We start from the raw sequence: 109196 nt of genomic DNA, 5'->3' as shown, positions 1-109196 counted from the left end.
GCCCGGAGCTCGTGGTGCGCACCCTGGCGGACACGCCCCAGCGTTACGAGCAGCGCGGCGAGCAGCTCCTTGTCATCGGGCCGCTGGCTCCGCTGGTGCATGCCCTGGAGGGCCGCCCCCGCTTCTTTGAACTGCTGGACTCCGGCGCCAATCTTGCCGAGCAACTGGCCCAGCGCGGGCCTGGCGCGTATTTTGTCGAGCCCAAGGGCCTTGCCGGGCTGGACTACCCCGCGGGAACCGCAGCCATGGCGGGCGGCCTTGCCGCCGGGCGCAGCCTGGAGCTGGCTGTGCGCCTGGCCAAGGCCGGGTCCATTCAAGGGCTTGTTACCTGCCCGCTGAACAAGGCCTGCCTGCAGGAGGCCGGGTTCCACTTCCCCGGACACACGGAGTTTTTGGCCGAGGGTCTGGGCGTGGGCGCGGGCAACGTGACCATGCATCTGTGCGGGCCCATGCCGCTGCCCGCCGCGCCCGGCGAAAAGCCGCCCCTGGTTTTGCGCGTCAGCCTTGTTACCACGCATCCGCCCCTGGCGGACGTGCCCCGGCTGGTGACGCGCGAGGCCATCTTGCGGGCGCTGCGCCACACTGCGGACTTTGTGGCGCGCCTCGGCCTCAAGGGCGGCATAGGCGTTTGCGGGCTCAATCCCCACGCGGGCGAGAGCGGGCGCATCGGGCGCGAGGACCTGGAGGTTGTGGGCCCCGCCGTGCGCGAGGCCAAGGCCGCGGGGCTCAACGTCGACGGCCCCATTCCGGCGGACACGCTGTTTCATTTCGCCGCGCGCGGGCGCTATGCCGCCGTGCTGGCCATGTACCACGACCAGGGGCTTGCGCCGCTGAAGCTTCTGCACTTTGGCGAGGCCGTGAACGTGACCCTCGGCCTGCCCATCATCCGCACCTCGCCGGACCACGGCACGGGCTACGACCTTGTGGGCACGGGCAAGGCCAGGCTCACGAGCTTCGTGGCGGCGCTTGATCTGGCGCGGCGGCTGGTGGGGTAGGGCGAAGGCGCAAGCGCCCCCTTTGAAGCATCCCCGGCATGAACAAGGTCCACACCCACTACGACAACCTGCGCGTGGCGCAGAACGCCCCGGCAGAGGTGATCCAGGCCGCGTACCGCGCGCTGTGCCTCAAGTTCCACCCCGACCGCAACCCGGACAACCCCGAGGCCGCGCGCATCATGGCGGTCATCAACGCCGCGTACGAGGTGCTCTCCGACCCGGCCAAGCGCGCCGAGCACGATGCGTGGATCGCCCAGCGCGAGGCGGCTTTGGGCCAGGGCTCCCCGTCATCCGCTTCGTCATCATCCGGCTACTCCGCGCAAGGCTCCGCGTCCGGCCCGTCCGGGTACCAGGCCCCAGGGCAGCACGCCGAGTCCCAATCCGCACAGCAAAACCCTGGCGCGCCGTCCAGCCGCGCCGCCTCCGCAACGTCCTCGGGCTTGGGCGCGCATTTGGCGCGGCGCTGGCTCTTTTATGTCATCGGCGCGTTGCTGGTGTGGAAGGTGTGGTGGACGAACACTCCGCAGAAGGAGCCGCCGCAGCCGACAACACAGACCGCGCCGCAGCGGTCCGCGCAGCCAGGCGCCAAGCGGTCCGCGCCGAAACCAGCCGCACCGGCCGCCGTTCCCGAAGCGCCCGCCGCGCCGGAGCCCGCGCCGACCATCGGCCAGTTGCAGACGGCCGGCACAGACAACTGCCGCGTCATTGTGGATAACCGCCAGGGCCATGTGGCGCTTGTGGGCAGGCTGGTGCGCAAGGACGGCGACCAAGCCGGCGTGGTGCGCGATTTCGCCGTGCCCGCCTCGGGAACGGTCAATGTGCGCAACGTGCCGCCGGGCACCTACGAGGTGCGGTACAAGAACCCTTCCACCGGCGAGGCCAAGCGGACCGAGACCTTCACGCTGCACGAAACGCGCACGGCGGAAGGCGTCCGCTCGGACGTGCTGACGCTCACGACCTACAACGTGTCGAACGGGAACCTGCACACGACGCCGATTGGGGAAGGGGAGTTTTAGAGGGAGGGCATAATGCTCAAGGCGTGTTGTGGCGCTTGATTTGGCGAGAAGGCTAGTGTTGATAATTTTGTCTATTTTTAAAATATTGTTTTTGCATATAATATATGGTAAGCTAACAGAAATATTTCAATATTTTAAAAATGAAAAACGTTGATGCAGCCGAGGCCACTACGATAGGCATCAATACTTCAGATGTAATATGCTCGTAGCAAAGAATCCTTTTCTGGTTATTGTGGGCATTTTTTAACTTTTCGATTTTATCTATTAACTTTAGCCTGTAAGTTGCAAATTCAATAGAATAGCTTTCGTGTGCATCCTCATGCCATACGTTTTCTGTAATTTCGTCTAGTGCTTTTTCAATGTTTTCTCTTTTTTGCTCAAGGTCTTTCAGTGGTTCTGAACTTATGTTTACATGTAAGCGAAGAATAAATGTCATTAGTTCGTAAGCAATAGCACACAGCAGTAAGATATCTAAATATTTATTGTCTGAAAATTTAATCTCTATTCCGGTAATCTTGATTTCTGATATTTGTGGAGATAGAAGTATAAATGCAATAGAGCTAAATGATAGTATTATTAAGTTTCGTCTTGACTTTAGCACTTCTTGGGATAGTGTGAAATCGTTAAAGAGATGCTCTAACATTGGTAGCGTCCCATTGTTTGTATCATACTAAATAAATAGCGCACTAACCGTTTAAATCATCACCCTCTCAACACTTCCATCAAGTACCGCCCATAGTCATTCTTCAGCATGCAACTGGCGAGCTTCTCCAGTTGCGGCGCGTCGATGTACCCCATGCGGAAGGCGATTTCCTCCACGCAGGCGATGCGCAGGCTCTGGTTCTCCTGCACCATGCGCACAAAGTTGGCGGCGCGCAGCAGCGATTCGTGCGTGCCCATGTCGAGCCAGGCCCAGCCGCGGCCGGTGAGCTCCACCGAGAGGTCGCCGCGCTGCAAGTAGGCGTTGTTCACGTCCGTGATCTCAAGCTCGCCCCGGGCCGAGGGCTTGAGCCCCCTGGCGATGTCCACCACGTCGTTGTCGTAGAAATAGAGCCCGGTGACCGCGTAGCGCGACTTGGGCACGCGCGGCTTCTCCTCAATGCTCAAGACCTTCTGCTCCTCGTCGAACTCCACTACGCCGAAGCGCTCTGGGTCCTTCACCGGATAGGCGAAGATGGTGCCGCCCTTGGTGAGCGCGGCGCAGCGTTGCAGCACGCCGGAGAGCCCCTGCGCGTAGAAGATGTTGTCGCCCAGCACCAGGCACACGGTGTCGCTGCCGATGAAATCCGCGCCGAGGACAAAGGCCTGGGCCAGGCCGTCGGGGCTTGGCTGCGCCACGTACTGGAAATTGAGGCCCAGGTTCGAGCCGTCGCCCAGCATTTCGGCAAAGCGGGGCAGGTCGGACGGTGTGGAGATGATGAGGATGTCGCGGATGCCCGCCAGCATGAGGGTGGAGAGCGGGTAGTAGATCATGGGCTTGTCGTACACCGGCAAAAGCTGCTTGCTGATGACGCGGGTGATGGGGTGCAGCCGAGTGCCGGAACCGCCAGCCAGAATGATGCCCTTCATGTTCGCTCCGCTTGTTTGAATCGTGGCCGCGGTTTACATCGCGCGCCCGGGTTGCTAGTCTCAGCGGCTGGATACCCTGTTTGGCCCGTGCCTGGCAACCGCCGGAACAAGCCCCGCGCATAACAAGGAGCCCCCATGATCTTCAGGGCCGGACCGCCGATTTTCATTTTGGCCATTGCTGTCCTTGTGCTGCTGGGACTGTTCATCGCCGTGCCCATAAGCCTCGTGGCCTCGGCCCTGGGCAAGCTGGGACTCACCGGCGCGCAGGGCCTGGCCGTGTTCCTGCTCACCATCATCGGCAGCGCCTGGAACATTCCCCTGTGGCGCACCACGCGCCTTGTGCGCGGCGAGGCGGCCCCGGCCAGCCGCATCTTCGGCTTCAGCGGAAACATCGGCCGCATCCGCATGGGGCAGAGCCCCTTCGGCCAAGGCCCCTTTGGGGCGGCGCAGGACCAGGGCCTGCTGCTTTCCGAGCAGGTCATCGCAGTCAACGTGGGCGGCTGCCTGGTGCCGTGCGCGCTTTCCGGCTGGTTCCTGTGGCAAATGCAGCTCTCCGGCGTCTTGGGCGGCTGGCTGATCTTGTGCATCCTCATTCCCGCCCTGGCGTGCTACCTGCTGGCGCGGCCCATGCCCGGCGTGGGCATTGGCGTGCCCATACTGCTGCCCCCGGCAGTGGCGGCCATGACGGCCATTCTGGTGGCGCCGGAGCTGGCCGGGCACGAGTCCCTTGCGCCGCGCGCCGCCTACATGGCGGGCACACTCGGCACGCTTCTCGGCGCGGATTTGGGGCATATGCTGAACCGCCGCACCTTGGCCCTGCTCGATGCGCCCTTGCTGTCCATCGGCGGCGCGGGCACCTTCGACGGCATATTTCTCGCAGGCATCATTGCCGTGCTGCTGGCGTAGCACAAGGGAGACACCATGGATAACGTGACCTTGCGCTTTGGCAAACACGCGGGCGAGACGGCCGGGCAGAGGTTTTTCCTCTCCAGCGCGCCTTTGCCGCCGGGACTGCCCCAGGCCCATGCCGAGACTTTGCCCGCCTTGCGCGCCGGGCACATGCTGCGTGGCGAGCAAGAGGAGCACCGCGTGCTGGGGCGCTTCTGGTGGCCGGGCATGGGCACCCAGGTGGACGCCCCGTGCTGGGTGGTGGAGACGCTGGTGCCCGCGCCGTCCGGGCTGGACGATGTGCGGGAGCTTGCACTTTCGCGAGCAGGCTTTGCACTAGCCTGGATCACTCTGAGCGACAAGGGCGCGGCGGGTCAGCGCGAGGACGCCTCCGGTCCGCTCATCGAGGAGCTGGCGCGGGCGGCCATGCCCTTGTGCCTGGCGCGGGGCTTTGTGCTGCCCGACGAGGAACGGCAGCTTGCCGCGCTGTTGACGCAGCTGGCCCTGGTGGACGGCTTTGATTTCATCTGCACCACGGGCGGCACGGGCGTGGCCCCGCGTGATGTAACCCCGGAGGCCACGCTGCGCGTCATAGAGAAGCGCATGCCGGGCTTTGAGCGCGCCATGACCCTGACCAGCCTGGCGAAGACCCCGCGCGGCGCCGTCTCGCGGGCGGTGTGCGGCACCCTCGGCGGCGCGTTGCTCTTGAATCTGCCGGGCAGCCCCAAGGCCGTGCGCGAATGTCTGGAAGCCGTGCTTTCGGCTGTGGCGCACACCATTGAGAAGCTTCAGGGAGACCCTTCCGACTGCGCAACCCTCTAAGCGAAAAGCTGATTTTTGCATCTTGCGGTTCGGATTCGGAAGGAGTATAAACACTTGTTTGAAAGCTGCCGATACATTTGATGGGCGCTACGCCCAGAACAAACACGAGCAGTCACAAGGATATTGCACGATGCGCAAAAAAGCCCTCCGTCATCTTTCCGCCCTGGCCCTGGCGTTTTGCCTCGCGGGCGAGCAGAGCTTCGCCCTGGCCCAAGACGCCGCGCCCCTGCCGGCGAAAACGGCGACCCAGACCAAGGCACAGGCCATGCCTTCCTCCTTCGACCTGAAGCAGGCCGTGGAATACGGGCTGGCCAACAACCCGACCATGGTCTCTGCCCGTGCCCAGCTGCTGGGCAGCGAATACGACCAGAACTCGGCCATGGCCGACTTTTTCCCCACCGCCACCCTGAACTATGGGGTGCTGAGCTACGACAGGCAGCCCAAAAGCTCCGGCGTGGCCACCAACGACCAGACCATTTGGACCGGATCGGTGAACCTGCACCAGCCTGTGTTCACGGGCTTCAAGCTTTTGTCCACCTACCAGAAGGCCAAGCTCACCAAAGAGCAGAACGAGGGCAAGCTGACCCAGACCGAGCTGACCCTCATCAGCGCCATCCAGACGTATTATCTTTCGCACCTCAAGGCCAAGATGGACGTGAAGAGCGCCAACGACTCCGTGGAGCGCCTGAAGTCGCAGCTCAAGGTGACCGAGGCGTTTTATGAAGTCGGCTTGAAGCCCAAGCTCGACGTGCTCCAGGCGCAGGTTGACCTGGCCACGGCGGAGCAGACGCAGCTGACTTCCAAGAACTCCCTGGACACCACACGCGCCAAGCTCAACTCCCTGCTCAACCTGCCCCTTGAGGCTCCTGTGGAGTACGTGGGCGAGCTGACCTACGCGCCCTTCAACATGCAGCTTGCCGACTGCCTGACCCGCGCCTACAAGAACCGGCCCGACATTCTGGTGGGCATCAAGAGCGTGGCCATGGCCGAGAAGGACCAGACCATAGCCGGCAGCGCCTTCTACCCGGAAGTGAGCGCCGACTACAATTATTACAAGAAGGGCGACAGCCCCTCCATCAACGACAGCAAATATCTTTCCAACCAGAACAAGGAATACTGGACCGTGGGCGCAAACGCCTCGTGGACCGTTTTCCAGTGGGGCAGCACCTACAACAAGTACAAGAGCGGCGGCGAAAGCGTGAACAAGATGCGCGCCGACCTGGAGAACACCAAGCTTGGCGCAGGGTTCGAGGTCAAGCAGTACCTCCTGAGCCAGCGCGAGGCGGCCGACCGCATCGGCGTGGCGCGCAAGTCCGTGGAGACCGCGCGTGAAAGCTACCGCATGGCCCTTGCCCGCTATCAGGCCCAGGTCGGCACCAATACCGACCTCTTGACCGCGCAGGCTTCGGTCAGCAGCAGCGAGGCCTCCCTGTCGCAGGCCCTGGCCGACTACCAGACCGCGCTTTCCAATCTCTACGTGGCCATGGGCGAGAAGAATCCGCCCCTGGAGATTCGTTAGGCCGCGCAGTGGGATTATTGACATCATATTGCCGGCGGCCGGAGGTGCGGACGCTGCCCGGGCTCAAGTGCCCCAAGTGCGGCGGGGCCATAGCCCTGAACCGGGCCTGAAGCGAAGTGAGCCTGCGCTGCACGGGGTGCGGCGCGAAACACCGCTTGCAGGATTTCGCCGATCAGATGGATGAGGATTTTGAGGAGGAGGTGGGCTTTGTGCCCCTGGACCGCCTGTGAACGCGCCTTTTCCCGCTTGCCTGCCCGCGTCCTGCTGACAACGCGTGCCGTGCATATTCTGGCGCGACCCTTCGGGGTCGCGCTTTTGCTTGCGCTGATCCTGGTGCCCGCGCCCGCGCCCGCGCAGTTTCAGGCGCCGACCCAGGGCGTGTGGTCCCCGCTCACGCGCCGTCTCGCAGAGGACGGCTTCGACCCCGTGGCCCTTTCCGCTTTGTTCTCCCGCGCAGAGGTGCGCTTCGACCCGCTCATCATGGCCCGCAAGATGAACGCCCTGCTGGAGGTGAAGCTGTCCGTCGGCAAGCCCAAGCCCGAAGCGCCGGAACTCTACCTCAGCTATCTGAATCCGTTTTTGCTGATGCAGGCGCGGGGCTTTCTGGACACGCAGCGCACGGCCCTGCGCGAGGCCAGAACGCGCTTCGGCGTGCCGGAGGAGATAGTGACGGCGCTGCTGTTGGTGGAAACCAAGCTGGGCCGCAACGTGGGCAACAAGAGCGCCCTTTCCACCCTGGCCAGCATGGCGCTGGCCGGAGACTTCTCCCTCGTGGCCCCGCACATCGAATACCGAGACCTGCCGCCGAACCTGGCCCTGTGGCTGCGCTGGCGCACGGCGCAGAAGGCCGCCTGGGCCTACAAGGAGCTCAAGGCCCTGCTGGTGTACGCCAAGAACGCCGGTTTCGATCCCGCCAGCATCCCAGGCTCAGTGTATGGGGCCATCGGCATCTGCCAGTTCATGCCCACCAACGCCGTGCGCTACGGCATGGACCTGGACGGCGACGGCCGGGTGGATCTCTTCAGCCCCACGGACGCTGTTTTGAGCACGGCGCGGTTTTTGGCCGCCAACGGCTGGCGCGCCAACATGACGCGTGAGGCGCAGATGGCCGTGCTCTATCGCTACAACCATTCCCATCCCTACACGCGCACCATCATGGCCGTGGCCGACCGCCTGCGCGACGACGACTCCGCGGCCGAGCCGGGCTGGTAGCGCCTTTGCCCGCGCCGAGCCTTCTTGCGGGTTGTTCCCTGGAGGCCGCGGCGCGCAAGGTTGCGTTCTGCTCCGCCAGCGGCGTTTCCATCAGCGGTGTTTCTTGAGCTGCCCAGCCGTTCGCGACGAGTTGGGTCTGCTGCGGAATCGAGAGGCTTGCACCTCCTGCACGCTTTCACCCCTCTGACAGACGGTTTTGCGCGGGGGCGGTGTTGTGAACCTGCGGCCTCTGCCGGATCGGCGTCGCCCCGCAAGAGCCCCTGTGCTTTTCGTCTGTCTCGCCTTCGGCCTTTGTCGCCCCTTCTACGGCCAATACGTCGCCACGTAGTCTGAAAGGACGAAGCGGCTGTACGTCCAGGTGCCGTAGGGGTTGTAGTTGGCGTTCGTGTAAAATGCGCCGATGTACGAGCCGCCGCCGCCCGGATAGATGTTGCCCGCGGAGAAGATCGTGCCGACCCAGTTGCTGCCGCCATTGAAGGTCACGGTGCCGCCGATGTCCGCATACACGCGGCTCGCGGCGGCATAGTTGGCGAAGTTGATGCTGGAGACCCTGTTCACCGCGTCGAAGCATGATGTCGCCGTGGAGGTGCGCACGTACACATCGCCGTTGATGGTCATGGGGCCGCTGTCGAAGATGTTGATGTAGGTGTTCGGCGTGGAGAGATCCAAGCAGATCTTCGAACCGCCGTTTGAGGTGATGGAGGTGAACGCATTGGACTTGTCGGCCATGTTGGTGGAGCCGAAGAACGTATACTTCCCGGTGATGTTCAAAGCCTGCGACGAGGGGACCGTTTCGTGCGCGGGCAGCGTGTATGAGGGGCACAGCGCCGGGGCGGCGTAGCCCGTGGTGACCGTGCCGGTGTAGGCCGTGTAGTACGCGGGCTTGTACACTTGGCCGTGCACGTAGATGTTGCCGGAAACGCTTGCGCCCCAGTTCAGGTACACGTCGCCGCCGGCATAGATGTCGCCGTTGACCGTGCTGGAAACCGTGACGTTGCCCTGGGCGTACACGTTGCCGTTGACGATGGAGCCGCCCTCGATGACGACGCACGTATCGGAGCAGACGTAGTCGCCGTTGCCGAGGGTGCCGATGACCACGCCGCCCGTGATGTCCAGGCAGGTGGCGCCCGTGCCGAGGTAGGAGTAAGACCCGCCGATGACCGAGCCGCCCGCGACATGGGACGAGGTCGTGGTGACGTTGCCGGTGGTCGTTCCCGCCGTCCATGTGGACGACGAGCCGCTGTAGGTGCCATGCAGGGCGGGCGTTGTTGAGGCTGTGCTGGCGGTGCTGATGGCCGGGAGGTTGACGGCCCGGCTGATGGACGAGGCGGATGCGCCCATGGAATTGGGGCAGCCTGTGCCCGCGGCGGTGATGGAGGCCGCGCCGGAGACATACGCCGCCGTGATGGTGAAGGAGAGGCCCTTGGCCGCGTTCACCGTGTATGCGCCGTGGTTGTTCATTTCATCAATGACGGTGTTGACCGCGGTGGCTGTGGTGCAGGCGCGCAGGCGCGATGTGGCATAGCGGATGCCCGTCTCGCTCATGTACCGGGCCTGGGTGGCGCAGTTCGGCGTCATGGTGCTGATGGCGCTGGAGCTGAAAATCGTCGTGCCTGCAAGGGCAAGCATGCCGAAGGCCACCAGGGCGATGACCAGATAAAGCACGATGCTGCCGTGCTGGCGGGCGGTGATGGCGGCGTCGCCCTGGGGGGGCGTGGGACGCGGCATTGTTTTCTCCTGGCCGGCGCTCGGCATGTGCGAGGCGTTGATGGAAATCGTGGCGCTCCCGATGCTTTGCAATTATCGGGCACACTGCGGTGCTTGGGCAACGCGGCAGGCATGCTGCTGCGGTTTGCCGGTCATACCGTCCAGACGAAAAGGACGACGGCCGGTTACATGACCGTGCGGCGCTGGAATGCGCGCGTCCACGCAAAGAAAAGATCGCGCAGCACTGTTGAATGAAAACGAGCACGCCGCTGCCGGCACGCCCAAATCCGATGCGCCAAAACTTCGCCAGGGATGTGAACATCCGTCGACGGCAAAATGTCGGCGAAGCGTTTTGGTCATGGCGCGTGGGCGGCACGGGAACAACGATGTTTTACTCCGGCCGGTTCGGACATGGCAAGGGCAAGATTGAACCGCCGCCGCATGCCGGTCCCGTTCTGCTGACTGTGGGCGCGGCAGATGAAAGCCGCAGCGTGCGGCGATGCGTTCTGGGTATTTCTTGTGCTCTCGGCGAAAGAACGCGGCTCTGCGAGGCGTCCGCTTGGCGTCCGCCAGTCCAGCAGGGTGGAGACGTGCGGCGCGCCGAACGCGGCGGCGGGCTAGTCGAAGAATCCCTCGTACAGCGTCAGCGTGCGTTGCAGAAAGTCGCGCCCGGAAAGCTGCGACAGGGTCAGGTCGCCCGCCCGCACAAGCTCCTTGCGGTATTCGGCGTCGTCTATGGCGCGGGCCAGCATCCTGGTCATGGCGTCCACGTCGCCGGGGGCGAAGAGCGCCTCCGGCGGCAGCAGGTCCGGCATGACGCCCACGTTGGACGAGAGCAGCGGACGCCCGGCGGCCAGAATCTCCAGGGCCGCGCGGGCGATGGTTTCAGACCAGAGCGAGGCGACGATGCCCACGTCGGCCGCGGAGATGCACGCGCCCAGGTCCTCGCGCCGGCCGGTGATGACCACGAAGCGCTCCAGCTTGAGCTCCTTTATCCAGGCGCGGACCTCCCCCTCGCCCGTGGCGCTGCCGAAGCCGAGCAGCATGAGCCGCGCGTGGCGGTAGCCCTGCTTGTGTATGAGCCTTGCCAAGGCTTGCAGGGTTTCGCGCTGGCCCTTGACCAGATCGAAGCGGCCCAAAAGGGCGATGACCGTCTCGCGCGGGCCGTAGCTGAACTCCGCTCGCACGCGCTCGCGCCCGGCGGGATCGAAACGGAAGCGCTCCTTGTCCACGCCGCCGTGGATGAGCCAGACCTTGTCCTCGGGCGTGCGCATGGTGGAGAGAAAGTGCCTGGCCATGCGCGAGTTGGTCACCACCACAGCATCGGCCACATGGGTGTGCAGAAAGCGGTTCACCGCATCCGCGCGGGGCGGGCGCTGGTCGCCGCGCGTGCGCACCAGCCGGAACCCGAAGCCCAGAGCCTTCAGAATGCCCCAGAGGAAGAAGCCCTCGCCCCGGTGGCAGTTGACGATTTGCGGTTTGAGCGTGCGCAAAAGTCCCATGAGCTTGGCCATGGTGACGGCCAGCCGCAGGGGATTGGACGTGTTGAGATCGGCCGGGCGGGCGTCGAGGCCCCATTCCAGGGCCTTTTTGTGGCTTTCCGTTCCGGCCAGGGTGAGCACGACGACCGTGTGCCCGGCCTCTTGCAGCAGCCGGGAGAGATAGAGCGCATACCACGCGGTGGCGTTGAACCAGCGGACGTTGACGACTTGCAGGATGACCATGCCGGACCTTATGCGATGCGCTCGCGCTGCCGATGAGAGAAAAGGGGAGAGCGCGGGCTATGCAAAGACTTCCCGCTTGGTCATGGCTTCGCTCTTGATGCGGTCGAGCAGATCGGACAGGACGGCCTTGACGTTCTCGCGGATGTCGCCCGCGACGACGATGAACAGCGCGTCGTCTCCCGGCTTGAGCAGCCCGCCCTTGGCCTCGGCAAAGGCGCGGAAGATGCCCGGGCGCTTCTGGTGCTCTTCGCAGAGGGACTTGATCTTGGCGTGGTCCGGGGTGATTTCGACAGCGATGACGTTCGAGTGGTCCTTTCGCGACCAGCCGCGCACCACGCCATTGTGCACCAGGATCATGCCGACATGGTCGGCGAAGCCCGGCTCCTTCTTGAGTTCTGCGATTGCCTGGCTTATGTCCATACGAGACCTCCGGTAGGGGTTGACCTGGAGAGAAAATGTACACGCTTTCGACCCTGTTGGAAAGACTTCCAAGCGTCTCTCAGGCGCGGCTCATCAGCTCCGGCTACGGTTTGTGGCTGGTGTGGTCCGGCTCGTTCAACAACGCCGTGGGGCACACCCTGCGCGACCACGGTCTGGTCCAGCTGGTGGACGATCCCTGCCAGAGCTTCTGGGTGTCCTTCAATCCGGAGGTTTTCCGGGCGCTGGCCAAGCTGCAGATCTGGTCCAAGCTGGACCCGCTGCCGTTGTTTTGCCAGGTGTTCCCGCTCACCGCCCTGGTGGGCTACGACATGAGCCTTTCGGTCTCCGTCCCGCGCGAGTTTCTGCGCCAGCAGGCGGGCGTGGCCGAGGATCTCGAGGTCCTGGTGCACCCCAAGCTGCAGGAGGCGGTCAAGGGCATCCACGGCCTGAGCATGGGGCAGCCCGTGTCCATGCAGGGCCTGGCCAACGCCAACTGGATGACCCTCGTCTCGGACCAGGGCATCGACTACACCTCGCCCGCCAACTGGTACGGTGTCATCCGGCCCCTGGGGCGTCTGGGCGAGCGCGAGGCCATCGCCGGCTGGCGCGCGTGCTTTTCTGAGATCCAGGGCGTGTTCCAGCGTCTGGGCATCAAATATCTTTCCGACGACGCCGAGGGCTTCGTCATCTTTCCGCTGGAGAACTACCGCCAAATGCGGCTCTACTGCACGGAGCTCTCCATGCTACTGGCCGAACTCAAGAGCACCCAGCGCGCTTACTGGCCCTGCGTCTTCGCCATGTCCGAGCAGCGGGGCATGTCCTTCTCCATGGATCTGCCGCACCGCTTCGGCCTGGACTGGAACAGGCTGACTCCCGACTTTCTGCACATGCGCTACCGCGACGGCTATGCCTTGTACGACACCTTCAAGGTCAACGAGCTGAGCTACGGCGGCGATCAGGAGTCCCTCGACTCCTGGTGCAACATCAACATCCGCCAGGGCGAGGGGCAGACGGGCCAGGGCACCATTGAAATGCCCTTGCCCAGGCGCTGGCTCGCCGGCAGCGGCAAACCCTGCTTCTACTGCGGGCTGGTGAACCATGCCGCGGCCAATTGCCCCAGCAAGGTTTTGCCGCCGTTCCGCTCGGACATATGGACGGAGCTGGGGCGCAAGAACCTCTCGGACATGGCCCAGAGCTTCCACAACATGGATGAGTCCGCCGAGCCCGCGAAGTTTTTGTCCCAGGCGGCAGCGCTGCTGAAAAACGGCGAGGGCGTGGACGCGACCCTTGTGCGGGCCATGTTCGCCATCGGCGCGCCCTACCAGCTGGGCATTCTGCCCGTGCTGCCGCGCATCAAGAACCGCGAGTGGCCGGTGGAGGCGGAACAGCTGAATCTGGAGGAGCCTTGGCCCCTCATGGAAGCGTTCGGCCTGTTGCTCAACGGCGACCTGGAAAAGGCCAAGGAGGCCCTGCGCGCCGTCAGCGCCAAGAGCGGGCGCACCTTTGAGGGCGCCTGCATGGAGGGCTTCGTCTCCCTGGAGGGAGAAGATCACCACATGGCCCAGTTCTACTGGCAGGAGGCCGGACGCCTGGGCCAGACCAACGTGCAGCAGTGCTACGTGCAGTTTCTGCAGGCGCGCCTGCGCGAAATAGCCGGAGACTACCGCGAGGCCCTGAACCTGTACCGCCAGGTGCTCATGGGCTCGTCCAAGTGGCTGGAGCCCACGTACCGCGAGGGCGTGTGCATGGTCAAAATGGGCTTCACCGGGCAGTCGCTCGATATCTTTGCCGACCTTGTGAACCGTGAGCCCTCGCTCTTCAACCGCATTCTCGTGGATTCTGAGATCGACCGCGGCCGGGTGCATGTGCTTTCCGGCCTGTGGAACTCCTGGGTGGAGTCGCAGGCGCGGGCCAAGGCCGTGGGCCTCAAAGTGACGGAGCAGCTCAAGGAGCTGCCGCAGTGGTTCGAGGAGGACCACGCCTTCCGCAAGCCGGCCCAGGCGCATTTGGAGCGCATGGACGCCCTGGCCAACACGGACAACTACGTGGCCTTCCGCGAAGTGGGCAAGGGCATGGACGGTTTCACCGTGGAGATGCAGAAGCAGATCGAACAGGAGATCAAGCGCATAAAGGATAGGGCCACGACCTATGCCCAGCGCCTGCGCGACGTGCAGTACGAGGCCGGGTGGTTTCCCTTTCCGAAGCTCCTGCACGATTTCAACAACGACTTCAACATCTGCGTCAAGCGCATCAACTGGGTCATGACGCAGCCGCTGCGCAAGGCGGACAACTTCCGCACCGCGCGCCGCTATGTGCCGGAGATAGAAGAACACCTCAAGGCCCTGACCAAACGCCTGGTGTCCTTGCGCATCGTGCGCGACAGCACCCTCTTCGCCATGATACTCGGCAAGAACTTCATCTGGATCGAGGTGGTGGGGCTGGCGCTGGCGCTTTTGACCATTCCCGTGCTGCTGTTCTATTCCAGCAAGTTCGCCAGCAACTGGATTGTGGACGGCATCTTGGCCCAGAAGTGGGCCTTCCAGAAGGGGCTGCTGTTCCTGGTCACTATTTTCGCCCTGGGCTTTTCCTCGCTTTTGAGCGTAACGACCTTTGAGAAGAAGAAGCGCAAGCTTTTCGAGGCCGACGCCGACCGCCGGGCCGAGAACAAGAAGGCCGAGCAGCAAAAGGCGGAGCAGAAGAAGGCCGCCGCCCGCCCCGCCGGCAAGCCGGCGGAGACCAAGGCCACGGCAAAGCCTCCGGGCAAGCCCGGGGCGAAGCCCGCCGCGAAGCCGGCCGAAAAGGGCAAGAAGTAGCCGCCACATCAACCCCGCCGAAAATTCCGCGGCGGCAGGAGGTCTTGTGATGCATACCCTGGTGCTCATCCGCCACGGCCAGAGCGTGTGGAACCTGGAGAACCGCTTCACCGGCTGGACCGATGTGGACCTCTCGGACCAGGGCATCGCCGAGGCCGAGGAGGGCGCCCGGCTGCTCAAGGCGGAAGGCTTCACCTTCGACCGCTGCCACACCTCCTATCTGCGCCGGGCCATACGCACCCTGTGGACCGTGCTGGAGCGCATGGACCTCATGTGGCTGCCGGTGGAGACGACCTGGCGGCTCAATGAGCGCCACTACGGCGCGCTGCAGGGGCTGAACAAGGCCGAGACCGCCCGCCAGTACAGCGAGGAGCAGGTGTTCCAGTGGCGCCGCAGCTTCGACGTGCCGCCGCCCCCCCTTGAGCTTTCCGACCCGCGCTACCCCGGCCGCGACCCGCGCTACGCCGGGCTCGCCCCGGCCGACCTGCCGCGCGCGGAGAGCCTCAAAATCACCATCGACCGCGTGATGCCCTACTGGCACCAGGTGCTTGCGCCGCAGATCAAGAGCGGGCAGCGGCTCATCGTGGCGGCTCACGGCAACTCATTGCGCGGGCTGGTGAAATACCTCGACGGCATGAGCGACGACGACGTGGCCGGGCTGAACATCCCCACCGGCGTGCCCCTGGTGTATACGCTGGACGAGAATCTCAAGTCCCTTGGCCGCCGTTACCTCGGCGACCCGGAAGCCGTGGCCGCCGCCGCCCGCGCCGTGGCCAATCAGGCCAAAGGCTAGCGTGCCGCGCCGTTCCCCCCGGCTTGCGCCTGTCGCCGGAGCCGCCGCCGCAGTTTCCGCTTCGCCCGTTTCTTCGGTGACCGCAGCGGCCGCCGCCTTGTCCTCCTGCGGCATCGCCGCGGCGGAGCATCTCGACATCCTGGCCTTCCGGCAGGAGCTGCTGGACTGGTTTGCGCGCAGCGCGCGCGACCTGCCCTGGCGGCGCACCCTCGACCCCTATCACGTCTGGCTCTCGGAGATCATGCTCCAGCAAACGCAGATGGAGCGGGGCGTGGCCTACTTCGAGCGTTTCATCGCGCGCTTTCCGGATGTGGCGGCCCTGGACGCTGCCGGCGAGGACGAGGTGCTCAAGCTCTGGGAGGGGCTGGGCTACTATTCCCGCGCCCGCAACCTGCGCCGCGCCGCGCGCCGGATCATGGAGGTTCACGGCGGGGCGTTCCCCAGCGACCCCGAGGCCATCCGCGCCTTGCCTGGCGTGGGGCCGTACACTGCCGGAGCCATCGCCAGCGTGGCCTTCAACGCGGCCTTGCCCGCCGTGGACGCCAACGTGCTGCGCGTGTTCGCCCGCGTGCTGAACATCGGCGAGCCCGTGAGCGTTCCGGCGGTGAGGCGGCGCATCGAGGCCGTGGCCGTGCAATTGCTCGACCCGCTGCACGCCCGCGAGTTCAATCAGGCGCTGATGGAGCTTGGCGCCCTGGTGTGCAAGCCGCGCAAGCCGGATTGTCCGTCGTGCCCTGTGGCGGCGCAGTGCCAAGCCCTGGCCTGCGGCACGGCGGAAGCCCGCCCGGTGCTGAAGCCGGGACCGGAGATCATCCGCGTGGACATGGCCTGCGGCGTGCTGGCCAGCCGTGGCCGCATCTTCATCCAAAAGCGCAGGCAGGGCGACGTGTGGCCCGGCTTGTGGGAGTTCCCCGGCGGGGTGATGGAGGAGGGCGAGACGCCGGAAGAGACCCTGGTGCGCGAGTACCAGGAGGAGACCGAGCTGGGCGTTCTGGCCGGCGGCAAGATCGGCGTGCTGCGCACCAGCTACACGCGCTACCGCATCACCCTGCACGGATTCTTCTGCCAGGCCGCGCCCGGCGTGGACCCGGAGACGCGCTTTTGCCTGAACGAGGCCGACGAGGCGCGCTTTGTGGCCCCGGGCGAGCTGAAGGACTACGCCTTCCCCTCGGGGCACTCGCGCCTGGTGGCCAAACTTCTGACAGACCTGCGCCTGAACGCCTTCCTCGCCGCTTCCCGATCGCTCTAACCAATCAATATTGCATCGTGATTTCTGGTAGGCACGGTCCATGCTTACCCGCTTCCGTGAACGTGTCGCGATCAATCTCCTGACAGGGCCTTTGCCCCACAGGAACCGGCACCGGAGGGAAGCAGATGTCCGGCAACAACAATATTTCCGATACGATCCGCATCCTGCAGGAGGCGGAGTCCGGCGGCGGGCTGAACGGCCTCGGCGCGGCAGGCGCTATTCCGCGCGCCGCGGGGGGCAAGGTCGATCCCAAAACCGTCGCCTTCCAGGCGCAGATGCGCATGGCCCAGCAGGCCATCAACATGAGCCTCGCCACCGACGAGCAGCCCGCCAACGCCATCGGCAGCATGGACACCGCCATGCTGAACGACAGCATGATGATGGACGCGTTGTCGACCATTGCCCGTTTGACCGGGCAGGGCCCGGGCGCGCTGCAAAAGCCGAACGCCGCGCAGAGCCCGGAGAAGGCCCTTACCCGCAACGCCTCGGCGCAGGGCCTCGGCTCCATCGCCGCCATGTTCGAATCGGGTGAGAAAGGCATCGCGGCGGTGGGGTTCGACCGCACCGGCGGCACAAGCTACGGCAAGTTCCAGATTTCCTCCCGCGCCGGAACCATGAACCGTTTCATCAGCTTTTTGGCCGAGCGCGACCCCGCCATGGCCGAGCGTCTGCGTCGTTCCGGTCCGGCCAACACCGGCTCGACCCAGGGCCGCATGCCCGCCGAATGGGCGCGCATCGCTGCGGAAACCCCGGAAAAGTTCGAGGCCCTGCAAACGGAGTTCATCAAAAAGGACCACTACCAGCCCGCGCGGGAAAAGATTCTGATGCAGACCGGCGTGGACATCGAAACCGCAAAGCCCGCCCTGCGCGAGGCGCTGTTCAGCACCGCCGTGCAGCACGGAGCCAGCGGCGCGGCCCGCATCTTCAACCAGGCCATCGACAAGTTTTTGGGCAAGGGCGGTGGACATGCGCCCGCCGTGGCCGAGGCGGTCAGCGGGGCCAAGGGCTTTGAGCAGGCCCTGGTGAGCGAGGTGTACAACAAGCGGCAGAACCAGTTCGGCGGCTCCACCGACGCCGTGCGCGCCAGCGTGCGCGGCAGGCTGCGGCAGGAGAAGGACATGGTCCTCGCCATGCTGGAGAAGCAAGGCATGAGCCGCATCGTGTAATCCCTGCGCACGTCCAAAATCCCACGACAGCATCAAGCGCGCTCCGGCGCGCTTTTTTGCGTTGGCCGCCGCCAATTCCCGGCGCGCCTTTTCCAGGTTAGCGGCCCTGGCGCTGGCGCATTCACCGGCAAGACGCCGGCGGACAGTATCCCTTGCCTCAGGTGTGCGCCTTCGGCGCGGATTCCGTTGGAGAGGATTGCTGCGGCGCGGGTTCGCTCAAGGCGGAGTCGGACAGGGGCGGGGCCTGCATGGCCTCGCGCGGGGTGACGCCGAATTCCCGCCGGAAGGCCGCTATGAAGGCCGAGGTCGAGGTGTAGCCGGAGTCCAGCGACACTTTCGTGACGCTGTCGCCCGCCTCCAGGCCGTCCAGAGACTTGAGCAGCCGAAGCCGCCTGCGCCACGAGCGGAAGGAAAGCCCGGTATCGTGCAGGAACAGCCGCGTCAGAGTTCGGCCGGAGAGCCCCGCGCTTTTGGCCAGCTCCGTCAACGTGCGCTGGTCGTCGGGCTGGGCCTCCAACTGCGCGCTCACCCGCAAGAGCCGCTCGTCCACGGGCAACGGCAGGGAAAAGAGCACCTCCTTGAGTTCGGAGAGCTGGTCGAGCAGCACGGCCACAAGCCGTCCGGCAGGTCCGGTTTCGTCGTAGTATTCCGGCAGGCGCGTGGCCACGCGGATGAGCTCGCGCACCAGGGGCGTGACGCTGAGCACGCGGCACTGGGCCCAGCCCCAGGGCGCGGCAGCGGGGTCGATGTACAGGCTGCGCATCTGCGTGCGCTCCGTGCTGACCACGCTGTGCTCAAGCCCGGGAGGAATCCATATGGCGCGCTGGGGCGGGGCCAGGTAGCTGCCCAGGCGCGTGCGCACGCCCAGCACGCCCCGCGTGGCGTAAGAAAGCTGGATCCAGTCGTGCGCGTGCACCCGCACCCAGGAGGGCTGCGTCAAGGCTTCGACACGGGGAAAGATGGGCCGGGGCAGGGCGGATAGTTTAGGTAAAACGCGTTCCATAAGCGCTTGTCCGTTTGGCGATATGTTTTGTCGTTTCAGCGATAGACGACCATAACCGGGAAAGGGTAGCTAAGCCAACAGGAAAAGCGCTTCCCCCCCAGCGCAGGCATCCTCCTGATTGTTCCCAAAGCTTGAGAGGTGTTTCGCAATGCTCGCAAATCGCTTGAAGAAACTGGCAAAAGATTGGTTCCTGTTCGGCATGATCTCCGCCGTGATTCTGGCCACGCTGCTGCCCGACCTGGGGCGCACCGGAGGCACCCTGCACGCGGATGTCCTGTCCAACGTCGGCATCTTTCTGGTGTTCCTGTTCCACGGCATCGGGCTCTCCACCGAGAGCATGAAGAAGGGCTTCTCCAACTGGCGCCTGCACCTCATGGTCCAGAGCATGACCTACATCATGTTCCCGCTGCTGTGGCTGGCCATGAACGCGCTTGTGGGCCGGTTCATACCGGAATACCTCATGCTGGGCTTCTTGTATCTGTGCGCCTTGCCCTCCACCATTTCGTCCAGCGTGGCCATGACGGCCATCGGCAAGGGCAACGTGCCCGGAGCCATCTTCAACGCCACGCTTTCGAGCCTGCTGGGCATCTTCCTCACGCCGCTCATCATCAGCCTTGCGCTCAAGACCAGCGGCGGCGAGGGGCTCTCCCTGGTGGACGCCATGATCAACATCGCCGTGCTGCTGTTCCTGCCCTTCGTCCTTGGCCAGCTGTTGCGCCCGGTCGTCGGCAAGTGGTTCAGCCGCTATAAGAAGTACATCAACAACTTCGACAAGGGCGTCATCCTCATGCTCGTGTACGCCTCGTTCTGCGATTCCGTGAAGGGCGGCCTGTGGACCAACTACGGCGTGGGCACCATCGCCCTGACCATGGTCGTCGCCGCGGCGATCCTGTTCGTGGTGCTCGGCATCAGCACCTTCACGGCGCGTCGGTTGGGCTTCAGCAAGGAGGACGAGGTGGCGGCCGTGTTCTGCGGGTCCAAGAAGACCCTGGCCTCGGGCGTGCCCATGGCCAAGCTGCTCTTTGGCGCGCATCCCGGCCTGGGCGTCATCGTGCTGCCCATTATGTTCTATCACCAGATCCAACTTTTCACCTGCTCCATTCTGGCCGAGCGCTACGCCCGGCGGCTGCATCCCGAGACTGCGGCAGCCGCTGACGTGACGGGCGCGCCAGCGCAGGAGCCTGTGAACGCCTAGGCGCACAACGGTTTCCCCCCAACACAGGGGCGCGGCGTGGTATGCTCGCGCCGCGCCCCTGCCTGCTTTGAAGCCTCAAGCGCACAGTACATTGCTGCGTCTCATCCCGCATCGCTTCCCCCCCATTCCCACTCGCAAATCCAAACAAAAGGGCTGCGCCGAATCACCTTCAGCGCAGCCCTTTGGCTGTAATTTTGGGGGGAGGCATGGGGGCACTTCTTGATGTGAGAAGTGTAAAACAACTGAAATCAAGCAGGTTGACGAATATCCCCACGCTGTCCAGGCGGGCGGAGCCTACTCGCTTTTCGTCCCGCCCATGAGGCTTGGCGACGGGCCTTCCTGGCTGAACTCCTCCACCTGGAAGCCGATGACCTTGTCCTTCTCATACCAGACCACGACGGTCTGGAGACGCGTGCGGTGGGTCGCTCGCATCTCTTCCCAGCCCAGCTTGCGATTAAGCGCCGGGGTGAGCGGCTCCCACTTCTTGCTCTCGATGCCATCACGCCAGGAGTCTGCGGCCATGGGCTTGCCCAGGATGGCCCGCACCTGCGCGCGGCTCATGCCCAGCCTTATCCCGCTCAAGGTGGCCAGCCCGGCATGCACGCGCGGGGTGCGGGCGCACAGGCTCGGCTGGCGGATGAACGCCACGTCCGAGACCACGGCGATGGCGTCCACGAATCCGTACACGCCATAGAGCAGAAGCACTGCGGTGCGGTCGCTGGGCGTGGCGGCGGTGTAGCACCAGCCCTCGACCCCGTGCATGTCCTCCAGGCTGGGTTCCGACGCCGGAATTTTGCCGAAGAGGTTAGGAATGCGTTCTTCCTTTATAGTTTCCGGTCGGATGTAGAGTCCGCCTGCACCGCGTCCGTCCGTGGGGCCGAAGGGCCCCACCGTCAGATGCCGGGGGGCGATGTCCTTGGGCGGCGTGCCGTCCTTGCCCAGGGGTGGGATGTTGCGGTCCGGGTCCTGCACCTTCAGGAAGGGCTCGGCAGTGACGGCTAACCCCTTGTTCTCCGCCAGGGCCTCCCCGGCCAGCAGGCCGAGGAGGAGACAGGCGAAGAGAAGCGGCAGGGCTAGCCTAAAGCGTGACGCGCAAAATCGACCCCACGGGAATCTGCCTGCGCGTTGTTTCCTTCGTGAGGATGCAGCCTTGCGAAGCCTTTGGCGACTCTCCATTATGCATCCAGAATCCGTCACGGTTCATCTCCTTGAGGCGCTGCCGGGTTTCCGCATCCGCAGGTTCCAGGCGAAGAATGTGCTGCCCCATGCGCTTCCGGCGTTCATCCGCCGTCGTATCCTCGATCACTTCCGTGACCTTGTAGTTCCCGCGCGGGATGGGGCCTCGATTCTTCTCGTCTTCGAACTCCGGCTTGTCGCGATAGTCGCCATAGCCGGCGTGTCCCTTGTCCATGAGGCGTCCATCGGCAGCGCGCAGCTCCCCGGATTTCTGGCTGTACGTCAAGTGGGGCTGCCTCGGCGCTGGCGGCGGGGGCGGATACTTCGGCTTTTGCGGCGTCGAAACCTTGCCGCGCACTTTGCCGCCGCCCGAGAGGCCCCCTGAGCCTGTGCTCCCGATATATCGTCCATGCCCGTCGTAAGGCTGTTCCTCGCCGCCGCCGCCTGGCTTGGTGCCCATCGGCCCCAGGCCCATTCCGGCTGCGGCGTGTTTGCCGTCGTCGCTCACCCAGGTCCGCATCCGTCTGTCCGAGCTGCTTCTTTCCATAGCCAACCGGCTTTGGCCTTTCAATGGAATTATAGCCAGGACTTTATGTGGTGAACAGAACACACCCGTTCTTGGCCGGTAAAAGAACAAAAATACCCTGTTGACAGGGTATGCGGAGTGGGGAGCCACTGGTCGTGGCGTGGAAAGAGACGTCAGGGCGGAACGCCCTGGCTCTTTAAGGCGTTGCGCTTTCGGCATATCTGGAAGGGATACTTATTTGCCCCGGCGAGGGTGCGGGGGCTGCGCCCCTGGCTTCTTTCCCGTTGCTTGCCCGGTTCCCTTCCCCGCTGGCATCCCGGTTTCCGCCCCGGTCTCGGCAACACGCAGCCGTTCCTCCAGGCCCGGATCAAGCGTCACCAGCAGCATGCGCTCCACCTCGTCCACGGCCACGGATCCGATGGCCGCGCCCTTGACCTTGCGCACGTCCTTGACGCGGGCCAGCAGCACCTCGGCCTTGGCGTCGTCCTTTCGATAGCTCTTCAGGGCGCACAGGGTCGCGGCCTCCACAAGGCTCTGCTCGGGCACGGGCTGTTCCGGGTAGTCGCGCCGCAGGATGACGTGGGCGCTGGGCCCGCCCGCAACGTGCAGCCAGTAATCGTGGGGCGCCGCCGCGCGGGAGAGCATGTCGTGGTTGGCCTGACTGCTTTTGCCGCGCAGCACGAGAAAACCGTTCGAGGTGCGGAACATGGCCACGGCAAGGCCCTGGTAGCGTTTGGGCAGGGCCATGGCCGCGGGCTGTGCGGATTTCTGCTGCGCCTCGCCCGGTATCCCTTTGCCGCGCGCGGGCAGCATCTCCGGGCCAACGCCCGCCAGCAGCTGGTCGCGTCTGCGGGCCACATGCTCCAACCCCCGGCGGCCCTTGGCTGCCTGGCGGAACAGATGCGCCATGTTCTCCACGGGATTCAGGCGCGGGTCCAGCGGCACGCGCTGCGGGCCGTGTTCAGGGTGGTCCAGAACGATGCTCTCGGCCTTGGGCGTGGCATGCAGGCCGGATAGGGCGATTTGCAGCGCCTCGGCCGGGATGGACAGCTCGGCCAGGGCGCGGTGCCGCGCCTCGTCCTTGTCCAGCAGGGCCAACTGCCGGGAAAGGCGTTTGCGGGCGCTTGCGGCCTGGTCCAACTCCTCACGCGCTTCCTGCTTGCCCAGGTGCGCGAAGAGCGCCCGCTCGCCATAGGCGCGCGCCGCCTCCAGCGCGGTGTCGAAACGTCGGCAGGGCATGGCTGCGTCAGCCGGGCGCCAGGCCAGGGGCGGGCCTGCCTGGGGAAGGAAGAAGCCTTCCGGCCGGCCCGCGCCGAGTTGCGACAGCAGGCGCGCGGCCTGGGCCGGAGCGTTTTGCGCCAGGGCGGCAAGCTGCTTGCGCAGGGGCGGGGTGGCTTGGGGAAACTCGCGCCAGACTTCGGCGTCGTCCAGGAGGCGCGGCAGGTCCGGCCAGGAGGGCTCTGGCGGGGCGGCAAAGTTTTCGGCCAGGGCGAGGTCCTCGCGCAGGTCGAACACCAGCCACTGCCCGGCGGAGGGCACATCGCGGGGGCTCAGGGCAAAGGCCAGGCGCAGATTGGGCCAGTCCAGGCGCGCTTCGAGCAGACGCCGCCCGGTGAGCCGCTTGCGCAGCCACATGACCCGCGCGGAAGCGGCCAGCGGGTTCTGCGGGCGCTGGTCCGAGACAAAGAGAAGGCCCGCCTGCTTGGCGGGCCTGAAGATCAGGTTGGTCTTTCGCCCTTGGCCGAAAAGCGCGAGGATCAATACCCCATCCGCCGGGCCGTGGACCTTTTCAATGCGCTGGCCGGCAAGGGCCGTCGACAGTTCTCCTGCCAGAGAGCGGAAGAAGTGGGCTTCCATCCGTGGACCTCCTGGCTGGATACCTCCGTAAACGTGTATCGCGGGCGTTATGAAGCGGGCGGTCTAGTCGCCGCGCACCATCTCGTCTTCTTCCTGTTTGCTCTTGCAGTTGATGCACAGGGTCGTCATGGGACGCGCCTTGAGACGGGCGATGCCTATCTCGTCGCCGCATTCCACGCAGATGCCGAATTCGCCTTCCTCGATGCGGGTCTGAGCCTGCTGGATCTTCTTGATGAGCTTGCGTTCGCGGTCACGCAGGCGCAGCGTAAAGGCCCGGTCGGACTCAGCCGTGGCGCGGTCGGCGGGATCGGCGTACACCTCGACGGTTTCGGTCATGTCGTCGATGGTTGCCTGCCCCTTCTGGAGGATGTCCCCCAGCATGGAGTTGAGCATGTCCCGGAAGAACTGAATGTCCTTAGCTTCCATGGGCAATCTCCTGGATGGGAGGGACGGCCTTGCCTTCAAAACGCGGCTGGCCCCTCCGAGTACAAACGAATGCGCCTGATAAACCAAAACAGGAGCAGTTGTAAAGGCCCTTGAGAATGACGAACCATAAGGCTTGTCAGACGGGGCAACCTTGTGTAGAGGTGCACGCGGATGACCCAAGGTCGATGTCGTTCCCACCGCGCATTCGTGGTTTCGAGAAAATCTGGAAATCTTGCGGATGCATGCTTGACAGGTGGGGGGGGCAAAGGTAAAAGGGGCTCCCTTTTGAGCGGGAATAACTCAGCGGTAGAGTGCAACCTTGCCAAGGTTGAAGTCGCGAGTTCAAATCTCGTTTCCCGCTCCAAAAGAAACGGCGGCATAGCCAAGTGGTAAGGCAGAGGTCTGCAAAACCTCCATCCTCCGGTTCAAATCCGGATGCCGCCTCCAACGAGCGGGAATAACTCAGCGGTAGAGTGCAACCTTGCCAAGGTTGAAGTCGCGAGTTCAAATCTCGTTTCCCGCTCCAGGTCCTTGATGGGGGGCCGACTCCGGTCGGTCCCCTTTGCCCCCTCCCTCCGCAGGCGGGGCACGCTTGAACAACGAGCGGGAATAACTCAGCGGTAGAGTGCAACCTTGCCAAGGTTGAAGTCGCGAGTTCAAATCTCGTTTCCCGCTCCAAAGCAAAAGTAAAGGCCGATCCGCAAGGACCGGCCTTTTTCATTGGCGCATCAGCGTGAACAAAAAGGATCAGGCTCAGCGCAGCTCGCCGCGGCTGGAGCGCACCTGAAGCTCCTGCAGAATGAGCCGCTCGTATTCGGGGTGCATGCGTTCGTCGTCCGGCATCTCGTTGGCGAGAAGCGGGTCCGCGCCCATGATGCGCGAAATGTGCTGGGTCTCTTCCCAGAAATCCAGAAGCTCATCATCCCCCAGGGACTTGATCTGCTCCTCAAGGGTGAAGGAGTCTTCGGAAACAGCGAATTGGCCCATGCGATGGTCATCCTTGCAAGTGTAAAGTTGCGGCCGGTTTCGGCCGATGTGTGCGGTATCTGTTACCCGTTTCGCTCCTGGCCGTCAAACCTTGACCAACCTTGGGCAGCCGTGGCCAGTTATTGAGAAAAACGTTGACAACGAAGCGTAATGTTGCAAAAAACTCATAGATGCGGTGCCGTGCCTTGGCCACGGCCATCGTGCAAGGTGCAACCAAGGAGCCGAAAATGGAAGAGAATGTTAGGCGCCAGGACGACGCTCTAATTCAGCTCGTCACGTTCAGCATCGGCGAGGAAGAGTTCGGCGTGGACATCCTCAAGGTGCAGGAGATCATCCGCACCATGGAGATCACCCGCGTTCCGCGCGCTCCGGAATTCGTGGAAGGCGTCATCAATCTGCGCGGCAAGGTCATCCCCATCATCGACCTGCGCCGCCGTTTCAAGCTCGCCGACCGCGCCCACGACAAACATACGCGCATCATCGTCATTGAGATAAACAGCATGGTCGTCGGCTTCGTGGTCGACTCCGTGTCCGAGGTGCTGCGAATTCCCGCCAACACGGTGGAACCGCCCCCGCCGGTTGTGTCCGGGCTCGATTCCGAGTACATCAGCGGCGTCGGCAAGCTCGAGGACCGTCTGCTCATCCTGCTGGATCTGAACAAGCTTCTGAGCAGCGAGGAGCACGCAGCGCTCGGCGTTGTCTAAGCCGACCGCGCGACATTAAGCCTTGAAGGCCGCCCCTTCGCGCATCATGCGAAGCGGCGGCCTTTTTCATCGACCGACGACGCGCTGCCGCCACATGCGGCATTGCGCGATGGAGCTTTGCTGGTGCATTTTCCTGCCGGATTGGAAGAGTTCTTCAAGGGACAGGGCGGCGCCCTGCGCGTGTTCAAAAGCGGACCTGGCACCCAGGCCCTGCTGGCCCACAGCCTGCGGGCCAGGGGGCAAGAGGTCGTGCTCGTGGCCGCTGGCGCGCGCGAATTCCGCGAACTCCACGCCTTGCTCACGCTCTTCGCCGGCGAGCCTGACGAACTGACCCCGGCCTTCGAGCGGCCCGTCATCGCCCTGCCGCAGCACCTGCCGCGCAAGCCCACGGCCGAGGACTGGGGCCCGCGCTGGGCCGCGCTGCACGCCCTCACCTTTGGCCGCAAGCCGCGCATCATCCTCATCACCGTCGACAACCTGCTGCCCCGCTGGCCCACGGTGGAGGTGGTGGAGAAGAGCTGCCTTTCGCTCACCAAGGGCGACGACCTTTCGCCGGAGATGCTGCTGGAGCAGGCCGTGGCCTGGGGCTATGTGCGCAGGCCAGTCGTCACGGGCCTGGGCGAAATCGCCGTGCGCGGCGACATCGTGGACATCTCCGCCTCCGGCTACCCGCTGCCGCTGCGGCTGGAGTTCTTCGGCGACGTTCTGGACGAGATACGCCTGTTCGACCCCGCCACCCAGCGCTCCCGCGCGGACTTGAAGGAAGTGACGCTGCTGCCCGTGGCGCCTGCCGTGTTCTCGCGGCAGACCATGGAGCAGGGGCTGGATTTGTGGCGCAAGCTGCGCATCAGCGGCGAAATGGCCGTGGGCGAGGAGCAGGAGCTCTCGGAGCGCATGGAGCGCTCGGACACCAACATCTGGCCGGGCCTGTTCTACCCCGAGGCCGTGGCCCTGGAATCTTTCCTGCCCCAGGACGCGGTCTATATTCTGGCGTCGTCCCAGGAGCTGCGCAGCAGGCTTGAGGACCAGCACGCGGGCTGGCGCTCGTTTTTGGAGCGCGAACAGGCCGAGAGCGGCTGGCGCTGGCCTCTTTCCTCCCTGTGCTGGCCCGAGGAGCGAGCGCGCAAGGCCTGGCTGGGCAAGCGTCAGGTGGTGTTCGAGGATCTGGTCATGGGCCAGGAGCGCCTGGGGCTCGACCTGCCGGAAAAATCCTACCAGAGCTTTGCGGACCTGTTCTGGCGGCCCGATCAGGCCCGCAGGCCGTGGTCGGCCCTCACCGCCGCGCTCAAGGACTGGAGCGCCTCGGGCTCGCAGGTCATTCTGAGCTTCCACACCGAACGCTCGCGCAAGAAATTCATGGGCCTGGCCCTGCAGGAGGGCCTGTCCGTCAACACGGCCTTCCAGGCGGGCGGCCGGGGCATCAGCGCGCTCATTTCGCCCCTCAAGGCGGGCATGGAGATTTCCTGCTGCGCCTTGTCCATCTTGCCGGAGGACATCCTCCAGCCCGAGGCTGCGCCCGCCACGCGCGCGGACAAGAAGCAGGCCTTCGAGGGCCTCTCAAGGCACGACGACCTCGCGGCCGACGACCTGCTGGTGCACCGCGACTACGGCTTGTCGCGCTTCGGCGGGCTGCATCACTTGAAGATCGGCGACGTGGCCAACGACTACCTGCTGCTGTACTTCGACGGCGACGACAAACTCTACCTGCCCGTGGACCGGCTGAACCTTGTGCAGCGCTACAAGGGCCCGGAAAGCGTCGACCCGCGCCTGGACAAGCTTGGCGGCAGCCTGTGGGCCAAAAGCACGGAGCGCGCCCGCAAGGCCATTGAGAAGATCGCCCAGGATCTGGTGGAGATGTACGCTTTCCGCCGCGTGGCCAAGGGTTACTCCTACGGCCCCCCGGGCGAGATGTACCGCGAGTTCGAGGCCACCTTCGGCTTCGAGGAGACGCCGGACCAGGCCAAGGCCATCGACGACGTTTTCGCGGACATGGCCGGCAGTGAGCCCATGGACCGGCTGGTCTGCGGCGACGTGGGCTTCGGCAAGACCGAAGTGGCCCTGCGCGCGGCCTTCCGCGCCGTGCACGATGGCAGGCAAGTGGCCCTTTTGTGTCCCACCACGGTTTTGGCCGAGCAGCACTACCAGACCTTCACCCGGCGCATGGAGGGCTTCCCCGTGCGCATCGGCATGCTTTCCCGCTTTGTGCCCACGGCGCACCAGAAGGTCACCATCAAGGCCGCGGCGCGCGGCGAGGTGGACATTTTGATCGGCACGCACCGCCTGCTTTCCGGCGATGTGGATCTGCCCAAGCTCGGCCTGCTCATTCTGGACGAGGAGCAGCGCTTCGGCGTCAAACATAAAGAAAAGCTCAAGCTCCTGCGCAAGAACATCGATGTGCTGACCCTCACCGCCACGCCCATTCCGCGCACCTTGCAGCTGTCCCTTTCCGGCATTCGCGGGCTGTCGGTCATCGAGACCCCGCCCGAGGACCGCAAGCCCGTGGAGACGGCGCTGGTGGAGCGCGACGACACGCTGCTGGGTAATGTGCTCAAGCGCGAACTGGAGCGCGGCGGGCAGATCTTCTGGGTGTACAACCGCGTGCAAGGGTTGGAGGACGTTGCGGAGTACGTGCGCAAGCTGGCGCCGAACGCCCGTGTCGGCATGGCCCACGGCCAGATGACCGAGCGCGCCCTGGAAGACGCCATGCACGGCTTTTGGCACAAGGAGCTGGACGTGCTCGTGTGCACGGCCATCGTGGAGTCCGGACTCGACTTCCCCAACGCCAACACGCTCATCGTGGACCAGGCGCAGATGTTCGGCCTGGGCCAGCTGTACCAGCTGCGGGGCCGCGTGGGCCGCAGCGACCGCCAGGCCTACGCCTATTTCGTGGTGCCCAGCCTGGACCGCCTGCCGGAGATATCCAAGCGCCGCCTGCGCATCATTCTGGAGCTGGACTACCTGGGCGCGGGCTTCCAGGTGGCCATGGAGGACCTGCGCCTGCGCGGCGCGGGCAACATTCTGGGCGAGGTGCAGAGCGGACAGATCGCCCGCGTGGGTCTCGACCTCTTCCTCGAAATGCTGGAGGAGGAAGTGCGCCGCGTGCGTGGCGGGCCGCTCAAGCAGGAGACCGACCCGGAACTGTCCTTCGTGTTTGAGGCGCATCTGCCCTCGGATTACGTGCCGGACCCCAAGGAACGCCTGCGCTACTACAAGGCGCTTTCCAGCGCGCGCACCCAGGCCGTGCTGGCCGACCTTGCGGCGGAGCTGCGCGACCGCTTCGGCCCCTTGCCCCAGGCGGCCAAGCAGTTCATGGCCGTGCTCGGCGTCAAAACCTTGCTGGGACAGTTGCAGGTGCTCAAGGCCGAGCTTTCCCCGGCGCGGGCCGTCATCGCCTGGGGTTCGGAAACCAGCGTGGTCTCGCCGGAGTCGCTGGTGGCCTGGATGGCCGGCGGCCGCCGCAAGGCCAAGCTTTTGCCCCCGGCCAAGCTGGAGCTGCGTTATCCTGAAGGTCTGGACGTTGGCGCCGGCTTGGAGTACCTGCGGACGGAGTTGGAATCGCTTCTGGACAGCGGCGCAAAGCCGCCCCAAAAGGTTGCCTGATGCCCGCACGCCGCCTCGCGATCATCGCCCTGGCCCTCATTCTTGGGCTCATGGGCTGCACCCGCCGCTCTGAAAACGAGGTGGGCGTGGTGGCGCGCGTGAACAACAAGCCCATCAACCTCGAAATGCTGGAGTTCCAGTACGATCTGGAGCATTTCGAGGCCCTTTCCGGCGCGCTGCCCTCGGTCTCCGCCCTGCGCGAGGCCTATGGCGGCATTCTTGGTCAGCTCATCGCCCAGGAGCTGGTGGCCCAGGAGCTTGCCAAGCGCGGCCAGGAGGTCAGCGACGAGGAGCTCGCCAAGGCCGAGGCCGAGGTGCGCGCGGACTATCCGGACGACACTTTTGAGCAGATGCTGGCCGACGAGTACATCGACCTGAAGATGTGGCGCAAGCATCTGCGCTACGTTTGCGGCGTGGAAAAGTTCCAGCGCCTGGTGCTGCGCCCAACCATTCATCTGGACTACCGCGAAGTGGAGGCATACTACCAGGCCCACTTGGCGGCCTTCCGCCTGCCGGAGCGGGTGCGCGTGCTTGTGGTGCGCGCGCCGGAGCGCGCCCTGGTGGAAAAGGCCCTTTCCGGCTTCCGCCAGGCCAAGAATGTTTCTGAACTGGCCAAGGACTTTCCCGGCGTGCAGGTGCGCGAGGTGACCATCGCCCGCGAGCTGCTCACCCCGGCCTGGACCGACGCCCTGCACGGGGCCGACGCGGGCGGGCACGGGGTCATCCTCGCCAGCCGCGTGGGGTTTGAGGGCTTGCTGCTTTTGGAGAGGCTGCCCGCGCAGATGCTGGACATCACCCAGGCCTACCCGCAGGTGGAGGCTGCCCTGCTGGAGGAACGCCTGCAGCAGAGCTTCGATGCCTGGCTGGGCAAGGCCGTGGACGCTTCGGTCATCCTGGTGAGCGAACGTTTGCTGCACAAGAAGGATGACGAGGATCTGCCGCCCGAGCCTCAGCCCGAGGACAAGGAGCAGCAGAGCGTTGCAAGCGGCAACGAGACGGGGTAGGGTCCCCGTGGACGTGGGGCCGGCCTTGGCGGTCCCGAACAGCAAGGTTGAAGGAGCGTCATGCGCGTATCTGGATTGAACCGGGCCGGACGGTTGCCGCTGGCCTTTGTTTTGCTTGCGGCTATGTTATGGTGCACGCCCGCCCTGGCCGATGATGACATCATCGTCGACGGCGTCATCGCCTTGGTCAACGGCAAGGCCATCACCAAATACGAGCACGACGAGCGCATGCGCCCCGTGTACGAGCAGACCCGCGGCCGCACGCTCACCACTGATGAAATCTCGCAGGTAGCCACCCTGCGCCGCCAGATTCTGGACCAGATGATCGACGACATCCTCATCCAGCAGGAGGCGGCGCGCTATAAGCTCAAGATCACCGACGTCGAAGTGGACACGCAGGTGAAGGACTTTTTGGCCAAGCGCCAAATGAGCGAGGACGAATTCAAGAAGCAGCTGACCCTGCAACGCATGAGCCGCGAGGATTTCATGCGCAACATGCGCCGCGACATGATCAAGCATCAGCTCATCGGCGGCGTTGTGACGAACAAGGTCGTCGTCACGGACAGCGAAGTGGAACAGCGCTACAACGAGCGCAAGGCCGAATTCTCCAAGGACAGCATGGTGCAGCTGGCCCTCATCCTCGTGCCCACAGCAGAGGCCGCGCAAGGTCTCAAGGCGCAGATAGAAGCCGGGCAGATCAGCTTCGCCGACGCGGCGAACAAGTATTCCCAGGGCCCCGGCGTGGGCAGCGGCGGCGACATCGGCTACGTCGCCTGGAAGGACCTTGCCCCCGAGTGGAACAGGGCCTTGGCCGGGCTCAAGCCGGGCCAGATCAGCGCGCCCGTGCAGGTGCAGGAATTCGCCGGCCTGCTTGAAGTGGTGAGCTTGAAAGAAGGTGAGGAACTTCCCCTCGACTCCGTGCGCGAACAGATCTTCCAGTCCCTGCACGAGGCCAAGTTCGAGAAGGTGTTCACGGAATACATGCAGAAGCTGCGGGACAAGGCCGTCATCGAATACAAGAACTTCTAGGTCATATAAGACCGATACGGGGCATATACATGAATCTGCTTGAGTTGGGCGGGCTTCTTAAAAGCGAACGGGAAAAGCATGGGCTTTCCGTGCGCGATGTCATGGAGGCCACGAAGATCAGTCGCCGCAACCTGAACGCCCTGGAAGGCGGCGAGATCAAGCTGCTGCCGCATCCCGTGTATTTGAAGGGGTATGTGCGCAACTACGCCCGCCTTGTGGGCCTGGACGCGGAGCCCCTTGTGGCCGTCGTGGAGCAGCAGTCGGATGGCGACTCCGGCTATGTGCCGCAGGCCGCGCCTGTTGCCCAGCCTGAAATCGTGGCGTCTCACGAAACGCTGAGTGAGCCCGAAGCCGCGCCTGCGGCAGAAAGCGCGCCGGCCCAGTCCGAGGCCGCTGCGGCGGACAATGGACTTGGCCTGTCCGCCGTCGACACCGCTCCTGCCTCGTCTGAACCTGCCGCGTCCGAACCTGCGGGCGCGGAACCCGCTCCGGCCGAAGCCGAGCCCGCCAGTGCCGAACCCGCGCCGCAAAGCGTTTCGGAGCCTGCGTCACAGGAGCAGCCCGGGGCCTTTGTCAGCCAGATCCGCTATCCCAAGACATCCGACCTGACGCCCAAGCCCCGCCGCCGCGTGTGGCCCTGGGTGCTTCTTCTTCTTTTCGCCGGCGTCATGGGCGCGCTGTACGTGCAGTATCAGCGCATTCAGGCGGAGGTGGACCAGACGCCGCCCGCCGCCGCGCCCGCACCTGTGGACAACGCCACCAACGCGACCAACGCCACTGACGACGTGAACGCCACGCTGCCAGAGGCCAACGCCTCGCTGTCGGAATCCGCGCCCGAGACCGCACCGGCGCAGCCCGCTCCAGGCCAGCAGTCTGTTTCGCCCGCTTCCGGCCAGGCCGCGCCCGCGGCCAAGCCCCTGCCGCCGCAGACCGCCACCCCGGCCGTGAGCGCCTCGCCTGTCGAGGTTTCGCGCAAGGGCCAGCCCGCCGCCCCGGCCGCAACGCCGGCGGCCCAGCCCGCCAGCGCGCCCAACACGGAGGTGCGCACCCCGGGCATGCAGCAGCTGGTCATCACCGCCAAGCCGAACGAGGCCTGCTGGGTCGAGGTGAGCGAAGGCTCGCAGCGCAAGAGCTTCATTGTGAAGAACGGGGACAGCCGCCGCTTCGAATTTTCGAGCAAGGCCAAGGTGCGCCTTGGCAACGCGGGCGGCGTGAGCTTCAAGCTCAACGGCGCGGCGTATCCCTTTGAGGGAGAGCGCGGCGCCACGGCCACCGTGGAGATCGGAGCCCGCTAGCGGGCGAGGGGGCGCATGGAGTTCACCGAAAAGGCCCTGGTGCTCCGGGTGGGCCGGTTTCGGGAAAACGACGTCTGGCTCAAACTTTTCTGCGCGGGCCGTGGTGTCATCACGGCCTTCGCCTTTGGAGGGAGCCGCAGCCGCAAACGCTTCAGCGGCTGCCTGGACCAGCTGGTGCTGGCCTCCTTCCGGGTGGGAACCAGCCGTCGCGGTTCCTACAACGTGCTTCAGGAGGGCGTGTTGCTGCACGCCTTCCCCGGTTTGCGCGCAAACCCGCGCAAGCTTGGGCTGGTGGCCCACTGCCTCAAGTTTGTGGAGGCGGTGCAACTGGACCCCAGCGGCGCGCGCCCGGTGTTTGACCTGCTGCTGGAAACCCTGGCCACGCTTGAATCCGGCGCGGTCGGCGCCGAGATGCTGCCGCTCTTGTTCAAGGCCAAGCTGACCTTTGAACAGGGGCTTTCGCCGGATTTGACCTTGTGCGTGCGCTGCGGTCGGCCTGTCAACGAGCACATGGGCTGGGACCATGTTTGCGCGGAGCAGAGCGCGGTGGCGGCGGACCACAGGCTGGCGTTTTCGGTGGAGCGGGGCGGGCTGGTCTGCTCGCTCTGCGGCGATGTTCAGGCCGAGCCCTTGTGCGCAGGCTCCGTGCGGGTGCTTGAGTGGATTGGCAAGAGCCGCCCGGCGGACTGGCCCAACCTGACCCTGGAGCCGAACATGCGCCGGGAGCTTGGCCGCGTGGTGGACCGCTTCGTGGCCTGGCATTTGGGCCTGCGTTGGGAAAATGGAACATACAGAAAAATCTAGGTCCCTGGAGACGATATGAACTTTCAAGACGTGATTCAAACCCTGCAGCGCTACTGGACCGACCGGGGCTGCGTCATGGTGCAGCCCATCGACATCGAGTGCGGCGCGGGCACCTTCAATCCGTCCACGTTTTTCCGCGTCATCGGACCGGAGCCCTGGAGCGTGTGCTACGTCGAGCCTTCGCGCCGTCCCACCGACGGCCGCTACGGCGAGAATCCCAACCGCCTGCAGCACTACTACCAGTTCCAGGTCATTCTGAAGCCCAGCCCGGACAACGTGCAGGACCTGTATCTCGACAGCCTGCGCGCCCTTGGCATCGACCCCGCCGCCCACGACATCCGCTTTGTGGAGGACGACTGGGAGTCGCCCACCCTGGGCGCCTGGGGCCTTGGCTGGGAGGTGTGGCTGAACGGCATGGAAGTGACGCAGTTCACCTATTTTCAGCAGGTGGGGGGCCTCGACCTGTACCCCACCAGCGTGGAGATCACCTACGGTCTGGAGCGCATCTCCATGTACCTGCAGGAGAAAGAGTCCGTCTACGACCTGCAGTGGAACGACAAGGTGACCTACGGCAACGTGTATCACCAGAACGAGGTGGAGCAGTCCAAGTACAACTTCGAGTTGTCCGACGCCGCCATGCTGCTCGACATGTTCAATAAGTTCGAGGCCGAGTGCAAGAAGCTCATCGAGGCCGAGGTGCCCTGGCCCGCCTATGACTACTGCCTCAAGTGCTCGCACACCTTCAATCTTTTGGACGCGCGCGGAGCCATCTCCATCACCGAGCGCACGGCCTACATCGGCCGGGTGCGCGTCCTGGCCTCGGCCATCGCCGCCCTGTACGCCGCCCAGCGCGAGCAGATGGGCTACCCCATGCTTCAAACCGCTAAATAGCTGAGAGCCGACATATGTCTGAATTCATTCTGGAGATTGGCACCGAGGAAATGCCCGCGCGCTTTGTGCCCGGGCTTGGGACGGAGCTTGAGAATCTGTTCGGGCGCCTGCTGACCGAGGCGCGCATCGACCACTCCGGGGTCAAGGCCTACGCCACCCCACGCCGTCTCGTGGCCCACGTGTCCGGGCTGGGGCTCACCCAGCGCCTGGAGGAGGAGATCGTCTCCGGTCCGCCGGTGCGCATCGCCTATGCCGACGGCAAGCTGACCAAGGCCGGCGAAGGCTTCGCCAAGACCCAGGGCGTCACCGAGGCGGATCTTTTTGTGCAGCAGACGCCCAAGGGCGAGTACCTGGCCGCGCGCAAGACTGTTGGCGGCGGGCGCACCCTCGACCTTCTGCCCGAGCTGTGCCTGGGCGCCTTCAAGTCCCTCAGCTTCCCCAAGCGCATGAAGTGGGGCAGCCTGGAGTTTCTTTTCGGCCGGCCGCTGCGCTGGGTGCTGGCCCTGCTCGACGCCGACGTCGTGCCCATCGAGATCGCGGGCCTGACCTCCGGCCGCATCACCTATGGCCACCGCGTACTCGGCCCCGGCCCCTGGACCGTGGACACGGCGGGCGATTATTTCGACACCATCCGCGACAAGGCCAATGTGGTTCTGGACGCCCGCGAACGGCTGGAGCTCGTGCGCGCCGAGGGCGACCGCCTGGCCGCCAAGCTTGGCGGCAGCGTGGTCTGGGACGACGGCCTGCTGCTGGAAGTGGCCAACCTTGTGGAATACCCCCGGCCCATTCTGGGCGAGTTTGCCCGCCAGTATTTGCAGCTGCCCGCCCAGGTGCTGCTCACCAGCATGCAGAGCCACCAGAAGAGCTTCGGCATCAAGGGCGCGGACGGCGGACTGCTGCCGTTTTTCCTCACCACCTTGAACATCGAGCCCACGGACATGGCCGTGGTCAAGAAGGGCTGGGAGCGCGTGCTCAAGGCCCGCCTGGAGGACGCACGCTTCTTCTGGGAGGCCGACCTCAAGGCGGACTCCGCCGCGTGGCTGGCCAAGCTCGACAACGTCGTCTTCCTCGGCCCCCTGGGCAGCATGGGCGACAAGTCCCGCCGCCTGGAGGCCCTGTGCGCCAAGCTGGCCGAGGCCTGCGACCTGTCCGAGTCGGACATGGCCCGTGCCGGACGCTTGGCCAAGGCCGACCTCATGAGCGAAATGGTCTATGAGTTCGACAGCCTGCAGGGTGTCATGGGCGGGATTTACGCCCGCCAGAAGGGCGAAAGTGAATTGGTGGCCCAGGCCATTGCCGAGCAGTACCTGCCCGCCGGGCCGGATTCGCCCGTTCCCGCCACCCTTTCCGGCGCGCTGCTGGCCATTGCGGACAAGGCCGACACCATGGCCGGCTGCTTCGGCCTGGGCATGATTCCCACCGGCGCGGCCGACCCGTACGCGCTGCGCCGCGCCGCTCTTGGCATCAGCCGCATCATCATGGAGCACGGGCTGCGGCTCAAGCTCGACGAACTGCTGACCTGGGCGCAGGAAGGCTACGTGCGCACCGATGGCAGCCCGGCCGTGAAATGGAAGCTTGCGCCCAGCGAGTCGCTCGCCAAGATGCTGGACTTCTTCGGCCAGCGCCTGCGTGCGCTCTTCGCCAGCGGCGGCAACGTCGACAGCCGCGTGGCCGACGCCGCCCTTGGCGCGGGCTTCAACGACATCCGCACCCTGAAGGAGCGCTTTGACGCGCTGACCACCTTCAGCCACGAGCCGGACTTCGAACAGGCCGTGCTGACCTTCAAGCGCGCGGCCAACATCATCCGCAAGCAGGGTGGCGAGACCGGCGAGGCGCTGAGCGTGACCATCAACGACGCCTTGCTTGAGACAGACGAGGAGCGCGTGCTGGCCGCCGCCCTGCGCGAGAGCGCCGGCCGCTTCGAGGAGCTTTGGGCCGCGGACGACTTCGCCGGGCTCTTCGCCATGCTGGGCGAGCTCCGGCCTTCCGTGGACGCGTTCTTCGACGGCGTCATGGTCATGGCCGAGGACCCGGCCCTGCGCCAGAACCGTTTGAATATGTTGTTCGCCCTGGTGGAGCGTTTGGGCCGTTTGGCCGATTTCAGCGCTCTCCAGGTTTAACTGTGATGGAAAACCGCTTGACAACCGGGCGGCCCTGTGATTAAGCACCCTGTCTCGACTCAACGTCGGGACTGAACACCAAAAAGAATCAGGAGAAAGAGCCTTGGCCAACCATACTTCCGCACTTAAGAGATACCGTCAGAGCCTGAAGCGCCAGGCCCGTAACAAGGCCGTCAAGACCCGCATCAAAAACGCGGTCAAAGCCGTGCGTCAGGCCCTGGCCGAGAAGAGCGCGGAAAAGGCCACTGCGGCCCTCACCGTCGCCAGCTCCGTGCTGGACCGGGCCGCCTCCAACAAGGTCATCCACTGGAAGAAGGCCGGCCGCTGCATCGCGCGCCTGCAGACCGCCATCAACAAGATGGCTGCCTAAAACTTCTTCGTCCCGTTTGACGACAAAGCCCGCTGCGGAGTTCCGTAGCGGGCTTTTTGCGTTGGGGGCAGAATTTGCGATGGAAGAATGCTTCGCTAATCAACCCTGTAGTGGCAGCCCAGGCTCTGCTTGTTGCGCATGGCCGCCTGGGTGACCACATAGGCCGTCTGGCAGCCGTGGAACAGGTCGATGATGGGTTTGCTGATGGGCGTCTGCTTGTAGAAGTCGTGCATGTTTTTGGAAAGGGTGCGCAGGTCCTCGAACGCGCGGCGCAGCCGGGCCGTGGAGCGGATGATGCCCACGTAGTTCCACATGGTGTTGCGGATGGTGGCCCAGTCCTGCGCGATGAGCGCCGGGTCCTCGTTGTTGATGTCGCCGGGATTCTGCCAGGCCGGAATGGATTCGCCGAGCTTCTTGGTGAGCCGCCACTTGGAGCCCAGGCGCTTGGCGATGTCCTGCCCGGTGCTGTAGCCCCAGAGCATGCCCTCAAGCAGCGACGTGCTGGCCAGACGGTTGGCGCCATGCACGCCGGTGCAGGTGCATTCCCCGGCCGCGTACAGGCGTTCCAGGGTGGTGCGGCCGCGCGTGTCGACCAATATCCCGCCGCAAAAGAAGTGCGCCGCGGGCACCACGGGAATGGGCGTGGTGCGCATGTCGATGCCGTGCTCCATGCATTTGCTGTAGATGGTGGGAAAGCGCTCGGCCACCTCGTCGTGCATGCCCGTGGTGGTGTCCAGGTACACGCAGTCCTCGCCGGTGCGCAGCATCTCGGCCATGATGGCCCGGGTGACGATGTCGCGGGGGGCCAGGTCGGCGCGCTGGTCGTAACGCGCCATGAAAGGCTCGCCCTTGCTGTTCACCAGCCGCGCGCCCTCGCCGCGCACGGCCTCGGAGATGAGGAATCGCCGCTCAAAGCGCCGCGCGCCCTGGTAGAAGGCCGTGGGGTGGAACTGCACGTATTCCAGGTTGTGCAGCTTGGCCCCGGCGCGGTTGGCCATGGAGAGCCCGGAGCCGATAGCCTCGTTGGCGTTGGTGCTGTTGAGGTAGATGCGCCCGGCGCCGCCCGTGGCCAGCACGGTGAAGTCCGCCAGCACGATCTCCACCTGGCCCAGGGCCTCGTTGAACACATAGGCGCCCACGCACTGGTTGGAGAGGTTGTACTTGAAGTCCAGGTGCGTGGCGTGGTGGTGCGTGGTCAAAAGGTCGATGGCCGTGCGCTTGGTCAGCACGCGGATGTTCGGGCATTCGGCCACGGCCTTGGTGAGCTGCTCCATGATGGTCAGCCCTGTGTGGTCCTTGGCGTACAGGATGCGCGCCACGCTGTGCCCGCCCTCCCGCGTGAAGTACCAGGCAGAGGAGTCGCGGTGGGCAAAGGGCACGTGGTACGAGTCGATGAGGGTTTTTTGCAGTACCTTCGGGCCCTTGTGGCACAGGTAGCGCACGGCGCGCAGGTAGTTCTGCTTCCAGCCCGCGGTGAGAATGTCTTTTTCCAGAATGCCGGGGTTGTCGTCCTCGGAATGGAAGACGATGCCGCCCTGGGCATACTGCGTGTTGCCGGCGAAAAGGTCCTCTCCGGCGGAAAGCAGGGTCACGTCCGCGCCCGCTTCGGCCAGGGTGAGGGCGGTGACGGAACCGGCGATGCCGGAGCCAATGACAAGGACGTCGGTCTTCAGGCGGAAATCATTCATGACGATCCTTTGGCTGGCGGCGTTGGTCAGCCCGTGTGCGCGCTTACGAGCAGATTTGCAGCATGCGGGTGAGCGCCACCCGCGCGTGCTCGGCCACGTCGTCGGCAAGGGCGAGGGGCTGTGCTGTTTCCAGATTGTCCAGCAGATCGGCCAGGCGCACTTCCGTGGTCTTGGCCATGTTGGTGCAGCGCATGGTCTTGATGGGCACGATGGTCTTGCCCTCCGGGGCGAAGCGTGCGGCCAGGCGCAGCACAAGGTTCACCTCGGTGCCCACGGCGATCTTCGCGCCGGGCTTGGCCTCCGCGCAGTAGCGGATGATGTGCGAGGTGGAGCCCGCGCTGTCCGCCGCGCGGACCACGGCCGGAGAGCACTCCGGGTGCACGACCACGCGCACGCCGGGCATGGCCTTGCGGATGGCCTCGATGTCCTGTTTCTTCAGCATGTGGTGGATGACGCAGGAGCCGGGCCACAGCAGGAGTCTGGCGTAGGCGGCCTTCTTGGGATCCACGGCCGGGCCGCCCTGGCGCAGCGAGACTTGCAGCCGCTCACCCGCGGGCAGGTTCAGCTGATTGGCGGTGTTGGCGCCCAGGTGCTTGTCGGGCAGAAAGAGCACGGCGTCGCCCTGGCCCAGCGCCCATTCGAGCATGACCTTGGCGTTGGCCGAGGTGCACACGCTGCCGCCGTATAGCCCGCAGATGGCCTTCACCTCCGCGCTGGAGTTCACGTAGGCCAGGGGAATGACGAGCCGCCCCTGGCTGCGCAGTTCGTTCAGCACATCCTCCACGCGCTGGGCCGGGGCCATGTCGGCCATGGGGCAGGTGGCGTCGGCGTGGGGAATGTGGATCTTCTGCCCGGGCCGTGCCAGCGCCGCGGCGGATTCGGCCATGAAATACACGCCGCAGAACACCACATGCTCGGCGGAGAGGCCTTCGATCTTGCGCGCCAGCTCCAGGCTGTCGCCCTGGAAATCCACGTGGCGGATGATTGCGTCGGACTGGTAGTGGTGGCCCAAGATGGCCAACCGGTCGCCGTACTTGGCGCGCGCGGCCTCGATGCGCTCATTCGGGGTCGTCATGATGCTGTCCTTGTTCCTCTGCGTTTGGCCGTTCCAATAGACCTTGGGGCTATTCCAACGTGCTGATGCGCATGCTCAAATCCGCCACCGGGGCGGAGTGGGTGATGCGGCCCACGGAGACGAAGTCCGGTCCGACGGCGCCTATGGCCGCAATGTTCTCCAGGGTCACGCAGCCGCTCACTTCGGTTTCGATGCCGGCGGGCACATGGGCAAGGGCCGCGCGCATCTGCTCCAGGTCCATGTTGTCGAGCATGATGCGGTTGACCTTGCAGGCCGCGGCCTCGTCCACCTCGGCAAGGGTGCGGCACTCCACCTCTATGGGCGGGCACTCGGCCCCGTAGGCCGCGCGCAGCTTGGTCACGGCGGGCGTTATGCCCCCGGCGCGGTCGGTGTGGTTGTCCTTGATCATGAGCATCTGGCTCAGGTTGAGGCGGTGGTTTTGGGCGCCGCCCACAAGCACGGCGTATTTCTCGGGGTAGCGCAGGCCGGGCAGGGTCTTGCGCGTGTCGAGCAGCGTGGTGCGCGTGCCCTTGAGGGCCTCCACGTATTTGGCGGTCAGGGTGGCGATGCCGGAAAGATGGCACAGGTAGTTCAGGATGATGCGCTCTGTGCGCAGCAGGTGCGTGGCCGGTCCCTGGATGGCCGCGATCATGGTGCCGGGCGAGACCTTGTCGCCCTCGTCCACGTTCAGCATGTGCTGGAACTCGCAGCCCGCGAACTCCAGAATCAGCGGGATGAGCGGCAGACCGGCGATGACCGCGTGGTCCTTGGCCACGATATGCGCGTTGGCGAGGTCTTGATCCGTGAAAATGCCCTGGCTGGTCAGGTCCTTGCCGTCCTCTGAAAGGGCGATGCGGATGCCCGCCAGAAGGAACAGCCGGGCCTCGGCCTGGAAGAACGTATCGAAGAGCGACGTGGACTTGGAAGCGTTGGCGGACATTTTCTCATCCTTGCAGAGGTGCTGCGGCTTGGGCTTGCCCAAACCAAATTGTGGCAGGGAAAGTACAAGACCCGGCAACGCCCGTCAACTCACGCACGAGAGTGAAAACGCCTCCTTCCGTCCTGGCGGCGGGGATCCCCGGGCCGCGTGGTGCCCGGCAGGTCGCTACAGGTACAGGAAGGCCAGCGCGGCGAGACACGTGGGGGCGAGGGCCGCGGCGAAAAGCCACAGCGGATTGACGGCGGAGTCCTCGAAGTGCCCGCGCAAGATGGATATGCCCGCCGGGTTGGGGGCGTTGGCGATGATGGTCAGCCCGCCGCCCGTGACCGCCCCGGATACCAGCGCGTACTTGAAGGCGTCGGAAAGCCCGTCCACCTGGGAGCCGAGATAGGTCAGCGCCGCGTTGTCGGTGAAGGCCGTGAGCAGGGCGGAACCGTAGAAGACGGACTCCGGCCGCAGGCTGAGCAGCAGCGGCTTGAGCCACCATTGCTGCAAGCCGCCCAGAACCACAAGCCCGGCCAGGAAGAAGGCGACGAGAAGCCCCTCGCGCAGGATCAAGCGGTCCTGGTGGTGCTTGTAGGCTCCGGCCACGCCGAGAAAGAACAGGAACAGGCCCATGAAGACGGTCGTGTGGTGCGCAAAGACCACGACGCCGGCCAGAAAGGCGATGTGCGCCAGCACCAGGCCGAGCGGCACCGGGGGCCTGGCGCTCCCGGCCGCGATGGGCAGCGCCGCGAGCTCCTTGCGAAACAGCAGCGTGGCGCCCAAGGCGTTGAGGCCGACCGCCGCCGCGGCCTTCCAGCCAAAGGTGGCGAGCATGAACGCTCCGTCCCAGCCCCATTGCCCGGCGACCATGAGCACCGGGGGCGCGGCAAAGGGCGTCATGGTGCCGCCGATGGAGACGTTGACGAAGAGCGCGCCGAGGGTGGCGTATTTGAGGCGCGTGGAAACCGGACGCGAGAAGATGCGCTCGGAAAGCATCATGGCCGCAAGGGTCATGGCCGCGGGTTCGGTGATGAACGAGCCCAGCAGCGGCGCAAAGGCGAGCACGGCGAAGTAGAAGCCCGTGCTGCCCGGCAAGGGCAAGGCGCGGGCGGCAAGCAGCACCGCTCTGGTGGCTGTCTGGCGTATGGGCCGCGTTCCGGCCACGACCATGACGGCGAAGACGAACATCGGTTCCGTCATGTTGCGGCCGTCGACGTACGCAATGGTCTTTTCGCTGCCATCCAGCACAAACATGCAGAGTATGAGCAGCATGGCCCAAAAGCCGAACACGACCTCGATCTCGCCGAGCAGATGCCAAAGGCCCGCATGGGCGGGCCGCCTGGCGGCCATGCGCTCAAAGGACTTGGTGGCGAAGGTGTGGACGATGGCCAGGGCGAACAACGCGGCGCCCACGATCTGGATGGCGGTCGGTGACACGGAGGCTCCTTGCTGCTTGCGCAGGATGTCGCCGTGGTGGTCCCGGCTGCGGCGGCAAGGCGGGCACCGGCCCGGCCAGCGTCCGACGGGGATGGGCTGCATGGCCGCCGCGGCGTGGAAACCACGGCGGCCATGCCAACACGGCATTGTTCTATTCGAGGATCTTGAATTCGTCGCGGCGGTTCTTGGACCAGGCGGCTTCGTCGTGGCCCTGCACAAAGGGGCGCTCCTTGCCAAAGCTGACGATGTTCATGCGGGTGTCGGGGATGCCGAGCTGGTTCAGGAATTCCTGGGCCACCTTGGCGCGGCGCTCGCCCAGGGCGAGGTTGTATTCGCTCGTGCCGCGCTCGTCGCAGTGGCCTTCGATGTTGATGGTGAACTGCGGGTATTTCTTCAAGGACTCGGCCTTGGCCGTCAGCACGTCCTTGCCCGCCTGGTCCAGCTCATAGGAATCGAACGGGAAGAAGACCATGTTGCCAACCTCGCGTTGGGCCTGCTCGCGCTGCTGTGCGCGCAACTGGTCCTCGCTCAGGCTGCCGGAGCGGGAATCCTGCGCGCCGGCGCCGTCCTGCCAGCCCGTGTCCTTGTCGGACCGGTCGGACTTGGTGGCGCCCTCGGGCATGACATCAATGGTTTTTTTGGCGCAGCCGGCGCCAAGAATGGCGACAAGCCCAAGCATGAGTGCGAAGCCGAAGATGCGTTTAGCGTTCATGAAATCCTCCGTTCGTTGCGGTATGGGCTGCTCCGTCGTCCTTCGGCTTGTCTTCCGGTCCGGGCAAGGCGGGTGCCGCGCGCTTCCACGCTGCCCGCCACGCGCAGACAGGGCCGGAGAGGAAAAACGCCGATCGGACGAACGGCTTGCGCAATCTCCATATAGCATACCGGGAAATCAGAAAAGGCCCAAGACGAAGGAGCGGCCGCGCTTGCGCAAGCGGGGGGCCCTGCTCGGGCGTATTGCTGTTGCCCAGCCGTGCGCGGGACAGGACCATGCCTGGTTGCTGCCCGCCAGATGCCGGCGGTGTTCAGCGCGGGCAGAGCGGCGGCGCGCTCACGTCCGTCCGCGCCGCACAGGCCGCGCACGGGTGCCGTCCCTCGGCCGGGTCGCACATGACAAACAGCACAAAGCCCAGCAGCAGCAGTAAAAGCTTGAGGCGCAGCATCGCCCCATGCGCCTTCATCACGCCGCCCCGGTTTGCTGGCGTTTCGGCAGCACGATGTTCACAGTCGTCTCCCCGGGCACGGAGCAATCCAGGGTGATTTCGCCGTGGTGGAATTGCGCGATGCGCTTTGCCGAGTACGTGCCCAGGCCCGTGCCGTTCCGCTTGGCCGCTGTGACGTACTTTTCAAAGAACCTGTGCCGAATGGCCGGCGGCACTCCGCCCACGTTCCGCACGGCGATGCGCACCGTGTCGCCAAGGTCCGCAAAGTCCATGGTCACAGTGTCGCCCTCGGGAGATGCCTCCAGCGCGTTCTTCAACAGATTGGCGAACATGGTGGCGCAAAGGGTGCGCTCGCAGGCGATGACGAGGCTCGCCCCGGCCTCGGCGGGCTTGCCTCCCAGGGTTATCCGCATCTGCATGTTCTTGAACTGGGGCAAGCGTTCCAGGTCGTCGCGCACGTCTGCGGCCAGGAGCAGCAGGTCGGTTTCTGTCGACTCCAGCGCCAAGTGCCCGCGCTCCAGGCGCGAGAGCTTGAGATAGGCGTCGAGGATGCGCAGCATGCCGTTGGCCAGGCTGTGCAGCCGGGCGACCCAGCCGCGCTGCTCTTCGGTGAGGTTCGGCTGGTGCAGCAGCAGTTGCGGCAGGCTGATGAACCCGATCAGCGGGCTGCGCAGGTCGTGGCGCATCATGTGCTCTATGCTCTCGCGGGCCTGCTCGCGCTGGGTGTCCTCGGTTATGTCCTCCATGACCACGATGACCGCGCGCAGGCCGCCGGAGCCGTCGCGGATGGGAATGGCGCTGCAGTCGATCACCAGCCGTCCCGCCTCCGTGGGAGACTCTATCTCGAGAACCTGATTCGCGACATCAGGCTCGCCCGCAATGCTTTGCGCCAGCACGAAGTCGCGCGGGTGCAGCGGTTCGCCGGAGTCGTGCCGCCAGGCCTTGAGGGCCGAGGGATCCGGGGGCGAGCCGTCCGCCGGTCCCAGCAGGTCGCGGCTGGCTTGGTTCGCGTACAGAACGCGCCCCGCAGGGTCGGACATCCACACGCCGACGGGCAGGGCCTTCAGGATCATGCGCAGCAGGGCTTCGCTTTTGCGCAGCTCGTCCTCTATGGCCTCTCGGGCCATGATGTCCTCGGAGAGCGCCTCGGCCATGTCGTCCATGGTCTTGGCCAGCAGCGAAAGCTCGCCGAACTCGTCGTGCGAGCCGCTGCGGGCGTTCAGGTCGCCTTCTCCCAGGCGCTGGGCGACAGTCGTCAGCCGCGCCATGGGACGGCTGATGACGAAGCCGCCCACGACCCAGGCCACGAGCAGGGCCAGCGCGGCGGATCCGCCCAGAAGCAGCAGGTCGCGGTACAGGCTGTCGACGGCCTCGGCCAAGGCCTCCTTTTCCGGAATGCTGACAAATAGATAGAGATACGGCGCCGCGTCCGGCTTGAGCCGCAGCTGGGTAAAGGCCACGATGCGCCGCGTCCCGTCGGCCTGTGTCACCGTCGTGGTGCCGAGAGGCTTGTCGCCGCTGATGACATCCCACAGCTCCACCACGAGCTTGTGTCCCGTGGGGCTTGTGGCGTCGGACGCAGGGTAGCGGTAAATGCGCGTGCCTTTCTTGTCGGCCAGGGTCAGCACGGAGCCTTCCGGCAAGGACGCGACGTTGAAGAGCTGCTCGTAGCGGCTGGGCCGCAACGCCGTCGTCAGCACGCCGACAGTCTGCCCTTTGGCCCCCGGAATGGGATAGGCGTAGTGGATCAGCGAATCCTGGGCCCTGCCCTTGCGTCCAAGTTCGTACTCGCCCACGGTGAACTCGTTTTGCCCCATGGCGTTGTCGACGTGGATTCCGCTCTTGAGCATGGGCGCGCGTTCCAGGGGCAGGGCGGAGGCGAAGATCCGGCCCTTGGCGTCGGCGGCGATGATGTTGTCGAACATGGCGCTGCGGGTGCGCAGGCGGTGCAGGATGGTGGCGGTGGCGCGGCCGTCCATGCCTTGCACCTGCGGCATCTGGGCCAAAAGCGAAAGCAGCAGCTCTGCGCGCATGGTGACGAGCTGCTGCTCGTGGCCGAGGAACTGCACCACGCGCAGGGCTTCATCCTGGGCGTCCTTGATGGCCACGTCGCGCTTTTGCAGACTGGAATAGAGAATGACGGCAAGAGCGGGCAGCACGGCAAGAAGCACCAGCGTGATGAGGCTGTTGCGCAGGGAACTGAAAAAAAGATTCCGCATGCTCGCTCCTCTGCCGAAATCCGGTCGAGTCCGCCCTTCATAACGTTTGAGCCTCCGGCGGGCAATGGGCCCGCCGGAGGCTTTCAGGGGGGAGGTCGGCGGAGTCATGGGCCGCCGCCTCGTGTAGAATTCCCAGACACAGCAAGGATGGGCCTTTGTGGAGGCGAGGAGCCACCAACTCCTCAGCGGTTCCAGGGTCCGGGAATTATAGTGCCGTGATGCTTCGCCACAGTGAGGGGAGACGAGGCTCCCCAGTCTTCATCTTCCTGCGCCGCTAGAAATCCTGCTCTTTTCGCGTCCCGTGGCCGCGGCCGGCGGATTTTCCTCCAAGGGAGCGGCCGTATTTGTTCAGCAGCCCGTAAAGACGCGAAGGGCTCAGGCCGGATATGGCCAGGGCCCGCTTCAGCTCGCCGCCGCTCGCCCGGATCAGGTCGTCCAGGTAGGCCAGCTCCACGCGCTCCTGCTCCTGCTTCTTGTATTCGTTCCAACTTCCCAGGGGCCCGGCTGGGGCGGACTGCGTCTGCCGGCCGGAAGCCTCCGCGTCGTTGGTGCGGCCCACGCGGGCGCGCAGCATCTGGATGCGCAGCTCTTGCGGCAGCAGGGCGGGCACCAGCATTTCCTGGTCCGGCGCGCTTGCGACCATTGCCTCCAGAACGTGGATGAGCTCGCGGACGTTGCCGGGCCAGCCGTATTCGAGAAAAAACGCCTTGAGCTCGCGCGACAGGGTCTTTTGTCCCAGGCCGCTGTCGCGGCAGATGCGCTCCAGGTGGTGCGCCGCGATGAGCAGCACGTCGTCGCCCAGTTCGCGCAGGGGCGGCAGTTGCAGCACCGCGGCGCGGATGCGGTAGTACAGGTCCTCGCGGAAGGTGCCCGCGGCCACCATGTCGGCCAGGCTCTTGTTGCTGGCGCAAATCAGGCGGAAGTCGAGCCGCACTTCCCGCGTATCGCCCAAGGGGCGGAAGGTTCTGGTCTCCAGCAGGCGCAGGAAGCTTTTCTGCAGCTCAAGGGAAAGTTCGCTGATCTCGTCCAGAAAGAGCGTGCCGCCGTCCGCGCGCTGGAGCACGCCGGCCTTGTCCGAAACGGCCCCGGTGAAGGCCCCCTTGCGGTGGCCGAACAGGTCGCTGCCCACAAGGGCCTCCTGCAGGGAGGCGCAGTCCACCACGACGTAGTTCTTGTTGCGGCGGGGGCTGTTGGCGTGCACGGCCCGGGCGAGGCCTTCCTTGCCGGTGCCGGTTTCGCCCAGAATGAGCACGTTGGCCGAGCTGCGGGCGGCCGTGGCCATTTGGCGAATGACCTCCACAAGGCGCGGGCTTTGACCGACGATGCCGCGCCGCTCCACCGGCTGGGCGGATTCCTTGTTGCGGCGAAACTCAAGCGCGCGCTTGAAGGAGAGTTGCAGCCCTTCCGGGGTGCCGGTCTTCTGAATGTAGTCCCAGGCGCCGCTGCGGATGGCCAGCTCCGCACCGTCCGGGTCGCCCAGGCCGGTCATGATGATGAGCTCCGGGGCAGATGCAAGCTCCTTGATTTTGGGAGCGAGGTCGAGGCCGTTGCCGTCCGGCAGGCGCACGTCCAGAAACACCACGTCGAAATCAGAGTCGGCGAGAAGGCTTTCGGCCTGGGCCATGTCGCCCGCTATGGCCGTCTCCACCTCCGGGCCGGAGAGCAGCGACGCCAAGAGGCGCGCAAAGAATTCGTCATCGTCAATGATGCAAACTTTTGTCACGAGTTGCCCCGTTTGTTGCTTGGGTGGCGCTTTGGCTGCGCAAGGACGGTGGCCTTTGCGACAGCATAGTCCAGGTCCCCGGTTGCAGGCAAATTGTCAGGACACATGGGCTGCCTTCCCGTTGGTGCGCAGCTTGGCGAGCACCCAGCCCATGACGGCGTCCAGGCGCTCGTGGGCCCCCCTTGCCGCGGCGAGGTCGTTTCTCTCTCCGGCGGCGTATATTTCACGCGCGTAGACTTCCAGCTCCCGGATGGGCAGCAGCCCGGTGAGGCTGGCCAGGGAATGGGCAGCGTCCATGACAGCGAGTGCGTCCCCTTCCGTCATGGCCTTGTCCAGGTCGCCCAGGCGCTGTTCTCCGGCTTCGAGGAACAACTCGCCCAGGTGCCCCGGCAGACGGTCCACCGCATGGTCGAAGTCCACCCCGCGGCATTCCTCGGGCATTGATTCTTTGACGTTCACATCCATTCCTTCCGCTCCGCTGAGGCGCTCATGCGCCATGGTGTCCTTCAATGTCCCGGCAGCAGTCCTGAAGCCCAGGCACCCGGCCGCATGAACGGCGTGGCGTTCGTGCGGCGCTGTTTGCCGCAAGCTCCCGCAGACTTTGGCGCAAGGGGGCAAGCTCTGCGTCGGGCTCGTACATGTGGCGGGCATTACAAGAAGTCTGCCAATGTTGCGGTTAGTATAACATGCTGATTTTAATGAAGGCAATATTGGGGAGAGTCATAATGCTGCGTGTATTCCTAAAAAATAGGACTTATTGCGCAGGAGGCGATCATGGTTTCCGGAATGGCGGACGGTGGAAACGGCGCGGCTGCACAGGGGGGGGAGCTTGGGGCCGTGGTGGTGTCGGCCGTTGTGTCGCGGTGAAAAACGCGGTCGTATGGACGCATTGCCGGCAGACGGCGGGCAAGGCCGAACGTCTCATCCGCACGGCGCTTCGTGGGTGTGTCTCCGCGGCCAGCCATGCCGCTTCAGACGAAGGACCCAGCAGGCTGCGCCTTTGGCGCCTCGGCTCAAACTTCTTCAGAATTTGCTGCGTGTTGCAAATGAGATCACAGCAGCCGCCTTGGGTCGGCAGTGAACAACGCCTTGCCGTTGCACACCTAGCTGCCGCCCACCGGCAGGGTGAGGACCGGGGCGTTTTTCGGCGGATCGGCCGACTGGAGCGAAAAGATGTTCATGAGCAGCTGGAACACTTCTTTGGAGCGGTTGTCGTCGGCCTGGATGGAGTACCAACGGCCCTCATGGCGCACGGCGACATAGGCGTCCTTGGGCTCCTCGGCCGAGACGCGCACCTCGCACAAGCCGTAGAAGTGCTTGCGCAGGTCGTAGGCGCGGCGGCTGGCCACAAGCTCCTTGGGCACCTGCACGCCCTGGGCGATGTAGTCGATGGCGCGCAGGCAGTTGCGCAGCCGCAGCGGCACAACGGGCAAGCCGTCGGGATCGCGGGGCATGTGGCGCAGCATGTTCGTCGGCACCAGCTTGAAGGTGGTGTGGTAATGCCCGGCAGCGTTCATGCGTATGCCCAGATCGGAACCGATGAGCTGCTGCACCGTGGCCGCCTCCGTGGCGTCGCGGAAGTCCATGCTCATGACCGTGGCCGTGGCGTTGTCGCTCAGGGTGACCTTGAGGATGTCGAGGTCGCCGCGGTCGTCCATGCGGGCGACGATGTCCGTGAGCTTCATGAAGCGGTCGTGCTGCTCGGGCATGAAGCCGGTGCGCGAGTCGTAGATGTGGTCGATGGCGCCGAACCGGGCGAAAAGGATCGGCATGAGGTATTCGATGTCCCAGCCGGCCTTGTACAGGGTCACGAAGCGGTCGAAGTCCATGTCGGCCAGGAACTGCTGGGCGTAGGTCTGGCCCTGGTAGGCGGTGTAGGTGACGGTTGGGGAGTCGCTGTACTGGCCGGAGATGTTCGGCGTGTAGATGTTGTACGCGCCGTTGCTCACGCTGTGGTGCTCGGGAAGCGTGGCGCCCACGCCGCCGGAAAGATTGTAGCTGAAGCTTGAGGCCACGGAGCCCACCTGCAGGAACAACGGCTGCTCGAAGTACTTCATGCGCACGAGGTTGAGCAGCATCTCCTCGTTGTTCGATTTCTGGATGGCCTCGTTGTAGTCCATGCGCGTGGGAGAAAGCCTGTTGGGGCCGAGGCCGAAGCCGCCGGCGCAGGCCGAGAGCAGGAGGGACAAAAGCACAAAGCACAGGAGCCGCAAGGGGAGTTTGGGGTGGAGGTGGCGCAAGGCGGGGCTCCTTGGTTGTCGTGCAGGCTGTGTGGCCTTTTATACAACCAACGGGGTTCCGGCAACTGGCGCGCGGCCGGAACGACGGCGGCGCCAGGGCCGGGCTAGCGGACCAGGTCGCGGCCCACGTAATTCTGCGGCTGGCCTGTGGGGTTGGCGATCTTGTGCGGATTGCCATAGAGGCTGGTGCGCACGCTTGGCGTCATGCCCCCGCCCTGGCGCAGCTGGGGCAGCATGGCGCGGGTGCTGCGGTTCACGGGCAGGGTCCAGCTGTGCGCGGCCATGACCTGGCCGTCGTCCAGGGTGGCGATCTTGGCGCTGATGTAAATGACCTTGCCGGCGATGAGATAGGTGCCCGAGAGCAGACACGCCCGCGGCGGATAATCCATGTCCTTCTCGGCCTTTTCCAGGGCCAGAATCTCCTGCGGGGTGCGGGGCTTCTCCTCGCGCGTCAGGGCCGGGTCCGGGCCTTGCTGCGGGGTGATCTTCTTGGGCATGCCCTCGGTGATTCTGAAGTTGCGCATGGCCAAACGCGCGGCCACCTGCTCGGCCACCAGACTGCCGAAGGGGGCCTGGTCGCCCATGTTCACGCGGTTGGTGAAGTTCTCGACGTAAATGGGCGAGTTCTTGTTCAGCGCGGGTGAAAACAGGCCCATCATGGTGTCGGCCGCATCATAGTTGAGATCGGTGATGGGGGTAGGGTCCTCGGTGAAGAACTCGCCCGTGGTGGGCTTGGTGCCAAGCACGTCGTCCTTGGCGTCGACGACAGTGCGCTTGATGCTGGAATAATACGAAGTGGGGCCGCTGGCGCAGCCGGAAAGCAGAACGCCGGCCAGCAAGGCCAGTGCCGTCATGATGGTGGTGCGAAGTCGTGTGTTCATAGCTGCTTTTGTTGCGGCGGCGCGGTTGTGAAACTTGCTGGCGCTTCCGGGTCTGTAATGCGTATCGTACGTTCCACAAAAAAACTTTATGTCCTGTTGGCCGCGCTGTCCAGCCCGCCGGCCGCTTTCGATTCGTCCGCATCCGGCCGGGATGCTGTTTCCAGCAGCAGCCGCGCCATGTCGTGCGCCGTTCTGCCGGCCATTTCAAGAACATCCTCATGGGTTATTTTGTCCATGCAGTCCGGGGTGTTCTTGTTCGTCAGGCAGCTTACGCCAAGCAGGCGCAGACCCATGTGCCGCGCGGCTATGGCCTCCATGACGGTGGACATCCCTATGGCGTCTGCGCCAAGCTGCCGATAAGCTCTTGTTTCCGCGGGGGTCTCCAGGCTGGGGCCGGGGATTTGGATGTAGACGCCGCGCTCCACATGCAGGCCGATGCGCTGCGCCGCGCGCCGCGTTTGGGCCAGCAGCTCCGGGCACCAGGCTTGGCTCATGTCCGGAAAGCGCGGGCCCAAGGCGTCGATGTTCGCGCCGGTGAGCGGATTCTGCCCGGTCATGTTGATGTGGTCGGCCACGAGCATGAGGCTGCCTGCCTCGAACTGCGGGTTGAGGGCGCCCGCCGCGTTGGTGAGCACCAGCGTGCCGATGCCCAGGCTGCCCAGCACGCGCACCGGCAGGCTCACCTCCTGGGGGCTTTTGCCCTCGTAAAGGTGCGCGCGGCCGCACAGGGCCAACACGGGGCGTCCGCCCAGAAACCCGGCGCGCAGAAAGCCGCCGTGCCCGGCCACCCCGGCAAGGGGCATGCCGGGGATGTCCGCGTAGGGGATGTCCACAGGCTTGGTGATGGCGTCGGCCACGGGGGTGAGGCCGGACCCGAGCACGAGGCCCCAGGTTCCTGCTTGAATATTGCCCAGTTTATCGCGTATGAGTCGGGCAGCGTGGCCGATGGTCTCTTGATGGTTCACGTGGGTTCCAGTGGTTTGGGTGTGTGGTGCTTGTCGATGCATACCGCACCCGGCCTTCACATTACAAGCCAGGGAAGGCGTGCGTATGGATTTCCCCTCGCTATTGGGCATGTTGGCAGGACTTTGTATGGTCTTCGGGTCCATCTACGCCCATTCCTCCGGGAACATGGGCATGTACTGGGACCCCTTCGCCCTGCTGATCGTTCTTGGCGGCACTGTGGCGTCAATCTTCGTGGCCTTTCCTTTCGAGGAAGTGCTGCAGGCCATCCGCGCCGCGTTCAAGGTCTTTGCCTCGCGCAAGGTCCAGGTGCGCGAGGTGGTCAACATCATGGTCAAAATCGCGGAGATCAGCCGCCGCGAAGGGCTCGTGGCCCTGGAGCACGTGAAGACCGAAAACATGGTGCTCAAAAAGGCTTGCCAGCTCATTGCCGACAACGCCGACCCGCAACTCATCCGCAGCACCCTCGCGATCGAAATCAACGCGCTGAAGCGACGGCATAAGATCGCCCATGATTTGTTCAAGCGCCTGGGCGGGCTCACGCCAGCCTACGGCATGATGGGCACGCTGATCGGCCTGGTGCAGATGCTCTCCCAGCTCAGCTCTCCGGACAGCATCGGCCCGGCCATGGCCATGGCGTTGTTGACGACGTTGTACGGCTCCGTGTTCTCCACGATGATATTTTTGCCCATGGGCGCCAAGCTTCAGGCGCGGACCCTCCAGGAACAGCTCCAGCTGGAGATTATCTTTGAGGGCGCCAAGTCCATCCTGGTGAACAACAACCCGATGCTCGTCTACGAGAAGCTTTCGTCCTTCCTCGCGCCCAAGGAAAGGAAGTAGCGCCATGAGCACACAAGATTCCGACGACCTGATTCATGAGGATCCCGAAGAAGAAGTGAACATGGACTGGTTGTTCACCTTTGCGGATATGATCATGCTCATGTTCGCGACTTTTGTGCTGCTGTACGCCATGTCCTCGCCGGATTCCAAAAAGGTCGACTCTGCGCTCCAGTCCGTTGCCGCGGCCCTGGGCGGCAAGGAGAGCAAGCTCGCCACCAGCACCATCAGCCGCGAGGAAGCCGGGGTCATTCTGGACCAGGTGATGATGCAGAAGCAGATTCTGATCGCCCAGCAGAAGGTCTTTTCCGATGTGAAATACCTGCAGACGAAGAAAGGCCTGGAAGGTCTGGTGGGCGCCAACTTCGAGGACGGCGTCATCACCATCCGCGCCCCGGGCGACGTGCTTTTTGCCCGCGGCGAGGTGACCCTGACCGAAAAAGGCAAGGCGATCATCATGGAGATGAAGGACTTTTTCACGCAGCACCCGGACCAGACCATCAACATCCGCGGCTTTACGGACGACCAGCTGCCCGGGGCGGGGTCGCGCTTCCGCGACAACTGGGAGGTCTCCTCGCTGCGGGCCGTCAACGTGCTGCGGTTGTTGATGCAGATGGGCATTGAACCAAAGAGGCTGACGTCAACCGGCCTGGCCGATTTGAACCCGCTGTACCCGAACACGACGGACGAGTACCGCGCCCAGAACCGCCGGGTCGAATTCGTGCTGGAAAAACGCGTTTCGGGGAAGTAGACTTTGCGCGTCCGCCGCAGCCGCGGACGATCATTGGACCTGCAAGCGTGCGAGGATGATCATGGACTTTGAAATTCAGATGGATGGCGACGACAAGCAGCGGCAAGCCTACCGCACCCGCGTGCCAGGGCTCGACGTGCGCGTCATCACCCAGACCGGCCCCCAGGATTTTCCCGTCAGCGACATCAGCGCCACGGGCTTCGCCTTTTCCGCCAATCCCCGGAACTACAGTTCCGGCATGACCTTTTCCTTTGACCTGCTGCTGAACAAGCGCCTGTTCCTGGGCGACCTCAAGGGCAAGGTCATGCGCGTGCTGACGGAAAAGGGCATCATCGGCTGCAACTTCGAAGCCATGGAGCGCCGCCAGGAGATCAAGCTCGACAAGCTCGTGCTTGAGGTGCAGAAGCGGCTTATAGAGCTGCGCAAAGCCAAGCGTGAAGTCGAATAACCCTCGGGGGCCCGTGGCGCGTCATAAAATACTCATCGCCAACCGCGGCGAAATCGCCATGCGCATCCTCAGGGCTTGCGTCGGCCTGGGGCACGCGTTCGTGTGCGTGTACACGGAGTCCGACGCCGCCTCCGGGCATGTGCGCCTTGCGCGTGAGCTGGGCGGAGACGCGAGCATCAGGCGCATCCGCTCCTACCAGGACCCCAGCGAGATCTTCGCCGTGGCCGACGCCTGCGGCGCCACCGCCGTGCATCCCGGCTACGGCTTCTTCGCGGAGGACTTCCGCTTCGCCCGCAGGGCCGAAACCCGCGCCCGGCCGCTCACCTTCATCGGCCCCTCGTGGAGCGTCATCCGCGACCTGGGCGACAAGATCAACACCAAGCGCATCGCCCGGTCCCTTTCCGTGCCCACCATACCGGGCTCGGACAGGCCCATCTTCGACGAGATGGAGGCCGTGGAGCTGGCGCAGACCATTTTCGCCTTCCAGGCCGAGCAGGGCATAGCCGAGGGCTGCGTGCTGGTGAAGGCCAGCGCGGGCGGCGGTGGCATGGGCATTGAGGAAGTCTACGACCTCGACACCTTCCGCTCCGTGTACCGGCGCATCCGCAACTACGCCAAGCGCAATTTGAGCGACGAGGGCGTGCTCATCGAGCAGCGCATCTTCGACTTCAACCACCTGGAGGTGCAGGTGGCGGCGGAGCGCGGCGGGCAAAACGCCGTGCACTTCGGCACGCGCAACTGCTCCGTGCAGAGCCTGGGCCGCCAGAAGCGCATCGAGGTGGCCCCGGGCTTCGATCCGGCGAGCATCGGCTACGCCTTTGACGCGGCGAGCGTGCTGAACGCCATCACCAGCCATTCGGTGAACATGGCCCGGGCCGTGCGCTACGACAACGTGGGCACCTGGGAGTGGATAGTCACCCCCAAGGGCGACCCGTTCTTGATGGAAGTGAACACGCGCATCCAGGTGGAGAACGGCGTGTCCGGCGTCATTTCGCGCTTGCACGGCCGGGCGCAGACGGACCACGGCGTGAACATCATCGCCGAGCAGATCCGCCTGGGCCTGGGCGAGCCCCTGGGCTACACGCAGGACGACGTGCGCCTGGACGGCGTGGGCATCGAGTACCGCATCATCGCCGAGGACCCGTCGGACCGCTTCACGCCCTGCCTCGGGCGCATCGAGAACTTCCGCTGGAAGCCCGAACCCTGGCTCGGCGTATCGACCCAGGTGCCGACGGCGCTTTCGGGCGAGGCGTACGACATCCCCATGGACTTCGACCCCAACCTGGCCCTGGCCATCGTCTGGGGCGCTGATTTGAACCAGGCCAGAGAGCGCGGCGAAGCCTTTCTGGACGCGCTTGTCCTCACCGGGACCGATACCGCGGGCGCGCCCCTGCGCACCAACGTGGCCTTTTTGCGCGCGCGCACCCAGACCCTTCTGCACTTCTAGGCCGAGGCGGGCCGCAACACATGGACATCGACAAACGCACCCAGCAGCTCGCGGCCAGGCTTTCCTACATCCGCGACATCTTCGGCCCGCGCGAGAACGCCTCGGTGGCGCTTTTGAAGCACCGCCTGGAGGAGTTCCTCGCCAGCGCGCCGGACTACGGCATGCGCGAACTGCAGCAGCAGGTGGCGCGTCTGGAGGAGCTGTTCTCGCTGCTTGAGGGCAAGCTGGAGGGCGAGCTGACGCCCATGGACCGCGTGCGCATCGTGCGCCACCCGCAGCGCGTCAGCCTCAAGGATATTTTGGAGAACGTGTACGACAACTACACGGAGATCGGCGGCCAGGACGAGTGGAGCATCGACCCGGGCATGATCATCGCGCGGGCCACCATAGCCCGGCGCATGGGCAAAAAGACCGTGCACCAGCCGGTCATGGTCATCGGCCAGGAAAAAGGCCACGGCCAGGAGTTCCGCAACGGCGGGTCCATTAAGCCATGGGGCAACGCCAATGCGCTGTACTACATGCGCGTGGCCGAGACCGAGAACATCCCCATCCACACCTACGTGTTCACTCCTGGCGCGTTCCCCGTGGAGGACTACCCCGGCGCGGCGCAGCAGATCGCCAAGAATCTGTACGTCATGGCTGGGCTCAAGGTGCCCGTGGTGGCGGTGTTCAGCGAGGGCGGCTCCGGCGGGGCCGAGGCCATCGCCCTTTCCGACAAGCGGCTCATGCTCTCCCACGGCTATTACTCGGTCATCTCGCCCGAGGGCGCGGCGGCCATCGAGGGCGGGCTCAAGGGCAAGGCCACCCCGGAGCTCATCGAACGTTGCGCCCAGCAGCTGTGCATTACGGCGGAAGACAATCTGCGCCTGGGTCTCATCGACCGCATCATCCAGGAGCCGCCCCTTGGCGCGCGGCCGGACAACTACGAATTTTTCCGCCAGCTCCGGCGCGAGGTCATCCGCGCCACGGACGAGGTGGTCCATGCGGCCCAGGGGCTTGGCCCGCTGCGGGCCCTGGCCATGCGCCGCGAAGGCAAGGACGTGGACCCCCAGGACATCTTCGTGCGCTGGTCCCTGGGGCCCTCCGCCCGCAACGCACTGGTGGAACTGCGCTTCAACAAGTTCCGCGCCATGAGCAAGGGGGCCCTGCGCGACAACCGCACCCTGGGCACGCGTCTGGGCACGGGGCTGGTGCGCGCCTTGTGGCAGGTGCACAGCCTGCTGCGGCACGATTTTTTGGCCAAGTATCAGCGCCGCCTCTCCGGTCTGCTGGAGCAGTGGGAGGCCGAGCTGCGCGCCCTGGGCCACGGCCTGGGCGGCCCCTTTGGCTGGCTCTCCCGCGTGGGGGGCAGCCGCCTGGGCGTTCCGCCGGAGGCCCTGGAGCGTCTGACCAGCCTCTCCTGCCCGGAGGAGGGCGCCTGCCGCACCGACGACGTGTGGGTCTACGTGAGCCCCAAGAGCAAGGACGACCGCACCCTCACCTGCCCGAACACCGCCAGCCACGGCTGCCAGGACCTTTGGGCGCCGGATCTTTTCGGCGAATTCGCCGGCGTCTGCTCCCACTGCGGGCACCACTTCCCCATGGAGTTCCAGTGGTACCTTTACAATGTCTTCGGCTTCGCCCAGGCCTATGAGTTCAACTCAGAGCTTGAGTCCGGCAACCCTTTGCACTATGAGGGCTTCGACCTGAAGCTGGCCGAGGCCAAGCGCGCCACGGGGCTGGACAGCTCCTGCATCACCTTCGAGACGCGCATTGAGGACCTCTCCACCGTGGTGGCGGCCCTGGTGAGCCCGTTCCGCGGCGGCACGGTGGGCGCGGCCGAGGGCGAAAAGCTCATCCGCGCCATTGAGCGCGCGCGCATCAAGCGCATGCCCTTTCTCATGTATTCCCACGGCACGGCGGGCATACGCATCCAGGAGGGCACCTGCGGCGTCATCCAGATGCCCCGCGTGACCATGGCCGTGCGCCGCTACATCGAAGCGGGAGGCCTGTACCTGGTGCTGTACGACACCAATTCTTACGCCGGGCCCGTGGCGAGCTTTCTGGGCTGCTCGCCGTATCAGTTCGCGGTGCGCTCCTCGAACATCGGCTTCGCCGGACCGGGCGTCATCCGCGAAACCACGGGCGTCGACGTGCCGCCAAATTATCACAGGGCCTTCTCGGCCTTGTCGCGCGGGCACATTCAGGGTATCTGGGACAGGCGCGACCTGAAGAAGAATCTGCACCAGGCCCTGCTGACCATGGGCGGCAGCAATCTTTATTACCGCTGATAAGAACGTGAGGGACCGACTTTGCTGAACGTTAAGGAAATGCTTGAAGAGCTGAAGGCCTCTCCCTACGAGGAGATCGAGATCAACACGCCGCACACCGGCGTCATCGAATTTGTGGGCCTGAACACGGGCGACCGCGTTGTCGGCCCCAGCGGCAAGTGGAACGAAAAGCCCGGTACGCTTCTGGCCAACCTGACCCGCGAGAAGAACAAGAAGCCCATCTGCGCCACGCAGAAGGGCGTGGTGACGAACATCGCCTCCGAGCACGAGGGCAAGTTCGTCGAAGCCGGCGTGCGCCTGCTCACTATCCGCCACTTTCTTTCCAAGGAAGAAGTCATTGCCCGCATTCTGAAGAAGGCGCTGTACCTGTTCTGCGCCCCGGAACGCGCCAAGTACTACTTCGTCCCGGAGATCGACGCCAAGATCAAGGCCGGCGGCGAGCAGTCGGTCAAGCCGCGCGACGGCATGGAGATGTTCATCGTCTCGCGCATGAAGCGCGAAACCCCGCTGGCCTACGCCGGACCGGAAGGCATCATCTACGCCGTGTATTTTCAGCAGGGCGACAACGTCGACGGCGGCCAGCCGCTCATCGGCGTGTGCCAGGAATCCCAGCTTTCCCTCATCCAGGACGTGGTCAACCGCGTTCAGGGCGAGTGGGAAGAGCAGGACTAGCCGTGGGCCGCACCCTGCAAATCCGCGTCTCCGCCTGGACCTTTGATCCGGCCGAGGTGGAGAAGCGCTGGCCGAGCCTTTCGGCTCTGGCCTTCAGCCCGCCCACGCTTCTGCAACAGGAGCGCGGCGTGCTGGAGCTCACGGACAATCTCGTCGACCGCCACGGCATGGGCGTGTTGCCGGAGCCGGCGGGCAAGGCCCTGGCCGAGCCCGTCCGCCGCGCCGGCGAGGCCCGCGAGCGCCTCACCGCCGCCCTGGCCGAGTGGAACGCGCGCGCCGCCAACACCGCCACGGACGAGATAGAGGAAGCCCTGGACGAAGCCGAGCAGGAGGCGCGCAAGCTCAAGCACGTGCCTGGACTCGACTAGCGTTTTAGCGTATCGAATTGCCGCAAGACGACGAATTCCGCAAAGGAGCGACACCATGGCTGGCAGCCTCAATAAAGTGATTCTTGTTGGACATCTTGGGCAAGACCCGAAAATTTCGTACACCCAGTCCGGACAGCCCGTGGCCAACCTGCGCATGGCCACCAGCGAGCGCTTCAAAGACAAGTCCGGCCAGTGGACCGACCGCACCGAATGGCACACCGTGGTGGCCTGGGGCAAGGACGCCGAGTTCTGCAGCAACTACCTGGCCAAGGGCGCGCTGGTCATGATCGAAGGCCGTTTGCAGACCCGCAAGTGGCAGGACAAGGAAGGCCAGGACCGCTATTCCACCGAGGTCGTCGCCAACCGCGTGCAGTCCCTTGGCGGACGCCCGCAGGGTGAAGGCGCCGGCGCCAGCGGCATGCGTCCCCAGGGCGGCATGCAGCCCCAGAACGGCCGTCCGGCCCAGCAGCCCCAGCGAGGCGGCGGCAATCAGCCCTTCCAGGACGACGAGGATCTCGGCCCGGCATTCCCGTCCGAGGCCAGCGGCATGGACGACGTGCCGTTTTAGAGAATATCTTTTTCAAGGGGGAATGATTCCCCCTTGGACCCCTCAGGGCAATGAAAAAGGCTTGGCCGGGCATTCGCCCGGCCAAGCCTTTTTCATTGCTGGAGGAGAAGGAATTTTTGTGGGCATGACTTCTCCCACCCAATGCCCGTCTGTTCTCCAGCCATCTCCATCGAAAACGCCGGACCGAGTTCAGCTCGGTCCGGCGTTTTCGATGGCATGAGGGGGGTCGGGGGGCATCATGCCCCCCGGCCGCCGGAGGCTATTCTTCTTCCGCCGCCCCTTCCTGGGCCAGCTTCAAATTCTTCGCATACGTGGCGGCGCTGATGCCCGCCACGCAGCCCTCGCCCACGGCCTTGGCCATTTGCAGCGGCCCGCCGCAGATGTCGCCCGCGGCGAACACGCCGGGCACGTTGGTGGCTTGCCGCTTGTCGGTGGCCAGGTACTTCATGGTTTCGTCGAGATCGAGCCCGAGTGAGGCCGCCAGTTCGAGAACGCCCTTGGCGCCGAGTTCGATGAACACCCCAGCCACGGGCAGGACGGTTCCGTCCGCGAGCTCCAGCCCGGTCACCTGCGTCGTGCCCTGAATGGCCTTGACCTTGGTCCCCTGGTGCAGCACGGCTCCGCTTTCCGCGAGCTTGGCCTGAAGCGCCGGGCTAACGTCGAGGGACTCGGCCACGAGGTGCACGCTCTTCGCCAGGGCGAGCAGCGTCAGCGCGCCGCCGGCCGCGGCGCTTTGTCCGCCTATGACGGCCACGTCCTCGCCCTTGAAGAAGCCGCCGTCGCAGTCCACGCAGTAGGAGACGCCTCGTCCCAGCAGCTCCTTTTCGCCCGGCACGCCGAGCTTGTTGCGCGTGGTGCCGGTGGCGATGACCAGACTGCGGGCGCAAATGGTGGTTCCGCTTTCGGTTTCGATCTGGAAGCACATGCCCGTGGGCGTGATGTGCAGGGCGTCCTCCTCCAGTATCTCGGTGCCGAAGCTCTTGGCCTGGGTCAGGCCTGTGGTGAGCATCTCCTCGCCGCTGGTCTTGAACATGCCGAGAAAATTCTCCACATGCGCCCAGAACAGGCTGCTCTTGTTCATGCGCCCCAAAAGGAGCACGCGGGTCTTCTTGCGCGAGGCGTGGATGGCGGCCTGAATGCCGGCGGGACCGCTGCCGAGAATGACGACGTCGAAGATGGACTTTTCCATGGCGGCTCCTTTGCGCAGAGTGCGCTAGGAGCGAGAGTTAAGCACCGGACAGGCGTTCGGCAAGGTCCGCCCGCACATGTTGGCGCACGGAATCAAGCAGCGGGTCGCTCGGCACCGTGGCGAACAGGGTGTCGAGGTAGCCCCGGTCGCTCAGCAGGCGGCACGAGGAGCGGAAGTTCAGGTCGTACAGCCAGCCGATGGCCATCATCTTTAAATCGTTGATGTAGATTATTTCGCGGTAGTCGCCGGGTTCGCGGTGCAGCAGCCCCTCGGCCACGCGCCGGGTGTAGGCCAGGGGCTCGTCCTTCACGTCCAGGGCCACTTCGGGGTGCTCGGGCGTTTCCTGGGAGAAGTGGGCTATCATGACCTGATAGATGTCGAGCTTGTCGCTGTCGCGCACCACGCGGGACACGGTGTCCAAGTCTTTGGATGCCAGCGGGGGCAGGGTGCGCTTGTTGTGCAGGTACACCGCGCCAAGGACCAGGCGGCGGATGGCCGTGGGCACTCCTTCGAGCAGCTTGTGCCGCAGGGCGTGGCGGACGCTCAGCCACGCGTGGTTGGCGGAGACCGCGTCGCGGAAGGTGCGATGGTCGCGGTACTGCGGAAAGCGGCCGACATCGTGCATGAGCGCGGCCAGGCGGCTTGCCAGCACTAGGTGCTCGGGCAGCTTTTCCGCGTCGACTATGTCCTCGGCGATGGTGAGCACGCGCAGGGTGTGGTCGACCTTGAGCCTGTAGGCGAAGCAGTCGCCAGGGGCGTTCAGGAACGGCGCCGCGAAATCCTCAAAGCGCCTGGAGACGGCGCGCACCAAGGCGTCGTTCATTGGTCGATGGCCCGCTTCTTGAGCTTGTACAGGGCTTCGTCGAGACGTCCGGCGCGGTAGTCCGCGTCAAGCGCCGCATGGGCCTTGCGTCGCGCCTCCGCGGCTTCGCGGTCCATTTCCTTGTCGCGCCAGATGCCGCGCGGTCCGTAAAGCAGGCGCAAAAACACGCAGATGACGCCCAGGATGAGGGCGGAGAAGGCGAGGGTGGCGAGGCTGGTCTGCCAGTCTCCGCCGTAGCCGGCGTTGAAGGGCCAACCCGTCCACTTGGTGGGAAGGCTGGCCGGCTGGGAATCCTGGCAGAGGAAGTCGAAGCGGCTGATGGTCTGGACCGCGAGGTTCAAGTCAAACATGAACGATGTGCCTCCGGGCGTGCTTGGACCGTGCGGAAGGCGCGGCCTCTGGCGGTGAGATACGTTGTGTCGCGCCGTGATGCAAGCATGGACGAAAGTGGCGCATGCGGGGCGATTGTCTCTTGCCGCAAGTTCGGGTATGGGATGCGGTGAAGGGAGACGCCATGCGCATACTCATTGCGGAAGACGACACCACGAGCGCCCGGTACATGTCGGGCCTGCTGGCACGGTTCGGCGAGTGCACGGTTGTCGAGGACGGCGAGCTGGCCCTGGCCGCTTACCACGCCGCCCGCGACGAAGGCCGGCCCTTTGAATTCATCTGCCTTGACATCATGATGCCGCGCAAGAACGGGCAGGAGGTGCTGGAAGAAATCCGGCGCGAGGAGACGGATGCCGGGATAGCGCCCGGCCAGGGCGTCAAGATCGTCATGACCACCGCCCTCGGCGATGTGCGCTCGGTCATGAGCGCGTACAAGGGCGGGGCCACGGCTTACATCACCAAACCCATTATGACCGAACGGCTGTACGAGACCATGTGCAGCCTCGGTTTTGAGGTCTAGCGAGGACCGAACGACAATGAAAAAGAAGTTTGTGAGCATTATGCTGGCCCTGGCCCTGGCCGGTGCGCTGACTGTCGACTGCGCCTTTGCCAAGCGCATGGGCGGTGGAACGTCCTTTGGCGGCAGAAGCACCTATAGCCGCAGCTACACCCCGGCGCCCAGCGCGCCCTATGCGCCTTCCTCCCCGGCGCAGCCCGGCCAGACCGCGCGCAGCGCCACGCAGACGCAAACGCCTCCCCTGGCGCAGCCGCAGTCTCCCGGCATGTTCGGACGCATGGGCTGGGGACTTGGCGGCTTCATGGCCGGCGGCCTCATCGGCTCCATGCTCTTCGGCCACGGCGGCGGCTGGGGCGCTGGCGGCGGCATCGGCCTCATGGACATCCTGCTCATCGGGCTCATCGTCTATTTGGGCTACAGGCTGTTGCGCGGCCGCTCCGGCGCGGCGAACGTCCCCGGCCCGCAGAGCGTGCGCCCGGAAGATCTGAAGCCTGATGCCCGCTACCGCGCGGAGCAGAGCTGGGACAACCTGCGCTCCCAGCCGCAGCAGCCCACGCCGCCTCCTGCCGGGGCCAATCCCACCGGCGGCTTCGGCGTGGCCCCCGCTTCCGAGGCGCCCGCCGAACCCGTGGTGCCCGAAGGCTTCAGCGTTCCCGACTTTCTGGAAGGCGCCAAGACCGTGTATGCGCGGCTGCAGCATTCCTGGGACCGCCGCGACCTGAACGACATCGCGCTCTTCACCACGCCCGAGGTCCTGGCCGAGATCAAGCGCCAGGCCGTGGCCGACCCCTCGCCGTCCAAGACGGAGCTGCTGCTGGTCAACGGCAAGCTGCTGGAGTTCCGCGAGGAAGCGCAGGACACCGTCGCCACGGTGCTCTTCGACGTGCTGCTGCGCGAGGACGCGAGCGAGGACCGGCCCAAGCAAATCCGCGAAGTCTGGCACTTCTCCCGTCCCACGGGCGACTTGAAGGCCAACTGGCGGCTCGAGGGCATCCAGCAGCTGGAAGACTAGCGAGAGCAAGGCCACGCGCGCGCGGCCCATCCCCTTTCATCATCACCAAGAAGCCCGGAAGCGATATTCCGGGCTTCTTGTCGCAAGGAGCCCACATGCTGCAGCTCAAAGACTGTTTCAAGGTCTACACCACCGATCAGGACAAGGCCGCGCCTCCGGCGGAGACCGTGGCCAAGGTCAAGGCCAAGCTGGACGAGAAGTGCAAGGGCGTGCTTGAGGAGACCAAGCGGGTGGACACCGGCCGTCTCGGCATCCCCGTGTTCTTGAGCATCTGCGGGCCCGAGGCGCGGTCCGTCATGCCCACGCGCAAGCAGATGGGCAAGGGCGCGAGCCCGGAGCAGGCCGAGGCCTCGGCGTTGATGGAGCTTGTGGAGCGCTTCAGCTACTTCAGCTTCTGGGCCGACGAGGAGAACTTCACCCTGGCCACCTGGGCCGAGGCGGAGAAGCTTTACGGCGCGCAGCTCATGGACATCAAGCAGGTCTGCCAATCCGTGGAGGACAAGCTGACCCCGGAGAACGCGCGGCGGCTCATGAACCTCGTGCGCTGGCGTTTTTGCCCGGCGCTCAATGTGGCCACGGGCGAAACCTGCGTGCTGCCCCTGGACTGGTTCAAGACCCTGAACGAATTCAACGGCTCAAGCGCCGGCAACACTCCTGAGGAATCCGTGCTCCAGGGCGGCTGCGAGCTGGTGGAGCGCCACGTCTCGGCCATCATCGACCGCACCTCGCCGGAAGTGCCCACCATCAGCCAGGACACCCTGGACGACCCGGTGCTTCAGGATTTGTGCGAACGCTTCCGCAAGAACGGCATCATGTTGCTGCTAAAGGATTTCTCCCTGGGCATGCCCGTGCCCACCGTGGCCGCTTTGGCGTTTGATCCCAAGACCTTCCCCGGCTTGAGCGAGATCGTGTACACGGCTGGAACCGCGGCCACGCCTGTGAAGGCGGCCGTGCGCGCGGTGACGGAGATCGCCCAGCTGGCGGGAGACTTCGAGACCGGCCGCGTGTACGAGGCCTCGGGCCTGCGCAAGTTCACGGACCCCGGCCAGTTCGCCTGGCTCACCAAGGGGCCTGTGGTGGACCTCGCCTCCCTGCCGAGCGTGGAGGACCGGAACATCCGCGTGGAGGTGGCCCGCCTGGCCGAGGGGCTGCTGGCCCAGGGCTACACGCTGTACACCGTGCCCACCACCCGCGCGGACCTGGACGTGCCCGCCAACTACAATCTGGTGCCGGGCTTCGACTTCCGCGAGCGCACGGCGCACCGCAGCCTGGGGCTTTTCGTGGGCCGCAAGCTGGCCGAGGAAGCGCCGGACGACGAGGCCCAGGCCGGACTGGCCGTCTTGGCCGAGGTTGCGCCGGACGCGTACTATCTGCCGTTCTTTCAGGCCTTGCTGGCCCTGCGCCTGGGAGACATTCCCGGCGCGGCGGCGTTGTTCGCCAAGGCGGAGGCCAGCCAGCCCGCCGCCGGAGAGCGCGCCCTGTGCGCCTTCTATCAGGCCTACGCCTTGTCGCAGGAAGGGGAGTGGAGCGCGGCCATGCCGCACCTGGACCGGGCCATCGGCCTCGACGCCGAGGTGAAGGAATACTTCAACCTGCGCGGAGTGGGGCGGTTCAAGGCCGGGCAATACGATCTCGCCAAGGATGACTTTCACGCCGTGCTCGGCCTCGACAGCGGCTCGGCCCCGGACTTGGCTAACCTCGGCCTGTGCCACAAGTTCCTGGGCGAGCGCGAGGCGGCGCTGGAGTGTTTGGGGGCGGCTCTGGAGCTGGACGCCAGCCTGGAATACGCCCAAAAGCATCTGGACGAGTTGCTGGAACACGCGGCGGAATAAAATTCCTCCGAAAAGGCGGATATACTCCCAGACCGTATTGACCGGGAGCTGAAAATCCATTACTCCCACTCAGACGCGAACAGCCTGTGCTTGATCGCGTCGAATTTCGGAATCAAGCGGTTAAGGCTTTTCCCATAAGATCCTATGAGGAGGACGACGAATGGCTTTTCTCGAGTACAAAGGCAAAAAGTTCGAAGTGGATGAGGACGGCTTTCTGTTGAAGTTTGAGGAATGGAACCCTGATTGGGTCGAGTACATCAAAGAGAGCGAAGGCATCGCCGTCATCTCTGAGAACCACCAGAAAGTCATCGACTTCCTGCAGGATTACTACAAGAAGAACGGCATTGCTCCCATGGTGCGCATCCTGTCCAAGGTGACCGGATACAAGCTGAAGGAGATCTACGAGCTGTTCCCCTCCGGCCCCGGCAAAGGCGCCTGCAAAATGGCCGGCCTGCCCAAGCCCACCGGCTGCGTGTAGTCCGACAGCCCCTCAGTTTGCAAAGAGGCGGGAGCATTTGCCCCCGCCTCTTTTTTTTCGCCCGCCGCAAGTGTGATCGCTCGCGGCGGGCGCATATGTTCGCTGTCGGCTACTTTTCCGGCTCGGCCATGCGGATGGCGCAGAACTTGCCGCACATGCCGCATTCCTTGCCATGCTCCGTGCCCTGGGAGCGCTGGCGCACCAGGCAGGGGTCCAGGGCAGCGTCGGCCATGCCCTTCCAGTCCAGCTTCAGGCGGGCCACGCCCATGGCGTTCTCTCGTTCAACGGCCCAGGGGCGGCCAAGGGCGGTTTCGCCCGCCTGTGCGGCGATGCGCGAGGCCAGCACGCCCTCGTGCACGTCCTTGGCGTCGGGCAGGCACAAATGCTCGGCCGGGGTGAGGTAGCACAGGAAGTCCGCGCCATACTGCGCGGCCAACGCGCCGCCAATGGCCCCGGCGATGTGGTCGCGTCCGGCAGCGGTGTCCGTCACCAGCGGGCCAAGCACATAGAGCGGCGCGCCGAAGGTGGCGCGCTTGATGCCCTGGATCTGCGCCTGCACCAGATGCAGGGGCACGTGGCCCGGACCTTCGATCATGACGCCGACCCCTGCGGCCCACGCCCGGCGCGCCAAAACGCCCAGGGTCAGCACCTCCTCCCACTGGGCAGGATCGCCCGCGTCAACGCCCGCGCCGGGGCGCAGACCGTCGCCCAGGCTGATGACCACGTTGTGCTTGCGGCAGATGTCGAGCAGCTCGTCGTAGTGGGTGAGCAGGGGGTTTTCCTGCCCGGTGCGGCGCATCCAGCGGGCCAGAATGGCGCCCCCGCGCGAGACGATGCCGAGTTGGCGCGAGCCGTCCATGGCCAGCTCCGCGCCGCGCTTGGTGAGGCCGCAGTGCAGGGTCATGAAGTCCACGCCCTGTTCGGCCTGCTTGGCCACCTCTGCCAGAATCTCGGCGGGCTCGAAGCCGGAGGGGTCGCGGCCGGACTCTGTGCACTGCTGCGCCACGGCGTAAATGGGCACGGTGCCCAGGGGCAGGGGCGAGGCGTCCAGCATGCGCTGGCGGATGCCGTCCAGGTCGCCTGCGGTAGAAAGGTCCATCACCGCGTCGGCGCCGGCGTTTTCCGCCACCTGCAGCTTGTCCGTCTCGCCGGAGAGGTCGCTGGTGACGGGCGAGGTGCCGATGTTGGCGTTGACCTTGACCCGCGCGGGCTGGCCGATGAGCGTGGCGCGCACGTTCTTGTGTTTCGGGTTGGCCAAAAGCGTCAGCGTGCCCCGGTCGATGCGGGCGCGGATGTCGGCCTCGGTCATGTGCTCGTAAGCGCAGAGCTTGGCCATGTTCTCGTCGAGCATGGCCGCAAGGGAGGGATTCTTTTTGAGCAGGGACATGCGCACTCCTTGTTTCGCCCGGGCGGGGCTGTTCAAAGGGGCATGCGTTGATGGGGGAGGCCGGAAATACATCAGGCTGGTCCATTTCCTCCAACGGCATGACCCGTATCAGGTTCCACGGTCGGCCCCGGTGGCAGGGGCCCTCTCAGCCCGGTTCCCCGGACTCCCGTATGGTTTCTGCTGGCAATGAGCGAGAATCTTTGCTAGCCGTACCGGGTGCGGAAGTCAACAACTGGTGCCGCTGCCGCATCGGAACCGGACTTTGGGAAAAAAACACGCCGCGCGCCCCTTGCAATCCGGAAACTTCGGGCGTATATGCCCCTTCTTCAAGTGAACACTGAGCACGGAGACTGACATGAAAAAAGATATTCATCCCAACGTCATCAACGCCAAAGTGCGCTGCAACTGCGGTTACGAAACCGAACTTCTTACCGTCAAGGGTAGCGAAGTGACCGTTGAAATCTGCTCCAACTGCCACCCGTTCTACACGGGCAAGCAGCGTTTTGTGGATACCGCCGGCCGCATCGACCGTTTCCGCAAGAAGTACGCGAACCTCGCCGACGCCAAAAAGTAGCGCACCCGCGCGCACACTGGAATGCCTCTGTTGGGTAAGCCAATGGAGGCATTCTTGTTTCCCCCCGCCCGGGCGTGGCGCGGTTGAATCGCTGATTCCGCCGCGTGTCTTTACTTTGTCCGGGCCGGGATTATCTGGAAGGGGCCTGCCGGATGTTCCGGCTGGCGGTCCATTTGGCCATTGCCCCTTGACCATCCAGAGGTTGCCCTCTTGAAACGCTCCCTTTTTCCTTTTTGTGCCGCGAACTCCACTGTGGGCGGCCAGGCTGTCATTGAGGGCGTGATGATGCGCTCCAAGAACCGTCTCGCCATTGCCGTGCGCAAGCCCGACGGCCAGATCGTCGTGGAGCTCCGCCCCTGGTTCACCCTCACCAATGCGTCCATCCTCAAAAAGCCTTTTCTGCGCGGGTTTCCCGTGCTGCTTGAGACCCTGGTCAACGGCATCAAGGCGCTCAACTTTTCCGCCATGCAGAGCGCGGAGGATGAAGAGGGCGAGAGCGAACTGACGCCGTGGCATCTGGTGGTCACCATGGTCGTGGCCTTGGGCGTGGCCCTGGGGCTGTTCGTCGTGGTGCCGCACGTGCTTTCCGCCGTCATGCAGTGGCTCGGCCTTTCCGGCGACGTGGAGTCCTTGAGCTTCAACGCCTGGGACGGCGTGTACAAGATGCTTGTCTTCGTCGGCTACATCGCCGCCATCTCCTTCGTGCCCGACATCCGCCGCGTGTTCCAGTACCACGGCGCGGAGCACAAGGTGATCTGGAATTTCGAGAGCGGGCAGCCGTTGTCCATTGCCGGCGCGCAGGCCCAAAGCCGCCTGCATCCGCGCTGCGGCACGTCGTTCCTGCTCTTCGTGCTTGCGGTCAGCATATTGCTGCACACTATTTTTGTGCCCGTGCTGCTTTCGCTCTACAAGCCGGACGTGTTCCTGCTCAAACACCTCTACATTGTCGGCGCCAAATTGCTGTTCATGATCCCCGTGGCCTGCGTGGCCTACGAGATCATCCGCTTCGCCGGCAAGTTCAACACCAACGTGCTCTGCCGCATGCTGTGCTGGCCCGGGCTGGCGCTTCAGATGCTCACCACCAAGGAGCCTGACGACAGCCAGGTCGAGGTGGCCATGGCCGCCCTCAAATGCGCCGTGAGCGAGGAGGGCTGCTCCTGATGTTCGCCAAACTTGAAGAAATTGAACGCAGCTTTGCGGACCTTGAAAAAGAGCTGGGCGCGCCCGAGGTGCTGGCCGACCAGGAGCGCTACCGCAAGGTCGCCAAGAGCCACGCCGACCTGGGCGCCATTGTGCGCGCTTTTCAGGAATACAAGCGCGTGAGCCAGGAACTGGCGGACAACCACGAACTGCTGCGCGACGCCGACCCGGAAATGCGCGAAATGGCCGAATCAGAGGCCGAGGGGCTCAAGGCCCGCCAGGAAGAGCTGGACGCCAGCCTGAAGTTGATGCTTCTGCCCAAGGACCCGCTGGACGACAAGAACAGCATCCTGGAAATCCGCGCCGGCACCGGCGGCGAGGAAGCCGCGCTTTTCTGCGCCGATCTTTTCCGCATGTACACCCGCTTTGCCGAACGCATCGGCTGGCGCGTGGAGATTCTTGACGCGAGCCCCACCGACACCGGCGGCTACAAGGAAGTCATCGCCTCCATTTCCGGCGAGCGCGTGTACAGCAAGCTCAAGTGGGAAGCGGGAGTGCACCGCGTGCAGCGTGTGCCCGCCACCGAGGCCCAGGGCCGCATCCACACCAGCGCTGTCACTGTGGCCATCATGCCCGAGGCCGAGGAAGTGGATGTGAACATCCGCACCGAGGACCTGCGCATCGACGTGTTCCGCGCCAGCGGCGCGGGCGGCCAGCACGTCAACCGGACGGAGTCCGCCGTGCGCATCACGCACATCCCCTCCGGCCTGGTCGTGCAGTGCCAGGACGAGAAGTCGCAGCACAAGAACAAGGCCTCGGCCATGAAGGTGCTGCGCTCGCGCTTGCTGGCCCAGGAGCAGGAGAAGGCCAAGGCCGTGGAGACGGACATCCGCCGCGCGCAGGTGGGCTCCGGCGACCGCTCCGAGCGCATCCGCACATACAATTTCCCCCAGGGCCGCGTGACCGACCACCGCATCAACCTCACGCTCTACAAGCTGGACGCGGTGATGGAAGGCGATTGCGGCGATCTTATCCAGGCCCTGACCAGCCACTACCAGACCGAGGCTCTGAAGCTGCAAGCCTCCGGCTCCTAAAACCGTGGAAGGCCCGCGCAAGCTGGGCGCCCTTGCCGCGCTCTTGGCCAAGCACGATCCACGGACGCGCCTTGGCGAGACGCCCGGCACCGTGCGCGAGGCCGTCGCCTGGGCCGAAAAGCAACTCTCCGCCGCCGGGATAGACGCTCCGCGTCTTTCCGCAGAGCTGTTGGCCGGCAAGGCCTTCGAGCTCTCCCGCCTCGGCCTCATTGTGCGCCACACGGACAAGCTTGACCCCGACCAGTTGGACGCCCTGCGCGCGCTGGTCGCGCGCCGCGCCGTAGGCGAACCCGTCGCCTACATCCTGGGCGAGCGCGAGTTCTTCGGTCTGGCCTTCCGCGTCACGCCCGACGTGCTCATCCCCCGGCCGGAGACGGAGTGCATCGTCGAGGAGGCGCAGCGCCTTTACCCCTCCAAAGCGCCGCTGGCCTTTGCCGACTTCGGCACCGGGTCCGGCGCGCTGGCCGTCACCCTCGCCCATGAATTTCCCGCAGCCCATGGCCTTGCGGTGGACCTCTCCGGCGCGGCGCTGGAAGTCGCCAGGCAGAACGCCCGCGCCCACGGCGTTGCCGAACGATTGGAGTTCCGCTGCGCAGACTTCACCAGCCTTGAACTGCCGCCCGCGTCTCTGGACCTCGTGGTGGCCAATCCGCCTTATGTCACCCAAGAGGAGTACGCCGGATTGTCGCCGGAGGTGCGGGACTTCGAACCGGAGCTGGCCCTGGTGAGCCCGGAGCAGGGGCTTGCGCATCTGCGCGGGCTGCTGCCCGTTGCCGCACGCGCCCTGCGGCCCGGCGGCGCGCTGCTTTGCGAGATCGGCAGCGGACAGGGGCAGGCCGCCCTGGAACTCGCCGCCTCGCCCGGCCTTGGACTGGGCGGTGCCGTCATCCTCAAGGATTATGCCGGGCTGGACCGCATCCTCAAGGCCGTGCGCTTTTGCGAAAACGCGCCAGTTTAAAACAAGAATGTCGCACCTATGCGACGTTGTGGTGGAAACAACACAGTCCGCCCATGTAGCGGCTTTACGGAAAATCAAATCAATCGGCATAGTTGAAACATTGTTTCACGTTGGCATCCCCTGTGCATAGTCCCGTGCGTTGGAGGAATTATGCATCAGACCACCATTCGCAACACGGTACGCTGCACGGGAATCGGCTTGCATAGCGGCAAGCAGGTTGAAATGGTGCTGCGTCCGGCCCCCGAGGACACGGGAATTCTGTTCGCTCTGCGCAGCGGGTCTGGCACTTCCTTTCTGAGCCCCAAACCGCGCCTCGTCGTCGATACCGGCCTGGCCACCAGCCTGGGCAACGGCCACGACCACATCGCCACCGTCGAACACCTGCTGGCCTCCGTGCGCGGCCTCGGCATCGACAATATCCGCATCGAAGTGCAGGGCCGCGAGCTGCCCATTATGGACGGCAGCGCCGCCTCCTTCGTCTACCTGCTGAATCAGGCCGGTCTGCGCCGCCAGAACAAGGCGCGCAAGGTCCTGGCCATCACCAAGCCCATCGTGTTCGAGCGTGACGGCAAGTTCATCAAGGCCACCCCGCACGACGGCTTCGCGGTCGACTACACCATCCAGTTCGCCCATCCGCTCATCGGCCGGCAGAACCTCTCCATGGAAGTCACCCCCGATCTTTTCAGCACCGATCTCGCCAAGGCGCGTACCTTCGGGTTCCTGCGCGAAGTGGAGTACCTGCACGCCAACGGCTTGGCCCTGGGCGGCAACCTGGATAACGCCGTGGTGCTCGACGAATTCGGCGTGCTGAACACAGACGGCCTGCGCTACCCCGATGAGTTCGTGCGGCACAAGCTCCTCGACTTCGTGGGCGACATGGCCGTCATGGGCCTGCCTCTGCAGGGCCGCTTCGAGGTCTTCGCTTCCGGCCATGCGCTGAACAACTCCTTCCTGCGCTACCTGGAAGACAACGCCGCGGAGTACCTGGAAGAGCGCACCCTTGAGCTTCCTGTCGCGGTTCCGGCGGCTGTGCCCGCCAAGGCGCCGGCGAAACAGCCTGTTCCCTCCGGCCTGCGCGGCCAGCCAGCCATGGCTTAGACGTTTGAAAGAAGACCTTCAGAAACGCCCTTCGGGGCGTTTTTTTTTTGGCGTTGAGAAAGGTGGCAGGAAGGCTGGCGGCGGGGAATCCGGGGGAGAACCTTTCAGGAAAAAGGTTTTCCCCCGGGCCCCTTTCCAAAGACTTTTTAAAGGGGAAACAGGGCGCTGGTGTTCGGTGCGGCAGTGAGCGGGCACTAAGCGTGAGGGAACAGGCGGGCACCTAAACGCGGGTGTTCAGCCCGCCCGAAGACCACATGGGCACATCGCCGAACAGCTCCCCGAGAATGCCGCCCAATGCGGAAGAACGAAGCTGGTTCGGCCCATGCATCTGGGGTTCCTGGCCAAGCATTTCGCGGGCCATGGCGCTGAGCTCAACAAGTGCGCCCCCAGCCTGGGACGGATGCTCGGCCAGCACCACAATCCTGGCGGAGGCGCCGGAGAAGATCCGCGCCTCAATGCCGCCGCAGGCCGCGTCCGTGGCGCTTAAACCCGTCTCGATGCAGCCGTCGGCCCTGGCGCGGCGCAGGGTCTCTTGGCGGCGCAGCCCCGGCAGGAGCCAAGGCTCGTAAAGCGCCTGGGCGTTTTGCGCAGCGGCAAGCCCGGCGTTGATCTGCGCGAGATAATCCAGCGCCTTGGCCAGGTTCTGGGCCGACTCAGTGTGCGCGTCGAGGGCTATGAAGAACGCTTCGCGCCGGAGCGCTGCCTGCGGAGGGATTGCGGCCACAAGCGCCAGGATCGCGGCGCCCTGGGTTTCGAACACCTCGCGCGCGGCGCGGAAGCGTTGCACAAGGCCCGTCAAATCACCCGTATCCACTCCGGCGGAAAGCGCCTGGAGCATGATCTCCGGGGTCAGCGCCCGCACGATGAACATGAGCTGGTCGCCTGGGCTGGCGTTGACCTCAAGCCTGGCCAGCAGGTCCTCGCCGCCGATTTGCACCCAGTAGAGTCCGCTGGCCTCGCGGCGCAAAATGCGCCCCTTGACCCGCTGGCCGATGCTGTGGCGCGCGCGGAAGGCGGCCGCGCGGTCGCGTTCGCCGCTGGGTTGGCCAAAGCCGCCGCCATAGCCGCCGATGCGCATGGGCACGCGCCGGGCTACAGGCCCGACTGGTCGATGATGAGTTCCACCTCGTCGGTGCCGATGCCGGTGGCCTTGGAGAGTTCCTTGACGCTTTTGCCCTGGCGGTGGCCGGTGATGATGATTTGGCGCAGGAATTGGGGCGAGCGGGCGTATTCGTCGGCCTGCTTGAGCAGCTTGTTCAGCATGATCACGCGCTCGGTCAGGTCGGTGTCGAGCCGGGCGAGTTCCTCTTGCCTGCGGCCGAAGCTGTCCACAAGCTCCTGCTCCAGCTGGGCGTTGGCGCGCAGTTTGACGAGAAATTCTTCCTGCTTGGTCTGCATGCGGGCGATGAGCGCCTCTGACTTGCGCAGGCGCAGGTAGAAGGCGATGACAACGAACAGCAAGGCCAGCTCGGTGATGGTGAGGGCCAAAAGCATGAGGGCGGATATCTGCATGTCGGCACCTGTTGTTTAGCTGTGGAACGCCCGGCAGGGGAGTTGCCGATGCCGGTCAGATGCCCGGTTTTGCCTTGAAATGCAATGAGCCGGGGCGTGTGGTGCAATAAAAAAGGCGCGGGCGGTTCCGTGGGGAGCCGCCGCGCGCCGTTTGATCTCGCAATGACTATTTCGGCGCGCCGAAGGATTGGGCGAACAGGGCGGCGATGGCCGCGCGGCCGTTGTCCTCCAGGAACCGTGTGCCGGTGCCGGTGAAGTGCGCCTTGGTGATGACCGGATTGGCCACTGGGTGCCAGGCGTTGTCGGTCCAGGTGAACCAGCCGTTCTTCACCTGATCGAAGACGAACAGGGGTTTGTTGCAGATCTTGGCGAACTCCGCGCCCCAGCCGGTGCCGCCGTTGACCGTGCCGTTGTCCAGAATGGCGCCGATGACGAACACCTCGAGCCCGGCATCCACCTGATACATGATGGTGCGCAGAACCATGCGGATGAGCGGGCCGTTGCTGAAGTTGCGGTCGAGCAGTTTGGAGACGTAGGTGAGGCTCACGTCCTTGCGCATGAGTTCTTCCTGGGTCAGCATCCGCAGGCCCCGGTTGCGCTCTATCTTATGGCCTTCAAAGGAATAATTGACCTCTTGAACGCCGAACAGTTCGGCCTGTTTGCCGAACTCCGCTTCCGCGCCCTGGGCGCCGCCGCTGAACAGGGTGAACTCGCTGGCTCCGGACATAAGGTCTCCTTGTCGTGGTGTTTTAACGGCTGCGTTCCGCATCTCGCCGTTAGTCCATTATGCACATTCCCGTGGCAGGAGGCAATGCCGCCAGGGCTGGAGATTATATCTCGCGTTTTAAAATATAAAGGCATACGCTTTTGATAATGACTGATCCCATGTGCCGTCAGGGGAGGATCAAACATGCCGAACTGGGTGTTCGCGCTTGTTGTGCTGGGAATAGGCTTGGGACTCGCCATCTATGTGGACCGCATGAAGGCGAGGCCCGGCAGCGGGGCTGGCGAGCTGCGTCCGCGAAGAGAGCGGTCGAAGTGGCTCTATTTCTGGTATCTTGGGCGTTTTCCGACAGAGAAGGAGCAGGCTGAGGACGAGAAGGTAGGCAAGGACGGGAAAGACGGCTAGCCTGGCTGGCTAAATCTTGACGTTGATGATGTTTCCGGACCAGGGCGAGGCATTTGAAGAGGACGTTGCCCCGATGGTCTGATCTGTTTCGGCCGCGTGCTTGGGCTTGGCTTGGCGCTGCGCTTGCTGCTGCGCCTGCTTGTTGTTGCCGCCTGTGTCGCGTCCCATGGCGGCAAGCCCTTCATCCTTCTCCACTTCCTGCACGTTGTGCTCTTCCTTGCGCTGGTTCTCGGCCACCATCTGGCCGAAGAGAACCTGCTGCGCCTCGTGCGGAATGTGCTGAGGCCCCAAAACCTGTTGCACGTTGGGCAGCTGCGAAATGAGGATGGGCAGGTCCAGCGGGCTGGAGGACATCTACTTCACCACGTACTCCTCGAACATCAGGTTGTCGAATTTGCCGTCTGCAACGTATTGGTTGATGACCAGCAGCAGTTCGCTCCGCAACTTCTCCGCATTATGCTCATCGGCCAGAAACTGAACGTCTTTATTCTTCAGGTAGTAGAAGATGGCGTTGCGGGCGGGCATGAGCTTCTGCTGGAAATCCCGCACGCTCGCCTGTTCCGTCGTGGTGAGCAGAATGCGCACGATGAGGAAACGGACTTCGTCGCCTTCGCCCTTTTGCTCCACCCAAAACGGATCAAGCCGGACTTGCAATTCCTGCGGCTCTGGTTTGGCTTCGGTGGCGTTGGCGGCCTCTTTCGGGGCCTCCGCCACTGGCGGGGGGGCGGCCTTGCCCTTGAAGAAAAACATCTTGATGGAGACTCCCGCAATGACCAAAAGCACCAGAGCGGCGATTCCGAGAATGATGAGCTTTTTCTTGCGGTCAAGCCCGTTGGGCTTCTTCTCTCCCGTATCCAGCGCAACCGGCTCGGCCGGCTTTGGCGGTTGCGGCTTGACCTCTTCTTCCTCTTCAAGGAAGGGCGCGTCCTCCAGATCGAGCTCGACCTTCTGCGTCCCGCGCGAGGCCTCGCTGGTGTCGATCATGGCATCGGACTGTTTGGTCCCGCTTGCGGGCGCTCCCCCGGTCTCCTCGGTCTGATCAGCCATGATGAACGCGATGCCCCCCGGTCAAGGGCCCGGGCTTTAGTTGCCGAAGATCTTGTCGATCTTCTGGCCCAGAGTCTCGGGCGTGAACGGTTTGACGATGTAGTTGGAAACCTTGGCCTGCACGGCTTCGATGATGTTCTCCTGCTGGGCCTCGGCCGTGACCATGAGGAACGGCGTGGCGGCGTACTCCTCGCTGGAGCGCACCTTGCGCAGCAGCTCGATGCCGGTCATCTGCGGCATGTTCCAGTCGGAGATGATGAAGTCGATGTTGTCGCGATTGAGCGTTTCCCAGGCAGTGGTTCCATCGTCAGACTCGACGACGTTGTTGAAGCCGAGCTGGCGGAGAATGTTCTTGATGATTTTGCGCATGGTCGAAAAGTCGTCAACAACGAGGATGCGCATATTCCTGTCTGCGGGCATGATTTCTTTCTCCTGTCAGCCTTCGTTTTCGTAACGCCTGCGGAAACTGTCACGCAGTTTGGCAAGGGCCTGGGAATGCAGTTGGGAGACCCGCCCTTCGGTGATGTCCATGACCTGGGCGGTTTCCTTCATGTTCAACTCTTCGCCGTAATACAGAGATATGACAAGCTTCTCTCTGGGCGTCAATTCTTCTATGAGCCCCGCAATCTTGTCAACCATTTCCTGAAAAGCCGTGGATTGATACGGCTCGTTTTCCGACAAGGATTCGCTGGTGCCGACGAAATTCTCCTGAAAGGCGTCGAGGCTGACGCAAAGCTGGTTCTGCAGAGCCTCCAGGCCGTTCTGCACCTCGCGCGGCGACATGCCGGTCTTGGTGGCCAGCTGCTCGTGCGTGGGCGTGGCGCCGGTCTCGTGCTCGATTTGGCGCATGGCCTCGTCGAGCATCTTCACCTTCTGGCGCATCCCGCGCGAGAACCAGTCCATGCGCCGCAGCTCGTCGAGCATGGCGCCCTTGATGCGGTTCTCGGAATACGTGTCGAACTTGATGCCGAGCTCCGGGCGGAACTTGCCCAGGGCGTCAAGAAGTCCGATGCTTCCGGCGCTGATGAGTTCGCCAAGCTCCACGCTCTGCGGAAGCTTGTTCTTCATCCGCAAAGCCAGGATGCGAATCTTCGGGGCGTAGTGGCGGACTATCTGTTCCTGGTCGCGGGGGGGGAAATGCGCCCAGGCCCGTTGTCCGCCTTCCAACTCACGCCACGGACTGCTCCTGGAAGAGGAGCTTTTTCCAAAAGAACTTGATGTTTCCATCTGCTTTTGCCGTGACCTTCCAGGTATTAATTCTCTCTGCCGCCTGTCTGATGGCCACGCTGGCCGGGCAATTCGGGCTCATATGCGCAAAGGGGGTCTGGTTGATGACCGCTTTGCGCACCGCTGGGTCGAGGGGGATGAAGCCCACCAGGTCAAGGGACACGCCGGAGAGAAAATGATCGCAGGCATTGTACAATTTAACGAAAATTTCTTTTGCCGTCTTCTCGTCCTTGGCCATGTTCACCAAAACGCGGAAGCGGTCCACGCCGTGGTTCAGCTTCAGCACCTTGATAAGTGCGTAGGCGTCGGTGAGCGAGGTCGGCTCAGTGGTCAAAACGACAAGCCGCTCCTGCGCGGCGATGTTGAAATAGAGCACGTTGTCGTTGATGCCCGCTCCCGTGTCCACGATCAAATGATCGATCCCGCCTTCTAAGTAGTCCATGGCTTCGAGAAGGTCCAGCTTTTGCCCGGTGCTTAAGTTCACCATGTCGCTGACGCCTGAAGCCGCGGGCAGAATGCGGAAGCCGTAGGGCGTATCGCACAGGATTTTTTCCAGCGTCATGCCTTCGTTGAACAGGTGGAAGAGGTTCAGCTTGGGCGCAAGGCCCAAAATGACGTCCACGTTCGCCAGACCGAGGTCGGCGTCGAGGATGACCACGCGCTTGCCCATCTTGGTCAGCGCGCAGGCGAGGTTCACCGAGATGTTCGTCTTGCCGACGCCGCCCTTGCCGGAGGTGACGGAAAAGACCAGTGGGAGTGCCGTCGCAGTCATTGTGCCTCGCCTTATGCCGCCTGCTCGGCGCTTTGGCCGGGCAGCGTGTGCTTGAAGATCAACCGCCACAACATGTCACTTTGGGCCGGGGCGATGCTGTTCTTGAGCCCAGAGCCGAAAGACAAGGCGGATACGGGCAGTTCCGTGAGCCGCGCCATATTGAGCAGCGCTCCGAAACTACAGGCTTCGTCCAGTTTCGTCCAGATGAGACTTTGCAACTGCGGGCACATGTAGCGCCGGGCTATTTCCGCATACTGGCTCGCCGCGAAGTAGGGCGCAAGGACCAGATGCGCGGCCATGTCCACGCCGTCGTCCAGGCCCAGATCGGCCAAATGCTCGCTCAGTGCGGCTTTTCCCGTCAGTCCGGGCATGTCCACAAAGATCATGTCGAACTTCGGCGCTTCCTTGATGAGTTCCTGCATCTCCTCGGCGCTGCCCGCCTCGCGGAAGGCCAGCCCGGAAAGGTCTGCGTAGTGGCGCAGCACCAGCCGCCCCTTGCCCTGGCCCTGGTCGGCCGCAACCACGCAGATGCGGGCCTTGGGCCGGGCCTGCTTTTCGCGCAGGGCCAGGCGGATGAGCGTCAGGGTTTTGCCCACGCCGTGTGGACCGGCGAAGACGTGGAACTTCTGACGCCACTTTTTTGACTCGAAGCCGTAACACGGCGCCACGGACTCCAGAACCGGCAGGATGGGCCGGTCCGGATCGGCCTTGAGCTCCAGGTAGACGCGCAAAAGCACCTGCATGTCGGCTTCCTCGCGCTCCAGGTACTTTATGGCCACGCGCTGGCGGGGCGTCAGCTCGTCCATGTTGAGCTGCGGCTTCACCAGGGCCATGAGCTGGTCCTTGATCTGCCGCCACTCGCAGGCCCAGTCCGCCGGGCTCGGGTCCATTTGCGGCATTATGCCGCTGGCGTCGCGCGCGGGCATCAGCGGCGTGTTCCGCGAAGGCGCCGCCGCGCTTCTGGGGTCGATGGCGGCCGTGATTTCACAGCCCTTGCCCGAAGCGCCCCGAACGGTCTTGGTGCCCAGGATGATCGCCTCATCGCCCAGCTCGGCCTTGACCCTCGCGAGGGCCGCCTGCATATCCGATCCCTTGAATGTTTTTACGTGCATGGCTGCTCTAGCTCAGTTTCACAGTGGCCAAGGATTGGATGCGAATATCTGCCGGTATTTCCGCCTGCGAAATCACAGGCAACGTTGGCAGGAAGCGAAGCAACAATTGGGCCAAGTGCGGCCGCACCTGCGGCGTGGTGAGCAGAACCGGCTGGCCGTCGGTGCCGATGGCGGCGTCCTGCGCGGTGGAGATGGCCTTGATGATCTGCTGGGCCTTGGCCGGCTCCAGAGCGAGGTAGCCTCCCTGGTCCGTGTTGCGCAGGCTGTTGATCAGCACGGTGTCGATGTCGTTGGCCAGGGTGAGGATGGGCAGCGAGTTGTCGCTGGACAGGAAGCCCTTGACGATGGTGCGGCCCATGCGCGAGCGGATGTACTCGGTGAGCACCGCGGGCTCCTGTACGGCCGGACCGTAGTCGGCCAGGGCTTCCACGATGGAGAGCATGTCGCGGATGGAGATGCCCTCGCGCACCAGGTTTTGCAGAACCTTCTGCACCGTTCCCAGTGGCAGCACGCCGGGCACCAGATTCTCCACGGCCTTTGGCGCGCGCTTGGACAGATTGTTCAACAGTTCCTGCACTTCCTGGCGGCCCAGGAACTCGTGCAGATTGCGGCGGAAGACTTCGGTCAGGTGCGTGGCCACGACAGTGGAGGGATCCACCACGGTGTAGCCGGCGAGCATGGCCGCCTCGCGTCGGGCTTCCGGAATCCACACGGCGGGCAGGTTGAAGGCCGGCTCCACTGTGGCCACGCCTTCGATGCGCTGCTTGGCGTCGCCCGGGTCCATGGCCAGGAAGTGGTCGATGAGAATCTCCGCCGAGGCGATGGGGTTGCCCTTCACCAGCACGCGGTATTCGCCGGGCTTGAGCTGCAAATTGTCGCGCAGGTGCAGCGAGGGGATGACCACGCCCATGTCCAGCGCGAACTGGCGGCGGATGCTGCGGATGCGCGAGAGCAGGTTGCCGTTCTGCTCCTCGTCCACCAGGGGAATGAGACCGTAGCCGACTTCCAGCTCCAGCTGGTCGAGGGGCAGCAGCGACTGCACTTCCTCGGGCGTGTCGAGCTTGGGTCCGGTGCCGTTGGCCTTGTCCTTTTCGGCCTGCTGCTGGGCGTCGTGGGCCGGGCGGGTGCGCTCGGACATGCGGGCCACCCAGAAGACAAGCGCGGCGAACATGAGGAAGGGGATGGTCGGCAGGCCGGGCACCAGGGCGAAAACGACCAGGATGCCGGACACGAGCTTGAGGGCCCGGTGGTGGAAGGTCAGCTGGCCCAGGAATTCCTCGCCCATCTTGGCCTCTGCCGCCGCGCGCGAGACGATGATGCCCGAACCCGTGGCGATGATGAGCGAGGGGATGGTGGAGACCAGGCCGTCGCCGATGGAGAGCAGGGTGTAGGTGCGGGCCGCTTCCTGCCAGGGCATGCCCTTTTGGAACACGCCGACGAAGAAGCCGCCGATGACGTTGATGAGCAGCAGGATCATGCCGGCCTTCACGTCACCTTGAACGAACTTGCCCGCACCGTCCATGGCGCCGTAGAAGTCCGATTCCTTGCGGATCCTGTTGCGGCGCTTGGTGGCTTCGGGCTCGTCGATGAGCCCGGCGTTCAGGTCGGCCTCAACGGCCATCTGCTTGCCGGGCATGGAATCCAGGGTGAAGCGGGCGGCGACTTCGGCGATGCGCGTCATACCGGAGACGATGACGGTCTTGTTGATGGTGAAGAGGATGAAGTAGACGACGATGCCGATGGCGTAGTTGCCGCCCACGACGAACTCGCCGAAGCTTTGGATGACCGAGCCCGCCGCGCTGGTGCCCTCGTCGCCGTGGAGCAGAACGAGGCGGGTGGCCGCAACGTTCAGCGAAAGGCGCATCAAGGTGGTGACGAGCAAAAGGGACGGGAAGATGGTGAACTCCATGGGCGATTCCATGAACATGCAGGTGATGAGCACCACCAGGCTTATGGAAATGCTCAAGGTGAGCATGAGGTCGAGCAGGATCGTGGGAACGGGCACGAGCATCATCATGAGGATGACGACAACGCCGATGGCGAGCATGATGTCGCCCTGTTTGGCGAACTTTGCGTAATCGATGTCGACGGCGGCGAATTTGGCGCTAGACATATTGTTGACGCTCCTCACGGTTTCAAACCGGCGGGACCGTCAACCGTTCGCAGGGGAGATCAGGCCTGGCGTCTCTTGAATTTCGAGAGCTTGGCCAATATGGCGGCCACGGCCTGATACATCTCCTCGGGGATTGTCTCACCGATTTCCACCTGCTTATACAAAGCCTGTGCCAGCGGTGGATTTTCGTGGATGGGGATGTCGTATTCCATGGCGATCTCTCTGATTTTCTTGGCAATGGCGTCCGCGCCTTTGGCGATGACCATGGGGGCCGGCGCCTCGGTGAGGTCGTAGCGAAGGGCGATGGCGAAGTGGGTGGGGTTGGTGATGACCACGTCGGCCTTGGGCACCGTGCTTTTGAGCCGGCGTCCTATGACCTCGTACATTTTGCGCAACTGCTTTTGCTTGATGACGGGATCGCCTTCCGCCTGGCGGCGCTCGTCCTTCACTTCTTCCTTGGTCATCATGAGGTTGTCGTCGTAGCGGTAGCGCGTGTACCACAGGTCGGCAATGGCGATGAGAACCATGGGCACCAGGGCGTAGCAGCACATCTTGTAGGCCACCAGCAGCATGTAGCTGGTTATGCCCATGACGTTCTGGTGGAACAGGGGCACCAGGTTCGGCAGCTCCTGCTTGATGACGATATAGGGGGCGATGGCGACCACGGCGGCCTGGCCTATGCTGCGCCCCAGGCGCACCAGGGTTTCCGGGCTGATGATGAGCTGCTGGAGCGCCTTGGGAATGTCGAAGTTGATGCGCGACCAGTCCCACTTGAAGCTCCACAGCTTGCCCACTTGCAGCCGCACCGCGGCGTAGGCCGTAATGGCGATGACCACCATGAGCGGAATGACCATGAGGGCGCACTTGCCAAGAGACCAGATGAAGAGATGGTAGACGGTCTGCTGGTCCAGGTTCTGGCGCAGCCCCTCGGTGAAGTACCACTGAAACACTTCGGTCAGATTCTTGTAGAAGTAGGGGATCATGTAGCGCATGGCGATGACGCCCACCAGCAGCACCACCGCCTTGCTCACTTCCGGAGACTTGGCGACGCTGCCTTCATCGCGCGCTTTCTTGATCCGCTTGCCGGTCGCTTTTTCTGTTCTACTTGGATCGTCTCTCGACATTTCGTGCTCAGTGGCGGTTTGCGCGTTACGTGTGGGGAACGCCGAGATGCATGAGATGCAGCATCACCTGGTCCATGGCCTGAATGAAGTTCGTCACATAGTCGCTCATCATCTCCATGACGTACGACATGAACAGGAAGCCCACGGCGATCTTGAGGGGAAAGCCCATGACCAGGATGTTCATTTGCGGCGCGGTGCGCGAAATAAGCGCCAGAGCCAGGTCGACCAGGAACAGGGCCATGATGACCGGCGCGGCGATGCGCACGCCCAGGATGAACATCTGCTTGGAGAAGAGCATGACCTCGGTCATGAGTTCCGGGGTGAGGAACAGCCCCCCCGGCGGTACGATGTCGAAGCTGCTGCCCAGGGCCTTTATCAGGTGCAGGTGCCCGTTCAGCGAAAGGAACGTGAGCATGGTGCACATGTAGATAAAGTGCGTGGTCATGGGCTCTTCCTGGCCGGTCAGGGGGTCGATGGAGTTGACCATGGAGAAGCCCATTTGGAAGTTGATGATGGCGCCGCCGATTTGCACCGCCGCGATGATCATGCGCACAATGCAGCCGAGGGTGAGGCCGAGGACGATCTCGCCCGCGAACATGATGGCGATGTTCATGGGATTGGCCGGAAAATAGCTGCCCGGAAAGGCCAGCTTGGGCCACACGGCCAGGGTGATGACGAGCAGCAGCGCGGCTTTGACGACGTTGGGCAGCGTATCGCCGAAAAAGGGCATGACGAAGAGCACCACGCTGATGCGGAACAGCGTGAGGTAGAAGCTCATGACCATGTTCGGGTCGAAATTGAAGATGTCCATTGCCCGTCCGTCCGGCTTTGCTTCACAGCGGTCTCGCGCACGTCGCGCGGACCGGTTCGGGCATAGCGAGCGCAGACTAGCCCACCTTGTGCGGGGCGTAAAGTGGCAAGGCCGCGCGGCAAACGTGCGCTGAAGCATAGAGCGCCCGGAAGGGCTGATCGCAGTGGTGCTGAATGCGCGTTTGGGGCTAGTTCAGAATGTAGCGCATGGGGTTCACGGGAACGCCGCCTATGCGCACCTCGTAGTGCAGGTGCGGGCCCGTGCTGCGGCCGGAATCGCCGATGAAGGCGATGACCTCGCCGCGCTGCACCACCTGGCCCTGCTTCACGTTGGCGCGTTGCAGGTGGGCGTAGCGCGTCACCAGCCCGGTGCCGTGGGTGATGTTGACCACAAGGCCGTAGGAGGCGTCGCGCTCGATGAAGGACACGACGCCGCGTGACGGCGCGTAGATGGGGGTGCCGGCCGGGGCGGAGATGTCGAGCCCCTTGTGGAATTCCTTCTTGGCCGTAAAGGGAGAGCTGCGCCAGCCGAAACCGGAGGTGACCCAGCCGCCTGCCGGCCACACCGAAGGCGTGGATTCCAGCACGTCCTTGTTGGCGCGCAGGCGTTGGATGACTTCCTGCTGGCGCACTTCCTCAAGCCTGGCCTCCACCGAGAGCTGGCGCAAGAACTCGTTCATCTTGCGGGCCAGCAGCTCCTGCCGGTATATGGGCAGGTAGCCCTTGGTGGAGTCCTGCCCAGGCCCCCCGCGCGAGGCCACGCTCATGGTGTTCTCCTGCTCCAGGTTGATCATCACGCGCAGCTTGGAGTCGAAGTCGCGGATGCGCGAGACGTCCTTCTGCAGGCTGATGAGCTTTTGGCTCAGGTTGAGCAGCTGCGACTTTTGCTCGTTGGCGGATTTCTCGGTGAGGTTCAGGCTGCGTTCCAGCGTGCCGCTGCTGGCCATGTTCTTGAGCAGCACCAGGTTGCCGTAGACCATGAGCGCCAGCACAAGGCCGATGCCCAGGAGCATCCAGCCCCGCATTTGGATCTTGCGGGTGGTGCCGCGCTTTTCGCGGAACATGACGATATGGAAGCGGCCGAACAACATGTTGTTTTTTGTCAGAACCTTGGCGTTTATGAAATACTGCCGGAAGTTTCTCACCTAGCCCATCAGGGCTGTGGGGTCAAGGGAAGCTCCTGGCGGTCCAGCTGGTAGCGGGTCAGGGCGTTGAAGACATTGTTGCGGATGCGCTTGTCGCGGCCCATCTCCAGCTGCAGCCAGTCGTGGATCTCCGTGCGGCGCGTGCTGCCGGAAGACGGGCAGTCGTTCTTCCAAATGGGCAGCTCCCATTGGCGTGCGGCCGTGCGCATGAAGGACTTTTCCAAAAACAGCGCGGGGCGGATGACCTTGAGGCGGCCGCCGAAGAAGTCCTCGGAGGCGGTGAGGCCGTCCACGCGGCCGTTCTGCACCACGTTCATGAAGAAGGTGACCACGAGGTCGTCCGCATTGTGGCCAAAGGCCAGGTGCGTCAGGTTGTACTGGCTGCACAGGTCGAAGATGCGCTTGCGGCGCAGCATGGCGCAAAAGAAGCACGGGGAGTTCTTGCGGTTTTCATCGGAATGGGCGCGGGGGCCGTGGTCCGAAAGCTCGATGTGCGCGGCCAGGCCTTCCTTGGCGCACCAGTCCACCAGCGGTTTGTGGCTCTCCGGGGTGAAGCCGGGATTCACGTGCAGCACCATGAGCTCGATGGGGAAGGGCATGATGGCCTTGCGGATGGTCAGGGTCTTGATGAGCGCGAAGCTGTCCACCCCGCCGGAAACCGCCACGCCGATGCGCGCGCCCGGGCCCACCATCGCCAGCTTCTGCATCAGCATGCCAACGGTGCTGACGCATTTCTTCTGTGCAAACGTCAACTTGCCAAAACCGGCCATGGGCGTCTCCTCTCTCGGCTTCCAAACAATCCGTGGGGGGCTTATGCTATTTGCGCTTGACATGCAACCGGCCCACGGTTAACTGGAACTCCTTTGTGTGACAGCTTCGTTTAAAGATCAACCGATTCGCCGCCGCGCACCCCTGCGCGGTCAGGATAGACTCCCCCAGGGCGCTGCCCTTAGCCATACTTGGAAGGCCAGCCTTGACCAATCCCGCCACACGTCTTGGACTGCTGCTTATGCTGGTGCTGCTGATGGCGCTCGGCATCGGCTATTTCCTGTATCAGCAGGAACAGCGCCTCGCCCTTGGCGTTTGGCCGGATTACTCCATTGACGCGCTGCAAAGCATCGAGATCGTTTCCGGAAAGGACCGCTACACCCTGCTGCGCGAGCCCTCCGGCTGGGTGGTGCGCCTTGACGGCGCCGACGCCGATGCCGTGCCCGTGCCCGCCGATGTGGCGCGCATCGAAGCCCTGCTCGCGGCCATCACCCACAATCGCCCCCGTCAGACCCTGGACCAGGCCGCCGGCGTGGACACCACGCAGCTCGGGTTCGATTCTCCCGCCGTGCAGATGCTGCTCAAGCCCTCAAGCTCCGACGACCGCCCGGTCCGCCTGACCCTGGGACACGAGACGCCCACCGGCGCGGCCATCTACGCCCACAGCTCCCTGGCGCCGGAGTCGGTGTTCCTGCTCGACGCGAGCGTGCTGCACCATTTCGACAAGCCATCGGAATACTACTTCGATGCCCGGCTGCTCGACGTGCGCGGCGAAGACGTGCAGCGCCTCACGCTTTTCGGCGGGCATGGCGTGCAGTGGGACATGGAGCGCAAGGACGACGTGTTCACCTTCACCGAACCGGCGAACATGAAGGGCACGACCCTTACCGCGTCCGAGGTTCGGCTCTACGTGCACAACCTCACCGCCATCACGGCGGATGTCATCATGACCAAGCCGGACCGGCAGGTGACGGGCAAGCCCGCCTGCGTCATAGAAATGCTGATGCCCAAAGCCACTGCGCCGTTGCGCCTGGAGCTCTTCGCCCCCCTCGACGCCGATCAGGTTTACGGGCGCTCCTCACGGCACCCCAGCGGATTTCTCATCGACAAGGACAAGGCTAAGAGCCTTATCCGCCAAGCGTACGACATGCAGTGGCGCGGCGTGGTGAACTTCGACTCCACCAAGGTGGAGGGCGCGCGCATCTTCTCCATATCGAACAACCAGACCCTGCAGGTGGACAAAAATCCCACCGGCTGGGAGGAACGCGATACCGGCCGCAAGATGTCGGGTATTGACATGACGCTGTGGCGACTTAAAGAGTTAAGGTTCGAAGCGGAACCGGTGCCCCGTCTGGGCTACCCAGCGGCGCAGCGCCTGGAGCTCGACCTTCTCGCGAAGGACGGCAAGGTGCTGTCTAATTTTACGTTCTTTACAGATCCCCGCCTCCCGGCGGACCAGTGCTGGCTCAAGGTCGGATCGGAGGAGATGTTCTACCCGGTCTCCAACCAGCTGCTCGAAGATGTGCAAGGATATCTGCCTGCGCGGCAGCCCAAGGCCCCTTAGGGCGCGCGGCGCGGCAGTCCCGGTTCAACATTCGATTTCAAGGAGTGCTTCATGGCGAGAATCACAGTTGAAGATTGTCTCGAGAAGGTCCCCAATCGTTTTCTCATCGTGCAGATGGCCATCAAGCGCGTGAAGCAGTATCGTGAAGGTTACGCCCCGCTCATCGATTCGCACAACAAAGAGGCCGTCACCGCGCTGCGCGAGATCGCCCAGGGCAAGGTGCTGCCCGGCGAATCGATCCCCGAGGCCGGCATCCAGGCCCCTGAAGCCTAAAGATCGCTCCAATGGCCAAGCGCGATTTCTATGAAGTTCTCGGAGTCGAGAAGAACGCCTCCGAGGATGAGCTGAAGAAGGCCTACCGCAAGCTGGCCTTTGAGTTTCACCCCGACCGCAACCAGGAAGACCCCGAGGCCGAGCAGAAGTTCAAGGAGGCCGCGGAGGCCTACGACGTGCTGCGCGACCCGGAGAAGCGCCGCCGCTACGACACCTTCGGTCCTGACGGACTGAACGGCGGCGGGCAGGGCTTCAGCTCGTCCGAGGACATCTTCGGCGCCTTCAGCGACATCTTCGGCGAAGTCTTCGGCTTCTCCGGCGGCGGCGGGCGTGGCGGCGGCAGGCGCCCCCAGGCGGGCATGGACCTGCGCTACAACCTGAACATCACCTTCCGGCAAGCGGCCAAGGGTGATGAGGTGCAGCTGCGCATTCCCATGAACGTGCCTTGCGAACAGTGCAAGGGCACCGGCGCGGAGCCCGGCACCGACATGACCGACTGCCGCCAGTGCCGCGGCACCGGCCACGTGCAGCAGGCGCAGGGCTTCTTCCGCATCTCCGTCACCTGCCCCACCTGCCACGGCCGGGGCAAGATCATCACCAAGTTCTGCGGCGCCTGTCACGGCGCGGGTGTCACCAGCCAGGTGCGCGAGCTCAAGGTGCGCATTCCGGCCGGCGTGGACGACGGCTCGCGCCTGCGTTTGCGCGGCGAGGGCGAACCCGGCGTGAACGGCGGCCCCCACGGCGACCTCTTTGTGGTCATCAGCGTGGAGGCCGACAAGACCTTCGAACGCCAGGGCCAGGACCTTGTGCTGCGCCGCACCATCAGCATGGTGCAGGCGGCCCTGGGCGACAAGATTGAAATTCCCACCCTGGACGAGCCCATCAAGGTGGATATTCCCAAGGGAACCCAGGGCGGCGAGATATTCCAGCTGCGCGGCATGGGCATGCCCCATCCCAGCGGCGGCCGCAAAGGCGACCTGCTCATCGAGGTGCGCGTGGAAACGCCCACCGGGCTCTCGGCCAAGCAGGAGGAGCTTCTGCGCGAATTCGCCAAGCTTGAAGAGGAGAAGCCTTTGAAGAAGGCCAAGAACTTCTTCAAGAAGGCCAAGGAAAAGGTCATGGGGGACTAGCATGAGCCAGGACTTCTCGCACTTGGACGCCGAGGGGCGCGCCCGCATGGTTGATGTCTCGGGCAAGGCCGAGAGCGTGCGCATCGCCCGCGTCCGAGCCGAGGTCCTGCTCAATGCCGAGACCATGCGCCTGCTGGTGCAAAAGGCCCTGCCCAAGGGCGAGGTGCTCGGCACGGCGCGCATTGCGGGCATTCTGGCCGCCAAGCGCACCTTCGAACTCATTCCCTTGTGCCATCCCTTGCCCCTAGACTTCGCCGACGTCTCCTTTGAAATCGACGAGGCCGCGGGCATTGTGCGCATCGAAGCCGAGGCCCGCACCAGCGCGCGCACCGGCGTGGAGATGGAGGCGCTTTTGGCCGCGCAGGTGGCCGCCGCCACCATCTACGACATGTGCAAGGCCGTGCAGAAGGACATCCGCATCACCAACTGCCGTCTGGTCTACAAGAGCGGCGGCAAGAGCGGGCTGTTCCAGGCCGAGTAGCCCTCCCTGCCAAGAAAAATGAAACGCCCGCCCCGGTATGCTGCCGGAGCGGGCGTTTTTGCGTCATCTGCGTTGCGGGCTAGGAGGCGTAGAGGTGCGCCGTCTCGTGCAGCACGTCGGTCAGGCCGTTTTGGGCGCGCTTCAAATCCTCCGGGCTGATGCAGGCGGGCGGCATGAGGTAGACCACGTTGCCCATGGGGCGGATGAGCAGGCCGCGCTCGAAGCACTTGGCCTTCACCGCCGCGCCGATCTCTGCGCAGTAGTTGCTCACGTCGTTGCCCAGGGTCACCGCGGCGATGGACCCCAAGGCGCGGGGGCGCGTCACGCCGGGCAGGTGCGCAATCTCGGCCAGCCAGGCCCGGTTGGACTCGGTGATGCGCGCGATGCGCTGCAAGGTCTGTTCTTCCTCAAAGAGTTCGAGCGAGGCGAGCCCGGCTGCGCAGCCCAGCGGGTTGGCGGTGAAGGAATGCCCGTGGGCGAAGGCCGTGTAGAAGCTGTCGCTGAGGAAGGCCTCGTAGATGCGCTCGCTGGCGACCGTGGCCGCCAGGGGCAAAAAGCCGCCGCTGATGCCCTTGGACAGGCAGACCAGGTCCGGCGTCACCTGGGCCTGCTCCATGGCGAACATGGTGCCTGTGCGGCCAAAGCCGGTCATGACTTCATCGAGAATGACCGGAATGGAGCGGGCCTGCATGCGCTCGCACACGGCGCGCAGGAACTCCGGCCGGCACATGTTCATGCCGGAAGCGCCCTGCACCAGCGGCTCGGCAAGAAAACCCGCGGCCTCGTGCCCGTGGCGGTCCAGCACGTCGTCGATGCGCGCCAAGGCCATGGCCTCGCGCTTTTCATAGCCGCTGTCGCCTATCCAGGTGGGGGCGAAGGGCAGATGCACCACCTCGCACAGCAGCTCGTCAAAGGGCCCGTAATAGCCGCTGGTGCGGCCAACGGCCATGGCGCCGAAGGTGTCGCCGTGGTAGCCGCCCTGCATGGCCAAGAATAGCCGCCGGTTGGTGACGCCTGTGTTGCGCCAGTACTGCCAGGCCATTTTGAGCGCCACTTCGATGGCGGTTGAGCCGTTGTCGGAGTAGAACACGCGGGAAAGGGGCCGGGGCATGGCCTTGACGATGGCCTCGGCCAGGCGCGCTGCGGGCTCATGCGTGAAGCCGGCGAAGATCACATGCTCAAGCGTCGCGGCCTGCCTGGCCAGCGCGGCGGCGATTTTGGGGTGGCTGTGGCCGTGCACGTTGACCCACCAGGAGCAGGCCATGTCCAGAATCTCGCGGCCGTCCTCAAGAAACAGCTTGGCGCCCAGCGCGCTCGTCACCGGCAGCGGCGGGGGCGCTGTCTGCTCTTGGGTGAAGGGGTGCCAAACGTACTTTCGGTCAATCTCGACAAGGCTTTCGCTCATGATTTCCACCTGATCCAGTCCAGGGCTCCGGGCTGGGGGGCCACGCGTTTGAGGGAATCCCTGGTCAGCGGGTCCAGGGGCGGAATCTCCGCCAGCACGGCAACGTTGCCGAACTGCTCTATGGCCGCGCGGTTGCCGGGGTTCAGCGGACCGGAAAGCACCACGCCGAGCACGGGCACATTGCGCGCCCGCAGGGCGGCCAGCGTCAGGCAGGTGTGGTTGATGGTGCCGAGCCCGCTCCTGGCGGCGACGATGACCGGCGCGCCCAGGCGCACCATGAGATCCAAGGTGGTGGCGCTCTCGTTCAGGGGCACCAGCACCCCGCCCGCGCCTTCAATGACCAGCGGCCGGGAGGTCTGCGGAACGGTGAAGTCGTCCAGCTCTATGCGTTTGCCTTCAAGTCTGGCGGCGTCGTGGCCGGAAAGGGGCGCGCGCAGCAGGTGCCGCTCCGGGTGGGCAAAGGCTCCGGAAAGCCGCGAGACGATGTCCGCGTCGCGGTCGGGCGGATGGCCGGTCTGGATGGGTTTCCAATAGTCCGCGCCCGCGTGCAGGCACAGCCAGGCGGAAACAACGGTCTTGCCCGCGTCCGTGTCTGTGCCGGTGACGAAAACCTTCATGTCTTCTCCTTCATGATGAGACCATAGAGAACGCGCGCCGTGGCGTCCATGCCCGCGGCGAAGCGCCGCAGCACGGGCCGTATGGGGGCCGGGCGGTAGCCGGGCCGGGGCTGGTCCGCGCCGATGCCACGGAAGCTGTCGGCAAAGGCGCGGGCGTTCGCATAATGGATGACATGGTGCGTGGTCTCGAAATGTGCGGTGCGGCCCGCGTCGGCCGCAAGGGACGACAAGGCGCGGATGAGCGCGTCCTCCTCGGGCATGGGCAGCAGGCCGGAGGAGCGGCCAAGATCGCGGAAGGCCTGCTCCCATTCCGGGAAGCTCCCGGCCAGTGGCACGGCGAAGGCGAGCAGGGGCGTTTGCCGCGCCATGTTCGCCAGCCCGGAGATGGGATCGCGGAACCACTGCGCCGCGAGGTTGCTGACGATGGCCGCGGGGGCCTCGGCAAAGCGGGCGCCCTCGCCGTCCTGCACGGCGAAGGATAGCTGCGGCAGGTGCCCCAGGCGCGCGCGGCAACGCTCCAGCATTTCCGGCGCGATGTCCGTGGCCAGATAGCGCTCGGCCTGCCCAGCCAAAAGCGAGGACAGCAGCCCAGTGCCGCAGCCTATCTCCGTCACCAGGCCCGTGCGCGGCAAGCCGCCGTGCGCGGCGATGAAAGACGCGAGCCTGCCCGCGCTTTCCCGCTGGAGCAGGGCATGGTCGTCGTACTGCGCGGCGCGTGCGCCGAAGCGCCGGGCCACCAGTTCGCCGTGCGTGGGCGGCGTCTTAGCGCAGGCCATGGATGAACTCCCGCACAAGGGGCAGGCAGTCTTCGGTGCGTGTGAAGGGCAGGGCGTGGCCTCCAGCCGGAAAGGTCTTGAGCCGTGCGCCGGGCAGGGCGCTTTGCGCCTCATGCGCCAGGCTTTCGGGCACGATGCGGTCGTCCGCCGCGTGCAGCAGCAGGACCGGAGGCGTCTGCTCCGGCCGGGCGCTCATGTCGAGCTCGCGCAGGCCGCGCAGGTCCTCGCGTAGGCGTGACAGTCCCTCGGCATCCGGCGGGGTGGCGGCTGTTGCCTCCTGGCCGCAGCGCTTGGTGAAGCGGCGCAGCACCTCGGCCGGGGCGACGTCCAGCCGCGCGAGCATGGCGTCCAGCAGTTCCGGCGGCGTGCCCGTGTCGCGCCCCGGCGTGGCGCAAAAACGCAAAAAGGCCCCGAAGCCGATGAGCCCGCGCCAAGGAATATCCATGCCGAGAAGCCGCGCAAAGCCGAAGGAATGGCCCACGCCGATCCAGTCGTCAGGGCTTTGCGGAAGGCTGCCCGGAATGTCCATGCGCTCTGGCCCGAAGTAGCCCGCGTCGAGCAGCACGACCGGACGGTCGGCAAAGGCCTCGGCCCAGGCGCGCCAGACGCAAGGGCCGTAGCCCCAGCCATGCAGGAAGACGAGGCCGGTCATAAGCTGCCGAGCGCCTCCAGCAGGCGGGCCATGTCGGCGTCGGTGTGCGCGGCGGAAAGCCCCAGGCGCAGGCGCGAACTGCCCTGCGGCACAGTGGGCGGGCGGACGGCGGACACGAGGATGCCCTTGGCCGCAAGGGCCTCTTTGGCCGCGACCGTGCGCTCCGGCGTGCCCAGAATCACGGGCACGATGTGCGTTGTGGAATTGCCGGGATCAAGGCCGAGCTTCCGCAAGCCCTGGCGCAGGTTCTCGGCGCGGGCGAGGAGCGCCTTGCGCTCGGCGTCCAGGCTGGGCAAAAGCTCCCAGGCCGCCAGCCCCGCGGCCACCACCAGCGGCGAGGGCGCGGTGGAGAAGATGAAGCCCCCGGCCTTGTTGATGAGATAGTCGCGCACGAGCCGCGTGCAGGCCACGTAGCCGCCGCTGCAGCCCAGGGCCTTGCTCATGGTGCCCATGACCACCGTGGCCGGGTCCAGGTCGATGGCCTCGCACAGGCCGTAGCCGCGCGGGCCGAAAACGCCTGTGGCGTGGGCCTCGTCGATGTACAGCAGCGCGCCGAAGCGCCGCGCCAAGGACTGAAGCGCGGCCACGTCCGCCTGGTCGCCGTCCATGCCGAAGACGCTCTCGGACAGGATGACCCGGGGCCGGGCTTCCTGGGCGTGTTTCTCCAGCAGCGCTTCAAGGTGCGTCAGGTCGAGATGCCGGTAGCGGATCTGCCTGGCTCCGGCCAGGGTGCAGCCCAGGTGCATGCTGGCGTGGTTGAGCTTGTCGGCGAAGACCAGCGGCTCCACGCCGAGGACATTCTTGTCCAGCAGGGCGGCGATGCACGCGGCGTTGGTCTGGTAGCCGGTGGAGAAGATGAGCCCGGCCTCTGTGCCTTTGCCGGCGGCGATGCGCGCCTCGAAGGCCTGATGCACCGGCGTGTTGCCGGACAACAGCCGCGAGCCCGTGGAGCCCGCGCCATGCTCGCGGCCCGCCTTGAGGGCGGCGTCCACCAGCTCCGGCCTTTTGGCCAGGCCCATATAGTCGTTGCCGGAGAAATCGAGCAGCGGAGCGGCGGGCGTCTCGGGCAGGCGGCGCAAAAGGCCCTGGCCGGCCAGGGAGTCCAGGGCGGCGGAATAGCGTTGCAGAATATCGTTCATGTCATGCGGCCTTTGGACCGCGAAAGGGCGGACCGGCGGCTACCAGACCATGCGCATGCGCACGCCCTGGGCCGAGATGTGTTCCTTGAGCTGGCGGATGGTGTACTCGCCATAGTGCACGATGGAGGCGATGAGCGCGGCCGAGGCCTTGCCCTTGGTGAAGGCGTCGGCCATGTGCTGCGGGTTGCCCGCCCCGCCGGAGGCAATCACGGGAATTCGCACGCTCTTGCTCACCAGCCGGGTCAGCTCCAGGTCATAGCCGTCCTTGGTGCCGTCCGCGTCGATGGAGTTGAGGCAGATTTCGCCAGCGCCCAGCGACTCGCCTGTTTTGGCCCATTCCAGGGCGTCCATGCCAGTGTATTTGCGGCCGCCGTGGATGACCACCTCGAAGCCGGACGGGATCTTGTCGCTCTTGTCCACGCGCTTCACGTCCATGCCGAGCACCACGCACTGCGCGCCAAAGGCTGCCGCGCCTTCGCTGATGATGTCCGGGTTCTTGACCGCGCCGGAGTTGACCGAGCACTTTTCGGCCCCGGCCAGCAGCACGGCGCGCATGTCGGCCACGCTGTTGATGCCGCCGCCGACGGAGAAGGGGATGAAGATCTGGCTGGCCACGCGCTCCACCACGTCGAGGAAGATGCCCCGGCCTTCGGAAGAGGCGGTGATGTCGTAGAACACGATTTCGTCCGCGCCCTGCTCGTAATACATGCGCGCGGTTTCGACCGGGTCGCCGATGTCCACGTTGCCCTTGAACTTGACGCCTTTGGTGAGCTTGCCGTCGCGCACGTCGAGGCAGGGGATGATGCGCCTGCTAAGCATTGCGGACCTCCAGGCAGTAGTCGTGGAAATTCTGCAGCAGCTTGAGGCCCGGCGTGCCGCTCTTTTCCGGGTGGAACTGCACGGCCCACAGCCCGGTGCGGCCGTGGATGGAGCAGAAGTTCTCGCCGTATTTGGTCTCGCCGATGACGAAGTCGGGCTTGGGGGCGGGGTAGTAGCTGTGCACGAAGTAGAACTCGGCTTCGGCCGGAATGTCCTTGAAGAGCGCGCACTCGGTCTTCAGCTTCACGCTGTTCCAGCCCATGTGCGGCACGCGGATGGGAGTGCCGTCCTCCTCGGTCCAGGCCGGGTTGAACAGGCGGCATTCGCCGGGGATGATGGCCAGGGTGCGGGTGTCGTTCTCTTCGCAGTAGTCCAGCAGAATTTGGCAGCCGACGCAGATGCCCAGCAGCGGCTTCTCCTGCCAAATGAGGCTCTTGAGCACCTCGTCCAGGCCACCGGAGGTCAGTTCGTCCATGGCCTGGCCAGCGGCGCCGACACCGGGAAAGATGATGCCGTCGGCGCTCGACAAGACATCGGGGTCTGCGGTGATCTGGTTCTCTATGCCCAGATGGTCGAGGGCGCGGCGGACACTGGTTTGGTTGCCGGCCTTGTAATCGAGGATGGCGAGCATTCCGGGCTCCTTGATGCTGGTGTGACGCAAAGGTTTCCTGTGCGGACTAGTCAATTTCCTTGCGGAACACAAGGGGGCGGAATGCGTGCTATTTGGCGAGGACCCGCAGGTACAGGTCGCCGGTGAAGGGGCCGAGCTTGCGCCCAAGGCCGCGCAGGCGCACGGGGCGGCCCACCACGAAGTCCTGCGGCAGGGTCACCTCCACGGTGCGGGGATCGCCGAAGCGCGCAGTGATGGTGAGGCGCAGCACCTTGCCGGGCCCCAGGGCATGGGCGGGGTAGCTCACGGTCTGCTCATCGTCCAACTGGCCGCGCAGCCAGGATTTGACGCCGCCGACCAGGCCTTTGCTCAGGTCCACGCCCAGGGTCTTGTTGCCCCAGGTGAGCTCCAGCCTGCGGCGCTTGGGCGCGGCAGGAGGCTTTTGCTGGTGGCGCGGGCCCAGGGGCGACTGGGGGGGCACCGGCTGGCCGGGGCCTGGCTTGCCGTGCTTGAGCTGGCTGTAGATGTCCTCAAAGACCTGCCGGGCGAAGGGATCGGAGAGCAGATCGCGCAGGACTTCTTCCTCGCGCAGGTGAAAATTTGCGCCAAAGCCCGTGCCCGATTGCTGCGCCGACTGCTGTGCGGAAGATTGCGCGGACTGTTGGCTATCCCGCTGGGCATCTTGCTGCCCAGGTTGCTGGCCGGGCTGCGATGCGGAAGGCCGCCCGTTTTTTTGCGCGGACTGCGCGGAGGTCTTGGCGTAGGCCTTGCCCGCCTGGGTCTTGCGGGCCTTGGCGTCGGGCGGTTCCTCGCGGTTGCGCCGCGCCTTGCCCATGCGTTCGGCCGGGTCGTCCTGGATGGCCCGCGAAAGCAGAATATACGCTTCGTTCAGTTCGCGGAATTTCTCCGCAGCATCGGGCGAGGGGTTGAGGTCCGGGTGCAGCGAAAAGGCCAGCTTGCGGAAGGCGGCCTTGACCTCGTCAAGCCCGGCGCTGGGCGGAACCTTGAGAATGCGCTGGCAGTCGCGGATGTTCATGAGCGGCGGCGATTTTTGAGCGCTTCCGTGAGCACCAGGGCGTGGGGCGTTTCGCTGCCGGGTTCGTGGACAAGGCCGTTTTGGTACAGGTAGTCCACGCCCTCCTGGATGAAGGCTTCGTGTCCCGCGCCGTTTTCCACGCCGGGGCAGTCGCTTTGGATCATCTCCCAGCTGGCTTCGTCCACGAGGTTGCCGCGGAAGTACGGCCAGGCGCGGCAGATGTCGGGCCTGCCGGGATGCACGCCGCAGCCTTGGCCCTCGCGGAAGAACACGCAGAAGCCGTCCGGCCCGGCGCGCAGGCGCAGTTTTTCTCCGGCGCGTTCGGCGAAGCGCTCGAGCATCTCCTCAACGCCGATCCCCAGATGCGCGGCAAGGCGTTCGCGGTCGCGCTCGGTGAGCACGATGCCGCCCTCGCCGTGGCAGCAGTGGCCGCAGCGCTTGCAGTCAAAAGCCGGGTCGGTCATGCTCCACCCCCTGTGACGAGTTGGGCGTGGTCCACCATGAGGCAGCGGTCCTGCACGACGAAGATGCCGCTGTTCTTCAAAATTTCCGCCGCGTCCGCGCTGACGATGCCCGACTGCATCCAGAAGGCGCGTGGCTTGTGCGCCAGGGCAAGGGCCTCGCGCGCATGCTCGGGGCAGGCATCGGCCGCGCGGAACAGGTCGATGAGGTCGATGGGGCAGGGCACGTCGGCCAGGGTGGGGTAGGCCGCCAGGCCCCAAACGCTTGGGCGCTTGGGATGCACGGGGATGACGGTGAAGCCCGCGTCGATGAGATAACGCCCCACGCCGTCGACCGGCTGGCCCGGCTTGTCCTTGGCCCCCACGATGGCGATGGTCTTGACCTGCCGCAGCAGGGCGGCTAGCTCTGTGTCGCTGTACAGCATTGTGTCCTTTATGGCGTGTGCGCAGTGAAGCCATAGGGCGTCCTGCCCGTGCACGGCAAGTGATCCTGTAACGCAATCGGCCCCGATTGCCTAGACCCGCAACCTGCCCGGCGCATGGGAGTATCGCATGTTTGAAGCATTGGCCACAATCCCCGCTGACGAATTGTCCCTGCGCCATGCGCGCTGCCGCAAACTGTTGGCCGAACTCGCGCCCGAGGCGGGCGGCCTGCTCGTGTTCGCGCGGCCGGCCATATATTACCTGAGCGGCACCATGGGCAATGGTTGCCTGTGGCTCCCGCGCACGGGCGAGCCGCTGCTCATGCTGCGCAAGGGCGAGGGCCGCGCCGCGCTCGAGGCGCCGGGCATCCGTGCGGCCACGTACCGCTCCTACAAGGATCTGCCGGGCCTGGCCGCCGAGTCCGGCGCGCCGTTCACCGATGTCCTCGCGGTGGACATGGGCGGGCTCACCTGGCAGCTGGGGCAAATGCTGGCCGACAGGCTCTGCGCCCACCGCTTTGTCTCCGGCGACCAAGTCCTGGCCATCGCCCAGTCCCTCAAGAGCGAATGGGAGCTTGGCATTTTGCGCTCCTGCGGCGAGCGGCACCACCTGGCCCTGCACGACGTCATGCCGCGGCTCATGCGGCCGGGGCAAAGCGAGCGCGAGATAGCGCACACGGCCTGGGCTGTGTTCTTCGAGCTTGGGCACCAGGGCATTCTGCGCATGAGCGCCTTTGGCGAGGAGTGCTTCCTGGGGCATGTGTCCGCGGGCGATTCCGGCAACTACCCCAGCAGCTTCAACGGTCCGCTCGGCGTGCGCGGCGAGCATCCGGCCGTGCCCCTCATGGGCTATGCGGGCAAGGTGTGGAAGAAAGGCGAACCCCTTGGGCTCGACATCGGATTCCAACTGGAGGGCTACCACACGGACAAGACCCAGCTGTACTGGGCCGGACCGGCCGCCGGCATTCCCGCCGAGGTCCAGGCGGCGCATGACTTCTGCGTGGATGTGCAGGCCTGGGCGGCGGAGGCCTTGAAGCCCGGCGCCCTGGTGAGCGAGATCTGGGCGCATTGCCTGGAGTGGTCGAAGAAGGCGGGGTATTACGACGGCTTCATGGGGCTTGGGGCCAACAAGGTGCCGTTCCTTGGACACGGCATCGGCCTGGCCATCGACGGTTATCCGGCCATCGCCAAGGGCTTTGACAGGCCGGTGGAGCGGGGCATGGTCTTCGCCCTGGAGCCCAAGCAGGGCATTCCCGGCCTGGGCATGGTGGGGGTGGAGAACACCTTCGAGGTCACCGACGCCGGCGCCAAATGCATCACCGGCGACGCCTACGAGCTGCTTTGCGTCGAGGAATAGCGGCTAACCCGCGGCGATCATCTGCAACTGGCCCGGCTGCAGCAGCCAGCGCAGGGTGGCGTTGCGCGCATTCATGTTCGGCACGCCCAGGGCCAGCAGCGCGCCGCCCTCCAGCGCCAGCGAAAGCCGCGGACCGGAGGAGAGCAGATGCGAGGCCAGGCTGCCGAGCAGGGGCAGCTCGCCGCACAAAAGCACGGACTGGAAGCGCTCGCACTGGCGCAGCTCTTCCAGGCAGGTTTTGATGTTCGTGTTGCCGCGCAGGGCTTCAAAGCTGGTGACGCTTGACTGGGCGTAGCCCAGCCCCTCGGCCAGGATGCCCGCGGTTTGCAGGGCCGGGTGAAAAGGGCTTGCGAGCAGGGCGTCGAACCACAGTCCCATGATCTTCATGGCCCTTGCGGCGCTCACGATCTGGTCGTGGCCCACGGGGGTGAGAGGCTGATTGGCTTTGACTTCCTGGGGCAGGCATGCGGCGTGCTGCATGAGGTACAGATTCATGGCTCCCTCCAGGCTGGTGAGCGTTATCAATCCAATCTAGCCCATACCCGGCCGGGCCGCAAGCTTTCGTATCACCGCCTGAGTGCTGGATTTCCGGGGCGCAAACGTTGTGCCCGGCGCCGATGTGGTGTAGGGTGGCTCCATGACCGTTTCAAATGGAGCACCGGCGGCTTGCCGCGTCGTGATTCGCAATGTGGAATATGGGGCTCGCGGCGTGTTGCGTCGGCTCGGTCTCGTGTGCGCCCTGATCCTGGCCGTGTGCGCCGTTTCTCCGCCTGCCCTGGCCGAATCCATTCATGTCAGCGCCAGCGCGGACGCCAAAAAATCGCCGACCCAGGCCCGGCAGCAGGCCCTGGAGCGCGCGCTCGTCGAGGCCGTGTGCCAGGAGGCGCAGCGCATGCTGCCCTCGCCCGCGCCGCAAGCGCGCCTCGACGCCTTGCGCGCGCACCTTTCGCCGCACGCTGTGGATTATGTCCTGAGCTATCAGGAATCCGGCTTGGCCGCTGCTTCCGGAGAGGAGGCGAAGGCGCAGGAGCCGGCTTCAGCGCCCGCCTCGCCGTTCACGCTCGAACTCGATGTGACCATCCAGCGGACCTATCTGCGCAGCACGCTTGTGGGCCTGGGCTTTTTCGCCGGGGACCGGCACCCGGGCACGTACCTGCTGCGTCTTGGCGCCGGTGTCAAAGAGAAGGACGTGCAGGCCCTGGCCACGGACGACGCGCTTCTGGGGCTCACCCGCGTGAAGCAGGCCGCCCCGGCCGAGGGCCGCGCCGAAGTGACCCTGGAGCGTTTGCCGCAGGGCTATTACAAGGCCACTCTGCGGCACAAGGATGTTGTTCTCGCCGCGGACGCCGCGGAACTGCCTGCCCTGTGGCTGCAAATCTGGTCCAAGTATTTTTCAGACAGCCGCATGCTGCCCGGACCGGGCAAGCAGGTGCTGACCATAAGCGGGTTTTCCGGCGTGGACGCTGTGCAGGGCTTTGTGCAGCTCATGGCCGCCTGGGACGACGCCGTGCAGGACCCAAGCCTTGCGGGCATGGATATCGGCATGGACGGCGTGAGCGGGCGCTTCTCCTGCCGTGTCCTCAACCAGGAGGCGCTGAACGCCCGCCTGCGCGAGGCCCTGCCCGGCCGCAAGCTCACCCTTTCCGGGCAAGCAGGGGTGGCGGCTCCATGACTCCACCGCTGCGCGAGAACAACTGGACCATTCCCAACCTGCTCACCGTGACGCGCATCATGCTCACGCCGGGTTTCGTCATGGCCTTTGTGGACCATCGCTTCGACCTGGCCTGGGTGCTGTTCGCCATCGCCGGCCTGACCGACGCCCTGGACGGCACCTTGGCGCGCATCCTCAAGCAGCGCTCCACCTTTGGGGCCATGCTCGACCCCCTGGCGGACAAGGTGCTGCTGGTGACGAGCTTCCTGTGCCTGGCCTTGCAGGATTGGATTCCGCGCTGGCTGGCCGTGCTGGTGGTCAGCCGCGATGTGTTCATCGTGGGGGGGCTGGCGCTCTTGAACTATTCCGGCGTGGACGTGAAGCGCGGCATCAAGCCGGTGTGGATCAGCAAATGCGCCACGCTGGCGCAAATTTCGCTCGTGCTGCTCATCATGGTGGAGCACAGCATGGACATGTTCCGCCCGGACATCCGCCTGTGGCTGGTGTGGACCGTGGCGCTGCTCACCTCGCTCAGCGGCTTCTATTATCTGCTCATCGGCCTGCGTATGTTCCCCCACAACGAGAATGGGCACATCCGCCTGTAGCTTCGCCTACTTGCCTTCATCCTTGTCTTGCGCGCGCTTCTGGCGCTCGGATTCCGGCGTCACGTCGACCTCGTCCGGTTCATTCAAGCTGCGCTTGAAGTTTTTGATGCTGCGGCCCAGGCCGGAGCCGAGCTGCGGCAGCTTGTTCACGCCGGTGATGATGAGCACCACGATGATGATAAGCAAAATTCCTGTGAGTCCGCCCATTTGTTGATCCTCCTGACAGCGACAGTGTATCCCTGGCCGGTTGGCTGGTCAATGGCGCGGCCGCGCTCCGCCTTTACAACTGCCGTCCCGGCAGCGTACAAAACGCCAGCGGAGGCGGCGTGATGAATGGTTTTGGAGCTGGAACGGCGCATGACTAAAGATGCGAAAGCGGGCGTTGTGCGCCTGCCCGCCTTTGGCTGCCGGTCCTATCATGTGGGCCGCTGCCTGTACGAGGAGCAGCTCAACCCCGGCCTGAACACGGCCTGGCATTGCGTTGTCCTGTCCAAGTGGGAGGGCGTGTACGACGACTTCCTGAACCGCGCCGAAAACTTCGGCCTGGACGAGAAGGAGCTGGCGCGGCTCTGGCGGCTCAGGTTCGAGCGCCTGGCCGAGGAAGCCATCGACTGCAAGGATTTTGTTCCGGCCCTGGCCGAGGCCATGCCGGAGTGCCGTCATCTTTTCGTGGACATCTGCCTCTTGCGCCTGCCGGAGTGCCACGGCCACTGCAAGAACTACCGCCTGCACACCAAAGCCTGAACTGGAGACCGCCGCATGATCTTCCACTTTCCGCAGATGCACCCCGAACTTTTACCCGCCGCCGCGCGCGCCGCGCTGCCCGCCGATGCGCGCTTTCTTGATCCCGGCGTGGGCAAGCCCGGCAGCCCGGACCATGTGCGGCCCGACCTTGCGCCCTTTGATGCGCGCACGGCCAAGGCCCTGCTGACCGACACGCTGCGTTTCGGCGAATCCGTCTCCAGCCCTCGCGATATTTTGGCCCAGGGCCTGGTGGAGCAGGCCAACGCCTTGAATCCTGAAAGCAGCCGCGCCGTGCAGGCCGAGGTGGAGCGCAGCATCCTCGGCGCCGTGGCGCCGGAGCAGGCCGCGCCCGACGCCCTGGAAAACGCGCGGAGGCAGGCGCAGATGGTCCTGCTGCTGGCCTGGAACCTGGAAGACCGCCTGCTGGACCTGCGCGGGGCCGAGGCCAAGATCCAGACCGCCTGGGAGCGCCTGGACAAGAGCGTTTCCGCTGGCGAGGGCGAGTCCGACGACGAGTCCGACCATGAGTCCATGCATCTGGGCCGGGAGCTTTCCGGCCTGACGCTGCCCATGGGCGCGAGCACGGCTCTGCCGTGGCGCAAGCTCTTGGAGAGCTTTGCGGTGCTTGTTCCTGAGGCGTTTTGGGCCACCACGGAGGAAGAGATAGGCGCCGCGCTGACGGATGCCGGCGTGCCGGAAGCCCCTCTGGCCGACATGCCCGGCGCTGCGTGCGTGTTCCGCGCCCAGGCCTGGAGGCTCATCGGGCTGGACCGCCTGCCCGAGGCCCGGCCCTGGCTCGACGCCATGGTCACCCTGGGCGTGTATGCGCCCGTGGCCGGGAACGAGTAGGGCCGCACCATGCCAGTGCTCGACCTGGACTTCGACGCCTCCGCGCTGCGCCGCTACCGCGGCTTCATCTTCGACTGCGACGGCGTGCTCATCGACTCCTTCGTGGCCAACACCGTGTACTACAACAAGTACCGCACGCATTTCGGCCTGCCGCCCATGAGCCCGGAGGACGAGGTCTACACGCACATTCAGAACGTGTACGACTCCTTGCGCCGCATTGTGCCGGCGGAGCTCTACGAAGAGGCCATGGCCTACCGCTCGCAGATCGACTACAAGGACATGCTGCCGTTTCTCACGCGCGAGCCCGGCATCCGCAGGCTGCTCGGCTGGCTCAAGGCCAAGGAGTTTCTCCTCGGCGTGGACACCAACCGCATGGACACCGTGCATTTGGTGTTCAAGGCCGTGGACCTGGAGAACTACTTCAGCCCGGTGATGACCGTTGCCAACACGGCCGCGCCCAAGCCCAACCCCGACGGCGTGCGCCAGATTCTGGAAGCCTGGGGCGTCGGCCGTGAGGATGTGGTGTTCGTGGGCGACTCCAGCGTGGACATGGACACGGCGCGGAATGCGGGCGTGGACTTCTGGGCCTTCAAGAACCCGGACCTGGAGGCCGAACTGCTGGTGCCCGATTTTTCCACCTTGCTCGATGCGCTCAAGCGGGCCTGGCCGGAACTTGCGGGGCAGCCATAGGGGCTTGATTCTTCGCTTTTGGTGTGCCACAAGAGAGGCACATGCAGGGGTGCCAGATTTACCCGGCGGCCCCATGATGTGGAGGTTTGATGTCGTATCTCATGATTATCGTTACAACCCTTGTGTCGGTCATCGGCTGGATGCTGTCGGCGTACATGTGGGTTGTGATCATCTCCGCACTTATTACCTGGGTTAATCCAGACCCTTATAATCCAATCGTCCGCTTCTTGCGCAACGCCACGGAGCCGGTTTTCTACCGCATCCGCCGGTGGCTGCCTTTTGTCGTGGTGGGAGGCTTCGACCTTTCGCCTATTTTGGTCATCGTGGGGATCCAGATCATCACGCGCATCCTCAATCAGCTTGTTTGGGATTTCGCCTCGGCGCGCATGATGGGCGCCCTGTCCTCCGTTCTGGTGGGGTAGCAGCATGACCATCTCCAAGATCGACCTTCTGAACCGCAAGTTCACCAAGCGTGTTTGGGGCTACGCGCCCGAGGAAGTCGACCAGCTGATGGCCGAAGTGGCCGAGATGCTTGGCGTCGTGGCCGAGGAACGCAAGAACCTCATCAAGAAGGTCAAACGCATGGAGTCCTCAGTCGAGGAGTTCCGCCAGCGCGACGAAACCCTGCGCGACACGCTCATGAGCACGCAGAAGATGGTCGACGACATCAAGGGCGGCGCCCAGCGCGAGGCCCAGCTGATTCTCGACGAGGCGCGCTCCAAGGCGGAGAACATGGTCCAGCAGGGGCACAATCGTTTGGCCCAGCTTTATGAAGACATCGAAAATCTGAAGCGCCAGCGCAGCCAGTTCGAAATCCAGCTGCGCGGCCTTTTGGAAACGCATTTACGTGTTTTGGAGAGCGAGGACCCTTCCGCGTCGCGGTTGGAATCCTTGGAGTCGAAGTTGAAGTATTTGCGGAAAGCGGAGTGAAATTGCGTGGGACAGGCGCCCCCTGTATTTGTCCGCCAAGCGGGCAGCGGGGAATGGCGGATTAAGGTGTGGGTGCAGCCGGGGGCCAAGCGCGACGAGCTGGCCGGGCTGCATCAGGAATGCCTCAAAATCCGGCTCAGCGCCCCCGCCGTGGACAACAAGGCCAACCAGGCCCTTGTGCTGTATGTCGCCGGCTTGCTCGGCCTCAAACGCAGCCAGGTCAGCCTCGCGGCCGGGCACACGTCCCGCAAGAAGACACTCCGAGTCCTGGCCGAGAAAGAGCCGATCTGGCCTCAGGTCCAAATGGACTAGGCTGGCGGGCAACCTCCAACTGAAGGAGCCACACATGGAAGCATTGGATCGCGCCCTCATCGAACAGTATGCAGTTGAGGATTCTGAACTACGCTCTTTGTGGCAGCAGCACCAGGATTACGAAAAGATGATCGTCAAGCTAGAAGGCAAGCCTTTCCTAAGCCCCGCCGTCGAACAAGAGGTCAAGGAGCTGAAGAAGAAGAAGCTTGCCGGTAAGACGAAGCTGCAAGCCTTACTTGATAAGTATCGTCAACAGGAGGCTTAGTGTTATGGAGCTCAGCGGAGCTCAAATTCTGCTTGAGTGTCTGAAACGCGAAGGAGTGGAGGTTGTTTTCGGGTTCCCAGGGGGAGCCGTCATCGACATCTACAACGAGCTGCCGAACGCATCGTTCAAGCACGTGCTGGTGCGTCACGAGCAGGGGGCCATTCATGCGGCGGACGGGTATGCCCGTGCCTCCGGCAAAGTGGGCTGCTGTCTCGTGACCTCCGGCCCGGGCGCCACCAATACGGTCACCGGAATCGCCACGGCCTACATGGATTCCATCCCCGTGGTGATTCTGACCGGACAGGTGCCCACGCCGCTCATCGGCAACGACGCTTTCCAGGAAGTGGACATCGTCGGCATCACCCGCCCTTGCACCAAACACAACTATCTTGTGAAGGATGTGAACGACCTGGCGCACGTCATCCGCCAGGCGTTCTTCATTGCGCGCTCCGGCCGGCCCGGCCCCGTCCTGGTCGACCTGCCCAAGGACATCATGCAGGCCAAGACGAACTTCGTCTGGCCTGAAGACGTCCACATGCGCAGCTACAACCCCAACTACAAGCCGCACGCCGGGCAGATCCGCAAGGTCGCCCAGCTTCTGCGCGACGCCGAGCGCCCGCTCATCTATGCCGGCGGCGGCGTCATCTCCAGCCACGGGCACGAGGCCCTCACCTGGCTGGCCAAGAACCTGCACATACCGGTAACGGCCACGCTCATGGGCCTGGGCTGCTTTCCCGGCAACGACAAGCTCTGGCTCGGCATGCTGGGCATGCACGGCACCTATGCCGCGAACATGGCCATCAACAACGCCGACTTCGTGCTTGCCGTGGGCGCGCGCTTCGACGACCGCGTCACCGGTAAGGTGAGCACCTTTGCGCCCAAGGCGACCTTGGTTCATGTGGACATCGACCCCACGAGCATTCAAAAGAACGTGAGCGTTCACGTGCCCATCGTGGCCGACTGCCGCCTGGCCCTTGAGGCCTTGAAGGAAGAACTTGAGCCGAGCCTGGCCGAGTACGACTTCGAGGCCGGGCACATGCCCTGGGTGTCCAAGGTGGCGGCGTGGGCCAAAGAGCATCCGCTGACCTACAAGCCAAGCGACACCACCATCAAGCCGCAATACGTGGTGGAAAAGCTGCACGAGCTGACCCGCGGCGACGCCATCATCTGCACCGAGGTGGGCCAGAACCAGATGTGGGCGGCCCAGTTCTACAAGTTCAACAAACCGAACGCGTTCCTGTCCTCCGGCGGGCTCGGCACCATGGGCTACGGTTTTCCCGCGGCCATTGGCGCGCAGTTCGCCTGCCCGGACAAGATGGTCATCGACGTGGCCGGCGACGGCTCCATCCAGATGAACATTCAGGAGCTCGCCACCAGCGTGGCCAACAACCTGGGCGTCAAGATCGTCATTCTGAACAACGGCTTCCTGGGTATGGTTCGCCAGTGGCAAGAGCTCTTCTACAAGCGCAACTACTGCGAAACCTGCATGGACGCCCAGCCGGACTTTGTGAAGCTGGCTGAGGCATATGGCGCCAAAGGCTTCCGCATCAGCAAGGTGGAGGATGTGGAGCGCGTTCTGAAAGAAGCTCTCGAAACGCCGGGCACGGTCATTGTGGACGTGTTGGTGGAGAAGGAGGAGAACGTGTATCCCATGGTTCCGGCCGGTGCGTCACTCACCGACATGCTGCTGGTGTAGGAGGATGGCGATCATGCGACATACCTTATCCGTCACGGTCGAGAACGAACCCGGCGTGCTTTCGCGCGTGGCCGGGCTCTTCAGCGGCCGCGGCTTCAACATCGAGTCCTTGAACGTCGGCCCGACCCTTGATCCTGGCGCCTCCGTCATGACCATCACCACCGAGGGCGACGAGCAGATCATCGAACAGATCGTGAAGCAGCTCAGAAAGCTCATCACCGTCATCAAGGTCGTGGATCTGACGGAGATGCGCAGCGTGCTGCGCGAGATGGTGCTTCTGAAGGTCAACGCCTGCGACGCCAACCGCGCGGAGATTCTGCGCACCGTCGACATCTTCCGCTGCAAGGTGGTCGATGTGAGCATTGACGAGATCACCATCGAGGCCACGGGCAATCACGAGAAGATAAGCGCCATTGTCGGGCTGCTCACCCGCTTCGGCATCAAGGAGATCGCACGGTCGGGCATGGTGGCCCTGAAGCGCTCCACCCAGAGCTAAGCGAGTCAATTATCACCGGGGAAATCTCCGGCGAAAGAAAAAGGGAGATATAATGAAAGTTTACTACGAACAAGATGCGGATTTGGGCCTTCTCAAAAATAAGACCGTGGCCATCATCGGCTACGGCAGCCAGGGCCATGCCCACGCGCAGAACCTGCGTGACTCCGGCGTCAACGTCATCGTTGGCCAGCGCCCCGGCGGCCCCAACTATAAGCTCGCCCAGGAACACGGCTTTGTGCCCGTGAGCGCCCACGAAGCCGCCGAGAAGGCCGATCTCATCATGATTCTGGCCCAGGACCAGCTGCAGAAGGTCATCTACGACAATGACGTCAAGTCCGCCCTGACCGCCGGCAAGGCCCTGGCCTTTGGCCACGGCTTCAACATCCACTTCGGCCAGATCAAGCCGCCCGCGGATGTCGACGTCATCATGATCGCGCCCAAGGGTCCCGGCCACATGGTGCGCCGCACCTACACCGAAGGCGGCGCCGTGCCCTCCCTGGTGGCCGTGCACCAGAACGCCACCGGCAACGCCCTGGCCCTGGCCCTGGCCTATGCCAAGGGCATCGGCGCCACGCGCTCCGGCGTCATTGAGACCAACTTCCGCGAAGAGACCGAGACGGACCTCTTCGGCGAGCAGGCCGTGCTGTGCGGCGGCTGCACCGCCCTCATCAAGGCCGGTTTCGAGACCCTGGTGGAAGCCGGCTACCAGCCGGAGATGGCCTACTTCGAGTGCATGCACGAGATGAAGCTCATCGTGGACCTGATGTACGAGGGCGGCATGGCCAAGATGCGCAATTCCATCAGCGACACGGCCGAGTACGGCGACTTCACCCGCGGCCCCCGCGTCGTGACCGAAGAGACCAAGAAAGAGATGAAGAAGATCCTGACGGAGATCCAGAACGGCGAGTTCGCCCGCGAGTTCATCCTGGAGAATCAGGCCGGACAGCCCACGCTGATCGCCAAGCGCCGCATCGCCGCCGAGCACGCCATTGAGGTCGTCGGCTCCAAGTTGCGCTCCATGATGAGCTGGTTGAAGAAATAGACCGAGCTGTTCTTGTGTACAAGACGGGGCCTGCCTTTGTGGTTGGCCCCGTCTTTTTTTTGGGTTCTGAAGCAAGGAACTCGAACATGTGTCACGCACTCTACTGTTGAGCATAAGAGCAAATTGCAGCGGTATTCAGACTTCACATGTTGACGCTCAGAAATGGTGGTGTTAACAATAACTCTAAAGAACCATGTGAAATGGCGCTACGGCAGCATATATCAGTATAATGCACATATGGAAAAGGAGATTTTGATGGACGACTACCTTAAGGAGGCCCTTGAGATCGTCAAGGCTCAGGCCAGTGTGCGGACCATGACTGAGGAGGAGATCACCTCCATGGTCAAGAAACTGGTCCGTGGCATTCAGGCCATTGCCGGGGAAGTACCTGTGCAGTCCCTCGACGAAGAGGCCACGTGCGAGCCCTCGAAGTGCGTCCGTGAGAAGACGATCACCTGCTGCGTCTGCGGCAAGGCTTTCAAGATCATCACGAAAAAGCACCTCTTGTCCCACAGCCTCACTCCCAATGAATATCGCGAGAAGTTCGGCTACAAGAAGGGCATGCCTCTGGTCTGCAAGTCTCTGCAGCGCGACCGCCGCAAGAAGATGAAGGAAATGGAACTCTGGAAAAAGCGTGGTGCGAAGAAGTAGTTTCAGGATAGCGGGAGCATAGCATGTCGTTGCGCTTGCATGCTTCGCGGGTTTCCGCATGGCTTTGCGCCGCGTTGTGTGTCGCCATTCTTTGCGTGGCGCCACTTTCATGCGGTTCTGCCCAGGCTGCGGACACCGACACCCAACGGCTCAACGCCGCGGGACTTGTGGAGCCAGTCCTTGTGGCTCCCACGCTTGTGCTTGATGTCCGCTATGCCACGACCAACAACTTCACCGGCCAAAAGGTCTATCCTTCCGCACGTTGCTTTCTGCGCGCTGATATTTCTCAGAGGCTAGCCAACGTTCAGGCCCTGCTGCGCAGACAGGGCCTTGGCCTCAAAATCTACGACTGCTACCGCCCCTTTTCCGTACAGGAAATCTTCTGGCGCATCATGCCGGACAATCGCTACGTGCTGGAACCCTTGCGCAGGAACGGCGAGATCGTCAAAAGCTCGCGGCATAACAGCGGCGCGGCCGTTGATGTGACCCTCGTTGACGCCCAGGGGCGAGAGCTGCCCATGCCCACCGGCTATGACGACTTCAGCGAAGCCGCGCACCGCGACAACACCAAGGCCTCGGCCGTGGCGCTGCGCAACAGCAAGCTTCTGGAGCAGGCCATGACCGCCCAGGGCTTTCTGCCTCTGGAAACGGAATGGTGGCATTTCGACGGCCCCGGCTGGCAGGAATACGCTCCTCTCGACATCCCCTTGCCTCAAGACCACTGAGGCCACCGGCAAGCGCCGCGCACTCGGCCGATCCCGGTCTTGGGCATTCCTTTGCATCACCGGCAATAAAAAAGGCCGCCCCCGAGGGAGCGGCCTTGTGTTGTGCGCCGTTGGTCCGCGTTAGCGGATGAACAGCATTTCCTGGTAGCTGGGCAGCGACCACAGGTCGTCGGCCACGATGGCTTCCAGGGCATCGGCGTAGCCGCGGACATCGGCCATGGCGGGAAGGATCTTCTCGCACATGTACTTGGCCTCGGCGTGGGCGTCCTTGGCTTCGTACTCCAGCATCTTGTCCAGCTTCACGGTGGATTCCTGCAGGCTGCGCAGCTTGTCGGTGACGTCCTCAAGGGCGGCCATCTTGTAGTCGTGGCCAATGGCCTTCAGGTTGGCGCAGGCGGCGGCGAGCTCGCTCTGGTAGCGCATGGCGGCGGGGAAGATGATGGTGGTGGCCATGCGGACGACCAGGTTGGCCTCGGTCTTCAGGGTCTTGGTGTACTGCTCGAGGTAGATCTCCTCGCGGCTCTTCAGTTCGGCCTCGGTGAGGATGCCGTACTTGGTGAAGAGCTCGATCACCGGCTTGGTGGTGAGGACGGGCAGGGCCTCGGGGGTGGTCTTCAGGTTGGGCAGGCCGCGCTTGGCCGCTTCCTTGTGCCAGGCCTCGGAGTAACCGTCGCCGTTGAAGATGACCGGATCGTTCTCCTTCATGATCTTCTGGAGCACGGCCTGGACGGCGGCGTTGAGCTTCTTGGGGTCGCCCTTGGTGGCTTTCTCGATCTCGGTGGCGATGAAGTCCAGGGACTCGGACATGATGGCGTTCAGGGCCACCAGCGAGCCGGCGATGGACTGCGAGGAGCCCACGGCGCGGAACTCGAAGCGGTTGCCGGTGAAGGCGAAGGGGCTGGTGCGGTTGCGGTCGCCCGGATCCATGGGCAGCGGAGGCAGGGTGTCCACGCCGATGCTCATGATGCCCTTGCTCTTGGAGCCCTTCAGCTTGCCTTTTTTGATCTGGTCGAACACATCGGCCAGCTGCTCGCCGAGGTACATGGACATGATGGCCGGAGGAGCCTCGTTGGCGCCCAGGCGGTGGTCGTTGGAAGCGGTGGCGACGGTGGCGCGGAGCATGGCGCCGAACTTGTGCAGACCGCGGATGGCGGCGGCGCAGAACACCAGGAACTGGGCGTTCTCGTGCGGGGTGTCGCCCGGATCAAAGAGGCTGCCGAGTTCGGCGTTGCCCACGGAGTAGTTGAGGTGCTTGCCCGAGCCGTTGATGCCGGCAAAGGGCTTTTCGTGCAGCAGGCAAACCATGCCGTAGCGCTTGGCAACGCTGCGCAGGGTGGTCATGACCATCTGGTTGTGGTCGGTGGCCATGTTGCCCACTTCATAAATGGGGGCGATTTCAAACTGGCTGGGGGCCACTTCGTTGTGGCGGGTCTTGACCGGAACGCCGAGCTTGAACAGCTCGCGCTCGACTTCCATCATGAAGGACAGCACGCGGCGGGGAACGACGCCGAAGTACTGGTCCTCGAACTCCTGGCCCTTGGCGGATTTGGCGCCGAAGAGGCTGCGGCCGGCGATGAGCAGGTCCGGACGGGAGAACACGAAGTTGCGGTCGATGAGGAAGTATTCCTGCTCAGGACCGGCAAAGGAGGTGACGGGCAGCTTGGTCTCGACGCCGAAGAGCTTCAGCACGCGCTTGGCCTGAACGTTCAGGGCCTGGTTGGAGCGCAGCAGCGGGGTCTTCTTGTCCAGGGCCTCGCCGGACCAGGAAACGAAGGCGGTGGGGATGCACAGGAAGGTGCCGTTGGGATTCTCAAGGATGTAGGCCGGGCTGGTCACGTCCCAGGCGGTGTAGCCGCGCGCTTCGAAGGTGGAGCGCAGGCCGCCGGAGGGGAAGCTGGAGGCGTCGGGCTCGCCCTGGATGAGGAGCTTGCCGCTGAATTCGGCAATGGCGCCGCCTTTGCCGTCGGGCACCAGGAAGGCGTCGTGCTTCTCAGC

At 64.4% G+C, this 109196-nt stretch carries 112 protein-coding genes, 4 tRNA genes and 1 riboswitch (2 of these 117 only partly in view); of the genes, 62 read left to right on the top strand and 54 right to left on the bottom strand.

The annotated features are described in order from the left end of the window. Window positions 1–995 carry the 3' portion of a 4-hydroxythreonine-4-phosphate dehydrogenase PdxA gene (gene pdxA / locus ACYQ4W_RS06700; RefSeq protein ID WP_459854351.1) on the top strand. It extends 61 nt beyond the left edge of the window, so only the last 995 of its 1056 coding nucleotides appear in the window; its start codon lies beyond the left edge, outside the window; its stop codon occupies window positions 993–995. Window positions 996–1033: 38 nt separating this feature from the next. Beyond that, a complete protein-coding gene (locus ACYQ4W_RS06695; RefSeq protein ID WP_459854349.1) occupies window positions 1034–2011 on the top strand; it encodes a J domain-containing protein in 978 nt (325 codons plus the stop codon). A gap of 112 nt (window positions 2012–2123) precedes the next feature. On the opposite strand, the gene ACYQ4W_RS06690 is transcribed toward ACYQ4W_RS06695, so the two are convergent. Both ACYQ4W_RS06690 and rfbA read right to left on the bottom strand, forming a co-directional pair. Further along, window positions 2124–2654: a hypothetical protein gene (locus tag ACYQ4W_RS06690; protein ID WP_459854346.1), complete on the bottom strand. Its 531-nt coding sequence runs from the start codon at window positions 2652–2654 to the stop codon at window positions 2124–2126. Window positions 2655–2713: 59 nt separating this feature from the next. Beyond that, window positions 2714–3580 (bottom strand): glucose-1-phosphate thymidylyltransferase RfbA, encoded by an 867-nt coding sequence (gene rfbA, locus ACYQ4W_RS06685; protein WP_459854344.1) that lies wholly within the window; start codon window positions 3578–3580, stop codon window positions 2714–2716. 135 nt (window positions 3581–3715) lie between these two features. On the opposite strand from rfbA, the gene ACYQ4W_RS06680 reads away from it, so the two are divergent. The 5 genes from ACYQ4W_RS06680 (at window position 3716) to ACYQ4W_RS06660 (ending at window position 8021) form a co-directional block, all read left to right on the top strand. After that, on the top strand, window positions 3716–4486 hold the full coding sequence (locus ACYQ4W_RS06680) for a DUF1614 domain-containing protein (RefSeq protein ID WP_459854341.1): 771 nt from the start codon (window positions 3716–3718) through the stop codon (window positions 4484–4486). Between the two features lie 15 nt (window positions 4487–4501). Then, entirely contained in the window at window positions 4502–5290 is a 789-nt protein-coding gene (locus ACYQ4W_RS06675; protein WP_459854338.1) for a MogA/MoaB family molybdenum cofactor biosynthesis protein, read from the top strand. A 130-nt stretch (window positions 5291–5420) separates the two neighbouring features. Then, complete coding sequence (locus ACYQ4W_RS06670) at window positions 5421–6809, top strand: TolC family protein (protein ID WP_459854335.1); 1389 nt, start codon at window positions 5421–5423, stop codon at window positions 6807–6809. An 8-nt stretch (window positions 6810–6817) separates the two neighbouring features. Beyond that, a complete protein-coding gene (locus ACYQ4W_RS06665) occupies window positions 6818–7039 on the top strand; it encodes a dual CXXC motif small (seleno)protein (protein WP_459854333.1) in 222 nt (73 codons plus the stop codon). A gap of 85 nt (window positions 7040–7124) precedes the next feature. Then, entirely contained in the window at window positions 7125–8021 is an 897-nt protein-coding gene (locus ACYQ4W_RS06660; RefSeq protein ID WP_459854330.1) for a lytic murein transglycosylase, read from the top strand. A 303-nt stretch (window positions 8022–8324) separates the two neighbouring features. Here the strand turns inward: ACYQ4W_RS06660 and ACYQ4W_RS06655 are convergent, their stop codons facing one another. The 3 genes from ACYQ4W_RS06655 to ACYQ4W_RS06645 all read right to left on the bottom strand — a co-directional run bounded on the left by ACYQ4W_RS06655 (window position 8325) and on the right by ACYQ4W_RS06645 (window position 11872). After that, entirely contained in the window at window positions 8325–9749 is a 1425-nt protein-coding gene (locus ACYQ4W_RS06655; RefSeq protein WP_459854328.1) for a bactofilin family protein, read from the bottom strand. Window positions 9750–10345: 596 nt separating this feature from the next. After that, entirely contained in the window at window positions 10346–11452 is a 1107-nt protein-coding gene (locus tag ACYQ4W_RS06650) for a glycosyltransferase family 4 protein (protein WP_459854325.1), read from the bottom strand. A gap of 57 nt (window positions 11453–11509) precedes the next feature. Next, entirely contained in the window at window positions 11510–11872 is a 363-nt protein-coding gene (locus ACYQ4W_RS06645) for a molybdenum cofactor biosynthesis protein MoaE (protein ID WP_459854322.1), read from the bottom strand. Between the two features lie 35 nt (window positions 11873–11907). Here ACYQ4W_RS06645 and ACYQ4W_RS06640 point away from each other — a divergent pair, with 35 nt between their 5' ends. The 4 genes from ACYQ4W_RS06640 to ACYQ4W_RS06625 all read left to right on the top strand — a co-directional run bounded on the left by ACYQ4W_RS06640 (window position 11908) and on the right by ACYQ4W_RS06625 (window position 17893). Then, the gene (locus ACYQ4W_RS06640; RefSeq protein ID WP_459854320.1) at window positions 11908–14685 is read left to right on the top strand and encodes a tetratricopeptide repeat protein; all 2778 of its coding nucleotides are present in this window, start codon (window positions 11908–11910) and stop codon (window positions 14683–14685) included. 49 nt (window positions 14686–14734) lie between these two features. Further along, window positions 14735–15478 carry a 2,3-diphosphoglycerate-dependent phosphoglycerate mutase gene (gene gpmA, locus ACYQ4W_RS06635; protein WP_459854470.1) on the top strand — a complete coding sequence of 248 codons (744 nt, stop codon included), beginning with the start codon at window positions 14735–14737 and terminating at the stop codon, window positions 15476–15478. Window position 15479: 1 nt separating this feature from the next. After that, window positions 15480–16727: an A/G-specific adenine glycosylase gene (gene mutY, locus ACYQ4W_RS06630; protein WP_459854315.1), complete on the top strand. Its 1248-nt coding sequence runs from the start codon at window positions 15480–15482 to the stop codon at window positions 16725–16727. A 125-nt stretch (window positions 16728–16852) separates the two neighbouring features. Continuing rightward, complete coding sequence (locus ACYQ4W_RS06625) at window positions 16853–17893, top strand: VgrG-related protein (protein WP_459854313.1); 1041 nt, start codon at window positions 16853–16855, stop codon at window positions 17891–17893. A 157-nt stretch (window positions 17894–18050) separates the two neighbouring features. Here the strand turns inward: ACYQ4W_RS06625 and ACYQ4W_RS06620 are convergent, their stop codons facing one another. Beyond that, entirely contained in the window at window positions 18051–18896 is an 846-nt protein-coding gene (locus tag ACYQ4W_RS06620) for an AraC family transcriptional regulator (protein ID WP_459854311.1), read from the bottom strand. Between the two features lie 148 nt (window positions 18897–19044). Here ACYQ4W_RS06620 and ACYQ4W_RS06615 point away from each other — a divergent pair, with 148 nt between their 5' ends. Further along, a complete protein-coding gene (locus tag ACYQ4W_RS06615; RefSeq protein WP_459854308.1) occupies window positions 19045–20091 on the top strand; it encodes a bile acid:sodium symporter family protein in 1047 nt (348 codons plus the stop codon). A 294-nt stretch (window positions 20092–20385) separates the two neighbouring features. On the opposite strand, the gene bamE is transcribed toward ACYQ4W_RS06615, so the two are convergent. From bamE to dksA, 4 genes are all read right to left on the bottom strand, one after another. Then, complete coding sequence (bamE, locus tag ACYQ4W_RS06610; RefSeq protein WP_459854304.1) at window positions 20386–21063, bottom strand: outer membrane protein assembly factor BamE domain-containing protein; 678 nt, start codon at window positions 21061–21063, stop codon at window positions 20386–20388. Window positions 21064–21169: 106 nt separating this feature from the next. Beyond that, window positions 21170–21775 (bottom strand): tlde1 domain-containing protein, encoded by a 606-nt coding sequence (locus ACYQ4W_RS06605; RefSeq protein WP_459854302.1) that lies wholly within the window; start codon window positions 21773–21775, stop codon window positions 21170–21172. Between the two features lie 252 nt (window positions 21776–22027). Further along, window positions 22028–23650 (bottom strand): NFACT RNA binding domain-containing protein, encoded by a 1623-nt coding sequence (locus ACYQ4W_RS06600; protein ID WP_459854300.1) that lies wholly within the window; start codon window positions 23648–23650, stop codon window positions 22028–22030. Between the two features lie 63 nt (window positions 23651–23713). After that, window positions 23714–24076 (bottom strand): RNA polymerase-binding protein DksA, encoded by a 363-nt coding sequence (dksA, locus tag ACYQ4W_RS06595; protein WP_459854297.1) that lies wholly within the window; start codon window positions 24074–24076, stop codon window positions 23714–23716. 289 nt (window positions 24077–24365) lie between these two features. Between dksA and ACYQ4W_RS06590 the strand changes: the two genes are divergently transcribed. From ACYQ4W_RS06590 to ACYQ4W_RS06575, 4 genes are all read left to right on the top strand, one after another. Continuing rightward, window positions 24366–24440: transfer RNA gene (locus ACYQ4W_RS06590), tRNA-Gly, on the top strand. Between the two features lie 8 nt (window positions 24441–24448). Further along, window positions 24449–24523, top strand: a tRNA-Cys gene (locus ACYQ4W_RS06585). Window positions 24524–24527: 4 nt separating this feature from the next. Continuing rightward, a tRNA-Gly gene (locus ACYQ4W_RS06580) sits at window positions 24528–24602 on the top strand. 77 nt (window positions 24603–24679) lie between these two features. Next, window positions 24680–24754 (top strand) — tRNA-Gly (locus ACYQ4W_RS06575). Window positions 24755–24829: 75 nt separating this feature from the next. Here ACYQ4W_RS06575 and ACYQ4W_RS06570 read toward each other — a convergent pair. After that, window positions 24830–25063: a hypothetical protein gene (locus tag ACYQ4W_RS06570; RefSeq protein ID WP_459854294.1), complete on the bottom strand. Its 234-nt coding sequence runs from the start codon at window positions 25061–25063 to the stop codon at window positions 24830–24832. A gap of 227 nt (window positions 25064–25290) precedes the next feature. Here ACYQ4W_RS06570 and ACYQ4W_RS06565 point away from each other — a divergent pair, with 227 nt between their 5' ends. The 9 genes from ACYQ4W_RS06565 (at window position 25291) to rpsT (ending at window position 36880) form a co-directional block, all read left to right on the top strand. Further along, complete coding sequence (locus tag ACYQ4W_RS06565; RefSeq protein ID WP_459854291.1) at window positions 25291–25767, top strand: chemotaxis protein CheW; 477 nt, start codon at window positions 25291–25293, stop codon at window positions 25765–25767. A 123-nt stretch (window positions 25768–25890) separates the two neighbouring features. Further along, complete coding sequence (gene mfd, locus ACYQ4W_RS06560) at window positions 25891–29367, top strand: transcription-repair coupling factor (protein WP_459854289.1); 3477 nt, start codon at window positions 25891–25893, stop codon at window positions 29365–29367. Beyond that, a complete protein-coding gene (locus ACYQ4W_RS06555) occupies window positions 29367–30371 on the top strand; it encodes a peptidylprolyl isomerase (protein ID WP_459854286.1) in 1005 nt (334 codons plus the stop codon). Before mfd ends, ACYQ4W_RS06555 begins: the two co-directional genes overlap by 1 nt. A gap of 60 nt (window positions 30372–30431) precedes the next feature. Further along, window positions 30432–31400, top strand: coding sequence for a SurA N-terminal domain-containing protein (locus tag ACYQ4W_RS06550; protein ID WP_459854283.1), 969 nt, complete (start codon window positions 30432–30434; stop codon window positions 31398–31400). 29 nt (window positions 31401–31429) lie between these two features. Next, window positions 31430–32695 (top strand): helix-turn-helix domain-containing protein, encoded by a 1266-nt coding sequence (locus tag ACYQ4W_RS06545; RefSeq protein ID WP_459854280.1) that lies wholly within the window; start codon window positions 31430–31432, stop codon window positions 32693–32695. Between the two features lie 15 nt (window positions 32696–32710). Next, on the top strand, window positions 32711–33499 hold the full coding sequence (recO, locus tag ACYQ4W_RS06540; protein WP_459854277.1) for a DNA repair protein RecO: 789 nt from the start codon (window positions 32711–32713) through the stop codon (window positions 33497–33499). 15 nt (window positions 33500–33514) lie between these two features. Beyond that, entirely contained in the window at window positions 33515–34390 is an 876-nt protein-coding gene (gene glyQ / locus ACYQ4W_RS06535) for a glycine--tRNA ligase subunit alpha (RefSeq protein WP_459854274.1), read from the top strand. A gap of 14 nt (window positions 34391–34404) precedes the next feature. Continuing rightward, entirely contained in the window at window positions 34405–36510 is a 2106-nt protein-coding gene (gene glyS, locus ACYQ4W_RS06530; protein WP_459854271.1) for a glycine--tRNA ligase subunit beta, read from the top strand. A gap of 103 nt (window positions 36511–36613) precedes the next feature. Continuing rightward, window positions 36614–36880 carry a 30S ribosomal protein S20 gene (gene rpsT / locus ACYQ4W_RS06525; RefSeq protein WP_459854268.1) on the top strand — a complete coding sequence of 89 codons (267 nt, stop codon included), beginning with the start codon at window positions 36614–36616 and terminating at the stop codon, window positions 36878–36880. Between the two features lie 95 nt (window positions 36881–36975). Here the strand turns inward: rpsT and nadB are convergent, their stop codons facing one another. The 12 genes from nadB to ACYQ4W_RS06465 all read right to left on the bottom strand — a co-directional run bounded on the left by nadB (window position 36976) and on the right by ACYQ4W_RS06465 (window position 51193). After that, window positions 36976–38568 carry an L-aspartate oxidase gene (nadB, locus tag ACYQ4W_RS06520; RefSeq protein WP_459854265.1) on the bottom strand — a complete coding sequence of 531 codons (1593 nt, stop codon included), beginning with the start codon at window positions 38566–38568 and terminating at the stop codon, window positions 36976–36978. 43 nt (window positions 38569–38611) lie between these two features. Beyond that, window positions 38612–39643 (bottom strand): quinolinate synthase, encoded by a 1032-nt coding sequence (locus ACYQ4W_RS06515; RefSeq protein ID WP_459854262.1) that lies wholly within the window; start codon window positions 39641–39643, stop codon window positions 38612–38614. A 49-nt stretch (window positions 39644–39692) separates the two neighbouring features. Further along, a complete protein-coding gene (gene nadC / locus ACYQ4W_RS06510) occupies window positions 39693–40583 on the bottom strand; it encodes a carboxylating nicotinate-nucleotide diphosphorylase (RefSeq protein WP_459854259.1) in 891 nt (296 codons plus the stop codon). 165 nt (window positions 40584–40748) lie between these two features. Further along, window positions 40749–42005, bottom strand: coding sequence for a putative Na+/H+ antiporter (locus tag ACYQ4W_RS06505; protein ID WP_459854256.1), 1257 nt, complete (start codon window positions 42003–42005; stop codon window positions 40749–40751). 151 nt (window positions 42006–42156) lie between these two features. Further along, entirely contained in the window at window positions 42157–42717 is a 561-nt protein-coding gene (gene pal, locus ACYQ4W_RS06500; RefSeq protein WP_459854253.1) for a peptidoglycan-associated lipoprotein Pal, read from the bottom strand. Window positions 42718–43027: 310 nt separating this feature from the next. Beyond that, complete coding sequence (locus ACYQ4W_RS06495; protein WP_459854250.1) at window positions 43028–43165, bottom strand: hypothetical protein; 138 nt, start codon at window positions 43163–43165, stop codon at window positions 43028–43030. 17 nt (window positions 43166–43182) lie between these two features. Continuing rightward, window positions 43183–45384, bottom strand: coding sequence for an ATP-binding protein (locus tag ACYQ4W_RS06490; RefSeq protein ID WP_459854247.1), 2202 nt, complete (start codon window positions 45382–45384; stop codon window positions 43183–43185). A 274-nt stretch (window positions 45385–45658) separates the two neighbouring features. Continuing rightward, window positions 45659–47107, bottom strand: coding sequence for a sigma-54-dependent transcriptional regulator (locus tag ACYQ4W_RS06485; RefSeq protein WP_459854245.1), 1449 nt, complete (start codon window positions 47105–47107; stop codon window positions 45659–45661). Window positions 47108–47203: 96 nt separating this feature from the next. Continuing rightward, window positions 47204–47572: a hypothetical protein gene (locus ACYQ4W_RS06480; RefSeq protein WP_459854242.1), complete on the bottom strand. Its 369-nt coding sequence runs from the start codon at window positions 47570–47572 to the stop codon at window positions 47204–47206. A 638-nt stretch (window positions 47573–48210) separates the two neighbouring features. Then, the gene (locus ACYQ4W_RS06475) at window positions 48211–49347 is read right to left on the bottom strand and encodes a hypothetical protein (protein WP_459854239.1); all 1137 of its coding nucleotides are present in this window, start codon (window positions 49345–49347) and stop codon (window positions 48211–48213) included. 104 nt (window positions 49348–49451) lie between these two features. Then, window positions 49452–50228 carry a FlgO family outer membrane protein gene (locus ACYQ4W_RS06470; protein WP_459854237.1) on the bottom strand — a complete coding sequence of 259 codons (777 nt, stop codon included), beginning with the start codon at window positions 50226–50228 and terminating at the stop codon, window positions 49452–49454. Window positions 50229–50314: 86 nt separating this feature from the next. Further along, complete coding sequence (locus ACYQ4W_RS06465) at window positions 50315–51193, bottom strand: purine-nucleoside phosphorylase (protein ID WP_459854235.1); 879 nt, start codon at window positions 51191–51193, stop codon at window positions 50315–50317. Window positions 51194–51278: 85 nt separating this feature from the next. Between ACYQ4W_RS06465 and ACYQ4W_RS06460 the strand changes: the two genes are divergently transcribed. From ACYQ4W_RS06460 to ACYQ4W_RS06425, 8 genes are all read left to right on the top strand, one after another. Next, entirely contained in the window at window positions 51279–52031 is a 753-nt protein-coding gene (locus tag ACYQ4W_RS06460; protein ID WP_459854232.1) for a motility protein A, read from the top strand. Window positions 52032–52035: 4 nt separating this feature from the next. Beyond that, window positions 52036–52779 carry an OmpA/MotB family protein gene (locus ACYQ4W_RS06455; protein ID WP_459854230.1) on the top strand — a complete coding sequence of 248 codons (744 nt, stop codon included), beginning with the start codon at window positions 52036–52038 and terminating at the stop codon, window positions 52777–52779. Between the two features lie 61 nt (window positions 52780–52840). Then, window positions 52841–53227 carry a PilZ domain-containing protein gene (locus ACYQ4W_RS06450; protein ID WP_459854227.1) on the top strand — a complete coding sequence of 129 codons (387 nt, stop codon included), beginning with the start codon at window positions 52841–52843 and terminating at the stop codon, window positions 53225–53227. 58 nt (window positions 53228–53285) lie between these two features. Beyond that, window positions 53286–54674: an ATP-binding protein gene (locus tag ACYQ4W_RS06445; RefSeq protein ID WP_459854468.1), complete on the top strand. Its 1389-nt coding sequence runs from the start codon at window positions 53286–53288 to the stop codon at window positions 54672–54674. 20 nt (window positions 54675–54694) lie between these two features. After that, entirely contained in the window at window positions 54695–56944 is a 2250-nt protein-coding gene (locus ACYQ4W_RS06440) for an acetyl-CoA carboxylase carboxyl transferase subunit alpha/beta (RefSeq protein ID WP_459854225.1), read from the top strand. A gap of 39 nt (window positions 56945–56983) precedes the next feature. Then, window positions 56984–57616 carry a biotin attachment protein gene (locus ACYQ4W_RS06435; RefSeq protein ID WP_459854222.1) on the top strand — a complete coding sequence of 211 codons (633 nt, stop codon included), beginning with the start codon at window positions 56984–56986 and terminating at the stop codon, window positions 57614–57616. Between the two features lie 2 nt (window positions 57617–57618). Next, entirely contained in the window at window positions 57619–57984 is a 366-nt protein-coding gene (locus ACYQ4W_RS06430) for a hypothetical protein (protein ID WP_459854220.1), read from the top strand. Between the two features lie 55 nt (window positions 57985–58039). Continuing rightward, window positions 58040–58552 carry a single-stranded DNA-binding protein gene (locus ACYQ4W_RS06425; RefSeq protein WP_459854217.1) on the top strand — a complete coding sequence of 171 codons (513 nt, stop codon included), beginning with the start codon at window positions 58040–58042 and terminating at the stop codon, window positions 58550–58552. Between the two features lie 259 nt (window positions 58553–58811). On the opposite strand, the gene ACYQ4W_RS06420 is transcribed toward ACYQ4W_RS06425, so the two are convergent. Genes ACYQ4W_RS06420 through ACYQ4W_RS06410 form a run of 3 tightly spaced genes read right to left on the bottom strand, consistent with a single transcriptional unit; the run spans window position 58812 to window position 60914 of the window. Further along, window positions 58812–59741, bottom strand: a complete 930-nt coding sequence (locus ACYQ4W_RS06420; protein WP_459854214.1) for an NAD(P)/FAD-dependent oxidoreductase — start codon at window positions 59739–59741, stop codon at window positions 58812–58814. Between the two features lie 37 nt (window positions 59742–59778). Continuing rightward, on the bottom strand, window positions 59779–60564 hold the full coding sequence (locus tag ACYQ4W_RS06415) for an HD domain-containing protein (protein ID WP_459854212.1): 786 nt from the start codon (window positions 60562–60564) through the stop codon (window positions 59779–59781). Further along, window positions 60561–60914: an SHOCT domain-containing protein gene (locus ACYQ4W_RS06410; RefSeq protein ID WP_459854209.1), complete on the bottom strand. Its 354-nt coding sequence runs from the start codon at window positions 60912–60914 to the stop codon at window positions 60561–60563. The genes ACYQ4W_RS06415 and ACYQ4W_RS06410 overlap by 4 nt, the downstream gene beginning before the upstream one ends. A gap of 164 nt (window positions 60915–61078) precedes the next feature. Here ACYQ4W_RS06410 and ACYQ4W_RS06405 point away from each other — a divergent pair, with 164 nt between their 5' ends. The 4 genes from ACYQ4W_RS06405 to ACYQ4W_RS06390 all read left to right on the top strand — a co-directional run bounded on the left by ACYQ4W_RS06405 (window position 61079) and on the right by ACYQ4W_RS06390 (window position 64793). Beyond that, complete coding sequence (locus ACYQ4W_RS06405; protein ID WP_459854207.1) at window positions 61079–61474, top strand: response regulator; 396 nt, start codon at window positions 61079–61081, stop codon at window positions 61472–61474. A 16-nt stretch (window positions 61475–61490) separates the two neighbouring features. Next, window positions 61491–62483 carry a TIM44-like domain-containing protein gene (locus tag ACYQ4W_RS06400; protein ID WP_459854204.1) on the top strand — a complete coding sequence of 331 codons (993 nt, stop codon included), beginning with the start codon at window positions 61491–61493 and terminating at the stop codon, window positions 62481–62483. Window positions 62484–62578: 95 nt separating this feature from the next. After that, window positions 62579–64315: a YcaO-like family protein gene (locus tag ACYQ4W_RS06395; RefSeq protein WP_459854201.1), complete on the top strand. Its 1737-nt coding sequence runs from the start codon at window positions 62579–62581 to the stop codon at window positions 64313–64315. A 160-nt stretch (window positions 64316–64475) separates the two neighbouring features. Beyond that, window positions 64476–64793 carry a TusE/DsrC/DsvC family sulfur relay protein gene (locus ACYQ4W_RS06390; protein WP_459854198.1) on the top strand — a complete coding sequence of 106 codons (318 nt, stop codon included), beginning with the start codon at window positions 64476–64478 and terminating at the stop codon, window positions 64791–64793. A 109-nt stretch (window positions 64794–64902) separates the two neighbouring features. On the opposite strand, the gene thiC is transcribed toward ACYQ4W_RS06390, so the two are convergent. Further along, window positions 64903–66180 (bottom strand): phosphomethylpyrimidine synthase ThiC, encoded by a 1278-nt coding sequence (thiC, locus tag ACYQ4W_RS06385; protein WP_459854196.1) that lies wholly within the window; start codon window positions 66178–66180, stop codon window positions 64903–64905. A 68-nt stretch (window positions 66181–66248) separates the two neighbouring features. Then, window positions 66249–66360, bottom strand: a riboswitch (TPP riboswitch). Window positions 66361–66535: 175 nt separating this feature from the next. On the opposite strand from thiC, the gene rpmE reads away from it, so the two are divergent. The 5 genes from rpmE to lpxC all read left to right on the top strand — a co-directional run bounded on the left by rpmE (window position 66536) and on the right by lpxC (window position 71044). Then, window positions 66536–66754 (top strand): 50S ribosomal protein L31, encoded by a 219-nt coding sequence (rpmE, locus tag ACYQ4W_RS06380; protein WP_459854193.1) that lies wholly within the window; start codon window positions 66536–66538, stop codon window positions 66752–66754. A 282-nt stretch (window positions 66755–67036) separates the two neighbouring features. Further along, window positions 67037–67915, top strand: a complete 879-nt coding sequence (locus ACYQ4W_RS06375; protein WP_459854190.1) for a DUF1385 domain-containing protein — start codon at window positions 67037–67039, stop codon at window positions 67913–67915. Then, window positions 67915–68988 carry a peptide chain release factor 1 gene (gene prfA, locus ACYQ4W_RS06370; RefSeq protein ID WP_459854188.1) on the top strand — a complete coding sequence of 358 codons (1074 nt, stop codon included), beginning with the start codon at window positions 67915–67917 and terminating at the stop codon, window positions 68986–68988. The genes ACYQ4W_RS06375 and prfA overlap by 1 nt, the downstream gene beginning before the upstream one ends. 4 nt (window positions 68989–68992) lie before the next feature. Further along, a complete protein-coding gene (gene prmC, locus ACYQ4W_RS06365; protein ID WP_459854187.1) occupies window positions 68993–69946 on the top strand; it encodes a peptide chain release factor N(5)-glutamine methyltransferase in 954 nt (317 codons plus the stop codon). Between the two features lie 150 nt (window positions 69947–70096). Beyond that, entirely contained in the window at window positions 70097–71044 is a 948-nt protein-coding gene (gene lpxC, locus ACYQ4W_RS06360; protein WP_459854184.1) for a UDP-3-O-acyl-N-acetylglucosamine deacetylase, read from the top strand. 220 nt (window positions 71045–71264) lie between these two features. On the opposite strand, the gene ACYQ4W_RS06355 is transcribed toward lpxC, so the two are convergent. The 3 genes from ACYQ4W_RS06355 to ACYQ4W_RS06345 form a co-directional block, all read right to left on the bottom strand. Continuing rightward, window positions 71265–72128: a hypothetical protein gene (locus ACYQ4W_RS06355; protein ID WP_459854181.1), complete on the bottom strand. Its 864-nt coding sequence runs from the start codon at window positions 72126–72128 to the stop codon at window positions 71265–71267. An 8-nt stretch (window positions 72129–72136) separates the two neighbouring features. After that, window positions 72137–72556: a hypothetical protein gene (locus tag ACYQ4W_RS06350; RefSeq protein ID WP_459854179.1), complete on the bottom strand. Its 420-nt coding sequence runs from the start codon at window positions 72554–72556 to the stop codon at window positions 72137–72139. Window positions 72557–72722: 166 nt separating this feature from the next. Continuing rightward, window positions 72723–73283 carry a hypothetical protein gene (locus tag ACYQ4W_RS06345; protein WP_459854176.1) on the bottom strand — a complete coding sequence of 187 codons (561 nt, stop codon included), beginning with the start codon at window positions 73281–73283 and terminating at the stop codon, window positions 72723–72725. A 183-nt stretch (window positions 73284–73466) separates the two neighbouring features. On the opposite strand from ACYQ4W_RS06345, the gene ACYQ4W_RS06340 reads away from it, so the two are divergent. Then, window positions 73467–73685: a hypothetical protein gene (locus ACYQ4W_RS06340; protein WP_459854173.1), complete on the top strand. Its 219-nt coding sequence runs from the start codon at window positions 73467–73469 to the stop codon at window positions 73683–73685. A gap of 9 nt (window positions 73686–73694) precedes the next feature. On the opposite strand, the gene ACYQ4W_RS06335 is transcribed toward ACYQ4W_RS06340, so the two are convergent. The 11 genes from ACYQ4W_RS06335 to ACYQ4W_RS06285 all read right to left on the bottom strand — a co-directional run bounded on the left by ACYQ4W_RS06335 (window position 73695) and on the right by ACYQ4W_RS06285 (window position 83805). Then, window positions 73695–74039 (bottom strand): hypothetical protein, encoded by a 345-nt coding sequence (locus ACYQ4W_RS06335; protein ID WP_459854170.1) that lies wholly within the window; start codon window positions 74037–74039, stop codon window positions 73695–73697. Further along, a complete protein-coding gene (locus ACYQ4W_RS06330) occupies window positions 74040–74732 on the bottom strand; it encodes a flagellar basal body-associated FliL family protein (RefSeq protein WP_459854168.1) in 693 nt (230 codons plus the stop codon). It lies immediately after the preceding gene. A 36-nt stretch (window positions 74733–74768) separates the two neighbouring features. Continuing rightward, entirely contained in the window at window positions 74769–75152 is a 384-nt protein-coding gene (locus ACYQ4W_RS06325) for a chemotaxis response regulator CheY (RefSeq protein WP_459854165.1), read from the bottom strand. Window positions 75153–75167: 15 nt separating this feature from the next. Further along, window positions 75168–75959, bottom strand: coding sequence for a FliA/WhiG family RNA polymerase sigma factor (locus ACYQ4W_RS06320; RefSeq protein WP_459854163.1), 792 nt, complete (start codon window positions 75957–75959; stop codon window positions 75168–75170). Further along, window positions 75901–76731 carry a MinD/ParA family protein gene (locus ACYQ4W_RS06315; protein WP_459854161.1) on the bottom strand — a complete coding sequence of 277 codons (831 nt, stop codon included), beginning with the start codon at window positions 76729–76731 and terminating at the stop codon, window positions 75901–75903. The genes ACYQ4W_RS06320 and ACYQ4W_RS06315 overlap by 59 nt, the downstream gene beginning before the upstream one ends. Before the next feature lie 11 nt (window positions 76732–76742). Beyond that, window positions 76743–77813, bottom strand: coding sequence for a flagellar biosynthesis protein FlhF (locus tag ACYQ4W_RS06310; protein WP_459854159.1), 1071 nt, complete (start codon window positions 77811–77813; stop codon window positions 76743–76745). Window positions 77814–77850: 37 nt separating this feature from the next. Continuing rightward, entirely contained in the window at window positions 77851–79956 is a 2106-nt protein-coding gene (gene flhA / locus ACYQ4W_RS06305; RefSeq protein ID WP_459854156.1) for a flagellar biosynthesis protein FlhA, read from the bottom strand. Window positions 79957–80015: 59 nt separating this feature from the next. Further along, window positions 80016–81080, bottom strand: coding sequence for a flagellar type III secretion system protein FlhB (gene flhB, locus ACYQ4W_RS06300; RefSeq protein ID WP_459854153.1), 1065 nt, complete (start codon window positions 81078–81080; stop codon window positions 80016–80018). A 25-nt stretch (window positions 81081–81105) separates the two neighbouring features. Further along, window positions 81106–81891: a flagellar biosynthetic protein FliR gene (gene fliR / locus ACYQ4W_RS06295; RefSeq protein ID WP_459854150.1), complete on the bottom strand. Its 786-nt coding sequence runs from the start codon at window positions 81889–81891 to the stop codon at window positions 81106–81108. Between the two features lie 187 nt (window positions 81892–82078). Continuing rightward, the gene (locus ACYQ4W_RS06290; protein WP_459854147.1) at window positions 82079–82981 is read right to left on the bottom strand and encodes a M23 family metallopeptidase; all 903 of its coding nucleotides are present in this window, start codon (window positions 82979–82981) and stop codon (window positions 82079–82081) included. A gap of 62 nt (window positions 82982–83043) precedes the next feature. Next, entirely contained in the window at window positions 83044–83805 is a 762-nt protein-coding gene (locus tag ACYQ4W_RS06285; protein WP_459854145.1) for a tRNA lysidine(34) synthetase, read from the bottom strand. Window positions 83806–84008: 203 nt separating this feature from the next. Here ACYQ4W_RS06285 and ACYQ4W_RS06280 point away from each other — a divergent pair, with 203 nt between their 5' ends. From ACYQ4W_RS06280 to moaC, 4 genes are read left to right on the top strand one after another with little or no spacing between them, the layout of a single operon-like run. Further along, window positions 84009–85367, top strand: coding sequence for a DUF4340 domain-containing protein (locus ACYQ4W_RS06280; protein WP_459854143.1), 1359 nt, complete (start codon window positions 84009–84011; stop codon window positions 85365–85367). 51 nt (window positions 85368–85418) lie between these two features. Next, entirely contained in the window at window positions 85419–85640 is a 222-nt protein-coding gene (gene rpoZ / locus ACYQ4W_RS06275; RefSeq protein ID WP_459854140.1) for a DNA-directed RNA polymerase subunit omega, read from the top strand. Between the two features lie 11 nt (window positions 85641–85651). Continuing rightward, a complete protein-coding gene (dnaJ, locus tag ACYQ4W_RS06270) occupies window positions 85652–86770 on the top strand; it encodes a molecular chaperone DnaJ (protein WP_459854138.1) in 1119 nt (372 codons plus the stop codon). Between the two features lies 1 nt (window position 86771). Beyond that, window positions 86772–87251, top strand: coding sequence for a cyclic pyranopterin monophosphate synthase MoaC (gene moaC / locus ACYQ4W_RS06265; protein WP_459854135.1), 480 nt, complete (start codon window positions 86772–86774; stop codon window positions 87249–87251). 79 nt (window positions 87252–87330) lie between these two features. On the opposite strand, the gene bioA is transcribed toward moaC, so the two are convergent. The 10 genes from bioA to ACYQ4W_RS06215 form a co-directional block, all read right to left on the bottom strand. Next, window positions 87331–88656 (bottom strand): adenosylmethionine--8-amino-7-oxononanoate transaminase, encoded by a 1326-nt coding sequence (gene bioA / locus ACYQ4W_RS06260; RefSeq protein ID WP_459854133.1) that lies wholly within the window; start codon window positions 88654–88656, stop codon window positions 87331–87333. Next, on the bottom strand, window positions 88653–89273 hold the full coding sequence (bioD, locus tag ACYQ4W_RS06255; RefSeq protein ID WP_459854130.1) for a dethiobiotin synthase: 621 nt from the start codon (window positions 89271–89273) through the stop codon (window positions 88653–88655). Before bioD ends, bioA begins: the two co-directional genes overlap by 4 nt. After that, the gene (locus ACYQ4W_RS06250; RefSeq protein ID WP_459854128.1) at window positions 89270–90049 is read right to left on the bottom strand and encodes a methyltransferase domain-containing protein; all 780 of its coding nucleotides are present in this window, start codon (window positions 90047–90049) and stop codon (window positions 89270–89272) included. The genes bioD and ACYQ4W_RS06250 overlap by 4 nt, the downstream gene beginning before the upstream one ends. Then, window positions 90036–90701, bottom strand: a complete 666-nt coding sequence (locus ACYQ4W_RS06245) for an alpha/beta fold hydrolase (RefSeq protein ID WP_459854125.1) — start codon at window positions 90699–90701, stop codon at window positions 90036–90038. Before ACYQ4W_RS06245 ends, ACYQ4W_RS06250 begins: the two co-directional genes overlap by 14 nt. Further along, on the bottom strand, window positions 90698–91840 hold the full coding sequence (locus ACYQ4W_RS06240; RefSeq protein ID WP_459854120.1) for an aminotransferase class I/II-fold pyridoxal phosphate-dependent enzyme: 1143 nt from the start codon (window positions 91838–91840) through the stop codon (window positions 90698–90700). The genes ACYQ4W_RS06245 and ACYQ4W_RS06240 overlap by 4 nt, the downstream gene beginning before the upstream one ends. Before the next feature lie 39 nt (window positions 91841–91879). After that, a complete protein-coding gene (gene hisF, locus ACYQ4W_RS06235; RefSeq protein WP_459854117.1) occupies window positions 91880–92659 on the bottom strand; it encodes an imidazole glycerol phosphate synthase subunit HisF in 780 nt (259 codons plus the stop codon). Then, window positions 92652–93290 (bottom strand): imidazole glycerol phosphate synthase subunit HisH, encoded by a 639-nt coding sequence (hisH, locus tag ACYQ4W_RS06230; RefSeq protein WP_459854115.1) that lies wholly within the window; start codon window positions 93288–93290, stop codon window positions 92652–92654. Before hisH ends, hisF begins: the two co-directional genes overlap by 8 nt. Window positions 93291–93378: 88 nt before the next feature. Continuing rightward, window positions 93379–94305 (bottom strand): DnaJ domain-containing protein, encoded by a 927-nt coding sequence (locus tag ACYQ4W_RS06225; RefSeq protein WP_459854112.1) that lies wholly within the window; start codon window positions 94303–94305, stop codon window positions 93379–93381. Then, window positions 94302–94769: a YkgJ family cysteine cluster protein gene (locus ACYQ4W_RS06220; RefSeq protein WP_459854110.1), complete on the bottom strand. Its 468-nt coding sequence runs from the start codon at window positions 94767–94769 to the stop codon at window positions 94302–94304. Before ACYQ4W_RS06220 ends, ACYQ4W_RS06225 begins: the two co-directional genes overlap by 4 nt. Further along, window positions 94766–95191, bottom strand: coding sequence for a CoA-binding protein (locus tag ACYQ4W_RS06215; RefSeq protein ID WP_459854107.1), 426 nt, complete (start codon window positions 95189–95191; stop codon window positions 94766–94768). Before ACYQ4W_RS06215 ends, ACYQ4W_RS06220 begins: the two co-directional genes overlap by 4 nt. A 127-nt stretch (window positions 95192–95318) precedes the next feature. Between ACYQ4W_RS06215 and ACYQ4W_RS06210 the strand changes: the two genes are divergently transcribed. Further along, a complete protein-coding gene (locus ACYQ4W_RS06210) occupies window positions 95319–96545 on the top strand; it encodes a M24 family metallopeptidase (RefSeq protein WP_459854105.1) in 1227 nt (408 codons plus the stop codon). 3 nt (window positions 96546–96548) lie between these two features. Here the strand turns inward: ACYQ4W_RS06210 and ACYQ4W_RS06205 are convergent, their stop codons facing one another. Beyond that, window positions 96549–97040: a SixA phosphatase family protein gene (locus ACYQ4W_RS06205; protein ID WP_459854102.1), complete on the bottom strand. Its 492-nt coding sequence runs from the start codon at window positions 97038–97040 to the stop codon at window positions 96549–96551. 214 nt (window positions 97041–97254) lie between these two features. Between ACYQ4W_RS06205 and ACYQ4W_RS06200 the strand changes: the two genes are divergently transcribed. Further along, window positions 97255–98217, top strand: a complete 963-nt coding sequence (locus ACYQ4W_RS06200; protein WP_459854100.1) for a hypothetical protein — start codon at window positions 97255–97257, stop codon at window positions 98215–98217. Then, a complete protein-coding gene (locus ACYQ4W_RS06195; protein WP_459854097.1) occupies window positions 98214–98801 on the top strand; it encodes a CDP-alcohol phosphatidyltransferase family protein in 588 nt (195 codons plus the stop codon). Before ACYQ4W_RS06200 ends, ACYQ4W_RS06195 begins: the two co-directional genes overlap by 4 nt. Before the next feature lie 6 nt (window positions 98802–98807). Here the strand turns inward: ACYQ4W_RS06195 and ACYQ4W_RS06190 are convergent, their stop codons facing one another. Continuing rightward, the gene (locus tag ACYQ4W_RS06190; protein ID WP_459854094.1) at window positions 98808–99008 is read right to left on the bottom strand and encodes a twin-arginine translocase TatA/TatE family subunit; all 201 of its coding nucleotides are present in this window, start codon (window positions 99006–99008) and stop codon (window positions 98808–98810) included. A 150-nt stretch (window positions 99009–99158) separates the two neighbouring features. On the opposite strand from ACYQ4W_RS06190, the gene ACYQ4W_RS06185 reads away from it, so the two are divergent. The 12 genes from ACYQ4W_RS06185 to ACYQ4W_RS06130 all read left to right on the top strand — a co-directional run bounded on the left by ACYQ4W_RS06185 (window position 99159) and on the right by ACYQ4W_RS06130 (window position 107201). Beyond that, window positions 99159–99545, top strand: a complete 387-nt coding sequence (locus ACYQ4W_RS06185; RefSeq protein ID WP_459854092.1) for a hypothetical protein — start codon at window positions 99159–99161, stop codon at window positions 99543–99545. A gap of 15 nt (window positions 99546–99560) precedes the next feature. Further along, window positions 99561–100394: a hypothetical protein gene (locus ACYQ4W_RS06180; RefSeq protein WP_459854090.1), complete on the top strand. Its 834-nt coding sequence runs from the start codon at window positions 99561–99563 to the stop codon at window positions 100392–100394. Window positions 100395–100403: 9 nt separating this feature from the next. Continuing rightward, window positions 100404–101084 (top strand): HAD family hydrolase, encoded by a 681-nt coding sequence (locus tag ACYQ4W_RS06175; RefSeq protein ID WP_459854087.1) that lies wholly within the window; start codon window positions 100404–100406, stop codon window positions 101082–101084. Window positions 101085–101173: 89 nt separating this feature from the next. Continuing rightward, window positions 101174–101506 carry a YggT family protein gene (locus tag ACYQ4W_RS06170; RefSeq protein WP_459854084.1) on the top strand — a complete coding sequence of 111 codons (333 nt, stop codon included), beginning with the start codon at window positions 101174–101176 and terminating at the stop codon, window positions 101504–101506. Between the two features lie 4 nt (window positions 101507–101510). Beyond that, the gene (locus tag ACYQ4W_RS06165; protein WP_459854082.1) at window positions 101511–102014 is read left to right on the top strand and encodes a DivIVA domain-containing protein; all 504 of its coding nucleotides are present in this window, start codon (window positions 101511–101513) and stop codon (window positions 102012–102014) included. A 66-nt stretch (window positions 102015–102080) separates the two neighbouring features. After that, the gene (locus ACYQ4W_RS06160; protein ID WP_459854079.1) at window positions 102081–102326 is read left to right on the top strand and encodes a DUF167 domain-containing protein; all 246 of its coding nucleotides are present in this window, start codon (window positions 102081–102083) and stop codon (window positions 102324–102326) included. A 34-nt stretch (window positions 102327–102360) separates the two neighbouring features. Then, on the top strand, window positions 102361–102591 hold the full coding sequence (locus tag ACYQ4W_RS06155) for a DUF465 domain-containing protein (protein WP_459854077.1): 231 nt from the start codon (window positions 102361–102363) through the stop codon (window positions 102589–102591). Window positions 102592–102595: 4 nt separating this feature from the next. Beyond that, the gene (ilvB, locus tag ACYQ4W_RS06150) at window positions 102596–104287 is read left to right on the top strand and encodes a biosynthetic-type acetolactate synthase large subunit (protein ID WP_459854075.1); all 1692 of its coding nucleotides are present in this window, start codon (window positions 102596–102598) and stop codon (window positions 104285–104287) included. Between the two features lie 13 nt (window positions 104288–104300). Continuing rightward, on the top strand, window positions 104301–104783 hold the full coding sequence (gene ilvN / locus ACYQ4W_RS06145) for an acetolactate synthase small subunit (RefSeq protein WP_459854072.1): 483 nt from the start codon (window positions 104301–104303) through the stop codon (window positions 104781–104783). Window positions 104784–104835: 52 nt separating this feature from the next. Continuing rightward, window positions 104836–105825, top strand: coding sequence for a ketol-acid reductoisomerase (ilvC, locus tag ACYQ4W_RS06140; protein WP_459854070.1), 990 nt, complete (start codon window positions 104836–104838; stop codon window positions 105823–105825). A 255-nt stretch (window positions 105826–106080) separates the two neighbouring features. After that, window positions 106081–106476, top strand: a complete 396-nt coding sequence (locus ACYQ4W_RS06135; protein ID WP_459854067.1) for a Ros/MucR family transcriptional regulator — start codon at window positions 106081–106083, stop codon at window positions 106474–106476. A gap of 23 nt (window positions 106477–106499) precedes the next feature. Continuing rightward, window positions 106500–107201, top strand: a complete 702-nt coding sequence (locus ACYQ4W_RS06130; RefSeq protein WP_459854064.1) for a M15 family metallopeptidase — start codon at window positions 106500–106502, stop codon at window positions 107199–107201. Between the two features lie 120 nt (window positions 107202–107321). On the opposite strand, the gene ACYQ4W_RS06125 is transcribed toward ACYQ4W_RS06130, so the two are convergent. Then, a protein-coding gene (locus ACYQ4W_RS06125) for a glutamine synthetase III family protein (RefSeq protein ID WP_459854061.1) crosses the window boundary here: on the bottom strand, window positions 107322–109196 show its 3' portion. 306 nt of this gene lie beyond the right edge of the window; the window shows 1875 of its 2181 coding nt (coding positions 307–2181); its start codon lies beyond the right edge, outside the window; the stop codon is at window positions 107322–107324.

The organism is Humidesulfovibrio idahonensis (assembly GCF_054657715.1).
The sequence above is the reverse complement of the archived record's forward strand: the minus strand, read 5'-3'. Positions and strand labels throughout refer to the sequence as shown.

What these genes read in the sequence shown, in the direction of transcription:
- ACYQ4W_RS06565 (WP_459854291.1), top strand. Translation starts at nt 25,291, where the DNA reads ATGGAAGAGAATGTTAGGCGCCAGGACGACGCTCTAATTCAGCTCGTC.
- bioA (WP_459854133.1), bottom strand. Translation starts at nt 88,656, where the DNA reads ATGAGCGAAAGCCTTGTCGAGATTGACCGAAAGTACGTTTGGCACCCC.
- glyS (WP_459854271.1), top strand. Translation starts at nt 34,405, where the DNA reads ATGTCTGAATTCATTCTGGAGATTGGCACCGAGGAAATGCCCGCGCGC.
- ACYQ4W_RS06480 (WP_459854242.1), bottom strand. Translation starts at nt 47,572, where the DNA reads ATGGATGTGAACGTCAAAGAATCAATGCCCGAGGAATGCCGCGGGGTG.
- rfbA (WP_459854344.1), bottom strand. Translation starts at nt 3,580, where the DNA reads ATGAAGGGCATCATTCTGGCTGGCGGTTCCGGCACTCGGCTGCACCCC.
- ACYQ4W_RS06620 (WP_459854311.1), bottom strand. Translation starts at nt 18,896, where the DNA reads ATGGAACGCGTTTTACCTAAACTATCCGCCCTGCCCCGGCCCATCTTT.
- glyQ (WP_459854274.1), top strand. Translation starts at nt 33,515, where the DNA reads ATGAACTTTCAAGACGTGATTCAAACCCTGCAGCGCTACTGGACCGAC.
- ACYQ4W_RS06375 (WP_459854190.1), top strand. Translation starts at nt 67,037, where the DNA reads ATGATGCGCTCCAAGAACCGTCTCGCCATTGCCGTGCGCAAGCCCGAC.
- ACYQ4W_RS06320 (WP_459854163.1), bottom strand. Translation starts at nt 75,959, where the DNA reads ATGGAAACATCAAGTTCTTTTGGAAAAAGCTCCTCTTCCAGGAGCAGT.
- ilvN (WP_459854072.1), top strand. Translation starts at nt 104,301, where the DNA reads ATGCGACATACCTTATCCGTCACGGTCGAGAACGAACCCGGCGTGCTT.
- recO (WP_459854277.1), top strand. Translation starts at nt 32,711, where the DNA reads ATGGAGTTCACCGAAAAGGCCCTGGTGCTCCGGGTGGGCCGGTTTCGG.
- ACYQ4W_RS06495 (WP_459854250.1), bottom strand. Translation starts at nt 43,165, where the DNA reads ATGCTGCGCCTCAAGCTTTTACTGCTGCTGCTGGGCTTTGTGCTGTTT.
- ilvC (WP_459854070.1), top strand. Translation starts at nt 104,836, where the DNA reads ATGAAAGTTTACTACGAACAAGATGCGGATTTGGGCCTTCTCAAAAAT.
- ACYQ4W_RS06330 (WP_459854168.1), bottom strand. Translation starts at nt 74,732, where the DNA reads ATGGCTGATCAGACCGAGGAGACCGGGGGAGCGCCCGCAAGCGGGACC.
- ACYQ4W_RS06450 (WP_459854227.1), top strand. Translation starts at nt 52,841, where the DNA reads ATGGACTTTGAAATTCAGATGGATGGCGACGACAAGCAGCGGCAAGCC.
- ACYQ4W_RS06405 (WP_459854207.1), top strand. Translation starts at nt 61,079, where the DNA reads ATGCGCATACTCATTGCGGAAGACGACACCACGAGCGCCCGGTACATG.
- thiC (WP_459854196.1), bottom strand. Translation starts at nt 66,180, where the DNA reads ATGTCCCTGCTCAAAAAGAATCCCTCCCTTGCGGCCATGCTCGACGAG.
- ACYQ4W_RS06170 (WP_459854084.1), top strand. Translation starts at nt 101,174, where the DNA reads ATGTCGTATCTCATGATTATCGTTACAACCCTTGTGTCGGTCATCGGC.
- ACYQ4W_RS06690 (WP_459854346.1), bottom strand. Translation starts at nt 2,654, where the DNA reads ATGTTAGAGCATCTCTTTAACGATTTCACACTATCCCAAGAAGTGCTA.
- ilvB (WP_459854075.1), top strand. Translation starts at nt 102,596, where the DNA reads ATGGAGCTCAGCGGAGCTCAAATTCTGCTTGAGTGTCTGAAACGCGAA.
- ACYQ4W_RS06625 (WP_459854313.1), top strand. Translation starts at nt 16,853, where the DNA reads ATGTCCGGCAACAACAATATTTCCGATACGATCCGCATCCTGCAGGAG.
- ACYQ4W_RS06180 (WP_459854090.1), top strand. Translation starts at nt 99,561, where the DNA reads ATGATCTTCCACTTTCCGCAGATGCACCCCGAACTTTTACCCGCCGCC.
- ACYQ4W_RS06670 (WP_459854335.1), top strand. Translation starts at nt 5,421, where the DNA reads ATGCGCAAAAAAGCCCTCCGTCATCTTTCCGCCCTGGCCCTGGCGTTT.
- ACYQ4W_RS06400 (WP_459854204.1), top strand. Translation starts at nt 61,491, where the DNA reads ATGAAAAAGAAGTTTGTGAGCATTATGCTGGCCCTGGCCCTGGCCGGT.
- dksA (WP_459854297.1), bottom strand. Translation starts at nt 24,076, where the DNA reads ATGGAAGCTAAGGACATTCAGTTCTTCCGGGACATGCTCAACTCCATG.
- flhA (WP_459854156.1), bottom strand. Translation starts at nt 79,956, where the DNA reads ATGTCTAGCGCCAAATTCGCCGCCGTCGACATCGATTACGCAAAGTTC.
- ACYQ4W_RS06470 (WP_459854237.1), bottom strand. Translation starts at nt 50,228, where the DNA reads ATGAACACACGACTTCGCACCACCATCATGACGGCACTGGCCTTGCTG.
- ACYQ4W_RS06315 (WP_459854161.1), bottom strand. Translation starts at nt 76,731, where the DNA reads ATGACTGCGACGGCACTCCCACTGGTCTTTTCCGTCACCTCCGGCAAG.
- ACYQ4W_RS06695 (WP_459854349.1), top strand. Translation starts at nt 1,034, where the DNA reads ATGAACAAGGTCCACACCCACTACGACAACCTGCGCGTGGCGCAGAAC.
- ACYQ4W_RS06205 (WP_459854102.1), bottom strand. Translation starts at nt 97,040, where the DNA reads ATGAATCTGTACCTCATGCAGCACGCCGCATGCCTGCCCCAGGAAGTC.
- ACYQ4W_RS06440 (WP_459854225.1), top strand. Translation starts at nt 54,695, where the DNA reads ATGGACATCGACAAACGCACCCAGCAGCTCGCGGCCAGGCTTTCCTAC.
- moaC (WP_459854135.1), top strand. Translation starts at nt 86,772, where the DNA reads ATGAGCCAGGACTTCTCGCACTTGGACGCCGAGGGGCGCGCCCGCATG.
- ACYQ4W_RS06185 (WP_459854092.1), top strand. Translation starts at nt 99,159, where the DNA reads ATGACTAAAGATGCGAAAGCGGGCGTTGTGCGCCTGCCCGCCTTTGGC.
- pal (WP_459854253.1), bottom strand. Translation starts at nt 42,717, where the DNA reads ATGAACGCTAAACGCATCTTCGGCTTCGCACTCATGCTTGGGCTTGTC.
- ACYQ4W_RS06410 (WP_459854209.1), bottom strand. Translation starts at nt 60,914, where the DNA reads ATGTTTGACTTGAACCTCGCGGTCCAGACCATCAGCCGCTTCGACTTC.
- prfA (WP_459854188.1), top strand. Translation starts at nt 67,915, where the DNA reads ATGTTCGCCAAACTTGAAGAAATTGAACGCAGCTTTGCGGACCTTGAA.
- ACYQ4W_RS06650 (WP_459854325.1), bottom strand. Translation starts at nt 11,452, where the DNA reads ATGGTCATCCTGCAAGTCGTCAACGTCCGCTGGTTCAACGCCACCGCG.
- dnaJ (WP_459854138.1), top strand. Translation starts at nt 85,652, where the DNA reads ATGGCCAAGCGCGATTTCTATGAAGTTCTCGGAGTCGAGAAGAACGCC.
- ACYQ4W_RS06415 (WP_459854212.1), bottom strand. Translation starts at nt 60,564, where the DNA reads ATGAACGACGCCTTGGTGCGCGCCGTCTCCAGGCGCTTTGAGGATTTC.
- ACYQ4W_RS06130 (WP_459854064.1), top strand. Translation starts at nt 106,500, where the DNA reads ATGTCGTTGCGCTTGCATGCTTCGCGGGTTTCCGCATGGCTTTGCGCC.
- ACYQ4W_RS06425 (WP_459854217.1), top strand. Translation starts at nt 58,040, where the DNA reads ATGGCTGGCAGCCTCAATAAAGTGATTCTTGTTGGACATCTTGGGCAA.
- ACYQ4W_RS06680 (WP_459854341.1), top strand. Translation starts at nt 3,716, where the DNA reads ATGATCTTCAGGGCCGGACCGCCGATTTTCATTTTGGCCATTGCTGTC.
- ACYQ4W_RS06225 (WP_459854112.1), bottom strand. Translation starts at nt 94,305, where the DNA reads ATGAACATCCGCGACTGCCAGCGCATTCTCAAGGTTCCGCCCAGCGCC.
- ACYQ4W_RS06290 (WP_459854147.1), bottom strand. Translation starts at nt 82,981, where the DNA reads ATGTTGTTCGGCCGCTTCCATATCGTCATGTTCCGCGAAAAGCGCGGC.
- ACYQ4W_RS06215 (WP_459854107.1), bottom strand. Translation starts at nt 95,191, where the DNA reads ATGCTGTACAGCGACACAGAGCTAGCCGCCCTGCTGCGGCAGGTCAAG.
- ACYQ4W_RS06210 (WP_459854105.1), top strand. Translation starts at nt 95,319, where the DNA reads ATGTTTGAAGCATTGGCCACAATCCCCGCTGACGAATTGTCCCTGCGC.
- ACYQ4W_RS06135 (WP_459854067.1), top strand. Translation starts at nt 106,081, where the DNA reads ATGGACGACTACCTTAAGGAGGCCCTTGAGATCGTCAAGGCTCAGGCC.
- ACYQ4W_RS06445 (WP_459854468.1), top strand. Translation starts at nt 53,286, where the DNA reads ATGCGCATCCTCAGGGCTTGCGTCGGCCTGGGGCACGCGTTCGTGTGC.
- ACYQ4W_RS06615 (WP_459854308.1), top strand. Translation starts at nt 19,045, where the DNA reads ATGCTCGCAAATCGCTTGAAGAAACTGGCAAAAGATTGGTTCCTGTTC.
- ACYQ4W_RS06515 (WP_459854262.1), bottom strand. Translation starts at nt 39,643, where the DNA reads ATGACGACCCCGAATGAGCGCATCGAGGCCGCGCGCGCCAAGTACGGC.
- ACYQ4W_RS06350 (WP_459854179.1), bottom strand. Translation starts at nt 72,556, where the DNA reads ATGCAGATATCCGCCCTCATGCTTTTGGCCCTCACCATCACCGAGCTG.
- ACYQ4W_RS06155 (WP_459854077.1), top strand. Translation starts at nt 102,361, where the DNA reads ATGGAAGCATTGGATCGCGCCCTCATCGAACAGTATGCAGTTGAGGAT.
- ACYQ4W_RS06420 (WP_459854214.1), bottom strand. Translation starts at nt 59,741, where the DNA reads ATGGAAAAGTCCATCTTCGACGTCGTCATTCTCGGCAGCGGTCCCGCC.
- nadC (WP_459854259.1), bottom strand. Translation starts at nt 40,583, where the DNA reads ATGTCCGCCAACGCTTCCAAGTCCACGTCGCTCTTCGATACGTTCTTC.
- ACYQ4W_RS06165 (WP_459854082.1), top strand. Translation starts at nt 101,511, where the DNA reads ATGACCATCTCCAAGATCGACCTTCTGAACCGCAAGTTCACCAAGCGT.
- bioD (WP_459854130.1), bottom strand. Translation starts at nt 89,273, where the DNA reads ATGAAGGTTTTCGTCACCGGCACAGACACGGACGCGGGCAAGACCGTT.
- gpmA (WP_459854470.1), top strand. Translation starts at nt 14,735, where the DNA reads ATGCATACCCTGGTGCTCATCCGCCACGGCCAGAGCGTGTGGAACCTG.
- ACYQ4W_RS06550 (WP_459854283.1), top strand. Translation starts at nt 30,432, where the DNA reads ATGCGCGTATCTGGATTGAACCGGGCCGGACGGTTGCCGCTGGCCTTT.
- ACYQ4W_RS06335 (WP_459854170.1), bottom strand. Translation starts at nt 74,039, where the DNA reads ATGTCCTCCAGCCCGCTGGACCTGCCCATCCTCATTTCGCAGCTGCCC.
- fliR (WP_459854150.1), bottom strand. Translation starts at nt 81,891, where the DNA reads ATGGACATCTTCAATTTCGACCCGAACATGGTCATGAGCTTCTACCTC.
- nadB (WP_459854265.1), bottom strand. Translation starts at nt 38,568, where the DNA reads ATGAATGATTTCCGCCTGAAGACCGACGTCCTTGTCATTGGCTCCGGC.
- ACYQ4W_RS06195 (WP_459854097.1), top strand. Translation starts at nt 98,214, where the DNA reads ATGACTCCACCGCTGCGCGAGAACAACTGGACCATTCCCAACCTGCTC.
- ACYQ4W_RS06435 (WP_459854222.1), top strand. Translation starts at nt 56,984, where the DNA reads ATGCTTGAAGAGCTGAAGGCCTCTCCCTACGAGGAGATCGAGATCAAC.
- ACYQ4W_RS06340 (WP_459854173.1), top strand. Translation starts at nt 73,467, where the DNA reads ATGCCGAACTGGGTGTTCGCGCTTGTTGTGCTGGGAATAGGCTTGGGA.
- rpmE (WP_459854193.1), top strand. Translation starts at nt 66,536, where the DNA reads ATGAAAAAAGATATTCATCCCAACGTCATCAACGCCAAAGTGCGCTGC.
- flhB (WP_459854153.1), bottom strand. Translation starts at nt 81,080, where the DNA reads ATGTCGAGAGACGATCCAAGTAGAACAGAAAAAGCGACCGGCAAGCGG.
- ACYQ4W_RS06390 (WP_459854198.1), top strand. Translation starts at nt 64,476, where the DNA reads ATGGCTTTTCTCGAGTACAAAGGCAAAAAGTTCGAAGTGGATGAGGAC.
- ACYQ4W_RS06655 (WP_459854328.1), bottom strand. Translation starts at nt 9,749, where the DNA reads ATGCCGCGTCCCACGCCCCCCCAGGGCGACGCCGCCATCACCGCCCGC.
- ACYQ4W_RS06325 (WP_459854165.1), bottom strand. Translation starts at nt 75,152, where the DNA reads ATGCCCGCAGACAGGAATATGCGCATCCTCGTTGTTGACGACTTTTCG.
- ACYQ4W_RS06220 (WP_459854110.1), bottom strand. Translation starts at nt 94,769, where the DNA reads ATGACCGACCCGGCTTTTGACTGCAAGCGCTGCGGCCACTGCTGCCAC.
- lpxC (WP_459854184.1), top strand. Translation starts at nt 70,097, where the DNA reads ATGCATCAGACCACCATTCGCAACACGGTACGCTGCACGGGAATCGGC.
- ACYQ4W_RS06640 (WP_459854320.1), top strand. Translation starts at nt 11,908, where the DNA reads ATGTACACGCTTTCGACCCTGTTGGAAAGACTTCCAAGCGTCTCTCAG.
- ACYQ4W_RS06600 (WP_459854300.1), bottom strand. Translation starts at nt 23,650, where the DNA reads ATGGAAGCCCACTTCTTCCGCTCTCTGGCAGGAGAACTGTCGACGGCC.
- ACYQ4W_RS06460 (WP_459854232.1), top strand. Translation starts at nt 51,279, where the DNA reads ATGGATTTCCCCTCGCTATTGGGCATGTTGGCAGGACTTTGTATGGTC.
- ACYQ4W_RS06395 (WP_459854201.1), top strand. Translation starts at nt 62,579, where the DNA reads ATGCTGCAGCTCAAAGACTGTTTCAAGGTCTACACCACCGATCAGGAC.
- ACYQ4W_RS06245 (WP_459854125.1), bottom strand. Translation starts at nt 90,701, where the DNA reads ATGACCGGCCTCGTCTTCCTGCATGGCTGGGGCTACGGCCCTTGCGTC.
- ACYQ4W_RS06490 (WP_459854247.1), bottom strand. Translation starts at nt 45,384, where the DNA reads ATGCGGAATCTTTTTTTCAGTTCCCTGCGCAACAGCCTCATCACGCTG.
- ACYQ4W_RS06570 (WP_459854294.1), bottom strand. Translation starts at nt 25,063, where the DNA reads ATGGGCCAATTCGCTGTTTCCGAAGACTCCTTCACCCTTGAGGAGCAG.
- ACYQ4W_RS06345 (WP_459854176.1), bottom strand. Translation starts at nt 73,283, where the DNA reads ATGTCCGGAGCCAGCGAGTTCACCCTGTTCAGCGGCGGCGCCCAGGGC.
- ACYQ4W_RS06285 (WP_459854145.1), bottom strand. Translation starts at nt 83,805, where the DNA reads ATGGCCGGTTTTGGCAAGTTGACGTTTGCACAGAAGAAATGCGTCAGC.
- hisH (WP_459854115.1), bottom strand. Translation starts at nt 93,290, where the DNA reads ATGCTCGCCATCCTCGATTACAAGGCCGGCAACCAAACCAGTGTCCGC.
- ACYQ4W_RS06190 (WP_459854094.1), bottom strand. Translation starts at nt 99,008, where the DNA reads ATGGGCGGACTCACAGGAATTTTGCTTATCATCATCGTGGTGCTCATC.
- ACYQ4W_RS06555 (WP_459854286.1), top strand. Translation starts at nt 29,367, where the DNA reads ATGCCCGCACGCCGCCTCGCGATCATCGCCCTGGCCCTCATTCTTGGG.
- ACYQ4W_RS06240 (WP_459854120.1), bottom strand. Translation starts at nt 91,840, where the DNA reads ATGAACGATATTCTGCAACGCTATTCCGCCGCCCTGGACTCCCTGGCC.
- ACYQ4W_RS06545 (WP_459854280.1), top strand. Translation starts at nt 31,430, where the DNA reads ATGAATCTGCTTGAGTTGGGCGGGCTTCTTAAAAGCGAACGGGAAAAG.
- ACYQ4W_RS06175 (WP_459854087.1), top strand. Translation starts at nt 100,404, where the DNA reads ATGCCAGTGCTCGACCTGGACTTCGACGCCTCCGCGCTGCGCCGCTAC.
- ACYQ4W_RS06675 (WP_459854338.1), top strand. Translation starts at nt 4,502, where the DNA reads ATGGATAACGTGACCTTGCGCTTTGGCAAACACGCGGGCGAGACGGCC.
- ACYQ4W_RS06250 (WP_459854128.1), bottom strand. Translation starts at nt 90,049, where the DNA reads ATGGCCTGCGCTAAGACGCCGCCCACGCACGGCGAACTGGTGGCCCGG.
- hisF (WP_459854117.1), bottom strand. Translation starts at nt 92,659, where the DNA reads ATGCTTAGCAGGCGCATCATCCCCTGCCTCGACGTGCGCGACGGCAAG.
- ACYQ4W_RS06645 (WP_459854322.1), bottom strand. Translation starts at nt 11,872, where the DNA reads ATGGACATAAGCCAGGCAATCGCAGAACTCAAGAAGGAGCCGGGCTTC.
- ACYQ4W_RS06455 (WP_459854230.1), top strand. Translation starts at nt 52,036, where the DNA reads ATGAGCACACAAGATTCCGACGACCTGATTCATGAGGATCCCGAAGAA.
- rpoZ (WP_459854140.1), top strand. Translation starts at nt 85,419, where the DNA reads ATGGCGAGAATCACAGTTGAAGATTGTCTCGAGAAGGTCCCCAATCGT.
- ACYQ4W_RS06310 (WP_459854159.1), bottom strand. Translation starts at nt 77,813, where the DNA reads ATGCAGGCGGCCCTCGCGAGGGTCAAGGCCGAGCTGGGCGATGAGGCG.